Genomic DNA, 112,260 nt, shown 5'->3' with positions numbered 1-112,260 from the left:
CGGCTGGCTGGCGGAGCGCTCAGCGCTTCTCCCACACCTCGAAGCTGTACGCCGGCTTGTCCCCTTCCGCCGGGTTCGGCACCTCTGACACCCGCTTCCACTGTTGCTCATCGAATTCCGGAAACCAGGCATCGCCTTCCGGGCTCAAGGCTACCCGCGTCAGGTACAGGCGATCTGCCTGCTCCAGCCCCTGGCTGTAAAGCTGTGCGCCACCGATCAGCATCAGCTCGCTGGCGCCCTGCTCCAGTGCCCACTCCTCGGCCCGGGCCACTGCCGCCTCCAGGGAGGGGTAGACCTCGGCACCTTCGAGCACCAGGCCGGTCTGACGACTGACCACGATATTCAACCGCCCCGGCAACGGCCGGCCGAGAGAGTCCCAGGTCTTGCGCCCCATGATGATGGGCTTGCCCAGGGTAGTGGCCTTGAAGAATTTGAAATCCCCCGGCAAATGCCAGGGCATGCTGTTGTCGACGCCGATCACGCGGTTTTGTGCGAGGGCCGCGATCAGGCTGAGAGGGAGAGATTTTTTCATGCCGGCGAGGATACCAGAGGACCAGGACCTGGCAACGTACCCCGATCCGCGCTGCAGCAGTTATGCTCAGCGCACTTTTGAGCGATGGAATGACGCGTGACTGCACTGACTCCCCTGCAACGCCTGTGGCTGACCGAAACCGTGCGCCTGCGCGAGGAACACGCCGGCCCGCTGGAAGATCAGGAAGCCAATCGCCTGGCCCGCAACCAGGGCGGCGACCTGGCGACCCGGATCCAGAACCGCGCCCTGTGGCTGGCCCAGCGTGACGGCCTGCACAGCGCCCTGCTGCACTGGCACCAGGGCGCACGCCTGGCCCTGCTGGCGCTCTCGGTTCTGGCGGTGATCAGCGGTGCCGGCCTGGCCTTCAGCGCCCTGGGCAGCACCCAGCAACCGGTGAACGTGTTCTGGGCCCTGGGCAGCCTGCTGGGAATCAACCTGATCCTGCTGCTGAGCTGGCTGGCAGGCCTGCTGTTCGCCGGCGAGCACGGCGCCAGCCTGGGCCGCCTGTGGCTGTGGCTCAGCGAGAAATTCTCCCGCGATGCCAAGGCCGCGCAGTTGCCGCCGGCCCTGCTGCTGTTGCTGCAACGGCGCAAGCTCAACCGCTGGGCCCTGGGCAGCCTGATCAACGGCCTGTGGTGCCTGGCCCTGTTCAGCGCAGTGGTCATGTTGCTGTTGCTGCTGACCACCCACCGCTACAGCTTTGTCTGGGAAAGCACCCTGCTGGGCAGCGATGCCTTCGTGGCCATTACCAACACCTTGAGTGCCCTGCCCCGTGGCCTGGGCTTTGGCGCGCCGAGCGTGGCGAGCATCCAGGCCAGCACCCGGGATATCTACAACACCGAACTGATCCGCCAGTCCTGGGCCATCTGGCTGGTGGTGCTGGTGACGATCTACGGCGTGCTGCCGCGCCTGCTGCTGATGCTGTTCTGCCGCTGGCGCTGGAAACACGGGCAGGCGCGCCTGCAACTGGACCTCAACCTGCCGGGCTACGCCCAATTGCGTGAGCGCCTGATGCCCAGCAGCGAGCGCCTGGGGGTCAACGATGCGGCCCCCGAGCAGTTGCACCGGGTCGAAGGCGGCGTCAGTGCCCAGGACAGCAGCGGCGCCCTGCTGGTGGCCATCGAACTGGACAACCAGCGCCCCTGGCCGCCGCAACTGCCGGAGAGCGTCAAGGACGCCGGCATCCTCGACAGTCGCGAGTCGCGCAGCCGCCTGCTGGAGCAGATGAGCCGTTTCCCACCGGCGCGCCTGGTGATCGCCTGCGACCCGCGGCGCTCGCCGGACCGCGGCAGCCTGGGGCTGATCGCCGAACTGGCGCGCAACGCCAGCGCCACCCGGGTCTGGCTGCTGCAAGCCCCGCCCGGCCAGGCCCTGGACGCCGATCGCCTGGGCGACTGGCACAGCGCCCTGCACCAGCTGCAGCTGCCCTTCGCCGATTGCGCCCCCCTCGACTGGCTGGAGAACGGTCATGACTGATACCCGCCACAAGCCACTGAAACTCGCCGTGGTCGGCCACACCAACGTCGGCAAGACCTCGCTGCTGCGCACCCTGACCCGGGACGTGGGTTTTGGCGAGGTTTCCCATCGCCCCAGCACCACCCGGCATGTGGAAGGCGCCCGCCTTTCGGTGGATGGCCAACCCCTGCTGGAGCTCTACGACACCCCTGGCCTGGAAGATGCCATCGCCCTGCTGGATTACCTGGAGCGCCTGGAGCGCCCGGGCGAACGCCTGGACGGCCCGGCGCGGATGGCGCGGTTTCTCGACGGTAGCGAGGCCCGCCAGCGCTTCGAACAGGAAGCCAAGGTCCTGCGCCAGCTGCTGGCCTCGGACGCCGGCCTGTATGTGATCGACGCCCGCGAGCCGGTGCTGGCCAAGTACCGCGATGAGCTTGAAGTGCTCACCGGTTGCGGCAAGCCGCTGCTGCCAGTGCTGAACTTCGTCAGCAGCGCCGAGCAGCGCGAAGGCGACTGGCGCGATGCCCTGGCCCGCCTGGGGCTGCACGCCCTGGTGCGCTTCGACAGCGTGGCGCCACCGGAGGACGGCGAACGGCGCCTGTATGAAAGCCTGGCGCTGCTGTTGGAGCACGCACGCCCGGCCCTGCAACGCTTGATCGACGACCAAGGGGCCCAGCGCCTGGCCCGCCAGCACAGCGCAGCGCGGCTGATTGCCGAGCTGCTGGTGGACTGCGCCGCCTGCCGCCGCAGCGTGGCCAGCGACGCCCAACAGGAACAACAGGCCATTGGCGAACTGCGCCAGGCCATCCGCCAGCGCGAGCAGCGCTGCGTCGAGGCCTTGCTCAAGCTCTACGCCTTCCGCCCCGAGGACGCGTCGGCCGGCGACCTGCCGCTACTGGACGGGCGCTGGGGCGACGACCTGTTCAACCCGGAAACCCTCAAGCAACTGGGGGTGCGGGTGGGCAGCGGCATCGCCGCCGGAGCCGCGGCCGGCGCTGGGGTGGATTTGCTGGTGGGTGGTTTGACCCTGGGGGCCGCGGCGCTGGCCGGGGCTATTGCCGGCGGCGCCCTGCAAACCGCCCGCAGCTACGGCAGCCGCCTGCTGGGCAAACTCAAGGGCCAGCGCGAGCTGACCGTGGACGACAGCGTGCTGCGCCTGCTGGCCCTGCGTCAGCGCCAGCTGGTACAGGCCCTGAACCTGCGCGGGCACGCCGCCATGGACAGCATTCGCCTGGCCACGCCGGAGGACAAGAGCTGGCGCGAAGGCAAGTTGCCAGAGGCCCTGAACAAGGCCCGGGCGCACCCGCAGTGGTCATCGCTCAACCCGCAGAAGCGCCTGAGCCAGGCCGAGCGCCAGGAGCAGATCGAGGGGCTGGCTCAACATCTGCTGTAGCCGCTGCCGAGCCCGCGAGGCTGCGCAAAGGGCCGCAGGACCTTCAACAACCCCAACAGCGGCGCCTCCTGCGGAGCCGTTCGCAGCCTACGGCAGCGGCTACAAAAACCAAGCCTGTACCCGTTAAAGCAATGCCAGCGCCTTGTCCTTGAGCACCTGCAAATCCATCACCGGCACCCACATTTCCTTGGCCTGCTCGTCCCAGTGGCGCATGCGCAAACTCACCGCCCACAACGGGTCGAGTTCGAAGGCTGCCGCCTCTGCCGCGCTCATCACCCCACCCTGGTACTCCAGGGTGCGCCGGCTGGCTTCGCTCAGCCGCTGGTAATAACCGGGGTTCTTGAAGGTCAGGTAGCGCTTGGCCTGGACGTGGTATTCCACCAGCCGCGCCAGGCGTTCGCTGAAACCCGCCCGGCGCAGGTAGTCCGCCCCCAGGCGCTCATGGCTGACCACGCCGAAGCCGCCCATGTTCTCGGCATCCTGCTGGCAGATATGCCCGATATCGTAGAAGAACGCCGCCAGCACCACCTCGTCGTCATAACCTTCCGCCAGGGCCAACTGCGCGGCCTGGGACATGTGCTCGATCTGCGACACCGGCTCGCCGATGTAGTCGCAGTCGCCGAAACGCTCGTACAGGCCGAAGACCTCGTCGACCACCTGCTGTCGCCGCTCCATCACGCTTCCTCCAGCAGTCGGGCGATATTGCCCTCGGCCATGGCCGGGCCAACGCTCATGCCGACCCCGGTGTGCATCAGGGCCACATGGACCCCGGGGGCCGCCTCCAGGAAGGAGAACGGCGCCGGGCCGCGCGCGCCGTAGACACCCTGCCAGCGCTCCACCACCCGGACCCTGCAACCCAGGGTCTGCTCGGCCAGTTCGAGCAGCCAGTTGTCCACCTGTTCAGCATTGAACGGTGAAGGATCGCTACCGTAATCGTGGGAATCACCGATGATCAGCTCACCGTAGGGAGTCGGGCTGATCAACAGGTGGATACCATGCTCGTGCAGATGGGGCGCCTCGCGCAGAATCTGCGCTTGCACCGTGGCGGCTTCCGGCAGGTCGGCGAAGGCCCCGTAGTGCACGCAACTCAGACCGGTCAGCAAGGCATGTTGCAGGTTGAGATTGGCCTCGGGCCGCGCCCGGAGCATCTGCAAGCGGCAGATCTGCGGCTGCAAGGCAGCGATCTGATCCGCCAGCAGGGTCTGATAATCGTGCCCCGAACACAGCACGATCCGCGGCGCGTGGAAGTTGCCGGCGGTGCTGCGCAACTGGCCCGGCTGGATATCCCGCACCAGGGTCGAGAAGTGAAACTGCACCCCCAGGTCCCGGCGCAGGTAGTCGATCAACTGCGGGATCGCTTCACGGGAATACAGCTGCTGGTCGTCCAGGCCGTGCAAGGCCGCCCGGTGATGGCGGAACTGGCCGCCGTACAGATCATTCAGCGCCGCGCCCTGGAGCAGCTCGACGCGGTAGCCGTGCTCCAGCGCACGCCCGGCGCAGAAGGCTTCGAGCAACTGCTCCTCGGCTTCACTGCGGGCGAACAGGAAAGAGCCGTTGCGCTTGAGTTGCAGGCCCGCCAACTGTTGCCAGTCGGCCCAGATCTCGCGGCTGGCCCTAGCCAGCTCCAGCATGGTGCCCGGCGGCTGGCCGGTGACCAGGGCCTGGCCGAAGTTGCGCACCGAAGCGCCCAGTGGCGTGGCGCTGCGCTCGAAAACGTGCACCCGCAGACCGCGTTTGGCGGCGGCATAGGCATGGGACAGGCCCAGGATGCCGGCGCCGACGATCAGCAGATCGCTGTGATTGGTCATGAGTTGTTTCCTGGATGGGGAGCGCCTTCGCCGGCAAGCCGGTGAAGGCGATTGATCGGCTACTGCTTGGCAACCTTTTCCGACTTGCCGTCATAGCGCTTGCGCCATTCGGCGAGGATCTCGTCGCGGTTCTTCGAGGCCCAGGCAAAGTCGTTCTTGATCAGGCGCTGCTCGTAGTCGGCCGGCAGTTCGGTCTGCGGCTTGGCGATGCCCGGCTGGGCCAGCACGGCGAAGTTTTCCTTGTACAGCTCCATGGCCTCGGGGCTGGCGGAGAAGTCGGCGAGTTTCTTCGCCGCCTCTTCATGAGGCGTGCCCTTGATCACCGCGGTGGCTTCGATTTCCCAGCCCAGGCCTTCCTTCGGCAGGACAATGTCCAGCGGCGCGCCCTGGCGCTTGAGCTGCACGGCCGGGTACTCGAAGGAGATGCCAATCGGGAATTCACCGGCGGCGGCCAGCTTGCAGGGCTTGGAACCGGAGTGGACGTACTGGCCGATGTTCTGGTGCAGCTCATCCATGTACTGCCAGCCCTGCTTCTCGCCGAAGGTCTGCAGCCAGGCGCTGACGTCGAGGAAGCCGGTGCCCGAGGATGCCGGGTTGGGCATGACGATCTTGCCCTTGTACTCGGGCTTGGTCAGGTCCTGCCAGCTCACCGGCTTGGTCAGGCCCTGCTTCTCGGCCTCCACGGTGTTGAAGCAGATGGTCGCGGCCCAGACGTCCATGCCGACCCAGGCCGGTGGGTTGGCGGCGTCGCGGTAGTTCGGGCCGATCTTGCCCAGATCCTTGGGCGCATAGCTTTGCAGCATGCCCTGCTGGTCGAGGATCGCCAGGCTGGACGCGGCCAGGCCCCAGACCGCATCGGCCTGCGGGCGGGCTTTTTCCGCCAGCAGTTTGGCGGTGATGATCCCCGTGGAATCACGTACCCACTTGATCTCCACGTCCGGGTTGGCCTTTTCGAAGGCTTGCTTGTAGGACTTCAGTTGCTCGGCTTCAAGGGCCGTGTAGACCGTCAGCTCGGTTTTCGCAGCAAAGGCGTTCAGGCTGACAGCAGAGAGGACGGCAGCGGCAAGAGCCAGGGGCTTGAACATGGTGCGGTTCCTTAGTAAGTGCAGATCAGAGTGGGGGTGGGTGAAGCGCATCAGTGGCCCGGCGTGCCCTGGCGCCAGGCCTGGGAACGGCGCAGCAGGCCGCGCGAAGCCCAGGCCAGGAGCAGCGAGACGCCGGCGGAGGTGAACAGGATCAGAGTCGACATCGCCGCGGCGCCGCCGACGTTGCCGGCGTCGTCCATGTTCAGCACGGCGACGGCGGCAAGGATGGTGTCCGGGCTGTAGAGGAAGATCGCCGCCGACACCGTGGTCATGGCCGAAACGAACAGGTAGCGCACGATGTCCAGCAGCGCCGGCAGGCAGATCGGCACGGTAACCCGCAGGTAGTGCCGGTACAGCGGCGCCTTGAGCGACAGCGCGGCGGCCTCGAACTCGGCATCCAGCTGGCGCAGGGCAGTGGTGGCGGTCATCTGCGCGGTGGTCAGGTAGTGGGCGATGGTGCACACCACCAGCAGGGTCATGGTGCCGTAGAACACATGCAGCGGGTTGCCATTGAGGTTGAAGAAGAAGACGTAGCCCAGGCCCAGCACCAGCCCGGGCACCGCCATGGGCACGAAACTGAGCATGCGCAGCGCCAGGTTCAAGCCGCGCTGGCCGCTGGTTTTCTCCATCAGGTAGGCGCCGGTAAAGATCACCACGCTACCGATCAGCGCCGTGCACAGGGCCATGCTCAGGCTGTTGCGGTAGGCCAGCCAGCCACCGCCGGCGGTGTCGTTGAACTGGTAGTGGTTCAGCGACAGCGACAGGTTGTAGGGCCAGAATTTCACCAGCGACGAAAACACCGCCATGCCGAACACCAGCAGCAGGGCCGCGCAGATCAGCAGCACAATGGCCAGGTAGCAGCCATCGCGCAGCCGCGACGGCGCTGGCTTGAATACCTGGGCACGGCCGCTCATGGAGTCGCCATGGCGCCGGCGCAGCCAGGCGTCGACACCGAAGCTGAACAGGGCCGGCAACAGCAGGACCATGCCGATCAACGCGCCGCGGCCGAACTGCTGCTGCCCCACCACCGCCTTGTAGGCTTCCAGGGCCAGCACCTGATAGTCGCCACCCACTACCACTGGCACGCCGAAGTCGGTGATGGTCAGGGTGAACACCAGGCAGAACGCAGCGAACACCGCCTGCCGGGTCGCCGGCCAGGTGATGCTGCGAAAGGCCTTGGCGGGGCTGGCGCCCATGCTCGACGCGGCGTCGAACAACCGCGCGTCCGCCAGGGACAGCGCCGAGAGCAGGATCATCAGGGCGTGGGGAAAGGTGTAGATCACTTCACCCAGGACAATGCCCCAGAAGCCGTAGATGTTCTCGGCGAACAGGCCACGCAGCATCCCCTGATTGCCAAACAGATAGACCAGGGCAATGCCCGGGAGCATCGACGGCGCCATCAGCGGCAACAGCGACAGGCCGCGCCAGATGCCCTTGCCGGGAATCAGCGTGCGTTGCAGGGCGTAGGCGAACAGGTAGGCCAGGGGCACCACGATGGCGGCCACGCTAAGGGAGACTTTCAGGCTGTTGCCCAGCAACCAGTGGAAGTTTTCGCTGGCCACCAGCTCGCGAGCCGCCAGCCAGCCTCCGCCCTGCCCGGCCTCGGCGCTGAAGCCGCGCCAGAAGATCGCCAACAGGGGCAACAGCACCGCTACACCCAGCAGGACCAGGAGCAGGACCTTGCCGCCGACGACAAAAATACGGTCGCCGATCTCGGCACGAGAAACCTGGCGCGCCCGCTTGGCGGGTAGCGGCAGGGACATGTGCGCAGTCATCTTAGGCAAACACCTGGAGGCTGCGCGGCGGCAAGGCGACCCAGATGTCCTGGGCGCCCAGACGCGGCATGGCTTCCGGGGCCAGCTCGGCCAGCAGCGCATGCCCCGGCAGCTCGTTGAGTTCGAAGCTCATGCGGCAGCGATTGCCGAGGAAAGTGATCTCGCGGACCTTGGCCGGGAACAGGTTTTCCTCGTGCACCAGCGGATTCACGCTGATGGCTTCCGGACGGCAGAACAGCCGGCCCGAGGCGGTCTTGGCCGAGCCGTCGGCCAGGCGCACATTCATGCCGCCAACCTGGGCATGGCTGTCGCTGTTGCGGCTGAAGGGTAGCCAGTTGCCCTGGCCGACGAATTCGGCGACGAACGGCGTGGCCGGACGGTCGTAGATTTCCTGGGGCGTGGCGTACTGCTCGACCTTGCCGTTATTCATCACGGCAATGCGGTCGGCCATCAGCATGGCTTCGTCCTGGTTGTGGGTAACCATCAGGGTGGTGATCCCCAGGCGCCGCTGCAGCTGGCGCAGCTCGGTGCACAGGTGCTCGCGGACCCGGGCGTCCAGCGCCGACATCGGCTCGTCCAGCAGCAGCAACGACGGCGCCGGTGCCAGGGCACGGGCCAGGGCCACGCGCTGCTGCTGGCCGCCGGACAGCTGGCCGGGGTACTTCTTCTCGCTGCCGGTCAGCCCCACCAGTTCCAGCATCTGCGCCACGCGCTTGCGCGCTTCTTCCCGGCCACTGCCGGACAAGCCGTAGGCGATGTTGGCTTCTACCGTGAGGTTGGGGAACAGCGCGTAGGACTGGAACAGGATCCCGTAGTCACGGGCCTGGGGCGCCAGCAGCGACACGTCCCGATCCCCGAGGTACAACTCGCCCTGGTCCTGGCGTTCCAGGCCGGCGATGCAGCGCAGCAAGGTGGTCTTGCCGCAGCCGGACGGCCCCAAGAGGCACACCAGCTCACCGGCAGCGACGTCCAGGGACACGTTATCCAGCGCGGTGAAGGCACCGAAGCGCTTGTGGATACCGCGCACCTTCATCGGTGCACCGGGGTTGCTCAGGGCAGTTGCAGCGGAGTTGTTCATGGACGCACCTCATCTAGCAGATGAGGCAAATCCTAGAGTTGCAATGCGTCGGTCATATGGCAGTAAGGCAAAAACGACCGATAGTGGTATTCAGGGATTTGGGTTCACGTGTAAATCATGTGCTCGCGAAGGCATCGGCATGGCCGATGCAGATCTTTCAGGCGGGAGCCATTTCCTGGGCCAGGCCGAGAAAGGCGGCGGGCAGGCGCGCGTTCTTGCGCTCCTTGAGGCAATACAGGTACTCGGCGATCTGCGGCGCGTTTTCGATGGTCAGTACCCGCAGTTGCGGGTCGTGGGGCACTTCCTGGCGGGCAATGATGCTGATGCCGATATTGCGCAGCACCGCCTCGCGGATCGATTCACGGCTGCCAATCTCCAACAGCGGGCCAAAGCTGACGTTGGCGTTCTTCAGCAGACCTTCGGTGAGGCTGCGGGTGGTGGAGCCGGGTTCGCGCATCAGCAGCGTATGCCCGGCCAGGGCATTGAGGGGCACGTGATCCAGCGCCGCCAGGGGGTGATTGCGATGCACCGCCAGCACCAGCGGATCGCTGCCCAGCACCCGGCGGACCAACCGCGAATCCTCCAGCAGTTGCGAGGAAGCGGCCACATCCACCCGGTAGTCTTCCAGCGCCTCCAGGACCTGCTGGGAGTTGCCGATTTCCACCGAGACCTCCACCTGGGGCAGGCGCTGGCGGAAAGTCTTCACCAGATCGAGGATGTAGTACGGCGCGGTGGCGGCGATGCGCAGCGTGCCCTGCACCTGCCCGCAGTTGCGCAGGAAGAATTCGATGTCCGACTCTTTCTGCAGCAGCTCCTTGACCATCGGCAGCAAGCGCGCGCCCTCATCGCTCAGGCTCAGGCGGCGACCGCCTCGGTAGAACAGCTCCACTGCGTACTGGCTCTCCAGGTTGCGGACTTGGGTAGTCACCGTGGGCTGGCTGAGGCCGAGCTTCTTCGCCGCCTGGGTAATGCTGCCCAGGCGGGCGACCATGTAAAAAGCCTTCAGCTCGGCACTCAGCACAGGGTTCTCTCGTTGCTTATTTGCGCAGCAGGCGCAGACCGTTGAACACCACCAACAGGCTCACGCCCATGTCGGCGAATACTGCCATCCACATGGTGGCCAGCCCGGCAAAGGTTACCCCAAGAAAGATCGCCTTGATGACCAGGGCCAGGACGATATTTTGCTTGAGCACCACCGAGGTCTGGCGCGACAGACGGATAAACGCCGGGATCTTGCGCAGATCATCGTCCATCAGGGCCACATCCGCGGTCTCGATGGCAGTGTCGGTGCCCGCCGCAGCCATGGCGAAACCGATTTCGGCACGGGCCAGGGCCGGTGCGTCGTTGATCCCGTCGCCCACCATGCCCACCCGGTGGCCCTGGGCGTACAGGTCTTCGATGGCCTGCAGCTTGTCGGTGGGCAGCAGGTCGCCCCGAGCCTGGTCGATACCCACCTGGGCCGCGATGGCCTGGGCGGTATGCGGGTTGTCGCCGGTGAGCATCAGGGTCTTGATCCCCAGCTCATGCAATTGCTGGATGGCTTCGCGGCTGGATTCCTTCACCGTATCGGCCACGGCGAACAGCGCCAGCGGGCCATTGCGGTCCAGCAGCAGGACCACGGTCTTGCCCTGCTTCTCCAGGGCGAAGAGTTTTTCTTCCAAAGCCGGGGAGCACAGGCCCAGCTCTTCCACCAGACGATGGTTGCCCAGGTGGTACAGCTCGCCGTTGATCTCGCCGCGTACGCCTCGGCCGGTCAGGGCCTCGAAGTTATCCACAGGGTGCATGGCCAACTGCTTATCCACAGCCGCCTGGGCAATGGCCAGGGACACCGGGTGGTCGGAACGCCCTGCCAGGCTTGCGGCCAGGGCCGGGGCGGTGTCCTGGGCCAGCGGGTCCAGGGACAGGAAGTCGGTCTGCACCGGCTTGCCGTGGGTGATGGTGCCGGTCTTGTCCAGGGCCAGGTAGTCGAGCTTGTAGCCGCCCTCCAGGTAGACCCCGCCCTTGACCAGGATGCCCTTGCGCGCGGCAGCCGCCAGGCCGCTGACAATGCTCACCGGGGTGGAGATCACCAGGGCGCAGGGGCAAGCCACTACCAGCAGCACCAGGGCGCGGTAGATCCAGTCGAACCAGACGCCGTCCATGAACAGCGGCGGAATCAGCGCCACCGCCAGGGCGAAGGCGAATACCGCCGGGGTGTAGATTTTCGAGAAGCTGTCAACGAAGCGCTGGGTCGGAGCCCGGGCGCCCTGGGCCTGTTCCACAGCGTGGATGATCCGCGCCAGGGTCGAGTTGTTGGCGGCGGCAGTCACTCGGTATTCCAGGGAGCCGGCCTGGTTGATGGTGCCGGCGAAAACCTTGTCGCCCACAGTCTTTTCCACCGGCAGGCTTTCACCGGTGATCGGCGCCTGGTCGATGGTGGAGTTGCCGGACACGACCTCGCCGTCGAGGCCGATGCGCTCGCCGGGGCGTACCCGCACCCGTGCGCCCAGTTCGACGCTTTTCGCTTCCTGTTCGCTCCAGTTGCCGTCTGCCTGCTGCACCGTGACCCGTTCCGGGGTCATCTGCATCAGGCCGCTGATGGCGTTGCGCGCCCGATCCAGGGAACGGGCCTCGATCAATTCCGCCACTGTGAACAGGAACATCACCATCGCCGCTTCCGGCCATTGGCCGATCAGCACGGCGCCGGTCACGGCGATGCTCATCAGGGCATTGATGTTGAGGTTGCGGTTCTTCAGGGCGATCCAGCCCTTCTTGTAGGTGGTCAGGCCACCACTGAGGATCGACACCAGGGCCACCAGGGCAATCACCCAGTCGGGCGCGGCATTGGTGAAATGGATGACCTCGGCAGCCAGCGCGCCGATACCGGACAGGGCCAGCGGCCACCAGGGCTTCTTCACGGGCGCTGCGGCAGGCGCGGCTTGGTCACCCTCCTGTTCCAGGGGTTCGGCGTGCATGCCCAGTGACTTGACCGCCTCGATGATAGGCGCGGTGCTCGGCAGGTCGTGGGTCACCCCCAGCACGCGGTTCATCAGGTTGAACTCCAGCGCCTGGACCCCGGCCAGCTTGCCCAGCTTGTTCTGGATCAGGGTCTGTTCGGTGGGGCAGTCCATGGCTTCGATGCGAAAGCTGCTCAAGCGCGCGCCGGCGGCCGGGGTCTCGCTCAGGGTGACCCTGGACGGCGCCAGGTCGGCGGAACCGCAGCAGGATGCGCCGTGGGCGGCATGATCGTGTGCCTTGACCGGCTGCAACTTGCCCGCGGGCGCATGGGAATGGCTGTGGCCAGGGCTGTGATCGTGATCAGCCTGGGGCTGCTGATCCGCGGTTTTGCGCGGGCTGTGGAGAGAATCGCTCATTAGGGTCCCTTCCGAATTAAGGTGCTTGTTGCCAAGTGAACACCCTGTAGCCACTATAGGGTCAAGCACCCATTCGGAGACGACGGCAATGAAGATTGGCGAACTGGCGAAACTCACCGACTGTCAGGTCGAGACCATCCGTTACTACGAGCGCGAAGGGCTGCTGCCGGAACCGGCCCGCAGTGAAGGCAACTATCGCCTCTACACCCAGGCCCACACCGAGCGCCTGACCTTTATCCGCAATTGCCGCAGCCTGGACATGACCCTCGAGGAGATCCGCAGCCTGCTCAACCTGCGCGACAGCCCCCAGGACCAGTGCGCCAGCGTCAACGCCCTGATCGACGAGCATATCCATCACGTCAAGGCGCGCATTGACGGCTTGCTGGCCCTGCAGGAACAACTGCTGGACCTGCGCCAGCGCTGCAGCGAGGGCCCGGACCTTGAGCACTGCGGAATTCTCCAGCGCCTGGAAGTCAGCGGCTCGGTGGCCCCCAATGAGAGCGAGCCCTCCCATGTCGGGCGCAGCCACGGGCACTGAACCCCTGGCGCGGTTTCAGGCGCCGCGCCGAACGCTGGCCGTCAGCCGCAGATAAGCCCCTTCGAGGATTGCCAGCAGCCGCTGGTCCAGTTGCTGCCAGGCCAGCCCCTGGCGCACCAGCCAGGCACTGAGCCCCCCCACCAGGCAGCCACCCAGAATGTCGAAAGGGAAATGCACGCCCAGATAGACCCGTGCCCAACTCACCAGGAGCGCCAGGCCCAGCATCACCAGCCCGGTCTTGCGCAGGCTGGCCAGGATCAGCGCGAAAGCCATGGCGAACATGCCACTGGCGTGGTCGCTGGGGAAGGATGCCCCGGGCGCGTGGGCGAGGAAGTTCTGCCCCAGGCCGATCATGAACGGCCGCGGATGGAACCACAGCTCACGGATCAGCAGGTTGCAGACCAGGGCCAGGACAATGCTCAGGCCGGCGAGCAACACGATCATGCGCTGGCGGCGCTCGCCGAAAACCCAGAACACCACCAGCAGCAGCGGCACGCTGAGTACCACCCATTGCGCGAGAAAACCCGCCAGTGCACGCATCGGCATGGACGCCCCGGCACTGGCGTTGATGGCCAGGAACAGGCTGTGATTGAGTTCTTCCATTCGGGGCTCACGTTGAATGTCACAAGGACCACACCCCGCACCTGGCAGGGCCGCTACTCAGAGCGTAGCTGGCCGCCGGGCACAGCCATGCCCGGAACGGCTCCGGGCACAGGTCGATAAGGGCAACAGGATCAATCGACAAGGGCCGCGCGGCCCTTGCTGCAGTAGCTGGACGCTCAGACCGCCATCGGCGCCGTCATGGGCGCGTGGTGCTCATAGCCTTCCAGGGAGAAGTCGCTCGGCTCGATCAGCTCCAGCCACTCCGGCTGGTAGACGCCGGTCTTGGCGAACTCCGGCACACGCTCGGAAATCACCAGCTTGGGCATCGGGAACGGCTCGCGCTTGAGCTGTTCGTTGAGCATGTCCAGATGGTTTTCATAGACGTGGGCATCACCGATGAAATAGGTGAACCAGCGCGGCGTGTAGCCGGTCAGGCGGCCGATCAGGCTCAGCAGCGCAGCACCCTCGGTGAGGTTGAACGGCGTGCCCAGGCCCAGGTCGTTGGAGCGGATGTAGAGGGTCAGGGAGATTTCCCGGGTCTGGACATTGGGGTGGAACTGGTAAAGCAGGTGGCACGGCGGCAAGGCCATTTCATCCAGCTGGGCGCAGTTCCAGCCGTGGAACAGGATCCGCCGGCTGCCCGGGTCGTTGATGATGGTGTCGACGCACTGGCGCACCTGGTCGATGGCCTTGTACAGCACCACGTAGCCCTGGCCGTCTTCCTCGCCCGCGGCGATCTGCCGGTAGCCCTGGCTCAGAGCCAAGTCGATGGCCGCCTGGTTGCTGGTCTTGATCTGTTTGTAGGCCGGCCACTTGCGCCACTGCACGCCGTAGATCTCGCCCAGGTCGTCGTCGCCCTGGCGGAACGGGTTGGCCAGCCACTGGGCGTTTTCGTTGGCGTTCTGGTCCCAGACCTTGCAGCCCAGCGCACGAAACTCGGCGGCGTTGTTCACCCCGCGCAGGAAGCCGACCATCTCGCCGATGGCCGACTTGAAGGCCATCTTGCGGGTGGTGATGGCCGGGAAACCTTCCTTGAGGTCGTAGCGCAGCATGGCCCCGGGGAAGCTGATGGTGTTCACACCGGTGCGGTTGGCCTGCTTGGTGCCGTTGTTGATGACGTGGGCCACCAGATCAAGATATTGCTTCATGAATTACCTGCATCCTTGAACCCGGGGCACGCCCCGGGGTTCGAATTTATTGCGCCGCGCTCTTGGCCGGAGCGCGATGATAAGCCAGCCAGATCAACCCCAGGCCACCGAGAATCATCGGCACGCACAGGACCTGACCCATGGTCAGCCAGTTCCAGGCCAGGTAGCCCAACTGGGCGTCCGGCACCCGGACGAACTCGACGATGAAACGGAAGATCCCGTAGAACAGGGCGAACATACCGGAAACCGCCATGGTCGGCCGGGGTTTGCGCGAGAACAGCCAGAGGATCAGGAACAGCGCCACGCCTTCCAGGGCGAACTGATACAGCTGCGAGGGATGGCGCGGCAATTGCGCCGGATCGCTGAACGGCGGGAACACCATGGCCCAGGGCAGATCGGTGGGCTTGCCCCACAATTCAGCGTTGATGAAGTTGCCGATGCGCCCGGCGCCCAGGCCGATCGGCACCATCGGCGCGACGAAATCCATCAGCTCGAAGAAGGTCTTGTTGTTGCGCTTGCCGAACCACCAGGCCGCCAGCATCACCCCGATGAAACCACCGTGGAACGACATGCCGCCCTTCCACACCTCGAAGATCAGCGTCGGGTTGGCCAGGTAGGCGCTCAGGTCGTAGAACAGCACATAACCCAGGCGACCACCGACTATCACCCCCATGGACATCCAGAACACCATGTCCGAGAGCTTCTCCTTGCTCCAGGTCGGATCGAAACGGTTCAGGCGGCGCGACGCCAGCAACCAGGCACCGCCAATGCCGATCAGGTACATCAGGCCGTACCAGTGGATTTTCAGCGGGCCGATGGCCAGGGCCACCGGATCAATCTGCGGGTAAGGCAGCATTGCGACTCCTCGTAAGGGTTAGAACTTCAGATTCCCGGGGCAAACTGCCAGCCCAGGATTAAGCCAGGATTGCGTCACCACTCAGAACAGGAAGCTGAGTCCCACGCAGAACAGTAGCGCGGCGAACATGCGTTTCAACAGGCGTGGCGACAGTTTGTGGGCCAGGCGCGCGCCGATGCGGGCGAACACCATGCTGGTCAGGGCAATGCCCAACAGGGCCGGCAAATAAACGAAACCGAGACTATGGGCCGGGAGCAGCGGATCATGCCAGCCCAGAATCATGAAACTTAAGGCACTGGCCAGGGCAATGGGCAAACCGCAGGCCGATGAGGTGGCCACCGCCTGCTGCATGGGCACGCTGCGCCAGGTGAGAAAAGGCACGGTGAGGGAGCCACCGCCGATGCCGAAGATCGCCGAGGCCCAGCCAATCACACCGCCGGCGGCCGTCAGGCCCAGCTTGCCGGGCACCTGGCGGCTGGCCTTGGGCTTGAGCTCCAGGGTCATCTGCAAGGCCACCACGAGGGCAAACACACCGATGATTTTCTGCAGGTGCGGGCCGGAGATCGCCTCGGCGGTCAGTGCGCCGAAACCGGCGCCCAGGAGGATACCCACGGTCATCCAGGCGAAGATCGGCCAGCGCACAGCGCCACGCCGATGGTGCTCGCGCACCGCATTGACCGAGGTAAAGATGATGCTGGCCAGGGAGGTGCCGACCGCCAGATGGGTCAGCACCGAGACATCGAAGCCTTGCAGGGTGAAGCTGAACACCAGCACCGGGACTATGATGATCCCGCCGCCCACGCCGAACAGCCCGGCCAGCACGCCCGCACAGGCGCCCAGCAGCAGATAGAGCAGAAATTCCATGGGAGCATCCGAAAAATAGATCGGCATGGTAACGGAAGCGCCGCCCCGGACTCCACTGGATGGCGATGGATACCCGCCGGATCTGTGCGTAAAGTGGGCAAAAACACACAGGGGGCCACCTTAATGTGCTTGATCGTTTTCGCCTGGCGGCCGGGTCATGCTCAGCCACTGATCGTCGCGGCCAACCGTGATGAATTCTACGCGCGGCCGAGCCTGCCCCTGGGGCAGTGGCCGGAACTGCCGCAGATCCACGCCGGTCGCGACCTGGAAGCCGGCGGCACCTGGCTCGGGGTCGGCGCCGAGGGCCGCTTTGCCGCCCTGACCAATATCCGCAACCCGCACCAGCCTCCGGCGCGGCGCTCGCGGGGTGAACTGGTGGCGCGCTTTCTCGCCGGCGACGTGCCCCTGGATGATTATTTGCGCGATGTAGTCGGGCGCTCGGTGGAGTACGCCGGGTTCAACCTGCTGCTGGGCAATGCCGAGCAACTGTGGCACTACAACGCTCGGGACCCGCAGCCGCAACGGCTGGAGCCTGGGGTCTACGGCCTTTCCAATGCCGGGCTGGATACGCCCTGGCCCAAGCTGCTCAAGGCCAGGGCGGCGTTGCAGGAGGTGTTGCATGATCCACAGCCCCAGGCACTGCTGGCGCTGTTGAGCGACCCGCAGACAGCGCCCTTCGCCGATCTGCCGGACACCGGAGTGGGCTTGGCCACCGAAAGCCTGCTGTCCAGCGTGTTCATCGCCAGCCCCAGCTACGGCACACGAGCCAGCACGGCACTGATCGTCCACGCCGATGGCTCGCGGCATCTGCTGGAGCGTAGCTTCGGCCCCTATGGTGGGCATCTGGGAGAGGTCGAACTGAAGGTCTGAAGCGTTCCCCGGCACGCCGGCTCCCACGAACGCTTCTGTAGGAGCCGGCTTGCCGGCGAAGAAAACAACCCGGTTACAGGGTCTTGCTCGAAGCCGGATTGATCATCCGCGCCAGCCCGAGTTTCTTCAGCGCCAGTTGCAGCGAACTGTGGATAACTTGCGGGTTGTCGATGGTCATCATTTCCGCCAGCAGTTCCTTGGCCTTGGTCATGCTGACCTGACGCAGCATCCACTTCACCTTCGGCAGGTTGGTGGCGTTCATCGACAGGCTGTCGAAGCCCATCGCCATCAACAGCACCGCCGCCGCCGGATCACCGGCCATCTCGCCGCAGATGCTCACTGGCTTGCCTTCGGCATGGGCATCACGCACCACGTTCTGCAGCGCTTGCAGCACCGCCGGGTGCAGGTAGTCGTAGAGATCGGCCACCCGTGGGTTGTTGCGGTCCACCGCCAGCAGGTACTGGGTCAGGTCGTTGGAGCCCACCGAGAGGAAATCCACCTGGCGCGCCAGTTCCTTGGTCTGGTACACCGCGGCGGGGATTTCGATCATCACCCCCACTGGCGGCATCGGTACGTCAGTGCCTTCATCGCGCACTTCGCCCCAGGCCCGGTGGATCAGGTGCAAGGCTTCTTCCAGCTCGTGGATGCCGGAAATCATCGGCAGCAGGATGCGCAAATTGTTCAGGCCTTCGCTGGCCTTGAGCATCGCCCGGGCCTGTACCAGGAAGATCTCCGGGTGGTCGAGGGTCACGCGGATCCCGCGCCAGCCAAGGAAGGGGTTGTCTTCCTTGATCGGGAAGTACGACAGCGACTTGTCGCCGCCGATGTCCAGGCTGCGCATGGTCACCGGTTGCGGATGGAAGGCCGCCAGCTGTTCGCGATAGATCGCCAGCTGTTCCTTCTCGCTGGGGAAGCGCTGGTTGATCATGAACGGCACTTCGGTGCGATACAGGCCCACGCCTTCGGCCCCGCGCTTCTGCGCCCGGGCTACATCGGCCAGCAGGCCGGTGTTGACCCACAGCGGCATGCGATGGCCATCGGGGGTGATGCAGGGCAGGTCGCGCAGGGCATCCAGGCCCTGGGCCAGTTGCCGTTCTTCTTCCACCACATCGGCGAACTGCTTGCGCAGCACGTCGCTGGGGTTGGTGTAGACCTCGCCGTGGTAGCCGTCGACGATCATCTGGATGCCGTCGACCTTGGAGTACGGCAGGTCCACCAGGCCCATCACCGTCGGGATGCCCATGGCCCGGGCCAGGATCGCCACGTGGGAGTTGCCCGAACCCAGCACCGAGACCAGGCCCACCAGCTTGCCTTCCGGCACCTCGCCGAGCATGGCCGGGGTCAGTTCCTCACTGACCAGGATGGTGTTGTCGGGATAGACCAGGGTCTGCTGGCGCTCTTCCTGCAGGTAGGCCAGGAGCCGGCGGCCCAGGTCCTTGACGTCCGAGGCCCGCTCGCGCAGGTAGGCATCGTCCATCAGTTCGAAACGGTTGACGTGATCGGTGACCACCTGGCGCAACGCGCCCTGGGCCCATTGCCCGGTCTTGATCACGGCCTTCACTTCACTGCCCAGGGAGGCGTCGTCGAGCATCATCAGGTAGACGTCGAACAGCGCGCGCTCTTCAGGGCGCAATTGAGTGGCGAGCTTTTCCGACAGCGCGCGCATATCGGCCCGCACCCCTTCAAGGGCGCTCTTGAACAGGGCCAGTTCGGCGTCGATGTCGGTGACGTGCTTGTCCGGCACCACATCCAGGTCGGCCGGCGGCAGCATCACCACCGCGCTGCCCACCGCCGCGCCGGGCGAGCCCGGTACGCCGACGAACTTGGCCTCCTGAATGCCCTTGCCCTGGCGACCCAGGCCACGGATCGAACCGGTGGCCTCGGCATGGGCGATAACCCCGGCCAGTTGGGCGCTCATGGTCACCAGGAAGGCTTCTTCGCCTTCGTCGAACTGGCGCCGCTCCTTTTGCTGGATAACCAGCACGCCCACCACCCGGCGGTGGTGAATGATCGGCGCACCGAGGAACGAGGCGTAACGCTCCTCACCGGTTTCAGCGAAGTAGCGATAGCGCGGGTGGTCGGCGGCGTTTTCCAGGTTGAGGGGTTCTTCGCGAGTGCCCACCAGGCCTACCAGGCCTTCGTTGGGCGCCATGCTGACCTTGCCGATGGAGCGCTTGTTCAAGCCCTCGGTGGCCATCAGGACGAAACGGTTGGTTTCCGGGTCCAGCAGATAGACCGAGCAGACCTGGCTGCCCATGGCCTCTTTGACGCGCAATACAATAATCCCCAACGCCGCCTTGAGATCCTTGGCGGAGTTAACTTCCTGGACGATCTTGCGCAGCGTATTGAGCATGGCTCGGGGTCGAACTCCGTCGTCAGTCGCGCACTAGCAGGCGCGGGGCAAGCTCTTTGAGAGCGCGGCGATACACTTCGCGCTTGAATGTCACCACCTGGCCCAACGGATACCAATAACTGACCCAGCGCCAGCCATCGAATTCCGGTTTACCGGTCAAATCCATCCGCACCCGCTGCTCGTTGGAGATCAGGCGCAGGAGAAACCATTTCTGCTTCTGGCCGATGCACAGCGGTTGGCTGTGGGTCCGGACCAGACGCTGCGGCAAACGATAGCGCAACCAGCCCCGGGTGCAGGCGAGAATTTGCACATCTTCGCGCTCCAGCCCCACTTCTTCGTTCAGCTCGCGATACAAGGCGTCTTCCGGCGTCTCATCGGGGTTGATTCCCCCTTGAGGAAACTGCCAGGCATCTTGATTGATACGGCGAGCCCATAGCACCTGTCCGGCATCATTGGTCAGAATGATCCCGACATTGGGGCGGAAACCATCGGGGTCGATCACGGCTACAACCTCGCAAACGCATGTCGCCGCATTGTTCCACAAAGCTTGGGAATGCAGCAACGAGGCTGCTTACCTTATGTGCACTCTTGTGAAAAGACCGTATTCTGGGCACCTTTTTCCGCGACTTTTCAGCGAGTAACTGCAATGCGCCTGGCTTTATTCGACTTGGACAACACGCTTTTGGGCGGCGACAGCGACCACGCCTGGGGCGACTATCTGTGCGAGCGGGGCTTCCTCGACGCCGTCGCCTACAAGACCCGCAACGACGAGTTCTATCAGGATTACCTGGCCGGCAAGCTCGACAATGCCGCCTACCTGAACTTCTGCCTGGAAATCCTCGGCCGCACCGACATGGCCGTGCTCGAAGAGTGGCACCGCGACTTCATGCGCGACTGCATCGAGCCGATCCTCCTGCCCAAGGCCCAGGCCCTGCTGGACAAGCATCGCGCTGCCGGCGACAAGCTGGTGATCATCACCGCGACCAACCGTTTCGTGACCGCGCCGATCGCTGAACGCCTGGGCGTGGAAACCCTGATCGCCACCGAATGCGAAATGCAGGATGGCCGCTACACCGGGCGCAGTACCGATGTGCCGTGCTTCCGTGAAGGCAAGGTCACCCGCCTCAACCGCTGGCTGGAAGAGACCGGCCACAGCCTGGAAGACAGCTACTTCTACAGCGATTCGATGAACGACCTGCCCCTGCTGGAGCAAGTGACCACCGCCGTGGCCGTTGACCCGGACCCGAACCTGCGGGCCGAGGCCGAGAAACGTGGCTGGCAGGTCATCAGCCTGCGCGACTAGGCAGCTCGCCGGCGAGCCGGCTGTAGGCGCTGGCTTGCCAGCGAAAAAAACTACGCCGGCTTGGCCACCATCAGATAGAAAATCGCCATGAAGGCCAGGAACGCCGGCCAGCCCAGGGCGAACCACCAGCGCATATAAAGGGTTGCCCGCAGCGGCATCGGCGTCCCGTCCTGCAGGGCCTGCTCGGCCATCTTGTGCACTCGGATCTGCAACCAGACCACCGGCAGCCAGCACAGCCCCGCCACCACATACAGGCCCAGGCTCCACATCAGCCACGCCTGCTGCAGCGACCAGCCTGCCAGGTGCACCAGCCCCAGCCCGCTCAACGGCTGGAATACCGCCGTGGTGGCGGTAAAGGCCCAGTCGGCGAACACCAGGTGCTTGAAGGTCACGGCAATCACTTCCACCCGGCCACTGCGCCAGGCCCGCAGGGCGTAATAGGCCGACCCCGCGCCGAGGCCGAACAGCACGGTGGAGGACAGGATATGCAGGGTTTTCAACAGCAGGTAAGCGCTCATTGGTGGGGTTCGGTCCACAGCAGCCATAGGGTCGCCACCATCAGCACCAGGTTCTTGGCGACGGCGGCATAAGGGTCAAACCAGAAGTGCGGCAGGATCAGGCTGATGATCAGGGTGTAGCCGAGCATCAGCCCCAACTGCGCCTGCAAGGCCCGCCGGCGCCAGCGCCGCAGCAGCAGGCCGACACCCAGCAGCGCATCACAGAGTGAACCGCCGATCACCGCCAGGGCCGCCCAGACGCCCTGCACGCCAGCCTCGGCCATGATCCGCAGGCCCCAGTCGTAACCCGGGCCGATGCACACCAGCGCGGTACCCAGCCAGATCAGCACCATCACTGCCAGCAACAGCGGGCGCAGGGCCAGTTGGGTGCTTTGCGCCGCCTGCGGCCAGTCCTGCAAGCGGGCCGCCAGCGGCGCCGCGTGATACCCGCAGACCGAGGCCAGCACCTGCGGATCCGCCAGGTTGTCGTGGCGGGCCATGGCCAGGCTCTGCCGGTTCAAGGCTCGCCAGCCCAGGCGATCGCCAGCAGCGGCCGCCAGCCGCAGCAAGACCGCTGGCAGCTTGAAGTAGCGCGCCGGGGCCCAGCCCTGGGCCGACCGCAGGCGATCGAGCAGTTGCGCCATGGTCATGCGTTCCGGGCCGACCAGGGGCAGAACCATGGATTCCTGCGGCCACTGCCTGAGCAGCGCCAGCACCGCGGCGCTCAAGTCCTCTATATGCAAGGGCTGCATCTGCGCCTTGGCGGACAGCAAGGGAATCAGCGGCCAGGGCGACAGCCTCGTCAGCCAGCCGCTGCTGGCACCGCCAGCGCCGAGCACCAGCGAGGGCCGCAGCACCACCGCCGGTACCCCCAACTGCAGCAGGTAATCATCCGCCGCCGCCTTGCTGGCAAGGAACGGCACCTGGGGCAGGATCCCGGCCCCCAATGCGGAAATCTGCAGTACCCGCACGCCCCGGGCCGCCGCCAGATCGAACAGCGCGCGGGTACCCAGGTCCTGGGTCAGGCTCAACGCCCGCGCATCAGTGCTCAACAGCCCCGCGGCGTTGATCAGCAGGTCGGTGTCGGCAGGCAGGGCAAAGGGCTGGGGCTCGCGGCCCAGGCAATCGAGATCCAGCTGGCACCACTCCACCCCGGGCAACCCCTGGGGCTGCGGGCGACGGCTGGTGGCAATCAGCTGATGGCCGGCAGCGTGCAATGCCGCCAGCAGATGACGGCCGACAAACCCTGTGGCTCCCACCAGAACGACCTTCATGGCAATCCTTGAGAGTTAGACCGGCTTGGCGCCCATAAGACCGGCAATGGTCACGAAACATGCGGCGCTGAACACCGCCAGCACCAGGGTGAACGCCAGGCCGCTGGCAACCTTGGCCACCCGCAGGCGGTTGAGGCGCACCATCAGCCACAGCCAGGCCAGGGCCCCCAGGGTGTAGAGCACACTGGAACCCAGGACCCAGGTCTGCCCCAGCGGCCAACCCACCAGATGCACCAGCCACCAACCGCTGAACGGCAATGTCAGCATGCCCAGCGCCAGCAACAGCCAGCCGAACAGGCCCGGACGGTGCAGCACCCGGCTATAAACCGTGGCATCCCCCTGGCGGCGCAGGCGCCAGACCCAGATCGCCAGCCCCAGCGCACTGCCCAATAGCAGCACGGTGGCCAGTACATGAAGCGTCTTCAGCGTGGTCAGTGTTTCCATGTTTTCGCTTCCTTAAGGCTCCGATCCTCAGCGTAGTCGTTCAGCCGAGGAACAGCTGGTAGGCCGGGTTGTCGCTTTCATCCCAGTACGGATAGCCGATCTGCTCCAGCGCCGCGGGCACCAGGTGACGTTCATCGGCCGGCACTTGCAGGCCGGCGACTACCCGGCCATCCGCCGCACCATGGTTGCGGTAGTGGAACATCGAGATATTCCAGCGCCCGCCCAGCTTGTTGAGGAAGTTGAACAGCGCCCCCGGACGCTCCGGAAATTCGAAACGCAGCACCACTTCGTCGCTGACCTTCTCGGCATGGCCGCCGACCATGTAGCGGATGTGCAGCTTGGCCAGTTCGTTATCGGTCAGGTCGATCACCGGAAAGCCCTGCTCGGTCAGGCTGGCGATCAGGGCGCTGCGCGGATCGTTTTCCGGGTGGGTCTGCACGCCAACGAAGATGTGCGCCTCGCTGCCGGTGTTGTAGCGGTAGTTGAATTCGGTGATCTGGCGCTTGCCCACCGCCTCGCAGAAGGCCTTGAAGCTGCCGGGCTTCTCGGGGATGGTCACGGCGATGATGGCTTCGCGGCCTTCGCCCAGTTCGGCGCGCTCGGCCACGTGGCGCAGGCGGTCGAAGTTGACGTTGGCTCCGGAGTCGATGGCCACCAGGGTCTGCCCGCTGATACCGCGCTGCTCGACGTACTTCTTGATCCCGGCAACGCCCAGGGCGCCGGCAGGTTCGGTGATCGAGCGGGTATCGTCGTAGATATCCTTGATTGCCGCACAGATCTCGTCGGTACTGACGGTAATCACTTCATCCACATAATCCTTGCAGATGTCGAAGGTGTGCTGGCCAATCTGCGCCACCGCCACGCCGTCGGCGAAGATCCCCACGGTCGGCAGCACCACGCGCTCACCGGCGGCCATGGCCGCCTGCAGGCAGTTGGAGTCGTCCGGCTCGACGCCGATGACCTTGATCTCCGGGCGCAGGTATTTCACATAGGCCGCGATGCCGGCGATCAGGCCGCCGCCGCCGACCGGAACGAAGATCGCATCCAGCGGGCCGGGGTGCTGGCGCAGAATCTCCATGGCCACCGTGCCCTGCCCGGCAATGGTGTGCGGATCATCGTAGGGATGGATGTAGACGTAGCCCTTCTCGTCCACCAGCTTCAGGGAGTAGGCCAGCGCTTCAGGGAAGGTATCGCCGTGCAGCACCACCTTGCCGCCACGGGAGCGCACGCCCTCGACCTTGATCTCGGGGGTGGTCTTGGGCATCACGATAGTAGCCTTGACCCCCAGCACCTTGGCCGCCAGGGCCAGGCCCTGGGCGTGGTTGCCCGCCGACGCAGTGACCACGCCGCGGGCGCGCTCGGCATCGCTGAGCTGGGTCAGCTTGTTGTAGGCGCCACGGATCTTGAACGAGAACACCGGCTGCAAGTCTTCACGCTTGAGCCAGATCTGATTGCCCAGCCGCTCGGAAAGCTGGCGGGCAGTCTGCAATGGGGTTTCTACGGCAACGTCATAAACGCGCGAGGTGAGGATCTTCTTGACGTACTGTTCGAGCATCGGAAAGCATCACTGAGCGGGTTGGGCAGGGCCAGGGAGTCTAACCCAGCGTTTGCCCGGGCGACCACACGAATACCGAGGTTTTAGCCGCCCCCTCGCCTTCTCTGAAGCCCGGCCGATTAGCCAAACGGGCAATGACCTGATCTGCCGCGGCGCCTATAATGCCGGCCTTTGTGCCCCCCCTTGCCCGCTTCGGAGCCCGCATGACCCAGGATCAACTCAAACAGGCCGTTGCCCAGGCCGCCGTCGACCTTATCCTCCCGAAACTCGATGACAAGAGCATCGTCGGGGTCGGCACCGGCTCCACCGCCAACTGCTTCATCGACGCCCTGGCCCTGCACAAGGGCGCCTTCGACGGCGCCGTGGCCAGCTCCGAAGCCACCGCCGCCCGCCTCAAGGGCCACGGGATTCCGGTCTACGAGCTCAACACCGTGAGCGACCTGGAGTTCTACATCGACGGCGCCGACGAAAGCGACGAGCACCTGAACCTGATCAAGGGCGGCGGCGCCGCCCTGACTCGGGAAAAGATCGTCGCCGCCGTGGCCAAGACGTTCATCTGCATCGCCGACGCCAGCAAGCTGGTGCCGGTGCTGGGCAACTTCCCGCTGCCCGTGGAAGTGATCCCCATGGCCCGCAGCCACGTGGCCCGTGAACTGGTGAAACTGGGCGGCGACCCGGTGTACCGCGAAGGCGTGATCACCGACAACGGCAACATCATCCTCGATGTGCACAACATGCAGATCACCAATCCAGTGGAACTGGAAAGCCAGATCAATGCCATTGTCGGCGTGGTCACCAATGGCCTGTTCGCTGCACGCCCCGCTGACGTGTTGCTGCTGGGTACCGCCGAAGGGGTGAAGACCCTCAAGGCCTGAGCCTGCCCCGCGGATAGGAGCCGGCGGGCGGGCGAAGGCGGTTTTGAAGGCCTCTTCGCTGGCAAGCCGGCTCCTACATCGGTTTCTTAAAGACGTAGAACAGGTTCGGTTCGCTCACCAGGTACAGGGTGCCGGCGTCATCCATGGCCATCCCTTCCGCCTGAGGCACCGCCTTGCTCAGGCCCTGGCGCCACTTGCCCAGGGCCAGGGTACTCAGCGGGCGCCCCTCGACATCCAGCTCCACCACCAGCCGCGACTCGTCCGACAGTGCCAGCAGGTGGCCACTGCGCTCGTCGTATTGCAGGCTGGAGAGGTCGCGCACGAACAGGCCGGCATCGCGCTTGGGGTTGTTCACCACATGCATCCCGTAGGACTGCTGCGGATCTTGGTGGGGGAAGCCCTGCACTTCATAGATCAGCATCGGGTCGCGTTCCTTGGCGACGAACAGGCGCTTGCCCTGGGAGTCGTAGGCCAGCCCCTCGAAGCCTTTGTTGCCGGCAAGGTGCACGCCCAGGGTGATCTGCTCGGCTTCTGCCGCATCCACCGCCGTGGTTTCATCGTCCAGCTGGATCTTGATCAGCCGGTGCTGGCGCTCGTCGCTGATCACATAGGTATTGGCACTGATGAACTCCACCGCTTCCGGATCGCCAAAGCCCACCAGAGCGATGCGGCGCAGGATCTGCCCGTCCAGGGACAGCTCGATCAGTTCGGAATTCTTGTTGGTCACGGTGAACAGGCTGTTGCGCAGTGGATCGTAGGTCAGCGCCGAGACCTCATCCAGGCCCTCGATGGGCTGCGCCTCCAGCACGACACGGTAATCGCCCAGCCCCAGGGATTGGGGGGCCGCCACCTGCCAGTAGGATTGCCAGTCGAACCAGGCGCGCTGCCACAACCTGTGGTTATGGACAAACACCGCCAACAGCACGGCCATCAGGCAGAGGAGCAGGTAAAGGGGTTGCAGGCGGGTGAGGCGATACATGGCGGGCAGGCTCGAAATCAGGACAGGCTGATGAAATATCACAGCCGCCTGAATTAAAGCTTAATGCCCTGAATGGCCCGGCTCGGGTGCCAGGCCGGGACTCACTGCTTCTCGAAGCGATAGAACAGGTTGGGCTCGCTGACCATGTACAGGTTGCCGGCCTCATCCATGGCCACCCCTTCGGCCCGGGGAATGGTTTTTTCCAGGCCATTGAAGCCACCGAGCAGGGCCATGAAGCTGACCTGTTCGCCCTGCTCGTCCAGTTCCAGCAACAGATGGGAATCAGCCGACAGCACCAGGGTATGGCCGGTGCGCGGGTCGATACCCAGGGCCGAAAGGTTGCGCAAGTCGAGTTCGTCGCTGGCCAGCTTCTGCTTGTCGCCCTTGAGTACCTGGCTACCGTCGCTGCTCCAGGTAAACAACGCCGGCGGGCGCTCCTCCCCCAGCAGCAACTGTTGCTTGCGCGGGTTCCAGGCAATGGCTTCGAATGCCTTGTTCTGGTCTGCCGAAGGGCCCAGGTCGTATTTGGGGAAGTCCGCGACATTCAGCGACTGGGTATTGGCATCGACCTTGACGATCACCAGCGAATGCTCGCGCTCATCGACAATCGCCAGCAGGCCATTCTCCAGGACCGCAACCCCTTCCGGGTTGCTCCAGCCCACCAGAGGCATCTTGCGCAGGACGTCGCCTTGCAGCGACAGCTCCACCAGGAATGGGTGCTTGCCCATTACCGAAAACAGGGTCTTGGTCTGGGGGTTATAGGAAAGATCGGAGGCTTCGTCCCGCTCCATGCCTGGCAGGACCTTGGCATCGATCACCGCCCGGTAGCTGGGCAGCCAGATACTGGAGCTGCGTTCGGCGGTACTGACAAAACCTTCCTGAACCCAGAGTGCCCCACGGTCATCCCAATGCATGAGGCTGGCTACGCCATAGCAGATCACGCCCGCCAACAGCAGCCAGGAATACCAGCGCATGCGCAATCGCAAGCGGCGGATGAGGCGAGGTTTAGGTAGAGGGTGGGCGTCCATCACACAGATTCCAGAAGCACGGCCAAAGGTAATAGCACAGGGATTTCAGATCCGCGAACCATAAGCTTCGGAATTATCCGGGAAAAATGTGAAAAAACGGTTAAAGCCGGTGATCTCTCTGCGCCCGGCCCTGGATTACCGGGCCCAGCGCAGAAAGATTCGGATCAACGGACGCTGCTGGTGAAACGGCTGGCACCGGGAAGCTCCAGCACCAGCTCATCGCCGACATTCAGCGGCCCAACCCCGACCGGCGTGCCGGTGAGGATCACATCGCCGGCCTGCAGGGAGAAACAACCGGCCATGTACTGGATCATCGGCACTATGGGGTTGAGCATGATGGCGCTGTTGCCGTCCTGGCGTACTTCACCGTTGATGGTCAGGCGAATGCCGATGTCGGTCAGGTCGGCGAAGGTGCTGCCCACCACAAAGGGCGCGATCACCGCCGCGCCGTCGAACGACTTGGCGATTTCCCAGGGCAGGCCCTTGGCTTTGAGTTCGGCCTGCTTGTCCCGCAGGGTCAGGTCCAGTGCCGGGGCAAAGCCGGAAATGGCATCCAGCACTTCTTCGCGGCTGGGTTTGGTGGAGAGCGGCTTGCCGATCAACACCGCGATTTCCGCTTCGTAGTGCACCGAACCACGCTCGGTGGGAATGGCGAACCCACCTTCCAGGGGCACCACACAACTGCCCGGCTTGATAAACAGCAGGGGTTCGGTAGGTACCGGGTTGTCCAGCTCCTTGGCGTGCTCGGCGTAGTTGCGACCGATGCACACCACCTTGCCCACCGGAAAATGGATCCGGGTACCGTCGACATACTGGTGCTGATAGCTCATTACCGACTCCTGCTTGTGTGCTTTATCTGGACACTACCCGGCTTCAGATCGCGAAGATCTTGCCCGGATTCATGATGCCGTTCGGATCGAACACTGCCTTGACCGCCTTCATGTACTCGATCTCCACCGGCGAGCGGCTGTAGGTCAGGTAATCACGCTTGGTCATGCCCACGCCGTGTTCCGCGGAAATCGAGCCGTTGTACTTCTCGACCGTCTCGAACACCCACTTGTTGACCGTCGCGCACTTGGCAAAGAACTCGTCCTTGCTCAGGTTGTCCGGCTTGAGGATGTTCAGGTGCAGGTTGCCGTCGCCGATGTGGCCGAACCAGACGATTTCGAAGTCCGGGTAATGCTTGCCGACGATGGCGTCGATTTCCTGAAGGAAGGCCGGGACTTTCGACACAGTGACCGAAATGTCGTTCTTGTACGGCGTCCAGTGGGAAATGGTCTCGGAGATGTATTCGCGCAGCTTCCACAGGTTGTGCAACTGGGTTTCGCTCTGGCTCATCACGCCGTCCAGCACCCAGCCCTGCTCGACACAGTGCTCGAAGGTTTCCAGGGCGTGGTTGGCCACTTCCTCGGTGGTGGCTTCGAACTCCAGCAGCGCATAGAACGGGCAGTCGGACTCGAACGGTGCCGGTACGTCGCCACGGGCCAGGACCTTGGCCAGGGCCTTGTCGGAGAAGAACTCGAAGGCCGTCAGATCCAGCTTGCCCTGGAAGGCGTGCAACACGGGCATGATCGAGTCGAAATCAGGGGTGCCCAGGACCATCGCCGTGAGGTTCTTCGGTGCCCGGTCCAGGCGCATGGTGGCCTCGACCACGAAGCCCAGGGTGCCCTCGGCGCCGATGAACAGCTGGCGCAAGTCATAGCCGGTGGCGTTCTTGATCAGGTCCTTGTTCAGCTCCAGCAGGTCGCCCTTGCCGGTGACCACCTTCATGCCGGCCACCCAATTGCGGGTCATGCCGTAGCGAATGACCTTGATCCCGCCGGCATTGGTACCGATATTGCCGCCAATCTGGCTGGAACCTGCAGAAGCGAAATCCACCGGGTAGTACAGGCCGTTTTCTTGCGCCAGGTTCTGCAACTGCTCGGTGACCACGCCCGGCTGGCACACCACGGTGCGGTCGGTCAGGTTCAGGTCGAGGATCTGGTTCATATAGTCGAAGGACACCACCACCTCGCCGTTGGCTGCCACCGCTGCCGCCGAAAGCCCGGTGCGACCGCCCGAAGGCACCAGCGCAACCTTGTGCTGATTGGCCCAGCGCACAATGGCCTGGACCTGCTCGATGGTTTTCGGAAACACGACGGCTGTCGGGGCCGGGGCGAAATGCTTGGTCCAATCCTTGCCGTAAGCATTCAGGGAGTCAGCGTCGGTCAGCACCTTGCCAGGCTCAACCAGGGTCTTCAGCTCATCAATCAGGGCAGGATTGGTCATCGACAGAACTCTCGAACAATTCATGGTCATCCTGAGAACGCTTCACGTCGCAGGAATGAGTGTTTAGCGGGGCGCGTATGCTAGCATACCGCCCCCGCAGGAGAGTGCCCAAGGGCCTTTCTGCGGTGTCGGCCCAGTGCCGCCCAGGTCAGCTCAAGCTGTCCACTTCCCTGCCATTTTTCTCCGGGACACAGGTTTACGCAGATGAGCAAGACTTCTCTCGATAAGAGCAAGATCAAGTTCCTTCTCCTCGAAGGCGTCCACCAATCCGCTGTCGACGTCCTCAAGGCCGCCGGCTACACCAGCATCGAGTACCTCACCGGTTCTCTGCCGGAAGCCCAGCTCAAGGAAAAGATCGCCGATGCACACTTCATCGGCATTCGCTCCCGCACTCAACTGACCGAAGAGATCTTCGACCACGCGAAGAAACTGGTCGCAGTGGGCTGCTTCTGCATCGGTACCAACCAGGTTGACCTGTCCGCCGCTCGCGAGCGCGGCATCGCGGTGTTCAACGCGCCGTACTCCAACACCCGTTCGGTTGCCGAGCTGGTGCTGGCCGAGGCCATCCTGCTGCTGCGCGGCATCCCCGAGAAAAACGCTTCCTGCCACCGTGGCGGCTGGATCAAGAGCGCGGCCAACTCCTTCGAAATCCGTGGCAAGAAGCTGGGTATCGTCGGCTACGGCTCCATTGGTACGCAGTTGTCGGTCCTGGCCGAAGGCCTGGGCATGCAGGTGTTCTTCTACGACACCGTGACCAAGCTGCCACTGGGCAACGCCACCCAGGTGGGCAACCTGCACGAACTGCTGGGCATGTCCGACATCGTCACCCTGCACGTGCCGGAAACCGCGGCCACCCAGTGGATGATCGGCGAGAAGGAAATCCGCGCCATCAAGAAGGGCGGCATCCTGATCAACGCCGCCCGCGGCACCGTGGTCGAGCTGGACGCCCTGGCGGACGCGATCAAGGACAAGCACCTGATCGGCGCGGCCATCGACGTATTCCCGGTGGAGCCGCGCTCCAACGACGAAGAGTTCGAAAGCCCGCTGCGCGGCCTGGACAACGTGATCCTGACCCCGCACATCGGCGGTTCCACCGCTGAAGCCCAGGCCAACATCGGCCTGGAAGTGGCAGAAAAACTGGTCAAGTACAGCGACAACGGTACCTCGGTGTCCTCGGTCAACTTCCCTGAAGTGGCGCTGCCGGCCCACCCGGGCAAGCACCGTCTGCTGCACATCCACGAGAACATTCCGGGCGTAATGAGCGAGATCAACAAGGTCTTCGCCGAAAACGGCATCAACATCTCCGGTCAGTTCCTGCAGACCAACGAGAAGGTCGGCTACGTGGTGATCGACGTCGACGCCGAGTACTCGGACCTGGCGCAAGAGAAGCTGCAGCACATCAACGGTACCATCCGTTGCCGCGTGCTGTTCTAAGCCTCGATTGCGGCACAAAAAAGGGAGCCCTCTGGGCTCCCTTTTTTATCGTGTTTACGATTATTTCACTGTTACTGTGATTTTCTTGGAAACGATCACCGGGTTGAAAGGCACGTGGTTCTTGTCCCCCAGTTCCAGTTGCAGGGTGTGCTTGCCGGGTGTCAGGGTCACTTCGGTTTCGGTCTGGGCCTTGCCGAAGTGCAGGTGGTTGGCGTCCATCGGGATCGGCAGGTTCTCGGCAGGCAACTGATCGACATCGATCAGCAGGTGATGGTGGCCGGTGTTGGCGGTCTGATCGCCCGCCGGAGCCAGGGCGATGCCTTCAACGCCGAACTTGACCTTGAAGGTCTTGTCCACGGTGGCCCCGTCGGCCGGGGAAACGATAGTCACCTTGGCGCCGGCAGGTGCCTCGGTACGCGGAATTTCCGCTGCACCGGCCAGCATCGAGGTTCCCAGCAACAGACCGGCCAAAGCAGCACGCGACATAAAAATTTTCATTATCTTCTCCAGTTTTTCCGCAAATCTTTTACGGTTATGACAACTTCGTGGCAATTCGTTGTCGAAGGCACTCAACACCTTAGCAAAGCGAGCCTGAACGGCGCATCGCTCATATAAATTCAAGGAGTGACCATGCGTTTCCTGCCTGGCCTGTTACTTTTGCTGCCCCTTGCGAGCACTTGCGCTCAAGCCGAACTGATGGACGATATCAATGACCGCGGCGAGCTGCGCATCGCCCTGGAAGCCGATACACCGCCCTTCAATTTCAAGGACGACGGCAAACTCACCGGTTTCGAGGTGGAGTTGGGGCAACTGCTGGCCAGTGAACTGGACGTACGCGCGGACTTCGTGGTGACCGAGGCCGCCGAACTGCTCCCGGGAGTGGAAAGCGGCAAGTTCGACGTGGCGATCAACCACATAGCAATGACCCCGGAACTCAAGGATCGTTTCGATTTCAGCGAACCCTACAGTTATTCCAGTGCGCAGTTGATTGTGCGCAAGGAAGAGCAGCGTCCGCTGTTTTCCCTGCAGGCCCTGCGCGGCCAGGCGCTGGGGGTGGCCCAGGGCAGCCAGTTCGTCGATCAGGCGCGGACTGTGGAAGGGATCAACCTGCGCAGCTACGCCGATGCCCAGCAGCCGATCAGGGACGTGGCGGACAAGCAGATCGACGCTGCCATCAGCGATCGCCTGCTGATTCCCTACGCCATTCGCGACAGCCGCCTGCCGGTGAAGGAAGGCGCCAAGGTCGGACCGACCCTGAGCCTGGCGATCCCCTTCCAGAAAGGTAACCCGGCGTTTCGCGCGAGCCTGGACAGCGCCTTGCAGCGGATCAAGGCCGACGGGCGCCTGATGGCCCTGTCGGAGAAATGGTTCGGCATGGACGCGAGCAAACCGCCGAAGGCCGAAGCCGGGCAGTAAACGACACAAGCTGCCTGGATTGACCTGTAGCCGCAGCCTGCGAACGGCCCGAAGGGCCCCAGGGGCTTCATGGCCGCCAGAGGTCGGCGGGAAATCGTCAAGCAAGGCCCTTAGGGCCTTTTCGCAGCCTCGCTAAAGCTCGGCAGCGGCTACGAGGACAATGCGGCCAGGGCGCTGGCGGCCTCGGGCAGTTGCAGCTCGCTGAAGACTTGCACCCCGTGCTGCTTGAGCAACGCGGCGGTGACGCCCTCCCCCGAAACCTTGACCCCGCTGAAGCTGCCGTCATAGGTCAGCAGGTTGCCGCAGGATGGGCTGTGGGCCTTGAGCACGGCAACGCGGATCCGGTGCTTTTCCACCAGCTCCAGGGCCTGGCGGGCGCCAGCCAGGAACTGGGCGCTGACATCTTCACCTTCGCAGGTCATCACCGGTGCCCGGCCCTCGAGCACATCGGCACCCTGCCCGCCGGGGATCTCCGCCGGCGCCCGTGGCGTGGGCAACCCCCCAGCAACCTCCGGACACAAGGCAACCACTCGTCCCTCTTGCTGCCAGGCGGCCAGTTGATCGAACGGGCCGCTGGCACCGCCGTCGTAGCGTACGCGGTGGCCCAACAGGCAGCGGCTGACCAGGATCTTGTGCATATTCAGAACGGCTCGTTACCACGGCGCCGGAACCAGCCGGTCAGGGACAGGCGCTCCCGGGTCGCGGGCATGACTTCATGGGGGACTTCGCCGGAAAGAAACACCACCAGCCGCCCCCCGACAGGGACTACATCGTATTGCCCCCGGTCATTGAGGTACATGCGCAATTGCCCGCCCTGCTCGGGCAGCCACTCCTCATTGAGGTAGACCACCGCCGAGACCATGCGCCGGTCGTCATCGCGAAAGCGATCCACGTGGCGCTTGTAGAAGGCTCCCGGCGGGTACATCGCGAAATGGCATTCGAAATCTTCAAGCCCGAGGAACAGGCCTCGGTTCAGAGCCTCGCGCAGGCTGTCCATCAGTTCCAGGTAGCTATCGCAGGCCTGGGCCTGACCGGGCTCGAGCCACTGGATATGGTCGCCGCGTATACCCTCGCGGATCTCCTGGGCCGGCCCGCGTCCTACCGCCGCCGGCGCCAGTTCACCTTCAGCCGCACGTTTACGGCACTCAGCCGCCAGTTCGAGGGTCAGAGCCTCGGACAGGAAGACATTTTGCTGCGACCAGCCACAGGCGGCCAGGTCGTCGACAATGTTCAACAACAGCGGATGATCAGAGGGTATTTGCATGGCGCGCATAGTATCCAGCCTCAGAAAAATCTGACAGAGCCGCAGAGCGGAGGATGAAGCATTTTTTTCAATGGGCTTACACATCATCGGTTTGCCGAGGGATGCTGATACGAATTCTCGACAACCACCCTCTTGCCCCGGAGAATAGTCGCCTGCTGACAGGAGTCCTTATGCGCCGTTTGCTTTTCTCACTGTTGATCTTCTGCGCCTTGCCTGCCTGGGCAGACAGCCACGACCAGTTGTACCAGGTCGCCGGTTGGGCGCAACAGCGCGCGCATTTCAACGATGCCCTCAGCGCCGCCCAGCAGCGCTACCAGAGCAGCCTGCCGCCGGCGGTCTATCAAGCCCTGGTGGACAACAGCAACCAGCGCTTCGCACCCCAGGCCGTGGACCGTCGCGCCGAGGCCCAACTGCGGCAGAACCTGGCGGACCCCGCACCGGCCCTGGCCTTCTTCCAGTCGCCCCTGGGCCGCAAGATCGTCGCCGCCGAACTGCTGGCGACCCGCCGCGACCAGCTGGCCAAGAACGCCCAGGGCCTGCCGAAGATGCAGGCCAGCGACAACCGCCAGTTGATCATCGGCCACCTGGCCCAGGCCCTGCCGGCCCGGGAAGCGGGTGCAGAGGTGAGCCTGGCGATTGCCGGTGTCGCCGCCGACAGCCTGAGCCAGATGATTCCCGGCCTGCTGGGGGGCGGCCAGGCCCAGGGCATGCTCAACGGCCAGCGCCAGCGGCTGATGCAGCAGATCGGCAACGACCTGAACAACACCTTGCTATACGTCTATCGGGATCTGTCCGACACGGAGCTGGAAGAGTTCGCCACCTTCGCCGAATCCAGCGAAGGCAAGGCCTACTACCAGGCCGCCCTGGCAGCGATTCGCGCAGGCCTGGCGGTCGGCCAGAGCACTTCCAGCCTCGCCCCCTGACCCGGCAACTCGCCTGTGACCGCTGCCGAGCCCGCAGGCCCTTGCCTGGCAATCGCCTGACGAGCCTGCAGTAGCCTTGGGCTCTTGCGTCCCTTCGGGCCGTTCGCAGCCTGCGGCAGCGGCTGCACCAATCTCTAGAGGTGCTGGGTCAGAAAGGCGAAGTACTGATCGCGATACAACGGGATTTCATTGGCCAGGTGGTGCCGCGCATCGGGCAGCATCAACAACTCGGGCGCGGCAAACTTGCCACGAATCACCTGCAGATTGTGCTGCCAGTCCACGGTCATGTCCGCATCCCCCTGAACGATCAACGGCTGCCTGGAACTGCGGGGCGCCGCCTCCAGGCGCTTGATCCAGCGCGACAGCGCTCCCACCCAGGCCGTCGGCAAGCGTTGCGGCTGCAACGGGTCGACCTGCAGGAACGCGAGGAAATCCGGGTCGTTGGAGTTTTCACTGAAGCGCCGGGCAATGCCGGTGACGAAGGGCCGCAGCGCGTAATAACTAAGCATCGACCAGCCCCAGGCCCGCGGCCGCACCAGCGGCGAGAGCAGCATCACCTGGCCCTGGGCCGGGCTCTCGGCGCCCTGGTTGAGCAGGTGGTCCATGATGATCGCGCCGCCGGTGCTTTGCCCGAACAGGTGCCAGGGCTCGGGGAGTTCCAGGGACCGGGCCTCGGCGAACAGGCCTTGCAGCACCCGCTGGTAAACCGCGAAATCATCGATACTGGCCCGCTCGCCACTGGAAAGGCCGTGCCCGGGCAGGTCGCAGGAAATCACCACGAAACGCCGTTGCAGCGCCCACTCGATCACATGCCGGTACAAGCCCATGTGGTCGTAGAAGCCGTGGAACAGAAACAGCGTGGCCCGTGGCTGCTCCGGCCACCAGACCTGGCTCACCACTTCATAGCCGTCCACCTGGAAACGCCCCATGCGGCTACGCGGCACCAGCGCCCGCCCGGCGAAATCCAGCCCATAGAAGCGCTGGTAGGCCTGCCCCTCCACCGACAAAGGCTGCCCGGCGACCAGAGGTTGCAGGCTGGCACGCAGGTGGTCGGGGTCGAAAGTGGCGGGCATAGAGAATTCCAAAGCGGGGGTACCGGCGACAAAACGTGCTTTCTGGGCCTGCGATATTCATCTGTCGCGGCAAGCATGGCAAGCTACGCGACCTTCGAGGACCGATCTTAATGCGCCAGTCTTACCGCACGCCCCTGCTTGCCAGCCTGCTCGTCCTGATCTGCGCCGTGGTGCTGTGGAACGCCTACGAATGGTTCCAGGGCCGCTATCTGCGGGCGTTCAGCGAGCACACCGCGATGTTCTCCGGCGACCCGTTGCAACTGCCCGCCGAACTGGCCGGCCCCGGGGCGATCCGCCTGGTGCATTTCTGGGACCCGGCCTGCCCCTGCAATGTCGGTAACCAGCAGCACCTGGCCGAGCTGATCGAAACCTATGGCCCGCGGGGCGTGGAGTTCTATGCCGTACAGAAGCCCGGCAGCCACGGCCAGCTACCCGCCACCCTGAGCCGCCTGAAGCACCTCGACAACCTGCCCGGAGCGGAACAGATCCCCGCCAGCCCGGCAGTGGCGATCTGGGACCGCAACGGCAAGCTGGCCTACTTCGGCCCCTACAGCGAAGGCCTGACCTGCAATTCCAGCAACAGCTTCATCGAGCCCATCCTCCAGGCCCTTGAGGACAATCGCCCGATCAGCGCCACCCACACCCTGGCCATCGGCTGCTACTGCCCCTGGCCGGCCGAACAAGGCATTCGCGACTAATCAAGGACTGCCTCCTGCGCGGGGCCCCTGACTTGTGCTAAATCTCTGCAGCTCTCCCAAGGCGACATTGAATACAACAACAGCAAGGAGCCCGCATGAAACGCAGCCTGACCGTCGTCGCCGTACTGATCCTCGCCCTGCTGGCAGGGCTTGCCGGCTACCTGTACAGCAAGCAGCCGACGCGTCAGGGCCAGGTCGAGCTCAATGGCCTGCAAGGCTCGGTCACCGTGCGTTACGACGAACGCGGGGTGCCGCACATTCGCGCCGAAAACGAAGCCGACCTGTACCGCGCCCTGGGCTACGTGCACGCCCAGGACCGGCTGTTCCAGATGGAAGTGCTGCGGCGCCTGTCCCGGGGCGAGCTGGCAGAGGTGCTGGGGCCCAAGCTAGTGGACACCGACAAACTGTTCCGCAGCCTGCGGATTCGCGAACGGGCCGACAGCTATATCGCCGGGCTCGACCATCAGTCACCCGCCTGGAAGGCCCTGGAAGCCTATCTGGACGGCATCAACCAGTATCAGGACAGCCACGCCAGCCCCATCGAGTTCGACGTCCTGGGCATCCACAAGCGGCCTTTCACCGCAGAAGACACCGTCAGCGTCGCCGGTTTCATGGCCTACAGCTTTGCCATGGCCTTTCGCACCGAGCCGCTGCTGACCTACATCCGCGACGAGCTGGGCAATGACTACCTGAAGGTGTTCGACCTCGACTGGCAGCCCAAGGGCGTGCTGGCCAAGGGCAAGACCCCACCTTCAGCGCCACTGGCCGCCGTCGACTGGCAGGGCCTGGGCCGAATCGCCCGCCTGAGCCAGCAAGCCCTGGAAGAAGCCGGGCTGCCGCAATTCGAGGGCAGCAATGCCTGGGTGGTTTCCGGCTCGCGGACCAAGAGCGGCCGCGCGCTGCTGGCCGGCGACCCGCATATCCGCTACTCGCTGCCGTCGGTGTGGTACGAGGCCCAGCTCTCGGCCCCTGGCTTTGAACTCTACGGTCATCACCAGGCCCTGGTGCCCTTCGCCTTCCTCGGCCACAACCTGGACTTCGGCTGGAGCCTGACCATGTTCCAGAACGATGACCTCGACCTGATCGCCGAAAAGGTCAACCCGGAGAACCCCAATCAGGTCTGGTTCCACGACAAGTGGGTGGACCTGATCACCAGCGAGCAGCAGATCGCCGTCAAGGGCCAGGCCCCGGTGACCCTGACCCTGCGCCAGTCGCCCCACGGCCCGATCATCAACGACATGCTCGGCACCACCGTGGGCAAGGCGCCGATCGCCATGTGGTGGGGTTTCCTGGAAACCCCGAACCCGATCCTCGACGGCTTCTACCAGCTCAACCGCGCAGACACCCTGGCCAAGGTCCGCGCTGCGGCCGCCAAGGTCCATGCACCGGGCCTGAACATCGTCTGGGCCAACGCCAAGGGCGACATCGGCTGGTGGGCGGCGGCGCTCCTGCCCAAGCGCCCGGCGGGGGCCAAGCCGGCCTTCATCCTCGATGGCAGCACCAGCCTGGCGGACAAGGAAGGCTTCTACCCCTTCAGCGCCAACCCCCAGGAAGAGAACCCGGCCCGGGGCTATATCGTCTCGGCCAACTTCCAGCCGGTATCCCCCACCGGCATGGAGATCCCCGGCTACTACAACCTGGCCGACCGTGGTCAGCAACTGGATCGGCAGCTCAGCGACAAGAGCCAGAAATGGGACCTGGAGAACACCCAGAAACTGCAGTTGGGCACCACCACCGCCTACGGGCCGCGCCTGCTGGCGCCGCTGTTGCCGGTGTTGCGTGAAGTGGTCAGCGACCCCGAGGAACTGAAGCTGGTGGAGCAACTGGCGAAATGGCAGGGCGACTATCCGCTGGAATCCACCAGCGCGACGCTGTTCAACCAGTTCCTGTTCAACCTGGCCGATGCCACTTTCCATGAAAAACTCGGCGACGCCTATTTCGACGCCCTGATCCAGGCCCGGGTGGTGGACGCCGCCCTGCCCCGACTGGCGGCGGACCCCGACTCGCCCTGGTGGGACAACCGCACCACGCCCCAGCGCGAAAGCCGCGCCGACACGGTCAAGCTGGCCTGGCGCGCCAGTATCGACCACCTGCGCCTGACCCTGGGCGCCAACCCGGCGCAATGGCGCTGGGGCCAGGCCCACACGCTGACCCACGGCCACCCGCTGGGCATGCAGAAGCCCCTGGACCGACTGTTCAACGTCGGCCCCCTGGACGCCCCCGGTAGCCACGAGGTGCCGAACAACCTCACCGCCAAGATCGGCCCGGCGCCCTGGTCAGTAGTCTACGGGCCCTCGACCCGGCGCATCATCGACTTCGCCGACCCGGCCCACAGCCTGACCATCAACCCGGTGGGCCAGAGTGGCGTGCTGTTCGACAAGCACTACGACGATCAGGCCGAAGCCTATATCGAAGGGGTCTACCAGCAGGCGCACTTCAGCGACGAGGAAGTCACCGCCAACACCCGCAGCACCCTGAAGCTGCTGCCGGCACGCCCCCGGGTCCCCGCGCCCTGACCAGCGGCGGGTGTAGAAGCGAGCTGACCAGCGAAGAGGCCCGCAAGCCCTGCACTCCGCTGAAGGACGCCTTCGCCGGCAAGCCGGCTCCTACAAGGGTACGGTGCTGAAGTTCAGGCGGAACTGTTGCGGGGTCAGCCCCAGGCGCCGGTTGAACACGCTGCGCATGTGCTGGGCATCGCGAAAACCGCAGGCGTAGGCCACGGTCTTGAGCGGCGCCGCGCTGCGTTCGAGCATCCCCCGCGCCGCATCCATCCGCGCGCCTTCGACAAATTCCGCCGGAGTCACCCCCGCTTCTCGAACGAACACTCGGGCAAAATTGCGCGGGCTCATGTTCACCGCCCGGGCCAGCTCGGCAATGCTCAGGTCCGCCTGCAACCGGTCCTGCACATGCTGCTGGACCCGAGCCACGGTGGAGGTGGTCTCAGCCTGGGGCAGCAGAAACGGGCTGAACTGCGACTGCCCCCCCGTGCGCTGGGTGAACACCACCAGACGCTTGGCCACGCTCAGGGCCACCCCCGCACCATGATCCTGGGCCAACAGGTACAGCGACAGGTCGATGCCGGCGGTGACCCCCGCCGAAGTGAACAGCCTGCCGTCCTGGACGTACAGTCGATCAGCCTCGACCCGGGTGCCCGGGCACAGCGCAGCCAGCGCCGGTGCATCGCTCCAGTGGGTGGTCACCGTGCGCCCTTCCAGCAACCCGGCCCGGGCCAGGATGAACGCGCCGTTGCAGATCGAGCCGAAGCCCTTGGCCCGGGCGCAGGCCTCGCGCAGCCAGGCGTAGAAGGCCGGGCTGAACTGGCTGCCAGGCACCTGCGGGCCGCCCGCCACCAGCAACAAGTCAAAGGGCTCCAGGGCCTGGGTGAAGGAACAATGGGCCTGCAACAGCAGGCCATTGGAACAGGCCTGCGCCCCAGCCTCGACGCCAATCACCCGCAAGCGGTAATGATCCTCGGCCGGCAGAAACCGGTTGGCTTCGCAAAACACATCCATGGGCCCGGTGACATCGAGGGCCTGGACACCCGGAAAAACCAGCACGGCAACGCTTCTACCCATGGCGCAAACAGCCCTCAATGACCCGCGCCCGGCAACCCCGAGCGGCGGGCAATTGTCGCAAGCAAAGCTCGGGGGAACATAGCACTGGCAGGAAATGCACGCAGGTTGGCCGGGATCGCAGCCCCGGTGCGATTGTGGGCCGAAAGGGCCGGTAACAGACTGAAGGCTCCAGCGCCAGAACGGCGCCCGCCACGAGGAACGCCCCATGAGCTCCACCATCGCCGGGATCCGGATACCCGACAGCGCCCTGGCCCGGGCCACCACCGAGTACATCCGCGATGTCGAATCCGACCTGCTTTATCACCACTCGCGCCGGGTGTTCCTGTTCGGCGCCCTGAGCGGCGAACGCCGGCAGCTGGCTTACGACCCGCAGTTGCTCTACGTCGGCGCCATGTTCCACGACCTGGGGTTGGTGGAGGGCCTGCGCAGCGCCGACCAGCGCTTCGAAGTCGACGGCGCCAACGCCGCACGCGACTTTCTCCAGCCCTACGGCCTCAGCGCCGACGATATCGAGCAGGTCTGGCTGTCCATCGCCTTGCACACCACCCCAGGCATCCCCCAGCACCTGCGCCCTACCGTGGCCCTGGTCACCGCCGGGGTCGAGATGGATGTGCTGGGCATCGACTACGCCGCGTTCCCCGCGGCCCAGCGTGAAGCCGTGGTCCACGCCCACCCGCGCGGTGAAGGCTTCAAGGAATGCATCATCTGCGCCTTCGCCGACGGCCTGCGCCATCGCCCGCAAACCACCTTCGGCAACGTCAAGACCGACGTCCTGGCCGACCAGCAGCCAGGGTTCAAGGCGTTGAATTTCGTCGAGGTGATTCGCCGTTCACCCTGGCAATCCTGACCCACCACCTCCACTGCAGGAGCTGGCTGGCCAGCGAAGAGACCCGCAAGCCCAATCCGCTTGTGGAGGGTGCTTGCCCCGGCAAGGGCCAATAAAAAACCTCGCTCCCGGAAACCGGGGCGAGGTTTTTTGATGACACAACCGCAACTCAGGCGGTTTCCGGCGCCTGGGCCCGACGCACGTCCGGCTGTTTCCAGGAGTCGGCAGCGCTTTCCTCGATGGCCTGCTGGATCGCCCGCTTGCGGGCTTCTTCGGCGCGCCGGCTGAAGAACCAGACCAGGAAGGTCACCAGGGACACCGCCAGCAGGATCAGGCTGGCCACGGCGTTGATCTCCGGCTTCACCCCCAGGCGCACCGCCGAGAACACTTCCATCGGCAAGGTGGTGGAACCCGGGCCGGAAACGAAGCTGGCCAGTACCAGGTCATCCAGGGACAGGGCGAAGGACATCATGCCGCCGGCCGCCAGCGAAGGCGCGATCATCGGGATGGTGATCAGGAAGAACACCTTCCACGGCCGCGCGCCCAGGTCCATGGCCGCCTCTTCGATGGACAGGTCCAGCTCACGCAGGCGGGCCGACACCACCACTGCCACATAGGCGGCGCAGAACGTGGTGTGGGCGATCCAGATGGTGACGATGCCGCGCTCCTGAGGCCAGCCGACCGCCTGGGCCATGGCCACGAACAGCAGCAGCAAGGAAAGACCGGTGATCACTTCCGGCATCACCAGCGGCGCGGTGACCAGGCCACCGAACAGGGTACGACCCTTGAAGCGGGTGATCCGGGTCAGCACGAACGCCGCCAGGGTGCCCAGTGCCACCGCCGCTACAGCGGTGTAACAGGCGATTTCCAGGGAGCGCATCACCGAGCCCATCAGTTGCTGGTTATCCAGCAGGCCGATGTACCACTTGATTGACCAGCCGCCCCACACCGTCACCAGCTTGGAGGCGTTGAACGAGTAGATCACCAGGATCAGCATCGGCAGATAGATGAACAACAGGCCGAGCACCAGCATCAGGCTGGAGAAACTGAAGCGCTTCATTCCTTGCCCTCCATTTCCTTGGCCTGACTGCGGTTGAACAGGATGATCGGCACAATCAGGATCGCCAGCATCACCACCGCCAGGGCGGATGCCACCGGCCAGTCACGGTTGTTGAAGAACTCTTGCCACAGCACCTTGCCGATCATCAGGGTTTCCGGACCGCCCAGCAGTTCCGGAATCACGAACTCACCCACCACCGGGATGAACACCAGCATGCAGCCGGCGATGATGCCGTTCTTGGACAGCGGCACGGTGATTTTCCAGAAGCTGTTGAAGGTGCTCGAACCCAGGTCGGCCGCGGCCTCCAGCAGGCTGGTGTCGTGTTTCACCAGGTTCGCGTACAGCGGCAGGATCATGAACGGCAGGTAGGAATAGACCACCCCGATATACACCGCGATGTTGGTGTTGAGGATCTGCAGCGGCTCGTTGATCCAGCCCATGGACATCAGGAAGCCATTGAGCAGGCCGTTGTTGCTGAGGATGCCCATCCAGGCATAGACGCGGATCAGGATCGCGGTCCAGGTCGGCATCATGATCAGCAGCACCAGCACCGTCTGCAATTCCTTGCGGGCACTGGCGATGGCGTAGGCCATCGGGTAGCCGATCAGCAGGCAGAGGATGGTGCTGAAGAACGCCATCTTCAGCGAGCCGAGGTAGGCGGCGATATAGAGTTCGTCGTCGCCGAGCATCGCGTAGTTGCCCAGGTTCAGCAGCAACTGCAGCTTCTGGTCGACGTAGCTGTAGATCTCGGTGTACGGCGGAATGGCCACGTCCGCTTCGGCGAAGCTGATCTTCAGGACGATGAAGAACGGCAGCATGAAGAACAGGAACAGCCAGATGAACGGAACCCCGATGACCAGCTGACGGCCACCGGGAATTATTCGATTGAGTCGGCGCTTGAGCTTTCGCATGTTCATGAGCGCAGTACCACGCCGCTGTCGTCTTCCCACCAGACGTAGACCTGGTCACCCCAGGTCGGCCGCGCACCACGGCGCTCGGCGTTGGCGACGAAGGATTGCACCAGTTTGCCGCTCGGCAGCTCGACGTAGAACACCGAGTGGCCGCCCAGGTAGGCAATGTCGTGGACCTTGCCGCTGGACCAGTTGTACTCGCAGGTCGGCATCTCGGCAGTCACCAGGAGCTTCTCCGGGCGGATCGCGTAGGTCACCGATTTGTCCTGCACCGAAGTGCTGATGCCGTGGCCGACATAGATGCTGCGGTCCAGGTCCTTGCAGGTGATCAGCGCGTGGCCCTCGGCATCGTCCACCACTTCACCCTCGAAGATGTTGACGTTGCCGATGAATTCGCAGACCAGGCGGCTGACCGGGGTCTCGTAGATGTCGATCGGGCTGCCGATCTGGGCGATCCAGCCCAGGTGCATGATGGCGATGCGTTCGGCCATGGTCATGGCCTCTTCCTGGTCGTGGGTCACCATTACGCAGGTCACGCCCACGCGCTCGATGATCTCCACCAGCTCCAGTTGCATCTGTGAGCGCAGCTTCTTGTCCAGGGCGCCCATGGGCTCGTCCAGCAAGAGCAGCTTGGGACGCTTGGCCAGGGAACGGGCCAGGGCCACGCGCTGGCGCTGGCCGCCGGAGAGCTGGTGCGGCTTGCGCTTGGCGTACTGGCTCATCTGCACCAGCTTGAGCATCTCTGCCACCCGGGCGTCGATCTCGGCGGCAGGGATCTTGTCCTGCTTGAGGCCGAAGGCGATGTTCTGGGCCACGGTCATGTGGGGGAACAGGGCGTAGGACTGGAACATCATGTTGATCGGCCGCTCGTAGGGCGGCATGTCAGTGATGTCTACACCATCGAGGAAGATTCGCCCCTCCGTTGGCCGTTCGAAGCCGGCCAGCATCCGCAGCAAGGTGGACTTGCCTGAACCCGAACCGCCGAGCAGGGCGAAGATCTCGCCCTTCTTGATTTCCAGGGACACATCGTCCACGGCAACCGTCTCGTCGAACTTCTTCGTGACCCGGTCGATTTTGACCAGCACCTGCTTAGGTGTCTGGTCGCCCTCGAGGGCTTTCTTATAGGCGCCGGAGGCAACTGCCATTTGCGAAACTCCCAACAAAATTTGCAGCCCGCCCCATGCGGGCGGACCTTGGATAGTTTGAGCCTGTGGAACTATTTACCCGTCTTGACCTTGGTCCAGCTGCGGGTCATCAAGCGTTGGATATTGGGTGGCAACTCGGTGGACACGTAGGTCTTGTCGAGCACTTCCTGCGGTGGGTAGACCGCTTCGTCGGTGCGGATGGACTGCTCCATCAGCTTGTCCGACCCGGGGTTGGGGTTGGCATAACCGACATAGTCACTGACCTGAGCGATCACTTCAGGTTGCAGCAAATAGTTGATGAAGGCGTGGGCCTGCTTGACGTTGGTCGAATCCTTGGGGATCGCCAGCATGTCGAACCACAGGGCACCGCCCTCCTTCGGAATCGCATAGGCGATGTTCACACCCTTGCCGGCATCGGCGGCCCGGGCCTTGGCCTGGAACACATCGCCGGAAAACCCGATGGCCACGCAGATATTGCCGTTGGCCAGGTCCGAGATGTACTTGGACGAATGGAAGTAGGTCACGTAGGGGCGTACCGCCAGCAGCGTGGCCTCGGCCTTCTTGTAGTCCTGGGGGTTGGTGCTGTTGGCGTTCAGGCCCAGGTAGTTGAGGACCGTGGGCATCATCTCGTCGGCGGAGTCGAGGAAGGCCACGCCGCAGCTGTTGAGCTTCTTGATGTTCTCCGGCTCGAACAGCACGCTCCAGGAATCGATCTTGTCCACGCCCAGGGCGGCCTTGACCTTGTCGACGTTGTAGCCGATGCCGTTGGTACCCCACAGGTACGGCACCGCGTACTGGTTGCCCGGATCGTTCATTTCCAGACGCTTGAGCAGTACCGGGTCAAGGTTCGAATAGTGGGTCAGCAGGCTCTTGTCGAGCTTCTGGAAAGCCCCGGCCTTGATCTGCTTGCCCAGGAAGTGGTTGGACGGCACGACCACGTCATAACCGGTACGGCCGGCCAGCAACTTGCCTTCCAGGGTTTCATTGGAATCGAATACGTCATACACCGGCTTGATACCGGTGGCCTTTTCAAACTCGGCCAGGGTGTTCTGACCGATGTAATCGGACCAGTTATAAATATGCACGGTCGGTGCAGCCTGGACGCCAGCCATCAGCGTCAGGCCGGCGGCGGCCAGCATGGCTTTGCGAAATAAAGAAATAGGCAAGTGGAGGTCCTCTTAAATAGTTGGGCCCAAGTTGCCCCGCGCTACCTGACAGCCTCCAAGCTGCCCAGCAACAAAACCGGCGCGCAACTTACCCTCGATAAACCAATCCAGCAAAACTTTCTGTCATTTAATTGTTTCCTGTTGCCGCCCTCGCCACGACGACGGCAACAGGGAGTGCTGCAAATCGGCTTATTTGCCGGATTTGATCTTGGTCCAGCTGCGGGTCAGGATGCGCTGGGTCGCGGCCGGCAGGTCGGCGATCGCGTACAGCTTGGCCTGCACCTCAGCTGGCGGGTAGACGCCCGGGTCGCTGGTGATGTCTTTATCGACCAATGGGGTTGCAGCCGCGTTACCGTTGGGGAAACGCACGGCGTTGGTGATTTCGGCCATGACTTCAGGCTTTTGCAGGAAGGTCATGAACTTGTAGGCGCCTTCGACGTTTTCCGCGTCTTTGGGGATGGCCACCATGTCATAGAAGCTGCCAGCACCCTCTTTGGGGATGTTGTAGCTGACCTTGACCTTGTCACCGGCTTCGGCGGCACGGGCCTTGGCCTGGTAGATGTCGCCCGAGTAACCCACGGCGACGCAGATGTTGCCATTGGCCAGGTCGGAGATGTACTTGGAGGAGTGGAAGTAGGCGATCGAAGGACGGATCTTGAGGAACAGCGCTTCGGCTTCAGCCAGTTGCTTCTTGTCCTGGCTGTCGGTCGGGTAGCCCAGGTAGTGCAGCGCCACCGGAATCATCTCGGTTGGCGAATCGAGGAAGCTGACGCCGCAGGCCTTCAGCTTCTCAGCGTTCTCAGGCTTGAACAGCAGGTCCCAGGAGTTGGTCGGTGCATCGGCACCCAGCGCGGCCTTGACCTTCTCGGCGTTGAAGCCGATACCGATCGAGCCCCACATGTAAGGGAAGGCATGCTTGTTGCCCGGGTCGCTCACCGAAACCGCCTTGAGCAGCGATTCGTTGAGGTTCTTCCAGTTCGGCAACTTGGAGCGGTCCAGTTCCTGGTAGACACCGGCCTTGATCTGCTTGGCCAGGAAGTTGTTGGAAGGCACCACAACGTCATAACCGGACTTGCCGGCGAGCAACTTGGCTTCCAGGGTTTCATTGCTGTCGAACACGTCGTAAACAACCTTGATGCCCGACTCGGCTTCAAACTTCTTGATAGTGTCCGGCGCGATGTAATCGGACCAGTTGTAAACGTGCAGCACTTTATCGTCCGCTTGTGCCGCCGCCGCCATCACGCCCATCAGGGACATGGCGAGGAGGGTCTTGCCAGCTAACTTCATACCTAATGCCTTCATGCGTAATGCTCCAATTATTCTTTTTAACCACTCGCTCAGCGGCCAATATCCGGGCAACCAAAACGGCGGGTAGTCTGGCAAGATCCAAGGCCGGCTTTCAAGAAAAGACCAGGCTTTTACATCTGCTTTGAACGCAGTGCCCGCAAGCACCGCGCTCAAAGCCTAGCACTCAGCCCTCGAGCACACTCAAGGTCAGGTCCAGACACTTGCGCGCCTTGGCCACCAGCTCGTCGATCTCCGCCTCGCTGATCACCAGGGGCGGCGCAATGATCATGGTGTCACCCACCGCGCGCATGATCAGGCCGTTGTCGAAGCAGAACTGCCGGCAGATCATGCCCACGCCTCGGCCTTCGTAACGCGCCCGGGTGGCCTTGTCCTTGACCAGTTCGATGGCCCCCAGCAGCCCTACCCCGCGAACCTCGCCCACCAGCGGGTGGTCGCTCAACTCGCGCAGACGTTTCTGCAAATACGGTGCCGCTTTTTCATGGGCGCGCTGGATAATTTTCTCTTCGCGCATGATGCGGATGTTTTCCAGGGCCACGGCAGCGGCCACCGGGTGCCCGGAATAGGTGAAACCGTGGTTGAAGTCGCCGCCCTCGTTGAGCACCGCCACCACTTCGTCGCGCACGATCAGCCCACCCATGGGGATATAGCCGGAGGTCAGGCCCTTGGCGATGGTCATCATGTCCGGCTTGAGGTCGTAGAAATCGCTACCGAACCACTCACCGGTGCGCCCGAAGCCACAGATCACTTCATCAGCGACGAACAGGATGTCGTACTTGGCAAGGATTTCCTTGATCCGCGGCCAGTAGCTGTCCGGCGGCACGATCACGCCACCGGCGCCCTGGATCGGTTCGGCGATAAAGGCCCCGACATTGTCCACGCCCAGTTCGAGGATCTTCTCTTCGAGCTGGTTGGCGACCCAGATACCGAACTCTTCGGGGCTCATGTCGCCGCCTTCGGCGAACCAGTAAGGCTGCGGGATATGGACGATACCCGGGATCGGCAAGTCGCCCTGCTCGTGCATGTAGGTCATGCCGCCGAGGCTGGCACCGGCCACAGTGGAACCGTGGTAGCCATTGACCCGGCTGATGATGGTTTTCTTGTTCGGCTGGCCCTTGATTGCCCAATAGTGGCGGACCATGCGCAGCATGGTGTCGTTGCCTTCGGAGCCGGAACCGGTGAAGAACACGTGGTTCATGCCTTCTGGCGCGATATCGGCGATCGCCTTGGACAGCTCCAGCACCGGGGGGTGGGCAGTCTGGAAGAACAGGTTGTAATAGGGCAGTTCGCGCATTTGCTTGCTGGCGGCTTCCGCCAGTTCGTCACGGCCATAGCCGATGGCTACGCACCACAGGCCGGCCATGCCGTCGAGAATCTGATTGCCTTCACTGTCCCAGAGGTACACACCCTTGGCATGGGTGATGATCCGCGGGCCCTTTTCCTTCAGTTGCTTGAAGTCACTGAACGGTGCCAGGTGGTGATCACTGCTGAGGGTTTGCCACTCGCGGGTTTGCGGGTTTTTATGAGTCATCAATCTCTCCTTAGTGTCAGTGAAGGCGCCACTGGCGGGCAGTGGCGCCCGGCGGATCAGACGGCGAACAACAGGAACTCCCGCTCCCACGAACTGATCACGCGCTTGAAGTTTTCGTGCTCGGCCCGCTTCACCGCGACATAGCCGGTGATGAACTTCTGGCCCAGGTACTTCTCGATGGTCTTGCTGTTTTCCATACGCTCCAGCGCGTCTTCGATGGTCAGTGGCAGGCGCAGGTTGCGGCGCTCGTAGCCACGGCCCACCACGGGCGCGCTCGGGTTGTGGCCTTCGACCATGCCGATGTAGCCACACAGCAGGCTGGCGGCGATGGCCAGGTACGGGTTGGCGTCGGCGCCCGGCAGGCGGTTTTCCACGCGACGGTTCTGTGGCCCGGCATCCGGCACCCGCAGGCCCACGGTGCGGTTCTCTTCGCCCCACTCGACGTTCACCGGCGCCGAGGTATCGGGCAGGAAACGACGGAACGAGTTGACGTTGGGGGCGAACAGCGGCAGCAGCTCGGGAATGAACTTCTGCAAACCACCGATGTGGTTGAGGAACAGCTGGCTCATGGTCCCGTCTTCATTGGAGAAGACGTTCTTGCCGGTGTTGATGTCGATGATGCTCTGGTGCAGGTGCATGGCGCTGCCGGGCTCGCCGGTCATGGGCTTGGCCATGAAGGTGGCGGCCACGTCGTGCTTGAGCGCGGCTTCGCGCATGGTGCGCTTGAACACCAGGATCTGGTCGGCCAGGGACAGGGCATCGCCGTGACGGAAGTTGATCTCCATCTGCGCCGTGCCGTCCTCGTGGATCAGCGTGTCCAGGTCCAGCTCCTGCAGTTCGCACCAGTCATAGACGTCTTCGAACAGCGGGTCGAATTCGTTCGCAGCCTCAATGGAGAACGACTGGCGCCCGGTCTCCGGGCGGCCGGAGCGGCCGATCGGCGGCTGCAACGGGTAGTCCGGATCGTCGCTGCGCTTGGTCAGGTAGAACTCCATCTCCGGCGCCACGATGGGCTGCCAGCCGTGGTCGGCGTAGAGTTTCAGGACCTTCTTCAGGACGTTGCGCGGCGACAGCTCGATGGGGTTGCCCTGCTTGTCGTAGGTGTCATGGATCACCTGGGCAGTAGGCTCGATGGCCCAGGGCACAAGGTACACCGCGTTCTGGTCCGGGCGGCAGACCATGTCGATGTCGGCCGGGTCCAGCAGTTCGTAATAGATGTCGTCTTCGACATAGTCGCCGGTCACGGTCTGCAGCAGCACGCTCTCGGGCAGGCGCATGCCTTTTTCGGCAATGAACTTGTTGGTCGGCGAGATCTTGCCCCGGGTGATCCCGGTCAAATCGCCGATCATGCATTCGACTTCTGTGATCTTGTGGTCTTTCAACCAATCGGTGAGCTGGTCGAGGTTGTTACTCATAAATGCCTCTAGGCTGAGTTTCCTGACTCTCTATTAAGTCAGGCCTTGTGTGACGCTTCGGCGTCGCGTTGTCTTGCCCGCTTGCGGCAGGCATCACCAAAAGCCTGGAAGATGGCCAGGTAGTGAGGGTTGCAGCTTACCTGCCATTCGGGGTGCCATTGCACCCCTAGTGCGAAAGCCTTGCTGGCTTCTACCGAAACCGCCTCTACCAACCCGTCGGGAGCCAGCGCCTCGACCCGCAGCCCCGGGGCCAGACGCTCGACGCCCTGGGCATGGATCGAGTTGACTTGAATCCGCTCCGGCAGGCCCAGCCCCGCCAGAACACCACCTGCCTTGATATGCAGGTCATGGGCGGGCGCGTACCAGGCGTCCAGGGGCTGGCCGGGCTGTTCGGCGTGCCGGTGGTCCATGAAAGGCTGCACCTGCTGCACGTTCTGATGCAGGCTGCCGCCCAGGGCCACGTTCATTTCCTGGAAGCCGCGGCAGATGCCCAGCACCGGAACGCCACTCGCGACGGCGGCGCTCAGCAGCGGCAGGGTGGCAGCATCCCGTGCAGAATCATGAGCAGTGCCCGGCGCGCTGGCAGGACCCTGGTAATGGAAAGGTTCGATATTGGAGGGAGAGCCGGTAAAGAGAATGCCGTCCAGACCGTCCAGAATATCGGACGGGGAAAGCAGTTCCGCCATGGACGGGATAATCACCGGCACGCCCTGGGCTGCGCTGGCTACTGCGTGGACATACTCGTCGCCACTGATGTGATAAGCATGCAGACCGATCTGCCTGGAGCAGGCGGTGACGCCGATTAACGGCAGGCGAGACATGAAACACCCCGGTATTATTGCTGTTATGGGTTTGATTCGAGCTTAGCCTTGTTCATTTTTTTACACAACACCCCCGTAAAAAATACAACACGGCCCGCTCAAGCCTGCGGTACCCAAGGCGGCCGAGCCCCAAAAAACGCCCTGTTTTGCCTCAAAAGAGCCTTGCCAGCCCTTTATTAGGGCATAAAAGGCCTTACTTGACTTCGGCATGCCGTTCGGGTTGACTGAAACCAGAAAAGATCAATGATTGATATTTTTAACAACAAAGGTGTTGCATCATGTCGGTACCCCCGCGTGCCGTTCAGCTCAACGAAGCGAACGCGTTCCTTAAGGAACATCCTGAGGTTCTGTACGTTGACCTTCTGATTGCGGATATGAATGGTGTGGTGCGCGGCAAGCGCATCGAACGCACCAGCCTCCACAAGGTTTACGAGAAAGGCATCAACCTGCCGGCCTCCCTGTTTGCCCTGGATATCAATGGCTCTACGGTGGAAAGCACCGGCCTGGGTCTGGACATCGGCGACGCCGACCGGATCTGCTATCCAATCCCCGATACCCTGTGCAACGAGCCCTGGCAGAAGCGCCCTACCGCGCAATTGCTGATGACCATGCACGAACTCGAAGGCGACCCCTTCTTTGCCGATCCACGGGAAGTCCTGCGCCAGGTGGTGACCAAGTTCGACGAACTGGGCCTGACCATCTGCGCCGCTTTCGAGCTGGAGTTCTACCTGATCGACCAGGAGAACGTGAACGGCCGGCCACAACCACCACGCTCGCCGATTTCCGGCAAGCGCCCGCACTCCACCCAGGTCTATCTGATCGACGACCTCGACGAATACGTCGACTGCCTCCAGGACATCCTGGAAGGTGCCAAGGAACAAGGCATCCCGGCCGACGCCATCGTCAAGGAAAGTGCCCCGGCACAATTCGAAGTCAACCTGCACCACGTGGCCGACCCGATCAAGGCCTGCGACTACGCGGTCCTGCTCAAGCGCCTGATCAAGAACATCGCCTACGACCATGAGATGGACACCACCTTCATGGCCAAGCCTTACCCGGGCCAGGCGGGCAACGGTCTGCACGTTCACATTTCGGTTCTGGACAAAGATGGCAAGAACATCTTCGCCAGCGAGGATCCCGAGCAGAACGCCGCACTGCGTCACGCGATCGGCGGTGTGCTCGAGACCCTACCGGCGCAGATGGCCTTCCTCTGCCCGAACGTCAACTCCTATCGCCGTTTCGGCGCGCAGTTCTATGTGCCGAACTCGCCGAGCTGGGGCCTGGACAACCGTACCGTGGCCATTCGCGTCCCCACCGGCTCGGCCGATGCAGTGCGCATCGAACACCGGGTCGCCGGCGCCGACGCCAACCCCTATCTGCTGATGGCTTCGGTCCTGGCGGGCGTGCACCACGGCCTGACCAACAAGATCGAGCCGGGGGCGCCTACCGAAGGCAACTCCTACGAGCAGAACGAGCAGAGCCTGCCGAACAACCTGCGTGATGCCCTGCGCGAGTTGGACGACAGCGAAGTCATGGCCAAGTACATCGATCCGAAATACATCGATATCTTCGTCGCCTGCAAGGAAAGTGAGCTGGAGGAGTTCGAACACTCCATCTCCGACCTCGAGTACAACTGGTACCTGCACACCGTGTAAGCGCCAGCTGCATTGAAGAACGCCGCCGGGTTTATCCCGGCGGCGTTTTTTTATGCCCGTGATTCGGATGCGCCCAGGCTGCGGCTACAGGGACAACGGCCCACTCGCGTACAATGCCCGCTGCCCTGTAGGAGAGACTGATGACGCGCACCGCCCCGCTTCGCAAACCCCGTGCACGCAGCCAGGCCCGGATCGACTCCATACTCGACGCCGCACGGACCTTGCTGGCGGCCGAGGGCGTGGCCAGCCTGTCGATCTACAGCGTGGCCGACAAGGCGCAGATCCCGCCATCCTCGGTCTATCACTTCTTCGCCAGCGTCCCGGCCCTGCTGGAAGCCCTTACCGCCGATGTCCACGCGGCGTTCCGCGCCTGCCTGCTGGAACCTATCGACCATGAGCGGCTCAGCAGCTGGCGCGACCTGTCACGCCTGGTGGAGCAACGCATGCTCGACATCTACGGCGAGGACGCGGCGGCCCGCCAACTGATCCTCGCCCAGCACGGCCTGACCGAAGTCACCCAGGCCGACCGCCAGCACGACATCGAGCTGGGGGACCTGATGCACAAGCTGTTCGATCATCATTTCGAGTTGCCGACGCTACCCGTCGATGTCGACGTGTTCGCCCTGGCCATGGAGCTGGGAGATCGGGTGTATGCCCGCTCCGTGCAGCAGCACGGGCAGATCACCCCGCGCATGGCCGAGGAAGGCATGCGCGTCTTCGATGCCTACCTGGGCCTGTACCTGCCGCCCTACCTGGCCAAGCGCCCCACCCCGCCCTGAACGCCGGTTCAGGCCTGACGCAGCAGCAACCGGTCGATGCTGTGGTCCGCCGACTTGTGGATGATCAGGTTGGCTCGCTCCCGAGTCGGCAGGATGTTTTCAACCAGGTTCTTCAGGTTGACCCGGTCCCAGGTATCGGAGGCCACTGACAGCGCCTCGGAATCGGACAGGCCCTTGTACTTGTTGAAGTAGGAATCCCCCGACTGGAAGGCAGTGTTCTTCAGGTAGACGAACCGCTCCAGGTACCAGGTCTTGATGGTCGCTTCGGGAGCGTCGACATAGATCGAGAAGTCAATGAAATCCAGGGCGTTCAGGCCCTCGCCCTGCTCCCCCTGCAACACATTCAAGCCTTCCAGGATGATGATGTCCGGCGCCTCCACCGACTGCGCCTCATCGGCCAGGATGTCGTAGCGCACATGGGAATAGATGGGAATCCGCGCCGCTTCGCCCCGGCGGCACACCGCCTGGAGAAAATCCAAGAACAGCGGCTTGTCATAGGACTCTGGAAAGCCCTTGCGGTGCAGGATGTTTTTTTCCTGCAGGGTGGCCAGCGGGAACAGGAACGAATCCGTGGTCACCAGGTGCACATTGGGCTTGCCCGGCCAATAGGCCAGCAGCGCCGCCAGGACTCGGGCAAAACTGCTCTTGCCCACCGCCACGCTGCCGGAAACACCGATCACGTAGGGGGCCTTGAAACCTGTCTGCGGCACCTTCAGCGATTGCACCTGCGCCGCATGCAAATGCAGCAGGCGCGACAGCGGCAGGAGGATCTGCCGCACTTCTTCGGACGCCATGGGCTGGGTCGGACTGGTCAGCGTCTCCATCTCGGATGGCGCAAGACTCATCGGCTCACCGGCCCGCAGAGCGGCCCAATGGTCGCGATCGAACTCCAGATACCCCACATTTGGACCCTGCTCTGTTGTCATGTTTACTGTTCAGGTCTTGCCGAAAGCAGGGAAAGTATCAAATCTGACCGGTATTTACAGCGCCCATGAAAAAGCCCCGAAGGGCTCGCACCGTTCGGGGCCGTGATCGGGCGCCGTTCACAACTTGGCGATCGATACCTCGGTGGACTTCACAAAGGCGATCACTTCGCTGCCAATCGACAGCTCCAGCTCTTTCACCGAGCGGGTGGTGATCACCGAAGTGACAATGCCGGAAGCGGTCTGCACGTCGATTTCCGACAGCACGTCGCCTTCGACGATTTCCTTGATGGTGCCCTTGAACTGGTTGCGTACGTTGATGGCCTTGATGGTCATGGTGTTTCTCCTGGGGTCGAAATGAGCGGCTGTTTTAAAGTGCCCAGCGCAGTTGCGTGGGCAAGGGTGAAACGGGTTCCGGTTCCGGCGGCGAGCCGGGCAATGACAGCACGCGGTTGAGGACTTCGGTCTCCAGCGCCGCCAGGCGATGGGAACCCCGTACCCGCGGGCGTGGCAGCTCGACGTGCAGGTCGAGACCGACCTCGCCGTCTTCGATCAGGATCACCCGATCGGCGATCGCCACCGCTTCGCTGACATCGTGGGTGACCAGCAGCACGGTGAAGCCATGCTGCTGCCACAGGCGTTCGATCAACTGCTGCATCTCGATCCGCGTCAGGGCATCCAGCGCCCCCAGCGGCTCGTCCAGCAGCAACAGCCGCGGCTGGTGGATCAGGGCGCGGGCCAGGGCCACGCGCTGCTTCTGCCCACCGGACAGGGCCGCCGGCCATTCCTGGGCGCGGTCCGCCAGGCCCACGGCTTCCAAAGCCTGCAGGGCTTGGGGGCGCCAGTTGCCCTTGAGCCCGAGCCCGACGTTATCGATGACCTTTTTCCAGGGCAGCAGGCGCGCCTCCTGGAACATCAGCCGGGTGTCTTCAATAGCAGCGCTCAAGGGCGCGGAACCGGCCAACAGTTCGCCAGCACTGGGCTGGTCGAGACCGGCCAGCAGGCGCAGCAAGGTACTTTTGCCGCAGCCGCTGCGCCCCACCACCGCCACGAACTGGCCGGCGGGAATGTGCAGGTCGATTTCCCGCAGCACCTGCCGCGAGCCGAAGGTCTTTTGCAGTTTGCGCACCGCCAGGGGAATGCCCTGCAGCAGCCGCGGAGGTTGTTGAGCCGTCATTGGGCACCGCCTTTGGCGACCTGGTAGGCCGGATGCCAGCGCAGCCAGACCCGCTCCAGGCCACGCGCGGCCAGGTCCGCCAGCTTGCCGAGCACCGCGTACAGAACGATCGCCAGCACCACCACGTCGGTCTGCAGGAACTCCCGGGCGTTCATTGCCAGGTAGCCGATGCCGGAGCTGGCGGAAATGGTTTCGGCGACGATCAGGGTCAGCCACATGAAGCCCAGGGCAAAGCGCACCCCCACCAGGATCGAAGGCAGGGCGCCGGGCAGGATCACCTGGCGGAACAGGGCGAAGCCGGACAGGCCGTAGCTGCGCGCCATCTCCACCAATGCCGGGTCGACGTTGCGGATGCCGTGGTAGGTGTTGAGGTAGATCGGGAACAGCGTGCCCAGGGCCACCAGGAAAATCTTCGCCGACTCATCGATGCCGAACCACAGGATCACCAGGGGAATCAGCGCCAGGTGCGGCACATTGCGGATCATCTGTACCGAGCTGTCCAGCAGCCGCTCGCCCCATTTCGACAGGCCGGTGATAAAGCCCAGCGCCAGGCCGATGCCGCCACCGATGACAAAACCCAGGCCGGCGCGCCAGCCGCTGATGGCCAGGTGGGTCCAGATATCGCCACTGCGTACCAGGCTGACCCCGGCCTCGATCACCGCGCTGGGGGCCGGCAGGATGCGGGTCGACAGCCAGCCCGCCGACACCGACAGTTGCCACACCGCCAACAACAGCAGCGGCAGGCCCCAGGGCGCCAGACGCTGCACTATGCGTTGTCCGTTCATGGCCGCACCTCAGCTCTGGGACACGGCTTTGGGAATGATGTCGTTGGCGACCATCTCCCCGAACGGGCTGACGTAACCCGCCGCCTCAGGCAGCTTGGGACGTTCGATGTCCAGGTGCGGGAACAGTAGTTCGGCCACCCGGTAGGCCTCTTCCAGGTGCGGATAGCCGGAGAAGATGAAGGTGTCGATGCCCAGGTCCGCATACTCCTGCATGCGGGCCGCCACGGTCGGGCCGTCGCCCACCAGGGCCGTACCGGCACCGCCGCGCACCAGGCCGACCCCTGCCCAGAGGTTGGGGCTGACTTCCAACTGGTCGCGGCGGCCGCCATGCAAGGCGGCCATGCGCTGCTGGCCTACGGAATCGAAGCGCGCCAGGGACGCCTGGGCCCGGGCGATGGTGTCGTCGTCCAGATGGGAAATCAGCCGCTCGGCAGCCTGCCAGGCCTCGGCGTTGGTTTCCCGCACAATCACATGCAGGCGGATGCCGAAGCGTACGGTGCGCCCGAGTTTGGCGGCCTTGTCCCGCACCTGCTGGATCTTCTCGGCCACCGCGGCCGGCGGCTCGCCCCAGGTCAGGACCATCTCCACCTGCTCGGCAGCCAGGTCCTGGGCCGCTTCCGAGGAGCCACCAAAATACAGCGGCGGACGGGGTTGCTGCAGCGGCGGATAGAGCAGCTTGGCGCCCTTCACGCTGATGTGCTGGCCGTCGTAGTCCACGGTTTCACCTTCCAGCACCCGGCGCCAGATACGGGTGAACTCCACCGCAGCCTGGTAGCGCTCCTCATGGTCGAGGAACAGGCCGTCGCCGGCCAGTTCGTCCGGATCCCCCCCGGTTACCAGGTTGAACAGCGCCCGGCCGCCGGACAACCGGTCCAGGGTCGCTGCCTGGCGCGCCGCTACCGTCGGGGAGATGATCCCCGGGCGCAGGGCCACGAGGAACTTCAGACGCTGGGTCACCGGGATCAGCGACGCCGCCACCAGCCAGGAGTCCTCGCAGGAGCGCCCGGTGGGGATCAGCACGCCGCCGAACCCCAGGCGATCAGCGGCCTGGGCGATCTGCTGCAGGTAAGCATGATCGACGGCGCGAGCGCCTTCGGCGGTGCCAAGGTAATGGCCGTCGCCGTGGGTAGGCAGGAACCAGAAGATATTGAGGCTCATGGAGTTGTCTCCTAAGGGGTCGAATTACGGCGCTTTGGCCACGGCGGCGGTGGGCGTCCAGATCACGTCTTTGATGCTCAACGGCTTGGGAATCAGCTTGAGCTGGTAGAAGCTGTCGGCGATTTTCTGCTGCGCGGCGATCACTTCCGGGGTCAGGAAGCCCGCGCCATAGCCCTGGCGCTTAACCGAAGTGAGGGTGATGTCGGCCGGCAGACCCAAAAGCGGTGCCACCTGTTGGGTGACTTCCTGCGGATTGCCCTTGGACCACTCGCCCACCGCCCGCACTTCTTCCACCAGGGCGGTAATCACCTCGGGATGCTGTTGCGCGTAGGGTTTGGTGGCCAGGTAGAACTGGTGGTTGTCGACGATGCCCGAGCCGTCACGCAGGGTGCGAGCCTGTAGCTGCTGCTCGGCGGCTGCCTGGTAGGGGTCCCAGATGGCCCAGGCATCGACGCTGCCCCGCTCGAATGCGGCGCGGGCATCAGCCGGCGGCAGGAACACGGTCTGGATATCACTGTATTTCAGGCCGGCGTCTTCCAGAGCGCGGACCAGCAGGTAATGGACGTTGGAGCCCTTGTTCAGCACCACCTTCTTGCCCTTGAGGTCCTGCACCGACTGGATCGGCGAACCCTTGGGCACCAGGATCGCTTCGCTATGGGGGGCCGGCGGCTCGTAGGCCACATACAGCAGGTCGGCACCGGCGGCCTGGGCAAAGACTGGCGGGGTCTCGCCGGTCACGCCGAAGTCGATGGACCCGACATTGAGGCCCTCCAGCAACTGTGGGCCTCCGGGAAATTCAGTCCATTGCACCTCGACGCCCTGCTGCGCCAGGCGCTTCTCCAGGGAACCCTTGGCCTTGAGCAGCACCAGGGTGCCGTACTTCTGATAACCGATCCGCAAGGTCTCGGCCTGAGCTTGAACAATGGCGCCGAAGGACACAGCCGCAGCAAACAGAGCGACCAGACCGCGACGCAAAATGACAGGGCGCATGGCGCTCTCCTTTTTGCTATGGGGTTGTGGCTGCACCTGCTTGCCCGTTGGCGGGCGAGTAAGGCGAGTATTTCAATCGGGGGTGAGGCTCAAATGCTCCAGCGAGCACTCAACAGGCGTTCATTGAGCAGATGCGGATCCAGCGGTTTGGGGCGACGGGCCATGGCGCTGTGGAACTGCTCGAGCGCTTCTTTCAAGCGTTGCTCCAGGGCCTCGGCCAATTGCGGCTGGGCGCTGCCCTCGCCGTAGGCGATCTGGCTGTCCTCGGCAAAGATGCCCTGGAGCATCTCCTGGGCCTTGAGGGCCGAAAGCACCGGCTTCAATGCGTAATCCACCGCCAGCATGTGGGCAATACTGCCGCCGGTAGCCATGGGCAGCACCACCTTGTGGCTCAGGGCCCGCTCGGGCAGCAGGTCGAGCAGGGTTTTCAGGGCCCCGGAAAACGACGCTTTGTACACCGGCGTCGCAATCAGCAAGCCGTCGGCCTGTTCGATCTGTTGCAGCAGGTCGATGACCTTGGGGCTGTCGAAGCGCGCGTGGAGCAGATCCTCGGCCGGGAAGTCCCGTACCTGGTAGCTGACCACTTCCACGCCTTGCTGCTGTAACCAGCGCTTGGCCAACTCCAGCAGCACCCCGGAACGGGAGCGTTGGCTGGGACTGCCACCGAGAGAGACCACCAGCATGCAGAGAATTCCTTGAACGAAGAAAGCGATTCGCGGGATGCGATCTCGCCGAATTGGAGAGACCTTAACAGCCTATTTTTATATCCATAAATCTTATTTATTCATTTGTTTATTCCTTAAAAATATATAAGAAAGTATTTTCCGCAGGCAAAAAAATAGGCCGTCGGAACGGCCTTAAAACCCCTGCTTTATGGATCTGTTGCTCCTGCGTGCTTCGTAGGAGCGGGCTTGCCCGCGAAAGGGTCGGCGAAACTTGCGCCGGCCTCACGACCGCCTTTGTCGGCAAGCGAGCTCCTACGGCGGTGGGTGTATCAGCGGTTGGGTTGCGGCGTCAGGCGCAGATAGGGCTTCACTGCGCGATAGCCCTTGGGAAAGCGACGCTTGATCTCTTCCTCGTCCTTGAGCGAAGGCACGATCACCACTTCGTCACCGTCCTGCCAGTTGGCCGGGGTGGCCACCTTGTAGTTGTCGGTGAGTTGCAGCGAATCGATTACCCGCAGGATTTCGTGGAAGTTGCGCCCGGTGCTGGCCGGGTAGGTGATGGTCAGGCGAATCTTCTTGTTCGGGTCGATGACGAACAGCGAGCGTACGGTCAGGGTGTCGTTGGCATTGGGGTGGATCAGGTCATAGAGGTCCGAGACCTTGCGATCGGCATCCGCCAGGATCGGGAAGTTGACCCGGGTGTTCTGGGTCTCGTTGATGTCTTCGATCCACTTGTGATGGGAGTCCACCGGGTCCACCGAGAGGGCAATGGCCTTCACCCCGCGTTGAGCGAATTCGTCCTTGAGCTTGGCGGTAAAGCCCAACTCGGTGGTGCATACCGGAGTGAAATCCGCCGGATGAGAAAACAGCACGCCCCAGCTATCGCCCAGCCACTCGTGGAAACGAATCTTGCCGGCACTGGAATCCTGTTCGAAGTCGGGGGCGATGTCGCCCAGTCTGAGGCTCATGGGTGCTGCTCCTGTGAGTGCGTGATGAAGCTACTCTGCCTGCACGGGAGACTATTTAAAAAGAATATATATCGATTTATTAATAACTGAATTGAATATTAAAAATCTCTTCACTGGACTCGCGGACGAGCGAAGACCACCCTTCTCAACAAGGTTCGAGAAGGCCTTGAGTAGCTGTAAAAAGAGGGGGATTCAGGAAGGGCTCACGGGGGTGGGCCTGACTTGAAACAACACCTCGCCCGGCATTGCGCCGGGCGAGGCTTCAACCGCAATTACTTCAGCGGGATCGAGTAGCTGACGATCAGGCGGTTTTCGTCCTGGTCGCGCTGGCCCGGAATGTCGTTACGCCACATGGCGTTTTTCCAGGTCAGACCCAGGTTCTTCAGTGGGCCTTGCGGAACCACGTAGGACAGGGTCAGGTCGCGTTCCCACTCGGTGCCACCAGTGCCCAGAGTGGTTTTCTGTGCAGCGCCAACCTTACCGGCTGTGTCGATGTTGTTGCCACGCAGGTAGATGATACCGGCGGTCAGACCAGGCAGGCCGACCTTGGCGAAGTCATAGGCGTAGCGAGCCTGCCAGGTACGCTCGCCGGCACGGGCGAACTTCTGGATCTGCATGTCGGTGATGGTGCTGTTGGACGAGCCGTCACCCTGGTTCAACCAAGGGAAATCGCTGTCACCGTTGCTGTACTGGTAGCCGCCACCGAAGGTGTGGCCTTCAACCGAGTACAGGGCCAGGTAGCTGTACAGGTTGTTGTCGACCTTGCCTTTGGTGATCGCCGACAGGCCTTTGTCCGGGTAGTAGCCGGTGGTGTAGTAGGCCGCGGTGTCGCCGTTGGAGCCGTTGTCACGACTGCGGTAGTAGCGCAGGTCACTTTTCAGTACGCCAGGACCGATGGACCAGTTGTGCACCAGGCCCAGGAAGTTCTGCGAGTAGAAGTCCTTCAGCTCGCCGTAGTAGTACGAAGCGGTCAGATCCTTGGTGATCTTGTAGTCAGCACCACCGTAGTAGAACTTGTTGCTGAACTTGCCGGCATCATAGTTGGAGCCGGCGTTGGCGCCAGCAATGGACAGACCTTCGTTGTTGCTCGAGTTACGGCCTTTGGCGTGCTCGATCTGACCGGCAGTCAGGGTCAGGTCCTTGATCTCGTTCGAAGTGATCTGGCCACCCTGGAAGGTTTGTGGCAGCAGACGACCGTCGTTGTACTTGATCACCGGGTTGTTAGGCATCAGGGTGCCGATTTTCAGCTCGGTCTGGGAAACCTTGACCTTGCCGGTCAGACCCAGGCTGGAATAATCGTTCACCGCTTGAGCGTTCTTGCCGCTGGAGGAGTGAGTCGGAAAAACAGTGCCACCGGAAGAAGTGGTGGTCGCGCCGTTGGTGCCGCCACCGGAATCCAGGCGCACGCCCAGCAGGCCGATTGCATCCAGGCCAAAACCTACGGTGCCTTCGGTGTAGCCAGAGGTGAAGTTGAAGATGAAGCCTTGGCCCCATTCTTCCTGCTTGCTCTGAGCCTTCGCGGCTTTGGTATCGCCGTCGCGGTTGTCGGTATTGATGTAGAAGTTACGCAGCCCCAAGGTAGCTTTGCTGTCTTCGACAAAACCGGCGGCGCCTGCCTGCTGCGCCAAAACCCCTACGGCCACAGCCAGGGCCAAGGTGGACTTGTTCATGTATCGCTCCTCTCGTTTCTAATTCTTGTGGTTCCTGGCCCCGGATCGAACGCCCGGGTGCCACAGATGCGCGATTAGCGCCAGACCGTGACTGATAAGTCAATCGTAACGACCTGTGTCTACGACCATGGTCTAATCGCAGTGATTTGGTCCATGCAGGGTAATGAATTACTCATAAACCCAAAAAGAATTGTTTAATTCTTTTTCATACCTTTCAGGAATAAAGCTCGCCATTATCAAACGGCGAATCGCAGCGTAGACGCTCGCAAGCTTATTTCTGAAAAATATTCCCCTGACTCAGCCCCCAAGATCCCCTGCGTGTACAAGCGCAAAACGTCATTCAGGATCAAAAAAGCGACGCAATCATGGCTAAGAGCCTATCCTCCCGTCAATTTGTTACAGTTTTTGTATCGAAATGAAATTTTTCTGACATGTGCAACTGGCCGCCACGGTTCGATCAATTGATCGGGCCGTGGCGGCCAGTTGCACAAAGAGGCGGGTTCAGAGGGCTTTTTCGAAGATCTTCGAATTGCGCTGGTAGTTGTACAGCGAGGCCCGGGCCGATGGCAGGCGCTCGACACTGCTGGGCACGAAACCACGCTCGCGGAACCAGTGAGCGGTACGAGTGGTGAGGACGAACAGCGTCTTCAAGCCCTGGGCCCGAGCGCGGGTCTCGATCCTTTCCAGCAGCTCGTCGCCACGCTTGCCATGGCGGTACTCGGGGTTCACCGCCAGGCACGCCAGCTCACCGGCATCGGAATCGGCAATCTGGTAGAGGGCCGCGCAGGCGATGATCATGCCCTCGCGCTCCACCACACTGAACTGCTCGATCTCGCGCTCCAGCACCTCGCGGGAACGCCGCACGAGGATGCCCTGCTCTTCCAGCGGGCTGATCAGCTCCAGCAAGCCGCCCACGTCCTCGATCGCCGCCTCGCGCACCCGCTCGAACTGTTCCTGGGCCACCAGGGTGCCGCCGCCGTCGCGGGTGAAGAGTTCGGTCAGCAAGGCGCCGTCCTCGGCGTAGCTGACGATATGGCTGCGTCCGACTCCGCCGCGGCACGCCTCGGCGGCGGCATCCAGCAGCTCGGCCTGATAGTTACCCCCCAGGCGCTGCAAATGCGCCGGCACCTGTTGCGGGCGCAATTCGCGCACCAGCTTGCCGTTTTCATCCAGCAGGCCTGGGTCGGCGCCGAACAGCAGTAGTTTGTCGGCCCCAAGGTCGATGGCGGCGCGAGTGGCCACGTCTTCGCAGGCCAGGTTGAAGGTTTCCCCGGTGGGGGAATACCCCAGGGGCGAGAGCAGGACGATGGAGCGCTCGTCCAGCAGGCGATTGATGCCTTTGCGATCGACCCGGCGCACTTCGCCGGTGTGGTGATAGTCAACGCCTTCCAGCACGCCGATCGGACGGGCAGTCACCAGGTTGCCGCTGGCCACCCGCAACCGCGAGCCCTGCATCGGTGAAGAGGCCATGTCCATGGACAGGCGCGCCTCGATAGCGATGCGCAACTGGCCCACGGCATCGATCACGCACTCCAGGGTTGCCGCGTCGGTGATCCTAAGGCCGTGATGGTAATGGGGCGTCAGGCCACGGGCCGCCAGGCGGGCTTCGATCTGTGGGCGCGAGCCGTGCACCAGCACCAGGCGCACCCCCAGGCTGTGGAGCAGCACCAGGTCGTGGACGATATTGCCGAAGTTGGGGTGTTCAACGCCGTCGCCGGGCAGCATGACCACGAAGGTGCAGTCGCGGTGGGCATTGATATAGGGAGACGCGTGGCGAAGCCAATTGACGTATTCGGGCATGAACCTGAGCCTGTAAATAAAAAGCAGCCTATGAAAGGACGAAACGGAAAACTCACAGCGGGCTGATGGTTATCGTCGGAACAGGCTTGGCAACACGCTTACTCTCCTCATGGGTACGGACAAGGCCACCGGCAATTTACTGAAATTGGGCCGGCGTCAGGCAGTAATGTTCAATCAATTCACGTAATAGATGCACGGTAGGCTGCAAGCGTGACATTTCGAGGTACTCCCCCGGCTGGTGGGCACAGGCGATATCACCCGGGCCGAGCACCAGGGTCTCGCAGCCAAGGCGCTGAAGATAAGGTGCTTCGGTGCCAAACGCTACTGCTTCGGCACGATGCCCGGTCAACCGCTCTGCCACTCGCACCAACTCGGCATCCTCGGGCTGCTCGAAAGGCGGGACCGCGGGGAACAGCGGCGCATAGTCGATCTTCACTTCATGGCGTTCGGCAATCGGCTTGAGCTTCTGCCGGATGGCCTCGCGCAGCACGTCCGGATCCATGCCCGGCAGGGGCCGCAGGTCGAACTCCAGGGAACACTGGCCACAGATGCGGTTGGGGTTGTCGCCGCCATGGATGCAGCCGAAGTTCAGGGTCGGTTGCGGGACGCTGAACTGCGCATTGCGGTACTCGCGCTGCCACAGCAACCGCAGGCCCCGCAGCTCGCCAATGGCATCGTGCATGGCTTCCAGGGCACTGCGACCCAGGCTTGGGTCCGACGAATGACCGCTGCGGCCGAGGATCTCGATGCGCTCCATCATCACCCCCTTGTGCAGGCGAATCGGCTTGAGCCCCGTAGGCTCGCCGATCACCGCCGCGCGCCCCAGGGGCCGGCCGGCTTGCGCCAAGGCCCGCGCCCCGGCCATGGAGCTTTCTTCGTCGCAAGTGGCGAGGACCAGCAGCGGCTGCTTGAAAGGCTGATCCAGCAGGGGCCGCACTGCCTCGATGATCAGGGCGAAGAAACCCTTCATGTCGCAACTGCCCAGGCCGACCCAGCGGCCGTCGACTTCGGTCAGCTTCAAGGGGTCGGTCTGCCACAGCGCGCTGTCATAGGGCACGGTGTCGCTGTGCCCGGCCAGTACCAGGCCGCCAGGGCCACTGCCGAAACTGGCCAGCAGGTTGAACTTGCCGGGGCTGACCTGCTGGATGTCACAGGCAAAACCCAGGTCGCCGAGCCAACCGGCCAGCAGGTCGATCACCGCACGGTTGGATTGATCCAGTGCTGCTTGAGTGCAGCTCACCGATGGCGCGGCGATCAGCGCGGCAAACTGATCCTTCATGGACGGCAGGGGCATGAGCTGTCTCCGGGAATCCCAATGTGAGGCCCATCATAGAGGCATCCCGCAAGCGGAAGGAACCGCCGCGGCACCTGCGGGCGCCTTGTCCTGTACACTGCACGGCCTTGGCAGCCAACTCTTCCCCGGCTGCGCTCCCGATCCTGGATTTTCCGGCCATGCAGAAAGAAACCGAAATCAAACTCCGCGTCAGCCGCGAAACCCTCGCCGCCCTGCGCGAGCACCCGCTACTGAAAAAACGCAATAAAAGTGGCTGGGAACGCCGTGAACTGATGAATCAGTACTTCGACACCCCAGAACGCGACCTGGCCCGGGCCAAAGTCGCCCTGCGCCTGCGTCGCGACGGTGACGCGGTGATCCAGACCCTGAAGACCAGCGGCCAGAGCGTCGCCGGCCTGTCCGAACGCAACGAGTACGACTGGCAACTGGCCAAGGCCAAGCTGGACGTGAAAAAGCTCGAAGGCCAATGCTGGCCCGAAGCCCTGGCCGAACTGGACAAGAAGACCCTCAAGCCATTGTTCACCACGGATTTCGTCCGCGAGCGCGCGGAAATCGCCTGGGGCCGCGGCAAGGCCAAGGTGGTGATCGAAGCCGCCCTGGACTTGGGCCAAGTCATCGCCGGCAAGCAAAAGGAAGAAATCTGCGAGCTGGAACTGGAGCTGCGTGAAGGCGAACCGGCTGCCCTGCTGGAGTTGGCAGCGGAGCTGGCCCTGACCCTGCCGCTGATGCCCTGCGACATCAGCAAGGCCGAGCGCGGCTATCGCCTGTTCGACGCCGGCAGCTACTCCCTGAGCCTACCCGCGCCGCAATTGAGCGCCGAGACGCCCCTGGACGAAGCTTTCGCCGCTCTGGCCTGGCACCTGCTGGGCAGCAGCCAGCGCCTGGCCGAGCAGTACCGCTTCAATGGCCACTGGCGCCTGCTGCAGGACTGGGTGGACAACCTTGCCGAGCTGCGAGCCCTGGCCAGCAGCCTGGGCCAGGCCGCACCGCGCCAGTCCACCGCTGAGTTGCGCAGTGCCCTGGACGCCCTGCTGGAAGACTGGCGTCCGCTGGTACAGGCCGGCCTTGATGACGAAGACGTGCGCAAGGCCGCGCCGGAGCAGTTCATCGAAGAGTTGCAGGACGTGCGCTGGGGCCTGTTCTCGCTGAATACCTCGCGCTGGCTGCTGGCCCGGGCCTGGGCCGCTGACCGCAACACCCGGGGCAACCGCCAGGGCGCCGCACAGTTGGGCAGCTGGTTGCCACGCCTGCTGGCCGAGGAAGCCACCTCCCTGCAACTGCCGCGCTATCAGCAGCAACCGGAAGACCTGGCCGAGCAGTTGCCGCGCATTGAACGCATCCAGGCCTGGTTGCACCACGCCCGCTCCGCGCTGGAGATCCCAGAGCTGGACCGTCTCTATGGCGAGTTGAACAAACTGGCCCAGCTGGCCAACGAGCCGATCACCGACGAAGCCCTCGACGCCCGCAAGCAGCAGGCCATCGCGGTGTTCCAGAACCGTGCCTGGAAAACCCTCCTGCGCCTGTAACCCCGCCCCTCAGCGCATGACCGGCAGGCTGGTGGTGGACTTGATCTCCGACAGGGCAACGATCGAGTTCACCTCCTGGATACCCGGCACCATGGACAGCTTCTCGAAGAAGAAGCGTTCATAGGCTTCGATATCCGCGGTCACGATCCGCAGCAGAAAGTCCACCGCGCCCATCAGCACATAGCACTCCAGCACTTCCGGAAAGCCGCGGATCGCCTCGGTGAACTCGGTGAAGTTGGAGCGCCCGTGAGCGTTGAGCTTGATCTCGGCGAAAATCTGCGTGTTGAGACCAATCTTCTTGCGGTCCAGCAGGGTCACCTGGCCGCGGATCACCCCCTCCTCCTTCATCCGCTGGATCCGTCGCCAGCATGGCGACTGGGACAACCCCACCTGCTCGGCGATCTGCGCACTGGAAAGCGAGGCGTCCTCTTGCAGCAGCGCGAGGATGCGGCGGTCATAGGCGTCCAGGTCGCTATGCATAATAAATACCCATAAACATTAAAAAATGAATTGAACAATTCATATTCAAGCAAACAAACCCAATCTTAGATAAGAAATACCCGAAACCGAATGTAAAAATTTCTCCACTGACCTGGAGACCGCCATGCCCCCTTTCGAGCCAGCCCCCCGCGCCGATGCCTGGAACCTCAACAATGCTCACTGTCGCGTGCACTACCGGATAGTGGCCGACGCCGAGGCCGATGTGCTGTGCCGCATCCTCAACCACTTCGCCCTGCAGTTCCTGGTGCCGCAGCGGGTGTCGATGCAGCAGCAGGACGCCACGCTGTATATGGAGGTGGAACTCGACGACCTGAGCTGGCATCGGGCCCAGGTGATCGGCGCAAAGCTGCGCAACCTGATCAGTGTCTGTGACGTGGAGCTGGAGCTGGAGCTGGCGGAACCTTCGCGCCTGCAGGCCGCGGGTTGATCCCGGCAAAACCCTGCAACCCTTGGCAAGCATTCCCTTGAGGCCCCGGGGACTATTCTTGGCTGTTCGTGGTCAGAGACCCACATCTGGACAACAGCCCCAAGGAATCGCCCATGAGCGCCGCGCACCTTCCCCAGGACCGCTGGCTGGACCTCAGCGAACTGCTGCGTGAACTGCTGGCCCAGGGCCGCATCAGCCAGGATGCCGCCGAACAGGTCATGAGCGTCCGGCATCAGGCAGCCGGTAACCTGCTGCATCCCCTGGAAGTGATCGCCGGCCAGCAATTGCCCGACCTGCAGCACCCCGGCGCACATCTGGACCTGGACAGCCTCACGGCCTGGCTGGCCCGGCAAGCCGGTCAGCCTTACCTGCGTATCGACCCCCTGCGCATCGACGTGGCCAGCATCACGCCGTTGATGTCCTTCGCCTTCGCCCAGCGGCACAAGATCCTTGCCGTGGCCGTGGATGGGCAGAGCGTTACCGTGGCCAGCGCCCAACCTTACGTCAGTGCCTGGGAAGCAGACCTGGCCCATGTTCTCAAGCGCACGGTGCGACGGGTGGTGGCCAGCCCGCTGGACATCCAGCGCCTGACCCTGGAGTTCTATCGCCTGGCCAAGTCGGTCAGCGGCGCCAGCAGCGAACAGAAAGCCAGTGGCCTGGGCAACTTCGAGCAACTGCTGAAACTGGGGGCCAGCGACCAGGAGCCGGATGCCGACGATGCGCACATCGTCAATATCGTCGACTGGCTGTTCCAGTACGCCTTTCAGCAAAGGGCCAGCGACATCCATATCGAACCCCGCCGCGAGCACGGCACCCTGCGCTTTCGCATCGATGGCGTATTGCACAACGTCTACCAGTTCCCGCCCCAGGTCACCCTGGCCATCGTCAGCCGCCTCAAGAGCCTGGGGCGCATGAACGTCGCGGAAAAGCGCAAGCCCCAGGATGGCAGGGTCAAGACGCGCACCCCCGACGGCAGCGAAATCGAGTTGCGGCTCTCGACCCTGCCCACGGCGTTCGGTGAAAAGCTGGTGATGCGCATCTTCGATCCCCAGGTCCTGCTCAAGGATTTCGACCAGTTGGGCTTTGGCACCGATGACCTGAGCCGCTGGCAAGCCATGACCACCCAGGCCCACGGCATCATCCTGGTCACCGGGCCCACCGGCTCGGGCAAGACCAGCACCCTCTACACCACCCTGAAGAAGCTCGCGACCCCCGAGGTCAACCTGTGCACCATCGAGGACCCGATCGAGATGATCGAACCGGCGTTCAACCAGATGCAGGTCCAGCACAATATCGACCTGAGTTTTTCCAGCGGCGTGCGCGCACTGATGCGCCAGGACCCCGACATCATCATGATCGGCGAGATCCGTGACCTTGAGACCGCGGAAATGGCCATCCAGGCCGCACTTACCGGGCACCTGGTGCTGTCTACCCTGCACACCAACGACGCCCCCGGCGCCATCAGCCGACTGCTGGAACTGGGCGTGCCCCATTACCTGATCAAGGCCACCCTGATCGGGGTCATGGCCCAGCGCCTGCTGCGCACCCTCTGCCCGTACTGCAAGGTTCCCGCCGAGCTGACGGCGGATGACTGGGAAAGCCTGACCGGAACCCGGCACCTGCCACCCGCTGCCGGCGGCCAGCGCGCGGTTGGCTGCGCCGAATGCCGGGGTACCGGTTACCACGGGCGCACCGGGGTCTACGAAATCATGCCCTTGGGTTCCCCCCTCAAGGCCCTGATCCATCGCGACCTGGATCTTGCCCGCCTGCACCACCAGGCCTGCGCGGACGGCATGCGCAGCCTGCGCCTGGCTGCCGCGCACAAGGTTGCCCAAGGCCTGACCAGCCTTGAGGAAGTGCTAAGGGTCACGCCCGGCAACCAGCCCCCATAGCGGCACAGGAGGCGAACCCCAGGCGCTGGACTACGCTTGAGTCACCGCCGAGAAAAGCAGGGAGCCCGGTATGAACATTCGTCAAAACATGCTCGCCACCGGGGTTGTCAGCCTCCTGGCCATTGCCCTGGTGGCCGGGCTGGGTTTATGGGGCCAGTCACGCCTGGCGCGGGCACTGGTGGACAACGAACTCAACGCCAGCGCCCTGCGCAACCACCTGGAGGCCGACATGATGCACGACGCCCTGCGGGCCGATGTGCTGGAGGCCCTGAGCAGCCAGCCCGGCGATGCCGCCGCTGGCGAAGAGGTCCGCAATAGCCTGCGCGAACACGGCGACTGGTTCCGCAAGGCCCTGGCGGAAAACGCCAAGTTGCCCCTGGCACCGGAAATCCGCAACGCCATCACCGAACTGCAGCCGGTGCTGGAAAACTACATTCACGCCGCCGAGAACATCGCCGGGCAGGCCCTCAAGGACCCACAGGCCGCGCGCCTGCAAATGCCGGAGTTCTCCCAGCGCTTCAGCGAAGTGGAGAGCCGCAACGCCGCCCTCAGCAGCCAGATCGAAGCCAGCACCGCCCAAACCCGCGAACTCAGTGAAAGTGCGGTCCGCCAGGCCGCCTGGTGGCTGATCGGCGGCAGCCTGCTGGCCGCCCTGGCACTGGCTCTGTTGACCCGGCAGCTGCTCACCCGGGTGCTCAAACCCCTGGAAAAATCCGTGGCCACCGCCCGGGCCATTGCCCAGGGCAACCTGACCACGCCCATCAGCGTCGACAGGCATGACGAGGCCGGCCAACTGCAACGGGCCCTTGGAGAAATGCAAGACAACCTGCGGCAGATGATCACCACCATCCGCCATGAAAGCGAAGAGTTGCGCGGCCGCTCCCACAGCCTCAGCGACACGTCGCTGAGCATTGCCGACGGCGCCACCGAACAGGCCGACGGCGCCACCAACATGGCCGCAGCCATGGAGCAGATGATCAGCAATATCGCCCAGGTGGCCGAACACGCGCGCAATGCCCAGGGCATTGCCGCCCAGTCCGAATCCCTGGCCGGTAGCGGCGGCCAGGTAATCCTCGGGGTCGTGGACGGCATGAGCCATATTGCCGAGGCGGTGAACCAGTCTTCCCGCAGCATCACCGCCCTGGGCCAGTCCTCGGAAGAGATCCACTCGATCATCCAGGTAATCAACGGCATCGCCGAGCAGACCAACCTGCTGGCCCTGAACGCCGCCATCGAAGCCGCCCGGGCCGGGGAAGCCGGCCGGGGGTTCGCCGTGGTGGCTGACGAAGTGCGCAATCTGGCAGCCCGCACCGCACAGTCCACCCGGGAAATCACCGGCATGATCGAACGCATCCGGGAAACCACCGAACAAGCCGTGAACAGCATGCAAACCGGGGTCAGCCGGGTCAACGACGGGGTCCAGATGGCCCAGCAGGCGGGCACCTCGATCAATGAGATCCGCCAGGGCGCCCAGCGCTCGGCGGTGATGGTGGAGGAGATTTCCCTCACCATCGGCGAGCAGTCCAAGGCCAGTAGCGAAGTTGCGCAACGGGTGGAGATGATCAGCCTGGTAGCCCGGCGCAACAGCCAGGCCATGCGTGAGCTGACCCAGACCGTGGAGCAGATGGAAAACTCCGTGGCCACCTTGCAGACCTCGGTCACCCGCTTCCAACTGTGAGGCCACGGGCACGCCGGTGATGTGTGTCCTGATGATGCAAGGGCCACGGTATCTCTGCGCGCGACCGGGCGCCGCCGTACACTCGCCCCCTGTGCCCCTTGATCACATCTGAGCAGGAGAATGTTATGCAGATCGGAAGCGTGTTGTTACTTTTCGTCGGCCTCGCCGTGGCCATCGTCTTCATGGGTTTCAAGGTCGTGCCCCAGGGCTACCAATGGACCGTGGAACGCTTCGGCCGCTACACCAACACCCTGAAGCCGGGGTTGAACATCATCATTCCGGTGATGGATCGCATCGGGCGCAAGATCAACGTGATGGAAAGCGTGCTGGATATCCCACCCCAGGAAGTCATCACCGCCGACAACGCCACGGTGCAGATCGACGCCGTGTGTTTCTTCCAGGTGGTCAACACCGCCCAGGCCGCCTATGAGGTCAACAACCTCGAGCACGCCATCCGCAACCTGCTGCAAACCAATATCCGTACGGTGCTCGGCTCCATGGAACTGGACGCCATGCTCAGCCAACGTGACGGCATCAACGAGAAACTCCTGCGAACCGTCGATGAGGCCACCGCCCCCTGGGGGATCAAGATCACCCGGATCGAAATCAAGGACATCAGCCCACCCGCCGACCTGATGGCGGCCATGTCCGGGCAGATGAAGGCCGAGCGGGTCAAGCGTGCGCAGATCCTCGAAGCCGAAGGCCTGCGGGCCGCCGCCATCCTTACCGCAGAAGGCAAGAAGCAGGCACAGATTCTTGAAGCCGAGGGCGAACGCCAGGCGGCATTCCTCGAATCCGAAGCCCGGGAGCGCCAGGCCGAAGCCGAGGCCCGGGCGACCCAAGTGGTGTCCGAGGCGATTGCTACCGGCAACGTCCAGGCGATCAACTACTTCGTCGCGCAGAAATACATCGATGCCCTGGGCAAACTGGCGTCGGCCAACAACAGCAAGGTGATCCTGATGCCCCTGGAGGCCAGCCAGGTCATCGGCGCCGTGGGCGGCATCGGCGAGATCGTCAAGGCCACGTTCGACAGCAAGAAGGTCTGAGGCAGGCTTCATGTTGGCATTTGTGCAAGCTCTATCGTTCTGGGACTGGCTGGCCCTTGGCACCATCCTGCTGATCTTCGAAGTATTCGGGGCCGGCGGCTACCTGCTGTGGATCGGCCTCGCAGCCGCCACAGTCGGGGTCCTGACCTTTCTCATTCCCGGCCTGTCATGGGAGGTGCAGTTCCTCCTGTTCGGCCTGCTGTCGGTACTCACCGCACTGTATTGGTGGCGCCGCCAGCGCAGCGTGGTACGCCCCAGCGATCAGCCGAACCTCAACCTGCGGGGCCAGGAGCTGATCGGCAAGACCTTTGTGGTGCACCAGGCGATTGTGGACGGCCGCGGGCGGATCAAGGTGGCCGACGGCGTGTGGATCGCCAAGGGGGCCGACGCCCCCGTGGGCGCCCGGGTACGGGTGGTGGGCCAGGAAGGCGCAATCCTGTTGGTCGAAAACCTTGACTGATGAGTCACGGAACTCCGCGGGGTTATCTAGAATCAAACGATGCAGATACCCCCTTTCGGAGTCACCCATCATGCGTCTGAAAATTGCTGTCGCCACCCTTGCCCTGCTGTCTCTTCCCGTTGGTTCGGCAATGGCCGACACCTTCTGGCGTAACGTCATTTCCTCCGGGGCCACCACCGGCTCCACCTACCTGACCTTCAAGGACCACAAGTTGATCGTCGCCGCCCAGGATGACGCCGGCAGCTTCGTTGCCAGCGATGGCAACATTCGCGGCCCGTACCTGGAAGCCGCCATGCAGAAAGTCCGCGCCGACAACCCCGGCCTCAAGGCCACCGACATGGAACTGGCCAACGCCATCCTGGCGAAGAACGCTGTCGCTCAGGAGTAACCGTCGCCCCAGGGATGGCCGACAGCAAACGCCGACCCCAGGGTCGGCGTTTTCGTGTGCCCGATCAGCCGGCTAGACCCCAGGTGTGCGGGACACTGCAGCCAGGCCGGCCAGGGCATAACTCATCATGTGCTCGATCAACGCCGGTGGATCCAGCTCCAGGCCGGGCAATACATTGCGCGCCAGCGGCTGATGGGCGATCAGCAGGAACAGGCAGGGCGCAAAAACGCTGACGGCGCTGCGCAGGGTAACCGGGTCCTCGGGCGATAGATCCATGATCTGGCCGAGGATGGTGCGCACGATCTTCGCCTTGGGAAACGCCTGCTCCTCCAGGATCGCCGGCAGCACCGCGGAGGGTGACAACAGTTCGCGGGTCAGGACTTTCAGCGCCCAGCCCTCACGCTGGTTGCCCAGCCCCTCGATGAGCACGGTGATGATCGCCCGCAGCTTGTCCTCGGGGCTGCCCTGGCTTTCACTCAGGCTGATCATGGTCTCGATCCGCACCAGGCGGTCGTGGGCCTCGCGCAGCACCGCCCGATACAGGCCGTCCTTGTTCTCGAAGTGGTAGTTGACCGAGGCGTTGTTGGCCCTGGAGTTCTCGCAGATCTGCTTGCTGGTGGTGTTGGCGTACCCCAGCTCAGCAAAAAGCTGGCCGGCCGTTTCCAGGATCTGTTGGCGGGTAGCCTGGCCATCCTGACGCGGCGTACGGGCCGCAGTTGGCTGCGGGGAAGCGGAAACGGCCATAGGCGCTCTCACTAAGTTAAATTCAAATTTGACTTTTGTTTATGGACTGCTTAGCTACAAAGCGCCAGTTTCTCGTTCAATTCCGTCAAGGGTTGCAGCGAAATGGCGGCTATCTGTCAATTCACGCCAAAGGATATCAGCATGGAAGCGCGCAACATGACTCCCTTCACCTACTTCTCACTGCCCATGCAGAAGCTGTTCCTACGCAATCAGGCGGCGGTCAGGAACAAGCCCTACGCCAAGTATTTCCGGCCGGAAATGCGCGTGCCGCTGTCCGCCGTCCGCAAGATTCAGCAAGGCCCCATGGCCCTGGAAGACACCCTGACCCCGAGCATCGAGGACATCAATCGCCTGCTCGAACCGGACTTTGTCAGCGAGGAATCCGGTTACGCCCTGCTACCGGGCCCGATGGCCTACGTGCAAAGCCGCAAGTTCTTCCCCGGCTGCACCGCGCAGATGTTCAAGTGGTGGTTCATCTGGCACCCCGCGGAATCGGAGCGCTACACCCTGTGGTTCCCCTATGCCCATGTCAGCAACCCATGCGTGCACCACCAGCGCCTGTGCGATGAGTCCCTGAGTTTTGAGGAACGGCTGTATGGCAACACCTTCTGCGCATCGGAATATGTCGGTGATCGCCTGATGCACCTGCATATCGACTTCCAGCAGCCGGCCAGCCTGGGCCTGAACACCGATCTGTATCGCGAAGCGAAGATCGACGGCAGTGTCAGCGCCCTGATGAGCCTGGCGGATCATCCTGAGGTGCCGGTGTCGTTGATGGTGCATCTGTTCAAGGAAGTACCGGACGGCATGTACCTGACCAGCCGTTACTGGGTCGGGGCGCACCCGTCGATGGCCCGCTTTCCCGGGGCAGAAAAGGCTGCATCGCTGCTGAAGGAAAATGGCTTTGGCGAGGCCGAACTGGAGACCCTGGCCTACGAGTTCGCGGTGCACGACATGTGCGAGTTCAATCATCTGGCCAGCTTCCTGCCGGACCTGTATCGAGAGTTCGGCCCCCCCGCGGCCTGAAACAACAGCCATTAAGCCCGAGAAACTCCAGGGCTTAATGGCTCGAAAGCATCAACGTTGCGTACCAGGACAAACACCGTTGATCAGCAGAGAAGTGAACTCCTCGATGTCCTGTTCCACCGTCAGTTGCTCAGTCAACAGCCGATACCAGCAAAAGCCGAAGATCATATCCAGCAGTAATTCACGGTTGGTGTCCTTGGGCAGCTCGCCGTTGCTGATGGCATTTTCCACCAGTTTTTTCGGCATTTCCCTTCTGCGCTCCATGAACTGATCCTTGAGCTGGGTCAAGGTTGCGGGATCCAGTTGCGCTTCGGCGATCACACAGCGAAAAGCCTCGCCACAAATAGTCTCCCTCCAGACTTTCCAGAGATTTCGCAGCAAAAAGTCGAGATCTGCCTTGAACGAGCCGAGATCAGGAAACTTTCTGACTTGTTCGCTCTCGTTTTCATAAACCTCGGCGATCAACGCCGCCTTGTTCGTCCACCAGCGATAGATAGTTGGCTTGCTGGCCCCCGCCCGACGGGCGACGGACTCGATACTGAGCCCGGAATAGCCGCATTCCTTAAGGATTTCGATGGTGGAAGTGAGAATGGCTTTATGAGTATGGGGACTTCGCAAAGAGCCGATGGAGCTGCGAGAGGGGGTACGAGCCACAATAAAAAATCTCCAGGCAGGGCGCTTGACAAACGCAACGCAGGGTATAGGATTCCCTCGAATCGAAATGAAACGGTCCGTTTCGTTTCATTCTTGAAAGAATCATGAATTTCTTACACCGATCTATCTAGTTTTTAAAATATCGCGTAAGGGTTGAGCAGCTCAGGCCTTGTAACTTGGAGTTCCTCGAATTCGAGGCTTCGGCCCTTTTCCCTTAAGAGATTAGATCGTCTGAAATTATTACTAAACGAAACGTTCCGTATCATAGCACAGTGAGGTGAATAAAAACAGCTTTCGAGTGGGTTTTCCCCTATTTGGAGTCTGCTGTTAAACCGCTCTGGCCTGCAGGTTTCACCAGGTGTGGCCAGGAGAAAGGCAGCAAAACTGTTTTCCGTATGTTTCAAGGGTGCTTCTGAGCAGGCACGACCCAGTTTTCTGAAAAGAATGGAATCAAGAGGAAAATGAACGTGAAAAAGATAGGTATTGTCAGCTATGGCGCGGGTATTCCGGTATGCCGCCTGAAAGTCCAGGAAGTGATCAACGTCTGGAAAAACACCGACCTCAAGCTGGTGGAGGAAAACCTCGGCGTCACGGAAAGAGCCGTGCTGCAACCGGATGAAGATGTCATCACCCTCGGGGTGCTGGCGGCGCAACGGGCCCTGGATAAAGTCCCCGGTCATCAGATCGAAGCCCTGTACCTGGGCACCTGCACCAACCCCTATGACTCACGGGCCTCGGCTTCGATCATCCTGGAAATGCTCGGCAGCGGCTACGACGCCTATTGCGCCGACGTGCAGTTCGCCGGCAAGTCCGGAACTTCTGCCCTGCAGATCTGCCAGGCGCTGGTGGCTTCCGGCATGACGGGCAGCGCCCTGGCCATCGGCGCCGACACCATCAACCGCAACACCGCGCCGGGCGACCTGACCGAATCCTATGCCGGGGCCGGAGCCGCTGCGCTGCTGATCGGCAGCCAGGATGTCATCGCCGAATTCGACGCCAGCTTCTCCTGCGCCGCCGATGTCGCCGACAACATCCGCCCCCAGGGTGATCGCTACATTCGTTCGGGCATGGGCCTGGGCTCGGACAAGAACAGCATCGGCCTGGAAGACCAGACCCGCCGCGCCGCCGAAGGCCTGATGGCCAAGCTGCACACCAGCCCCGCCGACTATGACTATGTGGTGTTCCAGCAAAACCTGGTGTCCACGCCCTACTCCCTGGCCAAGCACCTGGGCTTCAACCCCAAGCAGGTGGAACCGGGCATCTATGCCGGCAACGTTGGCGATGCCGGATCGGCCAGCCCGCTGCTCGGCCTGATCAACGTACTGGACCAGGCACGCCCGGGGCAGAAAATTCTTCTGGTGTCCTACGGTTTCGGCGCCGGCAGCGACGCCATCGCCCTGACCGTCACCGACGCCATCGAGCAGTACCAGAAGCACAACAAGCCTCTGCGCGAACTGCTGGAATCCAAGATCTACGTCGACTACGGCACGTCCATCAAGTACGAGTTCAAGTACCTGCGGGCTGACTACGCCCTGACCGCCTATCTCTGATTACGCCTGTCTACGCAAGGAGCATGCACATGTGCGCACGTCGTGTTGCAATCGTTTCGGCCGCCTATACGCCGAAACCCGGAAGTTCACGAGTTCGGCAGACGTTCAAGGAAATGATCGTCGAGTCCGCCTACAAGGCTCTCAAGGACGCCAAGATGCACCCCCGGGAAATCCAGGCCGTGGCCTATGGTTATCACGGTGAAGGCATTTCCGAATATGGCGGCCTGGGCCCGACCATTTCCGACGCCCTGGGCATCAGCCCGGCGCCGACCTTCATGAGCACCGCCAACTGCACCAGCAGCTCGGTGTCGTTCCAGATGGGCCACCAGATGGTGGCGTCCGGGGAGTACGACATCGTCCTGTGCGGCGGCTTCGAGAAGATGACCGATCACTTCAACTACGCCGAATACATCGGCTCCAGCACTGAATGTGAATACGATTATTTCCTCGGCATTTCCCACACCGATGCCTTCGCCCTGGCCACCGCCGAGTACTTCCAGAAGTTCGGCTATGCCGGTCGCGAGGCCGACGTACTGGCCACCTTCGGCCGGCAGATGCGCATCTACGCACAGAACACCCCCACCGCCACTCGTTATGGCCAGCCGATTCCTTCCCTGGAAGCGTTGAAGAACAGCGAGGCCTGCGGCTCAATGCTGGCCTGGGGCGAAGCCAGTGGCTGCGCGATCCTGGTGGCCGAACACCTGGCCCACAAGTACACCGATAAACCGGTGTTCGTACGCGGTTGCGCCTATACCGGGGTCTCCCACTATTTCGGCACGCGCTTTCACAACCCGACCCTGCATCATCCGGGCCTGCCCAAGGATGTGGGCATGGCGGTTTCGGCCAACTCCATCGCCTGTGCGGAAATCGCCTACAAGAAAGCCGGGATCACCGCCAAGGACATCGACGTGGCCCAGGTCTACGACCTGCTCGGCGCCGGGCTGATCCAGATGGAGTCCATGGGCATCTGTGGCAAGGGCCAGGCCGGCGACTTCGTGCTCGAAGGCGGCATCGCCCTGGATGGCCAGCTGCCGCTCAATACCGACGGCGGCAACATCGGCCGCGGCCATGCCTCCGGCTGCGACGGCATCCTGCACATCACCGAGCTGTTCCGGCAGCTGAGGGGTGAATCCGACAACCAGGTCAAGGGCGCGCGCATCGGCGTGTCGCAGAACCTTGGCGGTTACGCGGCGCACAACTCAGTGATTGTCCTCTCGAACGACTAAGGAGCCCGGACCATGTCCATGTACCCAGAACAGATCCACAGAATGACCACCGCCAGCATGCTTCGCGAATGGCGCGAGCATGGCGGCAAGTACCGCCTCGAAGGCAGCCAGTGCGAAGAATGCAACGAAATCTTCTTCCCCCGGCGCACCGTCTGCGGCGCTTGCAACTCCCTGAGTGTGAAGCCGTATCGCTGCGCGCGCAGTGGCAAGATCGAGGTCATGGCCCCGGCCGAGAACCCGATCCTGGCCGCCATGGGCTATGGCGAAACCGTGCCGCGCATCATGGCCATGGTGCGCCTGGACGACGGCCTGGTGATCGCTTCGGAAATCGTCGATGTGTGCGATCAGCAACAGCTGAAAGTCGGTGCGCCGGTGCGCATGGTGATCCGCAAGCATGTGCGCGAAAGCAACCTGGCCTGGCAATACGCTTATAAGTTCGTACTCGATATATAAGTTGTTATTCAAGGTGCCTTTATATAAGGCACCCTGAAGTTAGCCATTAAAATAAAATCCAACTTAAAAGTTACATCAACGGCAACTTCACGCCCCGAAGTTGCCTTAAGGCCCTGATTTCCTTTAGGGCCTACAGATTCCTGTGCCTATAAACGGGGACTATCCCCACCCCTTAACTTGTTGGCTTACTTAAAGCCAAGGACCCATCATGTCTACACTTTGCCTTCCACACGTCATGTTTCCGCAACACAAGATCACCCAGCAACAGATGGTCGATCACCTGGAAAACCTGCACGCCGACCATCCACGCATGGCCCTGGCCAAGCGCATGATCGCCAACACCGAAGTCAACGAGCGCCACCTGGTGTTGCCGATCGACGAACTGGCAGTGCACACCGGTTTCACCCACCGCAGCATCGTCTACGAGCGTGAAGCCCGGCAGATGTCGTCGGCCGCGGCGCGCCAGGCCATCGAGAATGCCGGGCTGCAGATCAGCGACATTCGCATGGTGATCGTCACTTCCTGCACTGGCTTCATGATGCCGTCGCTGACCGCGCACCTGATCAACGACCTGGCCCTGCCAACCTCCACCGTGCAGTTGCCGATCGCCCAGCTGGGCTGCGTGGCCGGTGCCGCGGCCATCAACCGCGCCAACGACTTCGCCCGGCTCGATGCCCGCAACCACGTACTGATCGTGTCCCTGGAATTCTCCTCGCTGTGCTACCAGCCGGACGACACCAAGCTGCACGCCTTCATCTCCGCGGCGCTGTTCGGCGATGCGGTATCCGCCTGCGTGCTGCGCGCCGATGACCAGGCCGGCGGCTTCAAGATCAAGAAGACCGAGTCGTACTTCCTGCCCAAGAGCGAGCACTACATCAAGTACGACGTGAAGGACACCGGCTTTCACTTCACCCTCGACAAGGCGGTGATGAACTCCATCAAGGACGTGGCACCGGTCATGGAGCGGCTGAACTACGAGAGCTTCGAACAGAACTGTGCGCACAACGACTTCTTCATCTTCCACACCGGTGGTCGCAAGATCCTCGACGAGCTGGTGATGCACCTGGACCTGGCATCCAACCGGGTCTCGCAATCGCGCAGCAGCCTGTCGGAAGCCGGCAACATTGCCAGCGTGGTGGTGTTCGACGTGCTCAAGCGGCAGTTCGATTCCAACCTCAATCGCGGCGACATCGGCCTGCTGGCGGCCTTCGGCCCGGGGTTCACCGCGGAAATGGCGGTGGGCGAGTGGACCGCCTGATGTGACTGCCTGTGCCTGTCCCACCTGACGTTGCCGGGCTGCAGGGCAACGTCGGGTGGCCTCCCACGGCGCTTGCGCCGGGTTCATGGTTTCACAAGGAAGCTGAGCGATGAACACTGGAATGCCAACCACGGCTGCCAACAGCCGTTACGAAAGATCCATGGTGCTGTTGCTGTCACTGAGTTTCGGGCTGGTGGGGCTGGATCGCTTCATCATCCTGCCGCTGTTTCCGGTGATCATGCACGACCTGCAACTGGACTATCAGGACCTGGGCTACCTGTCCGCCGCGCTGGCCTTCACCTGGGGGCTGTCCGCCCTGGGCATGGGCAGCGTGATCGAGCGCCTGGGCACCCGCCGCGTGCTGGTGGCCTCGATTGCCGTGCTTTCGCTACTGTCCGGTTTTTCCGCGCTGGCCACCGGCGTGCTGGGGCTGGTGATTCTGCGCGGGCTGATGGGCATCTGCGAGGGTGCCTTCACCCCCACCAGCATCATTGTCACCAATGAAGTCTCGCGCCCCGACCGGCGCGGGCTGAACCTGGGTATCCAGCAGGCGCTGTTCCCGATTCTCGGCCTCTGCCTGGGGCCGCTGATCGCCGCTTACCTCCTGCAAATCACTGGCTCGTGGCGTGCGGTGTTCGCCATCATTTCCCTGCCGGGCCTGCTGCTGGCCGGCTACCTGTGGAAAATCTACCGACCGCTGCCGGCGCCCCAGGCCGACCGCACCGCAGGCACCTGGCTGGCGGCTTTCAAGAGCGGCAACGTGAGCCTGAACATCCTGATCATGTTCTGCATACTCACCTGCCAGTTCGTCCTCTGCGCCATGCTGCCCAGCTACCTGACCGACCATATGCACCTGGAAACCCTGTCCATGGCCTTCGTCATCTCGGCCATCGGCGTGGGCGGCTTCATCGGCCAATTGATCATCCCCGGCATGTCCGACCGTCTCGGGCGCAAGCCGGTGGTGTCGGTGTGCTTCATGACCAGCAGCACCCTGGTGGGCCTGCTGATCGTCAGCCCGCCCCTTCCCTGGCTGCTGTTCCTGCTGCTGTTCCTGCTGTCGTTCTTCAACTTCAGCCTGATCTGCATGACAGTCGGCCCGCTGACCAGCGAATCGGTCACCCCGGCCCTGCTGCCGACGGCGACCGGAATCGTGGTGGGGTTCGGCGAGATTCTGGGTGGCGGGTTGTCACCGGCCGTGGCCGGGTTCGCCGCCAGCCATTTCGGCCTGCCATCGATCCTGTACGTGGCCCTGAGCGGCAGCCTGGCCGGCTTGCTGCTGTCATTCCTGCTCAAGGAACAGGCCCTCGAACCGCGCCGTTTGCGCGTGCGCGAAGCGCTGCCCATCCTCCCCGCCCCCTTGCCCCTGAAGGACTAGAGAATCATGGACGATTACCTGCTGTTGCTGGATGTCTGCCACAAGGACCAGCGCGCCATCGGGCTGTTCGACTTTCACAATGGCCGCAGCGTGCGGGCCTATTCCGAACACGGCGGGCTGTACGAGACCCTGCTGTTCTGCAGCCGTCGCCATCTGGGCTGGAGCGAACACCTGCGCAGCCTCGCGCCCCACCCGCAACTGCCCGCGGACGGCACCCAGCAAGGCCCGTTGCGCCCACCGCTCAAGCCTCGGGACAACCTGCTGGTGCAGGTCAGCGAAGTCACCCTGAACACTCCGCACACCCGCCAGGGCTGGTTCTACAAGGGCAATGGCAGCCTGCTGAAGACCGACGGCGAGCCGCTGATGATTCCGTACCACGCCCAGAGCATTTCCAGCCAGCCCGGGGTGGTGTGCGTGTACCTGGTGGACCCCTTCGGCCAGTTGCGCTTTGTCGGCTTCAGCCTCGGCCACGACATTCACGACCCGTTGCTGAGCCATCAGGACGCCAGTTCCTGCGCGCAATCGCGGTTGCGCCAGTGCGCCATCGCCCCGGCGCTGATCCTCGGCGAACTGCAGAACAGCCTGTCACTCAATGTCCGGGTCGAACGCCAGGGCACGCCGTTGCCGCAACGCAGCTATCGCCTCGACCTGCAGAACTGGTGGGCTATTCGCAAATATTCCCAGGCCTTCCTCGAACAGCACGAGCAGTTCCTGCAACCGGGCATGGTCCACTATGTGTTCCACAGCGCCAGCCGGCGCGAGAGCGACCTGCAGTTGCAGCACGGTGACTGGCTGGACCTGGACTGCCCGGAGCTGGAACTGGGCCTGAGCAACCAGGTGATCGAGGAAGAGTTGCTGCACCTCTATCCCCTGGAAACCCAACCTGCCCGTGCCAGTAGCCATGGCAGCCAGCCGGCGCGGACGCGCCACCACTACTGAGGCCCGTTCAGCGGTAGTCCGCCAGCGGCACGCAGGCGCAGAACAGGTTGCGGTCGCCATAGACGTTGTCCACCCGGTTCACCGCCGGCCAGTACTTGTGGGCTCGGGTATGGGCGGTGGGCAGCACCGCCTGTTCGATACTGTAGGAGCGCTCCCAGACTCCAGTGATATCCGCCAGGGTATGGGGAGCGCCCTTGAGCGGGTTGTCCTCGGCCGGCCAGTTGCCCTCCTGCACCTGGGCGATCTCGGCGCGGATGCTCAGCATGGCTTCGATAAAACGGTCGAGCTCGGCCTTGGATTCGCTTTCCGTGGGCTCCACCATCAGGGTGCCCGGCACCGGGAAGGACATGGTCGGGGCATGGAAGCCGTAGTCCATCAAGCGCTTGGCCACGTCTTCCTCGCTGATCCCGGTCTGGGCCTTGAGCGGGCGCAGATCGAGGATGCATTCGTGGGCCACCCGGCCGTTGCGGCCGCTGTAGAGCACCGGGAAGGCACCGCTCAATTGCTCGGCCAGATAGTTGGCCGCAAGGATCGCCACCTCGCTGGCATCCGCCAGCTGCGGCCCCATCAGGGCGATGTACATCCAGCTGATGGGCAGGATGCTCGCACTGCCCCAGGGCGCTGCGCTGACGGCGCCGTTCTCCGGTAAAGGCCCGTCGATGGGCACCACCGGGTGGTTGGCGACAAACGGCGCCAGGTGCGCGCGCACGCCAATCGGCCCCATGCCCGGGCCACCGCCGCCATGGGGAATGCAGAAAGTCTTGTGCAGGTTCATGTGCGAGACATCGGCGCCAATGTCCGCCGGCCGGGCCAGGCCTACCTGGGCGTTGAGGTTGGCGCCGTCCATGTACACCTGGCCGCCGTGGCTGTGGATAACTTCGCAGATCTGGCTGATGCCCTCTTCGTACACGCCGTGGGTGGAAGGGTAGGTAGCCATCAGGCACGACAGGCGCTCGCCGGCCGCCTGGGCCTTGGCCTTCAAGTCTTCCAGGTCGACGTTGCCGGCCTCGTCGCACTCGACGATCACCACCTGCATCCCGGCCATCTGCGCCGAGGCCGGGTTGGTGCCGTGGGCCGACGCCGGGATCAGGCAGACATGCCGGCCGCCTTGCCGGCGGCTCTCGTGGTAGCGACGAATCGCCAGCAGCCCGGCGTACTCGCCCTGGGCCCCGGAGTTGGGCTGCATGCAGATGGCGTCGAAACCAGTGATGGCGCACAGCCAACGCTCCAGCTCCGCGATCAGCAGGCCATAGCCGGCAGCCTGCTCCCGGGGTGCGAAGGGATGCAGGTTGGCGAACTCCGGCCAGGTGATGGGGATCATCTCGCTGCTGGCATTGAGCTTCATGGTGCAGGAGCCCAGGGGAATCATCGACTGGTTGAGCGCCAGGTCCTTGTTCTCCAGCTGCTTGAGGTAGCGCAACATTTCGGTTTCGCTGTGATGGGCACTGAACACCGGGTGGGTCAGGTAGCGCGTGCGTCGCAGCAGCGGGTCGGGAATCCCCGACTCCAGCGCCTCGGCGTCCAGGCTGCTGACATCCAGCCCGTGGTCGGCACCCAGGAACACGTCGAACAAACGGGCCACGGTGCTTTCGTCACAGGTTTCATCCAGGCTCAGCCCCAGCCGGCCACGGCCGAGAATCCGCAGGTTGATCTGCTGCGCCCTGGCGCTTTCGATGATCGCCGTCTGGCTGCCGCCGACCTCCAGGGTCAGGGTGTCGAAGAAGTGCCGATTGACCCTGGCAATGCCGTGGCGCTCCAGGCCGACCGCGAGGATGCAGGTCAGCCGGTGTACCCGCTGGGCAATGCGCTTGAGCCCGGCCGGGCCATGATAGACGGCGTAGAAACCCGCGATATTGGCCAGTAGCACCTGGGCGGTGCAGATGTTCGAGTTGGCCTTCTCGCGGCGGATATGCTGCTCGCGAGTCTGCAAGGCCATGCGCAGGGCCACCTGGCCGCGGGCATCCTTGGACACGCCGATGATGCGCCCGGGCATCGCGCGCTTGTACTCGTCGCGGCAGGCGAAAAACGCCGCATGAGGGCCGCCGTAGCCCATGGGCACGCCGAAGCGCTGGGACGAACCGAGCACCACGTCGGCCCCCAGTTCGCCCGGCGGGGTCAGCAACAACAGGCTGAGCAGGTCGGCCGCGACACAGGCCAGGGCCTGCTGGGCGTGCAACTGGTCGATCAGCGGCCGCAGGTCGCGGATCTCGCCATGGGTGTCCGGGTACTGCAGCAACGCGCCGAACACCTGGTGCCCGGACAATTCGTCGACCCCGCCGACCACCAGCTCGAAACCGAAGCCTTCGGCCCGGGTGCGGACCACGGAAATGGTTTGCGGGTGGCAGTGTTCATCGACAAAGAACAGGTTGCTCGAAGACTTGCTCACGCGCTTGGCCAGGGCCATGGCTTCGGCGGCAGCGGTGGCTTCGTCCAGCAACGAGGCGTTGGCCAGGTCCAGGCCGGTGAGGTCGATGGTCATCTGCTGGAAATTCAACAAGGCTTCGAGCCGGCCCTGGGCGATTTCCGGCTGGTAGGGGGTATAGGCGGTGTACCAACCGGGGTTCTCCAGCACGTTGCGCAGGATCACCGTCGGCGTCAGGGTGGCGTGGTAACCCATGCCGATCAGGCTGGTCCAGACCTGGTTCTGCCCGGCATAACCCTTGAGCCTGGCCAGGGCGGCCGCTTCGTCCAGGGCCGGCGGCAGGTCCAGTGCACGGTTGAAGCGGATTCCCGGCGGCACCGTCTGCTCGATCAGTTCGGCCCGGCTGCCCAGCCCGAGGCTGGCGAGCATCGCTTGCTGCTCCTCGGCGTCGGGCCCCAGGTGCCGGTTGAGAAAAGCGTTGGGCTCGCGTAACTGGCTCAAAGATAGCAACTGGGACATGACCGGCTCTCTCCGATAAACGGCGCTCAGCGTCGCTGCAACAGGGTGCCAAGCAGCATAGCAGTCGATTTCCCGCGTCGATGCTCTGGCGTCCCGGGGCAATCGGTACCATCATGCTCGACGTCAACGCGCCAGCCCCGGCGCATCGCAACCTGTGCCCCTATCGTCCGCTTATCGGGTGTCCCATCGTCATGAGCCAACTGCCTTTCCTGCCGTTCTCCAAACCCACCATCGATGAACCCACCATCGCCGCTGTCGGCGAAGTCCTGCGTTCGGGCTGGATCACCAGCGGCCCCAAGGTCCAGGCCTTCGAAGCCCAGCTCTCGGAGTTTTTCGGCGGGCGCACGGTACGCACCTTCAACTCCGGCACCTGCACCATGGAGATCGCCTTGCGCATTGCCGGCATCGGTGCCGGTGATGAAGTCATCACCACGCCGATTTCCTGGGTGGCCACCGCCAACGTCATCCTCGAAGTCGGGGCCACGCCGGTGTTCGCCGATATCGACCCGGTCACCCGCAATATCGACCTGGCCCAGGTCGAAGCCGCCATCACCCCACGCACCAAGGCCATCATCCCGGTGTACCTGGCCGGGCTGCCGGTGGACATGAGCCACCTCTACGCCCTGGCCAACAAGCACGGCCTGCGGTTAGTGGAAGATGCCGCCCAGGCCCTGGGCTCCAGCTGGAACGGCCAGCGCATCGGTGCCGGTGGCGACTTCGTGTCCTTCAGCTTCCAGGCCAACAAGAACGTCACTTCGTCCGAGGGCGGCTGCCTGGTGCTCAACACGCCAGAAGAGGTGCGCCTGGCCGAGAAGTACCGCCTGCAGGGCGTGACCCGCAACGGCTTCGACGGCCTGGATGTGGATGTGCTTGGCGGCAAGTTCAACATGACCGACGTGGCGGCCGCCATCGGCCTGGGGCAGTTCGCCCATATCGAGGCGATCACCGCCCATCGCCGTGAGCTGGCCCGGCACTACTTCGAATGTTTTGGCAGCGATTTCGAGGCCCGCTATGGCGCCCAGCTACCGCCGGCGGACTTCACCAACAGCAACTGGCACCTGTTCCAGCTGGTACTGCCAGAGCGCAAGGATGGCAAGCCGGCCCGCGCCACCTTCATGGAGCAGATGCAGGAACGCGGGATTGGCATCGGCTATCACTACCCGCCGATTCACTTGCTGAGCCTGTACCGCGAGCGCGGCTTCAAGGAGGGGATGTTCCCGGTAGCGGAACGGGTCGGTCGGCTGATCGTCTCGTTGCCGATGTTCACCGCCATGAGCAAGGCCGACGTGGAACGCGCGGTGGCGGCGGTGAAAGAGGTGTTGCAGGCTTAAGAGCCTTCGCCAGCAAGCCCGCCCTGCGCAAACGGGGCGGACGCGCCGGCGAGAACGGCTTACTCGCCGATGGCGGCCTTGTAGCCGGCGGCGTCCAGCAGCTTGTCCAGATCGCCCGGGTTGCTTGGCTTGAGCTTGAAGATCCAGGCACCGTACGGATCGCTGTTGAGCAGCTCGGGGCTGGCGCTCAGCTCTTCGTTGACCGCAATCACTTCACCGGCCACCGGCGCATAGATGTCGGAAGCGGCTTTCACCGACTCCACCACACCGGCCTGGTCCCCTGCGCCAAACACGTTGCCGACTTCAGTCAGCTCGACGAAAACCACATCGCCCAGGGCTTCCTGAGCGTGGTCGCTAATACCTACGGTCACGCTGCCGTCGGCTTCCAGGCGGGCCCATTCGTGACTGTCGGCAAAACGCAGGTGGGCAGGGATATCGCTCATGTTCTGTGTCCTCAAGAAGAAGTGTCAGCGGCGCAATGCCTGCTGGAAATAGTTAGATCAGGGTTTTGCCGTGGCGCACGAAGGTGGGTTTGACCACCCGGACCGGGTACCACTTGCCGCGGATTTCCACTTCGGCACGGTCGGCGGTGGCCATCGGCACCCGCGCCAGTGCGATCGATTTGCTCAGCGTAGGGGAGAAACTACCACTGGTGATCTCACCTTCGCCAACATCGGCGATACGAACCACCTGATGAGCGCGTAAAACCCCGCGTTCTTCGAGCACCAGGCCCACCAGTTTCTGCTTCACCCCGGCCGCCCGTTCGGCTTCCAGGGCACTGCGACCGATGAACTGGCGTGACGCCGGTTCCCAGGCAATGCTCCAGGCCATGTTCGCCGCCAGGGGCGAGACATCCTGATGGATGTCCTGGCCATAGAGGTTCATGCCGGCCTCCAGGCGCAGGGTGTCCCGGGCGCCCAGGCCGATGGGCGAGATCCCCGCCCCCACCAGGTCGTTGAAGAAGGCCGGGGCCTGGTCGGCAGGGAGGACGATCTCCAGACCGTCCTCGCCGGTGTAGCCGGTCCGGGCAATGAACCAGTCGCCGTCAAAGCCGGCTTCGAATGGCTTGAGCTGCTGGATCAGGGTGCCGCGGGACTGGGTCACCAGCTCGGCAATCTTGTGCCGCGCCTGAGGGCCCTGGATCGCCAGCATCGCCAGCTCCGGGCGCTCGTGCAGCTGCACCTGGAAATCCCCCAGCTGCGCCTGCATCCAGGCCAGGTCCTGATCACGGGTGGCGGCATTGAGCGCCAGGCGATAAGCGTCTTCGAGGCGATAGACGATCATGTCGTCAACGATGCCGCCCCGTTCATTGAGCATGGTGCTGTACAGAGCCTGGCCGGGGTTGTGCAGGCGTTCGACATCATTGGCCAGCAACAGCTGGAGCCAGGCCTTGGCCTGGGTACCGCTGACATCGATCACGGTCATGTGGGATACATCGAACACACCGCAATCACGTCGCACCTGATGGTGCTCCTCGACCTGCGAGCCGTAATGCAAGGGCATATCCCAACCGCCAAAATCGACCATTTTCGCGCCGAGGGCGAGATGCAGGTCATACAGAGGCGTACGCTGTCCCATGGGTTTCTCCTTCCGGGCGTGGCGAGGGTGCGGACTGGCGCTGTTGGTGTGAAAGCCTTGAAATAGATGGCTTTCAGCCGATTTCAGCGTCCCGGCCAAACAACAGGCCGCACCGAATGCCGCGCATTGTAGCTGCAAGGTGCAAGGCTGGCACCTAACCGATTCGATGGGCCGAGCGGCGGATCAGGCCAATCACCGGCAGCAGGCCCACCAGCACCAGGGTCAGTGCCGGCAGCGAGGCCCGGGCCCACTCCCCTTCACTGGTCATCTCGAAGATCCGCACCGCCAGCGTGTCCCAGCCAAACGGGCGCATCAGCAAGGTGGCGGGCATTTCCTTGAGCACATCGACGAACACCAGCAAGGCGGCGCTCAAGGTCCCGGGCAGCAACAACGGCAGATACACTTTGAAAAACAGTCGCGGGCCAGCGACCCCCAGGCTGCGCGCCGCTTCGGGGAGCGACGGGCGGATCCGCTCCAGGCTGTTTTCCAGCGGCCCGTAGGCCACGGCGATAAAACGCACCAGATAGGCCAGCAGCAAGGCGGACAGGCTGCCCAGCAGCAGCGGCTTGCCGGCCCCGCCCAACCAGCCGGACAGCGGGATCACCAGCTCGCGATCCAGGTAACTGAAGGCCAGCATGATCGATACCGCCAGTACCGAGCCGGGCAAGGCGTAGCCCAGGTTGGCCAGGCTGACCCCGGCGCGGATGCCCCGGGTCGGCGCCAGGCGTCGGGCAAAGGCCAGGAGCAGAGCCACACTGACAGTGATCAGCGCCGCCATGCCGCCCAGGTACAGGGTGTGGATGATCAAGCCGGCATACCGCTCATCCAGGTCGAAGCGCCCGCGCTGCCAGAACCACGCCAGCAACTGCAGCAGCGGAATCACGAAGGCACAGGTGAATACCAGCAGGCACCAGCCCGTGGCCGCCAACGCCTTGAGCCCGCGCAAGTGGTACAGCGCCTTGCCCCGGGGCCGCTCGTTACCGGTACGGCTGGCGCCACGGGCGCGGCGCTCGCCGTACAGCACCAGCATCACCGCCAGCAGCAGCAGGCTGGCCAGCTGGGCGGCGCTGGAAAGGCTGAAGAAGCCGTACCAGGTCTTGTAGATAGCGGTGGTGAAGGTATCGAAGTTGAACACCGACACCGCACCGAAATCCGCCAGGGTTTCCATCAGCGCCAGGGCCACCCCGGCGCCGATGGCCGGCCGCGCCATGGGCAGCGCCACCCGCCAGAATGCCTGCCAGGGCGATTGCCCGAGGACCCGCGCTGCCTCCATCAACCCCTTGCCCTGGGCCAGGAAGGCGTTGCGCGCCAGCAGGTAGACATAGGGATAGAACACCAGCACCAGCACCAGGATCACCCCACCGGTGGAACGTACCCGCGGCAGTCGCAGGCCGCTGCCGAACCATTCCCGCAGCAGGCTTTGCACCGGCCCGGAAAAATCCAGCAGGCCGACAAAGACGAAGGCCAGCACATAGGCCGGGATCGCAAAGGGCAGCATCAAGGCCCAGTCCAGCCAGCGCCGTCCGGGAAACTCGCAGAGACTGGTGAGCCAGGCCAGGCTCACGCCCAGCAGCGTGACGCCAACGCCCACCCCAAGCACCAGGGTCAGGGTATTGCCCAACAGCCGCGGCATTTGCGTGTCCCACAGGTGGGACCAGATCTGCTGGTCGATGGCCTGCCAGGACAATAGCAGCACGCTCAGCGGCAAAAGGACCAGGGCCGCTACGGCAAAGACCAGGGGGTACCAGCGACGTTGAGCGGGATGGGCCACAAAAAACTCTCGGGCAGGTGGAACAGACAAAAATACTTGCGCAAAACGCGTGGGGCGGGAGAGCCGCACCCGCTGGGCGCCATGGCCGCCCCAACGGCTTCAACCACGTTACGCCAGTTGAATCACGTATTCAGGGCTTGCCACCGCTGCGCGGTGGAACGGGAGCCAGCTCCCTCGCCACTAAAGCCCAGCCGCTAAAGAAAACGCCCCGCAAAAGCGGGGCGCAGTATAACGGCAGGCTCAGTTCCAGCCAGCGCGGTCCATCAGGCGAATGGCTTCGGCCTGGCGCTTGCCGGCGATTTCAACCGGCAGGGTGTCGGCTACGAACTTGCCCCAGCTGGCCACTTCCGCGGAAGGCGCTACCGCCGGGTTGGCCGGGAACTCCTGGTTGACGTCGGCAAAGATCTTCTGCGCCTCAGGCGTGGTCATCCATTCCACCAGGGCCTTGGCCGCTTCCGGGTGCGGTGCGTGTTTGGTCAGGCCGATGCCCGACAGGTTGACGTGCACCCCGCGATCGCCCTGGTTCGGCCAGAACAGCTTCACCGCCAGGTTCGGTTTCTGCTTGTGCAGGCGGCCGTAGTAGTAGGTGTTGACGATGCCGACGTCGCATTGCCCGGCGTTGATCGCCTCGAGCACCGCGATGTCGTCGGAGAACACATCGGTAGACAGGTTGTTGACCCAACCCTTGATGATCTCTTCGGTCTTCTCGGCACCGTGGGTCTCGATCAGCGTGGCGGTCAGCGACTGGTTGTAGACCTTCTTCGCCGTGCGCAGGCACAGGCGGCCTTCCCACTGCTTGTCCGCCAGGGCTTCATAGGTGGTCAGTTCTGAAGGTTTGACCCGGTCGGTGGAGTAGGCCAGGGTCCGCGCCCGCAGGCTCAGGCCGGTCCAGGCGTGGTTGGAGGAGCGGTATTGCAGGGGAATGTTGCTGTCGATGACCTTGGAGGTGAACGGCTGCAGGATGCCCATCTGCTCGGCCTGCCAGAGGTTGCCGGCATCCACGGTGAGCAGCAGGTCGGCGGTGGCGTTCTCGCCCTCGGCCTTGATCCGCTGCATCAGCGGCGCTTCCTTGTCGGTGATGAACTTGATCTTCACCCCGGTCTTCTGGGTGTAGGCATCGAACACCGGCTTGATCAGCTCATCGATACGCGAGGAGTAGACCACGACTTCATCGGCGGCGTAGGCGGTGCCACCGATGAGTGTGAGGGCCAGGGCGGTCAGTAGACGCTTCGGTGCCAACATGGGAGCGGTCTCTCGATTTCAAAGTGAGGCGAAATGATAAGGACTCCCATTTGCCATCTCAACCGAACCCGGCGCTGAGGAGTTACCAGATGTTGCGTAGGCTCGTCCTCGCGACGCTTGGCCAGCAAGCCGGCGCCTAGGCTCTGGCCAGTTCCGGCAAGTCGCCGCTCAGGCCCAGGGCCTGGCGCACGAACAGGGCCTTGGCCTCGGGCATCTGGTCGATCACCTTGAGGCCGGTGTTGCGCAGCCAGCGCATGGGCAACGGGTCGGCCTGGAACAGCCGCTCGAAGCCCTCCATGGCCGCCATCAGCGCCAGGTTGTGGGGCATGCGCCGGCGCTCGAAGCGGCTCAGCACCTTGACCTCGGCCAGGCGCTCGCCGCGGCTGGCCGCTTGCAGCAGCACTTCGGCCAGCACGGCGGCATCGAGGAAGCCCAGGTTGACCCCCTGCCCCGCCAACGGGTGGATGGTGTGGGCGGCGTCGCCGATCAGCGCCAGGCCTTCGGCCACATAGCGCTTGGCATGGCGTTGGCGCAACGGCACGCAGAGCCGCGGGTCGGCGCTGATCACCGAACCCAGGCGGCCTTCGAAGGCGCGCTCCAGTTCGGCGCAGAAGCTCTCGTCGTCCAGCGCCATCAGGCGCTCGGCCTCACTCGGGGTGGTCGACCAGACAATCGAACACCAATCATGCTGCCCGTCCCGTACCAGGGGCAGGAAGGCCAGCGGGCCGGTATCGGTGAAGCGCTGCCAGGCGGTCAATTGGTGAGGCTGGCTGCTGCGCACGCTGGTGACGATGGCGTGATGCAAGTAATCCCACTCGCGAGTGGTACAACCGGTGAGCCGGCGCACGGCCGAGTTGGCGCCATCGGCAGCGATCACCAGCGGCGCACGCAGTTGCCGGCCATCCGCCAGGGTCAGCAGCCAGTCGTCGCCGGAGCGGCGCATCTGCTCCAGACGGGCATTGGCCAGCAGGCCGATATCGCATTCATGCAGACGCTCGAGCAAGGCGTCCTGAACCACCCGGTTCTCGACGATATGACCCAGCACCTCGGCATGCACGCTGGACGCCGAGAAGTGGATCTGCCCGGTGCCGCTGCCGTCCCAGACCTGCATGTCGCAGTAGGGGCTGCTACGGCGTCGGGCAATGCCGTCCCAGGCGCCCAGGCGCTCCAGGATGCGCTGGCTGGCCGCCGACAAGGCACTGACCCGAGGCTCGAACGGCGCCTGGTCATCGAAGGGTTTGACACTCAGGGAACCGCCATCGAGCAGCAGCACTTCCAGGCCGCTGCCCTGCAACGCCAACGCCAAGGCACTGCCGACCATTCCGGCTCCGACAATCAGCACATCTGCGCGCATTTCCATGCTTTAGGCCTGTCTCACTGGCGGCTTGAGCCGCACATAAAGGGTTTTATCGACCCGCGCCACCAGGGTGCCGGAGCCGTCATGAATCTCTACCTGCCACTGCGGCAGGTACTTCTCGCCCGTTGCGGTCTGCTGGCGAACATCGTCGAGCAGCGCCTGGTCGATACTGAGCCGGGCAAACACCGGCCCTCTGCCCGGGGCGATGAAATCGATGGTCGCGGCCTTGTCCCAGACGATGTAGCCGGGACCCAGGTTCTCCATCAGCATCAGCATGAAGAACGGGTCCACCATGGAATACAGGCTGCCGCCGAACTGGGTGCCGACATAGTTGCGGTTGTACAAGCCCAGGCCCATGCAGACCTGGACGTCACGGAAATCCGCACTGATGTGCCGAACCCGCACGCCAGCCCCGAGGTAGGGCGGGTACAGGTTCAACACCCAGCGCAACAGGCGGGCCTTGCCGAACCGCCGGGTCAGCCAGTCACGCATCCGGGCGAGTGCCCAGGCCCATGGCCTGGCGAGCGAACCAGCGTTTGGCCGGTGGCAGCAGGTCCAGGCCGAGCAAGCCCAGGTTGCGCCCCACGGACAGCAGCGGCAGTTTGCTGCCGAACAGCCGGGTGACCTGATCGGAGAAGCCCACGGTCAGGTTCTGGTCCAGGCGCTGACGTTCGCAGTAGGCCTGCAGCACGGCAAAATCCCCCGGCAGTGCTTCGCTGGCCAACAACGCGTCCGCCAGGGCCTGGGCATCGCGCAGTGACAGGTTGAAGCCCTGGCCGGCGATCGGATGCAGGCTGTGGGCCGCATTGCCCAGCACCACCAAGTGGGGGCGCACCTGTTCCTCGGCTTCCACCAGGGACAGCGGGTAGAGGTGGCGGGCGCCGACTTGTTTCAGGGTTCCCAGGCGGTAGCCGAACACGCCCTGCAATTCACTGAGGAAGCTGCGCTCGTCCAGGTCGGCCAGACGCTGTGCATCCATGCCCTGGCGGGTCCAGATCAGTGCACAGCGATTATCCGGCAGCGGCAGCAAGGCCATTGGGCCATCGTCGGTGAAGCGCTCGAAGGCCATGCCGTTGTGGGCTTCGCTGGGGGTGATGTTGGCAATCAGCGCACTCTGGTTATAGGGGCGGTTCTTGACCCCGATGCCCAGTTGTTCGCGCAGGCCGGAGCGGCCGCCGTCGGCCAGCACGGCGAGATCGCATTCCAGGGTGGTTTCGTCGTTCAGGGTCAGGCGATAGCCGCCTGCCAGGGGCTCCAGACGGGTGACTTCGGCCGGGCAGCGCCAGCTGATCACGTCCTTGTCCAGCCCTTGCCACAGGCATTGGCCGAGCCAGGCGTTTTCCACCACATAGCCCAGGGCCGGCACCCCTTCTTCCATGGCCGACAGGCGCGCGGTGGAGAACCGCCCACGGTCGGACACGTGAATCTGCTTGATCGGCTCGGCACGCCGGGAGATCGTCTGCCACAGCCCCAGCCGCTGGTAGATCTGCCGGGCACCAAAGGACAGGGCCGAGGAGCGGGCGTCGTAGCTGGGCTGGAAACTGTCGCCCGGGGCGAAGGGCTCGATCAGCACGATCTTCCAGCCCCGGGCCTTGGCCCCGGCCTGCAGCGCCAGGGCCAGGCTCGCGCCTACCAGACCGCCACCGATGATGGCCAGATTGACCCGGCTCATGACGCCTGGGTCCGCGCAGCGGCCATCAAGGCCTCGATCTCGGCCACGCTCTTGGGCACGCCACCTGTCAGAATTTCACAGCCCTGCTTGGTCACTACCACGTCGTCCTCGATGCGCACGCCGATGCCGCGCCACTTCTTCGCTACCTGCTGGTTGTCCGGGGATATGTAGATGCCCGGCTCCACGGTCAGCGCCATGCCAACCTCCAACACCCGCCACTCGCCGCCGACCCGGTACTCGCCGACGTCGTGTACATCCATGCCCAGCCAGTGTCCGGCACGGTGCATGTAGAACGTCTTGTAGGCCTCGCTGGCAATCAGCTGGTCCACATCGCCTTCCAGCAGGCCCAGTTGCACCAGGCCGGCGGTGATCACCTGGACCGTCGCCTCATGAGCCTGGTTCCAGTGCTTGTTCGGGGCGATCTGGGCAAACGCCGCTTCCTGGGAAGCCAGCACCAGTTCGTAGATCGCCTTCTGCTCCGGCGAAAACTTGCCGTTGACCGGCCAGGTGCGGGTGATATCGCTGGCATAGCAGTCGATCTCGCAACCGGCGTCGATCAGCACCAGGTCACCGTCCCTGAGCACGGCGTCATTCTGTTGGTAATGCAGGATGCAGCTGTTGCGGCCCGCCGCGACGATCGAGCCATAGGCCGGCATCTTCGCCCCGCCCTTGCGGAATTCGTAATCCAGCTCGGCTTCCAGGCTGAACTCATGCAACCCGGGACGGCTGGCCTGCATTGCGCGGATATGGGCCTGGGCGGAAATCCGTGCGGCCTCGCGCATCACCTTCACTTCTGCCGCCGATTTATACAGGCGCATGTCGTGCAGCAGATGATCCAGGGCAACGAATTCGTTCGGCGGCTGGGCGCCGAGGTGCGCTTTAGAGCGGATCACGTTGATCCAGTCCATCAGGTGACGGTCGAATTCGGGGTTGCTGCCCATGGCCGAGTAAACCCGGTCGCGGCCTTCGATCAGGCCCGGCAGGATGTCGTCGATATCGGTGATGGGAAATGCGTCATCGGCACCGTAGTCGCGAATCGCGCCCTCCTGGCCGGCCCGCAATCCGTCCCAGAGTTCGCGCTCCGGGTTGCGCTCGCGACAGAACAGCACGTACTCGCCGTGCTCCCGGCCGGGGATCAGCACGATCACCGCCTGGGGCTCGGGAAACCCGCTGAGGTACTGGAAATCGCTGTCCTGGCGGTAGACGTGCTCCACATCGCGATTGCGAATGGCCACGGCCGCCGCCGGCAGGATCGCGATGCTGTTGGGCTCCATCTGCGCCATGAGCGCCTTGCGGCGACGGCTGTATTCCGCTTTCGGGATATGAATCATGGGCGGACGCAGTTCCCTGTCAGTCAGTGCAGAGAAGGCTTGGCAGCCGGCGCAACGGTCTTGTTGGTCTCGGTGAATAGCAGCAGAGGCGCAACCCGCAGGTACTCCATCACTTCCATGTAGTCGCTTTCACCGTCATCGGATTCCTCCAGCGCGTCCTGGACCTGAGCAATGGCTGCAAGGTCCTGCAACACTTCCGTGGCCTCGACGCTCAGGGCACTGCTGTCGCGGGAGTTGAGGCCGAAACCGGCGAGGAAGCCCTGGCACCACTGGCCCAGGGCAGCGGCACGCTCGGCCAGGGGTGCGTCGTCGCTGGGCAGCAGCAGGACCACGGTCATGTCATCGCTGGTGAGCTCGCCCTTGACCATCTCCTGCAGGCCGATCAAGGCGCTGCGCACGTTGTCTTGCGGCTCGCCTTCGAGCAGTTCGGCGGCGTCCACCAGCCAGCCGTCGACTTCGAAGCCGGCGCCGGCGCAGCTGCGACCCAGCAACAGGCCGTGCAGCTCGGCAGGAGAAACAGGATGACCGCTGCTGCTGAGCAGGGTGGCGAAGGCGTTGTACGGGGAATTCTGAATGGGCATGGGCAGCTAGGCGCCAAGCGGCGCAATGTCTAGAATGAAGGCCTTGTATCGTAGGGCGTGTCATCATTCATTGCCAGCGCCGCGTTGTGCTTTGCGCCCCGTTACAGTGGCCCGCAGGGCCTCGGGCGACAGACAGATTGCCGACCGGACAACGCCAGATGCGCCACGACTGCTCAGGCCATTGAGGCGCTGCCCAGCCAGTTGCCACTCATCAGACCAACTTCAGTGGGACACAATGGAAGACACCGACCTGCACGCACTGATGGCCAGACTCGAACTGCTTATTACCCGGGTCGAGCAACTAAAGAGTCAAAACGCACTCTTATTAGCTCAGGAAAAGACCTGGCGCGAGGAACGCGCGCACCTCATTGAAAAAAACGAAATCGCCCGGCGTAAGGTCGAATCGATGATTTCGCGCCTCAAGGCCCTGGAGCAAGACTCATGAGTTCAAGCAATAGCGTTACCGTGCAGATCCTCGACAAAGAGTATTCGATCATCTGCCCCCAGGAAGAGCGCAGCAATCTGGTGAGCGCCGCCCGTTACCTGGACGGCAAGATGCGCGAGATCCGCAGCAGCGGCAAAGTCATCGGCGCCGATCGCATCGCGGTCATGGCCGCCCTGAACATCACCCACGACCTGCTGCACCGCCAGGAGCGTCCGGATGTGCAGGCCAGCGCCACCACCCGGGAACAGGTGAGGGATCTGCTGGAGCGTGTTGACCTGGTTCTGGCCACCGATTCGGACACAAGCAAAGCTGATTCCTGACAGCGGTTGCGGTATACTCCCGCCACTCCCTGGGGTGCTTGCCAGTTGGCGATGTCCCTGAGCCGATTCGCACTACCCTGGAAGTTGCACGTTGGGCTGGTGTGCATGTCCGCTAGACGGAAAGCCTTAAAGCCTGCTGCATCTTCCGCCTTGAACTTTCGGGTTCAAGGGCTAAGTCGACAGCGGTTCGCCTGGGGAGCCTGAATTGTCAGCCAATGCCAGTTATCCATGCTGGCATTGGTTTTTCCGGGTAGGCTGTTCTGCCAAATCCGACCTTCTCATAGCCTCTTTCATGACCGAACCTGCGCCGCTTTCCCGCCCGCAACTTCGCCGCATGCTGCGCAAGGCCCGTCGCGCCCTGAGCCCTGCCGAGCAACGCCAGGCAGCCCTTGGCCTGTACCGCCAACTGGCCCAGGACCCGGTGTTTCGTCGGGCACGGCACCTGTCCCTGTATCTGCCCACCGACGGTGAAATCGACCCGCGCCTGCTGCTGCGTGCCGCCCAGCGCCGGGGCAAGGCCACCTACCTGCCGGTGCTCAGCGCCTGGCCCCGGACCAAGATGGTTTTCCAGCGCGTCCTCCCGGGAGAAACGCTGCGGCCCAATCGTTTTCGCATTCTCGAGCCCCGGGTCAATTGCGCGCGGCAACGCAAGGTCTGGGCCCTGGATCTGGTGCTGCTGCCCCTGGTTGGCTTTGATGAAGAAGGTGGACGCCTGGGGATGGGTGGCGGCTTTTATGACCGCAGCCTGGCCTACCTTGCGCGGCGCCAGAACTGGCGCAAGCCGAAGCTGCTGGGGCTGGCCCATGAATGTCAGAAAGTCGGAAAGCTGGACCAGGCCAGTTGGGATGTACCCTTGCACGGTACGGTGACGGATCGGGGATGGTACTTCGCTCGATAGGTGCCGCGTTCGATCAGCGGCACCCGAGCGGGTTCAGCGCTTGAAAGGCTGCGGCTGCTGTTGTGCGATTTCGATGGGAGCATCGGTCTTGCTGGCCCATAAGCTCTGCGCATAACCGGTGGTCACAACGCCCAAACCGAACAAAATAACCAAAATCCATAGTAAATCCGGTTGGCGTTTCATCGATTGCCCCCCCTCAGGCAAATCACACACGCTCCAAGCATGGTTTCCATAACAGGCCATGCAGCAGCGTCAAGCTTAAAATCCCGGCATTCTGCGATAACGTGAACCGACACGCAAATGCTGACGTCAACCGACCGTCGGTTTGTCATAAAATTGCCCGACAACCTGCCCAATCACCCTTTGGAGGGTAAGAAAGATGGCCTATTGGCTGATGAAATCCGAGCCCGACGAACTCTCGATCCAGGGTTTGCAGCAACTCGGCCAAGCCCGTTGGGACGGGGTGCGCAATTACCAGGCGCGCAACTTCCTGCGCGCCATGGCGGTAGGCGACGAGTTCTTCTTCTACCACTCCAGCTGCCCGGAACCGGGTATCGCCGGCATCGGCCGGATCATCAAGGCCGCCTACCCGGACCCCACCGCCCTGGAGCCGGACAGCGTCTACTTCGACCCCAAATCCAGTGCCGAAAAGAATGCCTGGAGCGCCATCGACGTGGCCCATGTGGAAACCTTCACCAAGGTGCTGCGCCTGGATTACCTCAAGCAGCAGGCAGCTCTCGCCGAAATGCCTCTGGTGCACAAAGGCAGCCGCCTGTCGGTCATGCCGGTCACCGCCGAACAATGGGCTGCCGTACTCGCCCTGCGCTGACCACCCAGCCCCCCTGGCGCCGGGAGTCGGATCTGTCCACGGCGCCAGCCCGAACGTTTTTTTGCCCCGATCATCATGCAGCCTGCAAACAATAGGTTTAGGCTTGGCCCTTTCATTTGACGGGCATCAAGCCGTAGAAAGCCTTGAGCCGTCAGACTTGGACGCTATTGCCGCAGGACGCAGAACACATGTCGACGAACCACCGTTCCTCCCGCCTTTTTGCTGTTTCCCTGTTGATTCTGTTACTCGCCGCCGGTGCTTTCGGCTACTGGAAATCCCTCCAGGATCGCCTGCCCGAAGGCCTGAGCATGGGCAACGGCCGGCTCGAAGCCACCGAAGTGCAGATCGCCAGCAAGATTCCCGGGCGCCTGGCGGAAGTGCGGGTCAACGAAGGCGACAAGGTGCTTCAAGGCCAGTTGCTGGCACGCATGGACACCCGCACCCTGGAAGCCCAGCGCAATCAGGCCGAGGCCGAAGTGCTGCGCGCCCGAGAGAACCTGTCCGCGGCCGAAGCCAATGTGCAGTTGCGCCAGAGCGAACTGCTGCTGGCCAATCAGGAACTCAGGCGCTCTCAGGAGCTGTTCAAGCGCGGCTTCGCCAGCCAGCAGATCATCGACCAGCAGCAGGCCCGCCTGAACACCGGCAACGCAGCAGTCCTGGCGGCCCAGGCCCAGGTCGCAGCGGTGAAGGCCGCCATCGGCGCCGCCCAGGCCCAGGTTGCCCAGCTCACCAGCGAAATCGACGACAGCAGCCTGCGGGCGCCCATCGACGGCATCATCCAACTGCGCCTGGCCGAACCTGGCGAAGTGCTGGGCGCCGGCGGCCGTGTGCTGCTGCTGATCGACCCCAATGACCAGTACATGAACCTCTACCTGCCGGCTTCGGTCACCGGCCGCCTGACCGTTGGCGACGAGTCGCGGATCCTCCTCGACGCCCTGCCCAACCAGCCCCTGCCGGCGAAGATCAGCTTCGTCGCGGCCAAGTCCCAATTCACCCCCAAAGAGGTGGAAACCCGGGACGAGCGCCAGAAGCTGGTGTTCCGGGTCAAGGTGCGCCTGACTCAACCCGCCGCCGTGCCCCAGGCCAAACCGGGCATGCCCGGCGCCGGTTATGTGCGCACCGCCCCCGTGGACTGGCCGGCCAACCTGCAATGAGCGCCCTGGCGCTGCAAGCGAACGGCATCAGCCATCGCTACGGTTCACAGCAGGCCCTGAGCGACATCAGTTTCAACCTGCCAGCGGGCACCCGCTGCGGCTTGATCGGCCCGGACGGCGCCGGCAAGTCGAGCCTTCTGGGGCTGATCGCCGGGGTCAAGAAACTTCAGCAGGGCGAGCTCGACGTGCTCGGCGGACCGATCTCGCAACGGCGCCACCGCAGCAGCCTCTATCCGCGCATCGCCTTCATGCCCCAGGGCCTGGGGGGCAACCTGTATCCCGAGCTGTCCATCAGCGAGAACATCCGCTTCTTCGCCACCCTGTTCGGCCTGCCCAAGGATGAATGCGAACAGCGCATGCACAGCCTGTTGCTGGCCACCGACCTGCTGCGCTTCGCCGAACGCCCGGCGGGCAAGCTGTCCGGCGGGATGAAGCAGAAGCTTGGCCTGTGCTGTGCGCTGATCCACGAACCGGACCTGCTGATCCTCGACGAGCCCACCACCGGGGTCGACCCCCTGTCGCGCCGGCGTTTCTGGGAATTGGTCGAAGACGTACGCCGGCAACGCCCGCAACTGACCCTGCTGGTGGCAACCGCCTACATGGAGGAGGCCGAACAGTTCGAGCACTGCCTGATGCTCGACCAGGGCAAGTTGATCGCCCAGGGCCTGAGCCAGGAGCTGGCGCAGATCACCGCCAGCGGCAAGCTGGACGACGCCTTCACCCATTTCCAGGGCGACAGCGGTCATGACAACCAGCCCCTGGTGATTCCGCCGCGTTCCGGCGACAACCAGGACATCGCCATCGAGGCCCATGAGCTGACCCTGCGCTTCGGCGACTTCACCGCGGTCAACAAGGTCAGCTTCGCCATCGGCCGCGGGGAGATCTTCGGTTTCCTCGGTTCCAACGGCTGCGGCAAGACCACCACCATGAAGGTCCTCACCGGGCTGATGCCCGCCAGCGAGGGCAGCGCCAAGCTGTTGGGCAACCCGGTGGACGCCAAGGACCTGGCCACCCGCAAGCGGGTCGGTTTCATGTCCCAGAGCTTTTCCCTGTATGGCGAGCTCAGCGTGCGCCAGAACCTGGAACTGCACGCCCGCCTGTTCGACCTGCCGAAAGCCGAAAGCGGCCCGCGCATCGAGGAACTGATCCAGCGCTTCGACCTCGGGGCGATTGCCGAGCAGCAGTCCGGCGCCTTGCCTCTGGGCCTGCGCCAGCGCCTGTCGCTGGCAGTGGCAGTGCTGCACCGCCCGGAAGTGCTGATCCTCGACGAGCCCACTTCCGGGGTCGACCCGGCGGCCCGAGACGACTTCTGGCGCCTGCTGATCGAGCTGTCCCGGGAACAGGGAGTGACCATCTTCCTGTCCACCCACTTCATGAACGAGGCCCAGCGCTGCGACCGCATTTCGCTGATGCACGCCGGCAAGGTGCTGGCCTGCGACACCCCGGCGGCGCTGCAGCAACAGTTTGCCGGCGACACCCTGGAGGCCGCCTTCGTCCGCTGCCTGGAAGAGGCCCAGGGCACGCCGGACACACCTGCGCCATCACCGGAGGCGGCTACCCCCACCGCTGCCGGCACCCTAGCCGCCCCGCGTTCGGGCCTGAGCCTGGCGCGCCTGCTGGCGGTGGCCAGCCGCGAGGGCAAGGAACTGCTGCGGGACAAAGTGCGCCTGGGCTTCGCCCTGCTGGGGGCGATCTTCATGATGGTGATCTTCGGCTATGGCATTTCCCTGGACGTGGAGAAACTGGCCTTCGCCGTCTACGACCAAGATCAGACGCCACAGAGCCGTGCCTACCTGGAAGCCTTCCGCAGCTCACGCTACTTCGAGGAGAAACCGACCATCCGCAGCTCCGCCGAACTGCATCGGCGCCTGCAACGCTCGGAGATCAAGCTGGCCCTGGAGATTCCTCCCGGCTTTGGCCGTGACCTCTATGCCGGACGCCAGCCCGCGGTGGCGGCCTGGCTGGATGGCGGCATGCCGTTTCGTGCGGAAACCAGCCGCAACTATGTCGAGGCCGTGCACCAGGCCAACCTCGAGCTGCTGGCGGAACAAAGCAGCCCGGCCCTCAGCACCAGGCCGGCGGCCAAGCTGGAAACGCGCTTTCGCTACAACCAGGACGTGGTCAGCGTGAATGCCATCGGCCCCGGGGTCATGGCGCTGATCCTGGCGTTCATTCCGGCGATGCTCACGGCCCTGGGCATCGTCCGCGAAAAGGAGCTGGGCTCGATCACCAACTTCTACGCCACGCCCCTGACCCGCCTGGAGTTCCTCCTTGGCAAACAGGCGCCCTACCTGGCCGTCAGTCTGATCAACCTGGCCCTGCTGGTGGCCATGAACCGCTGGCTGTTCGGCGTGCCCTTCAAGGGCAGCGGCCTGACCCTGACCCTGGGCGGCGTGCTCTATGTGCTGGCCACCACCAGCATGGGGCTGCTGATCTCGGCATTCACCCGCACTCAGATCGCAGCGATTCTGGGCACCATGATCATCACCAGCCTGCCCACCATCCAGTTTTCCGGGCTGATCGTGCCGCGCTCGTCCCTGGAAGGCTCGGCGGCGGTCATGGGCCAGCTGTTTCCCGCCGGTTACTTCCTCGACATCGCCGTCGGCACCTTCACCAAGGCCCTGGACCTGCGCGAACTCTGGCCCCAGTGCCTGGCCCTGGTGGGCTTTTTCCTTGGTTTCACCGGGCTCAGCCTGGTCATGCTGAAAAAGCAGGAGGTCTGATGAATCGTCTCGCCCATATCCTGCGCCTGGGCTTGAAGGAGCTCACCAGCCTGCGCCACGACAGCGTGCTGCTGCTGTTCTTGATGTATGCCTTCACCGTGGCCATCTACCTGCCCGCCGCCGGCTCGGTGATCGGCGTGCACAACGCCAGCGTGGCCCTGGTGGACGAAGATCACAGCGCCCTCTCCCGGCAACTGGCCGAAGCGCTGCAACCCCCCGAGTTCCAGGCTCCGGTGCCGCTGCCCTATGACCAGCTGGACTCGGTGATGGACAGCGGCCAGTACACCTTTGTGATCAATGTCCCGGCCAACTTCCAGAGCGACTTGCTGGCCGGGCGCCAGCCTGCGGTACAGGTCAACGTCGATGCCACCGCCATGAGCCAGGCCTTCATGGGCGCCGGCTACATCGGCCGGATCTTCCAGCGCGAGCTGCTCACCTACGCCAACCAGGCGGACGCCACCAGCAAGGCCCCGGCACTGCTGACCACCCGCGCCCTGTTCAATACCAACCTGGAGGGCGGCTGGTTCCTGGCGGTGATCCAGATCGTCAACAACATCACCATCCTGGCCATCGTGCTCACCGGCACCGCGCTGCTGCGCGAACGCGAGCACGGCACTCTCGATCACCTGCTGGTGCTGCCGCTGACAGCGCTGGAGATCATGCTGGCCAAGGTCTGGAGCAACATGCTGGTGGTGGTGCTGTGCACCTGGGTATCGCTGGAGGTGATAGTCAAAGGTGTGCTGGGGGTGCCGCTGGCGGGGTCCATGGCGCTGTTCCTGATGGTCACCGCGCTCTATCTGTTCGCCAGTACCGCCCTGGGGATCTTCCTCGCCACCCTGGCCCGCTCGACCCCGCAGTTCGGCCTGCTGGCGATTCCGGTGATCATCCCGATGCTGCTGCTGTCCGGCGGCAGTACGCCGCTGGACAGCATGCCGCAGTGGCTGCAGTGGGTGATGCAGGGTTCGCCGTCGACGCACTTTGTCAGCCTCAGCGCGGCGATCCTGTTCCGCGATGCGGGAGTCAGTGTGGTCTGGCCCGACCTGCTGGCCCTGGCGACCATCGGCCTGGTGTTCTTCGCCATCGCCCTGGCGCGCTTTCGCAAGAGCCTGGCTTCATGACCCACACCGCGTAGGAGCCGGTTTGCCGGCGAAGGGCCGCAGGGACGCCTTCGCTGGCAAGCCAGCTCCTACGCCTGTAGCGGGGGCAGGCTTACTGAATGATCAGGTTGTTGAACAGCAGGTCTTCCACCACCGGCTTGCCGGTTTCGTCGTTCATGACTTGCTGCACCTGCTTGAGGGCTTCCTGGCGCAGCTTTTCCTTGGCTTCGACGTTATTCATGGTGTCGCTGGTCTGCTGGGCGAACAGCGCCACCAACTGGTTGCGGATCAGCGGCTCGTTGGCCTTGACCGCCTGGGCCGAGGCGTCGCCGGTTACTCGCAGGGCCACGTCGGCCTTGTAGACCTTGAGTTTAGGGCCGCCGTCCAGGCCGTAGTTGCCCACGAAGGGTGGGTTCAGGCTGATGTAGCTGACTTTCGGTGCTTCACCTTCTTTGGCCTCTTCGGCCATCGCTGCCATGGGCAGGGAGAGGGCCAGCAGCAACATGATCCACGCTTTCACAATTCGCTCCTTAATCCGGTTTGCGGCCTAGCATAAAGGCCCGCCCGCCTGAGCCCAAGCACAAGCTTATGGCTGGTCATCAGGACCGGGCATGCTCGTTGACCGCCTGATTCACACTCCTACACTTATCGGCCACCACTCCCAAAGGAATAGCCCTGATGAAAGCCGTGCTGTGCAAAGCCTTCGGCCCTGCCGAAATGCTGGTGCTGGAAGAGGTCGCAAGCCCCGTGCCGAAGAAGAACGAGATCCTGCTGGAAGTGCATGCCGCAGGCGTCAACTTCCCGGACACCCTGATCATCGAGGGCAAGTACCAGTTCAAGCCGCCATTCCCCTTCTCCCCGGGGGGCGAAGCGGCCGGCGTGGTCAGCGCAGTGGGTGAGAAGGTCGGCCACCTCAAGGCCGGTGACCGGGTCATGGCCCTGACCGGCTGGGGCAGCTTCGCCGAGCAGGTGGCCGTCCCCGGTTACAACGTGCTGCCGATTCCCGCCGCCATGGACTTCAATACAGCCGCCGCCTTCAGCATGACCTACGGCACCTCGATGCACGCCCTCAAGCAGCGCGGCAACCTGCAGCCCGGTGAAACCTTGCTGGTGCTTGGTGCCTCGGGCGGGGTCGGGCTGGCCGCCGTGGAAATCGGCAAGGCCATGGGCGCCCGGGTGATTGCCGCTGCCAGCAGCGCGGAAAAGCTCGCCGTGGCCAAGGCCGCCGGTGCCGACGAGCTGATCAACTACAGCGAAAGCAGCCTGAAGGACGAGATCAAGCGCCTGACCGGCGGCAATGGCGCGGATGTGATCTACGACCCGGTGGGCGGCGACCTGTTCGACCAGGCCATCCGCTCCATCGCCTGGAACGGCCGGCTGCTGGTGGTGGGGTTCGCCAGCGGGCGCATCCCCGAGCTACCGGTGAACCTGGCCCTGCTCAAGGGTGCAGCGGTGGTGGGTGTGTTCTGGGGCTCCTTCGCCCAGCGCCAGCCCCAGGACAACGCGGCGAACTTCCAGCAACTGTTCGGCTGGTTCGCCGAGGGCAAGCTCAAGCCGCTGGTCTCCCAGGTCTATCCGCTGACGGAGGCTGCGCGAGCCATCGATGATCTCGGCCAGCGCAGAGCGGTGGGCAAGGTCGTGGTGCAGGTGCGCTAAGACCGGCTACAGGGCCTCAATGGGCGTCCGCCCGCTTGCAGCGCTTGAGCCGCGCCTCCAGGTTGCGATCCGGCATGGCGTGGCTGCGCAGGGCCTGGACCGTCTGTTCGACATAATCGCGGGTGGTGCCATACCGCCCGCAAGCGCTTTCGAACACCTGGTTCAGCACATCGTCCGGCAGATTGCCGGCATAGCTGGGCAGGTGCCGCTCCAGCACAAAGCCCAGGGCCTGAACCTGGCTGCCATCCTCAAGGCGGCAGTTGAGCCAGTGCGGGCGATAGGAGGGATAAGGCATTTCACGCTGCCACAGGGCGTACAGCGAGGCGTCCAGATGCTCTTCCGGCAGCCGATAGGCGAAGCCGCTGCAGGAGCCGCCACGATCCAGGCCGAACACCAGCCCCGGCAGCTCCGGCGTGCCGCGATGCTCGTGGGACCACAGGTACAGCCCGCGATGATAACCATGCACTCTGCCCCGCTTGCGTTCGACCGCCGAGCATTCCGGCCGCCAGATCAGTGAACCGTAGGCGAACAGCCACACCGGCCCACCCTTGTGCCGGGCCATGGTGGATTGCATGGAACTGCGAAGTTGGTCGTGCGTCAGCTGCGGGCCCAGATCGAGCCGTGGAGGGTAAGCCAGATTCAGATAACTGGATTCAAGGGCTGTCATGGCGAATAGCGTTCGGCTCCCCGCGTAAAAGAAGTTACTTAATAGAACGCTTGGCAGTAACTGCAAGACACATGAGTTTCAAGGCAAGTTAAGTGCCACTAAGCAGTGGCACTTAAGTTGGAGGCTTATATATAACCTACCGGCATTTATTTAATTAGATAAATACCGATAGGCTATATACGGAGTTATAACGCGCCGCGCAGGCCCGATGCAGTCAGGGCCGCGGGGCGTAGGCAAACACGTCGGCGCGCATTTGGTGGGCATCCATCCCGGCACTCACCAGCGCATCCAGGGTGGCGTAGATCATCGCCGGCGAGCCGCTGGCGTAAACGTGTACCGCCGACAGGTCGGTAATGTCCTCGCACACCGCTTCATGCAGCATGCCGCAGCGCCCCTCCCAGCCACACAGGTCGCTGACCACTTTGTGCAGGTAGAGGTTGGGCAGTTGCTGCCACTCGTCCCAGTGTTCCAGCTGGTAGAAATCTTCCGGCCGGCGCACGCCCCAGTACAGGTGCACCGGATGCTTGAAGCCGGCGGCCCGACAATGCTCGATCAGGCTGTGCATCTGCGCCATGCCGGTACCGGCGGCGATCAGCACCAGCGGCCCATCCGGCAACTCGGCCAGGTGGGTGTCGCCAAAAGGCAACTGCACCCGAGCCATGCGGTTGCGCTGCAGTTGCTCCATCAGGCTTTGCGCACTGTTCTCGCGCACCAGCACATGCAGTTCCAGATCTCGCCCGCTGTGAGGCGCCGATGCCAGGGAAAAGGCCGACTTCTCACCGTTGTCCCGCTCCAGCATCAGGTACTGCCCGGCGTGATAGCGCGGCGGCTTGCCGGCCGGTGCCCGCAGCCTGACCCGCCAGACATCGCCGCCGACCTCCAGGCATTCAGTAAGCTGACACGACAGGCTGCGCACCGGCAATTCTCCCAGCGCAAGGACGCCATCCCACAGCACGATGCAGTCTTCCAGCGGCTCTGCAATGCAAGTGTAGAACTCGCCGTGATCACGCACGTCGCCAGCTTGCTGCACGCTGCCCTCCACCAGCAGCGCCGCACAGACATGACAGTTGCCATTGCGGCAGCTCTGCGGGCATTCATAGCCCAGGCGCCGCGCCGCATCGAGAATCCGCTCGCCGGGCAGCGTCTCAAGCACGGCTCCGGAGGGCTGCAAGGTTACACGCATCAATCTATTCCTAACTGATTCCAGATGGCATCGATCCGGCGGGTGACCGCCTCATCCTTGACGATGACCCGGCCCCACTCTCGGGTGGTTTCTCCAGGCCACTTGTGAGTCGCATCGAGCCCCATCTTCGAACCCAGGCCAGACACCGGCGAGGCGAAGTCGAGGTAGTCGATCGGGGTGTTGTCGATCATCACCGTGTCGCGCTTGGGGTCCATGCGCGTGGTGATGGCCCAGATCACATCGTTCCAGTCCCGGGCATTGATATCGTCGTCGGTGACGATAACGAACTTGGTGTACATGAACTGTCGCAAAAACGACCAGACACCCAGCATGACCCGCTTGGCGTGGCCCGGGTACTGCTTCTTCATGGTCACCACCGCCATGCGGTAGGAACAGCCTTCGGGCGGCAGGTAGAAGTCGGTGATTTCCGGAAACTGCTTCTGCAGGATCGGCACGAAGACTTCGTTCAGCGCGACGCCGAGGATCGCCGGCTCATCGGGCGGCCGGCCGGTGTAGGTGCTGTGGTAGATCGGCTTGATGCGGTGGGTGATGCGCTCCACGGTGAACACCGGGAAGCTGTCGACCTCGTTGTAGTAGCCGGTGTGGTCGCCGTACGGGCCTTCATCGGCCATCTCGCCGGGATGGATCACCCCTTCAAGGATGATTTCAGCCGTGGCCGGAACCTGCAGGTCGTTACCGCGGCACTTCACCAGCTCAGTGCGGTTGCCCCGCAGCAGGCCGGCAAAGGCGTATTCGGAAAGGCTGTCCGGCACCGGGGTCACGGCGCCGAGAATGGTCGCCGGGTCCGCGCCCAGCGCCACCGACACCGGGAACGGCTGGCCCGGGTGCTTCTCGCACCACTCGCGGTAATCCAGCGCGCCGCCGCGGTGGCTCAGCCAGCGCATGATCACCTTGTTGCGGCCGATCACCTGCTGACGATAGATACCCAGGTTCTGCCGGTCCTTGTTCGGGCCCTTGGTCACGGTCAGGCCCCAAGTGATCAGCGGGCCGACATCGCCCGGCCAGCAGGTCTGCACCGGCAGCATGCCAAGGTCGACGTCGTCGCCTTCGATCACCACTTCCTGGCACACCGCATCCTTGACCACCTTGGGCGCCATGGAAATGATCTTGCGGAAGATCGGCAGCTTGGACCAGGCGTCCTTGAGCCCCTTGGGCGGCTCCGGCTCCTTGAGGAACGCCAGCAGCTTGCCGATCTCGCGCAGTTCGCTGACCGCCTCGGCGCCCATGCCCAGGGCCACGCGCTCGGGGGTGCCGAACAGGTTGCCGAGCACGGGGATGTCATAACCGGTGGGGTTTTCAAACAGCAGGGCCGGGCCTTTGGCACGCAAGGTGCGATCGCAGACCTCGGTCATTTCCAGCACTGGGGACACCGGAACCTGGATGCGCTTGAGTTCCGAGCGCTGTTCCAGGCCGCTGATAAAGTCGCGCAAGTCGCGATACTGCATGCGTGAGCCTCGTTTTCGCCGTGGCATTCGGGGCAGGCAGTTTAGCGCCGAACCCACAGGTTCAGAATAGAGAATGTCAGATAGCAAAAAGCCGGGTTTCCCCGGCTCTTGCTGGCCTGATCGATTTACTTGCGTTTCATCGACAGGAAGAACTCATCGTTGGTCTTGGTCTGTTTCAACTTGTCGACCAGGAATTCGATGGCAGCGACTTCATCCATGGGATGCAGCAGCTTGCGCAGGATCCACATGCGCTGCAGCTCGTCGTCGGCGGTCAGCAACTCTTCGCGGCGGGTGCCGGAACGGTTGATGTTGATGGCCGGGAAGACGCGCTTTTCAGCGATCTTGCGGTCCAGGGGCAGTTCCATGTTGCCGGTGCCCTTGAACTCTTCGTAGATCACTTCATCCATCTTCGAGCCGGTTTCAACCAGCGCGGTGGCGATGATGGTCAGCGAGCCGCCTTCCTCGATGTTCCGCGCGGCGCCGAAGAAACGCTTCGGTTTCTCCAGGGCGTGGGCATCGACACCACCGGTCAGGACCTTGCCGGAGCTCGGAATCACGGTGTTGTAGGCACGGGCCAGACGGGTGATGGAGTCCAGCAGGATCACCACGTCCTTCTTGTGTTCGACCAGGCGCTTGGCCTTCTCGATCACCATCTCGGCCACTTGCACGTGGCGGGTTGGCGGCTCGTCGAAGGTGGAGGCGACCACTTCGCCGCGCACAGTGCGCTGCATTTCGGTCACTTCTTCCGGACGCTCGTCGATCAGCAGCACGATCAGATGAACTTCAGGGTTGTTGCGCGTGATGTTCGACGCGATGTTCTGCAGCATGATGGTCTTGCCCGCCTTTGGCGGAGCAACGATCAGACCACGCTGGCCTTTACCGATCGGGGCGCACAGATCGATCACACGACCGGTCAGGTCTTCGGTGGAACCGTTGCCGGCTTCCATCTTCATGCGCACGGTCGGGAACAGCGGCGTCAGGTTTTCGAACAGAATCTTGTTCTTGGCGTTCTCTGGGCGGTCGTAGTTGATGGTATCGACCTTGAGCAGCGCGAAGTAACGCTCGCCTTCCTTGGGAGGGCGGATCTTGCCAACGATGGTGTCACCGGTGCGCAAGTTGAAGCGACGGATCTGGCTTGGCGAGACGTAGATATCGTCCGGGCCAGCGAGATAGGAGGCGTCAGCAGAGCGAAGGAAGCCGAAGCCGTCCTGGAGGATCTCCAGCACGCCATCACCGGAGATTTCCTCACCGCTTTTCGCGTGCTTTTTCAGCAGGGAGAAAATCACGTCCTGCTTGCGCGAACGGGCCATATTTTCTATGCCCATCTGTTCGGCCAATTCGAGCAGTTCGGTAATCGGCTTTTGCTTGAGTTCAGTCAGATTCATATAGGAATGACGTAATCATTTATAGAGGGGGGAAATTAAGCTTTTGGCTTAATGAGGCCGCGCCGCAGAGAAGGCGACAGGATCGCGTACTAATTCGAAAAGGAGAGCGTCGGCGACGGCTTGCAGGGGGCAATGGAGAAACCAGTGCGGGGCCGAATGTAACACCTGAGTTTCGGAGCGTCTAGCCCTCAATTACGAAAAAGCCCCGCATTTTGCGGGGCTTTTCCAGGGCACTGAAAATCGACGCTTAGATGTTGGCGTCGAGGAAGGCAGCCAGTTGCGACTTCGACAGTGCGCCAACCTTGGTAGCTTCGACGTTGCCGTTCTTGAACAGCATCAGGGTCGGGATACCACGCACGCCATGCTTGGCCGGGGTTTCCTGGTTCTCGTCGATGTTCAGCTTGGCAACGGTCAGCTTGCCCTTGTAGGTTTCAGCAATTTCGTCCAGAACCGGAGCGATCATTTTGCATGGGCCACACCACTCGGCCCAGTAGTCGACCAGTACAGCGCCTTCGGCTTTGAGTACGTCGGCCTCGAAGCTGGCGTCGCTGACGTGTTTGATAAGATCGCTGCTCATGGAATTCTCCAGGTTGTAAGCAAAAAAACGTGGCCCATCATATCTGCCCTTCCCGCGTTCAGGAAGCCGGAGATGATTGACTCTAACTATGGTGCCCCACGAGTTTGGGTATAGCTCAGCTGGGGACGTTGCGCGGGTTGCACAGGCCATTCGGCAACCCCGGCCGGCACCACGCACCTGTTGCAGCTGGGTCTTTGCCTGGCTGCCAAGGAGCGGCTCGCCCGATTGAACGGGATCTTTACTGGCCAGGGAACCGCCGGCCCACCGCCCCGGCGCAGGCTTTTATGCGTTGAATCAACGCATTGGACACTGCGCGTTGGCGCGAGCCGTTGATCGTGGCAGGATGGCGAGGTTATCGACCGAGACCCCCAACCATGCCCCAATCCCAAGCCAAGAATCTGTCCCTGATCGCCGCGATCGATCTGGGCTCCAACAGCTTTCACATGGTCGTGGCCAAGGCCCGGAACGGTGAAATCCGCATTCTCGAGCGGCTCGGAGAAAAGGTTCAACTGGCCGCCGGCATCGACGAAGAACGCCAGCTCAACGAAGAATCCATGCAGCGCGGTCTCGACTGCCTCAAGCGCTTCGCCCAACTGATCAACGGCATGCCCCAGGGCACGGTGCGCATCGTCGGCACCAACGCCCTGCGCGAAGCCCGCAACCGCGGCGAGTTCATTCGCCGCGCCGAGGAAATCCTCGGCCACCCGGTGGAAGTCATCTCCGGCCGTGAAGAAGCCCGCCTGATCTACCTCGGGGTGTCCCACACCCTCGCCGACACCCCGGGCAAGCGCCTGGTGGCCGACATCGGCGGCGGCAGTACCGAATTCATCATCGGCCAGCGCTTCGAACCCCTGCTGCGCGAAAGCCTGCAGATGGGCTGCGTAAGCTTCACCCAGCGCTATTTCCGCGATGGCAAGATCACCCCTGCCCGCTATGCCCAGGCCTACACCGCCGCACGCCTGGAGATCATGAGCATCGAACATGCCCTGCATCGCCTGACCTGGGACGAAGCCATCGGCTCGTCCGGAACCATTCGTGCCATTGGCCTGGCCCTCAAGGCCGGCGGCCAGGGTAGCGGCGAGGTCAACGCCGAAGGGCTGGCCTGGCTCAAGCGCAAGCTGTTCAAGCTCGGCGACGCCGAGAAGATCGACTTCGAAGGCATCAAGCCCGACCGCCGGGCGATCTTCCCCGCCGGCCTGGCAATTCTCGAAGCGATCTTCGACGCCCTGGAACTGCAACGCATGGATCACTGCGAAGGCGCCCTGCGTGAAGGCGTGCTCTACGATCTGCTGGGCCGCCATCATCACGAAGACGTCCGTGAACGCACCCTCAGCTCGCTGATGGAGCGCTACCACGTCGACCTGGAACAAGCCTCGCGCGTTGAAGGCAAGGCCCTGCGCGCCTTCGACCAGGTGGCCGCAGACTGGGACCTGGAAGACGGCATCTGGCGCGAACTGCTGGGCTGGGCGGCCAAGGTCCATGAAGTGGGGCTGGACATCGCCCACTATCACTACCACAAGCACGGTGCCTACCTGATCGAGCACTCGGACCTGGCGGGTTTCTCCCGGGAAGACCAGCAGATGCTGGCTCTCCTGGTGCGCGGCCACCGCCGCAACATCCCCAAGGAAAAATTCGCCGAGTTCGGCGACGACGGCATCAAGCTGATCCGGCTGTGCGTGCTGCTGCGTTTCGCCATCCTCTTCCATCACATCCGTGGCACCCAGCAAATGCCTCAGGTGAGCCTCAGCGCCCTGGGCGATCAGCTGGACGTGGAGTTCCCGGAAAACTGGCTGGATGAAAACCAGCTGACCCAGGCCGACTTCGCCCTGGAGGCCGAATGGCTGACCCGGGTGGGCATCGTGCTCAACGTCAACTGACCCTGCCACGGAGCTGCAGGAGCCGGCTTGCCGGCGAAAAGGCCGCTACCCCTTGCATCGCCCTCAGGGGCGCCTTCGCTGGCAAGCCAGCTCCCACAGTTCTTGCAAGCAGCACAAAAAAGGCCAGCCCGGTGATCGGGCTGGCCTTTTTATTATCGGCGACGCCTGACGCGCTTAGCGCACCGGCAGTACCGGGCTGCCAAGGCGCTCCAGCAGGGTTGCCTGCGCACTGCGCGGGTTCTGGTTGCCGGTCGGCGTATTGCGGATATAGCGGCCGTCGGACTGCAGGCTCCAGCTGTGGGTGTTGTCGGTGAGATAGCTCTCCAACTCTTTCTTGACCCGCAGAATCAGCTTCTTGCCTTCCACCGGGAAGCAGGTCTCGACCCGCTTGTCGAGGTTGCGCTCCATCCAGTCGGCGCTGGAAAGGAACATCTGTTCCTCGCCGCCATTGAGGAAGTAGAACACCCGGGTGTGCTCCAGGAAGCGGCCGATGATCGAGCGCACGTGGATGTTGTGCGAGACCCCGGCAATGCCCGGACGCAGGCAGCACATGCCACGCACCACCAGGTCGATGCGCACCCCCGACTGGCTGGCCTTGTACAGCGCACGAATGATCTTCGGATCGGTCAATGAGTTGAACTTGGCGATGATGTGCGCCGGTTTGCCGTCCAGGGCGAACTGAGTCTCCCGGGCGATCATGTCGAGCATGCCCTTCTTCAGGGTGAACGGCGCATG

105 protein-coding genes, 1 other RNA gene and 1 pseudogene (1 of these 107 running past the window's edge) are annotated in these 112,260 nt (G+C 63.4%); 40 read left to right on the top strand and 67 right to left on the bottom strand.

The window, feature by feature from the left end; genetic code table 11:
• Positions 1–19 precede the first annotated feature (19 nt).
• Positions 20–532, bottom strand: coding sequence for a dihydrofolate reductase (locus AC07R1_RS12905; RefSeq protein WP_015637388.1), 513 nt, complete (start codon positions 530–532; stop codon positions 20–22).
• Between the two features lie 96 nt (positions 533–628).
• Here AC07R1_RS12905 and AC07R1_RS12900 point away from each other — a divergent pair, with 96 nt between their 5' ends.
• Positions 629–2,008, top strand: coding sequence for a DUF2868 domain-containing protein (locus tag AC07R1_RS12900; protein ID WP_495110587.1), 1,380 nt, complete (start codon positions 629–631; stop codon positions 2,006–2,008).
• Positions 2,001–3,380, top strand: a complete 1,380-nt coding sequence (locus AC07R1_RS12895) for a GTPase/DUF3482 domain-containing protein (protein ID WP_495110586.1) — start codon at positions 2,001–2,003, stop codon at positions 3,378–3,380. The genes AC07R1_RS12900 and AC07R1_RS12895 overlap by 8 nt, the downstream gene beginning before the upstream one ends.
• A gap of 123 nt (positions 3,381–3,503) precedes the next feature.
• Here the strand turns inward: AC07R1_RS12895 and AC07R1_RS12890 are convergent, their stop codons facing one another.
• The 7 genes from AC07R1_RS12890 to AC07R1_RS12860 form a co-directional block, all read right to left on the bottom strand.
• Positions 3,504–4,055 carry a phosphonate degradation HD-domain oxygenase gene (locus AC07R1_RS12890; RefSeq protein WP_495110585.1) on the bottom strand — a complete coding sequence of 184 codons (552 nt, stop codon included), beginning with the start codon at positions 4,053–4,055 and terminating at the stop codon, positions 3,504–3,506.
• On the bottom strand, positions 4,055–5,188 hold the full coding sequence (locus AC07R1_RS12885) for a TIGR03364 family FAD-dependent oxidoreductase (protein WP_495110584.1): 1,134 nt from the start codon (positions 5,186–5,188) through the stop codon (positions 4,055–4,057). Before AC07R1_RS12885 ends, AC07R1_RS12890 begins: the two co-directional genes overlap by 1 nt.
• A gap of 59 nt (positions 5,189–5,247) precedes the next feature.
• On the bottom strand, positions 5,248–6,273 hold the full coding sequence (locus AC07R1_RS12880) for a putative 2-aminoethylphosphonate ABC transporter substrate-binding protein (RefSeq protein ID WP_011064061.1): 1,026 nt from the start codon (positions 6,271–6,273) through the stop codon (positions 5,248–5,250).
• A gap of 50 nt (positions 6,274–6,323) precedes the next feature.
• Complete coding sequence (locus AC07R1_RS12875; protein ID WP_495110583.1) at positions 6,324–8,048, bottom strand: putative 2-aminoethylphosphonate ABC transporter permease subunit; 1,725 nt, start codon at positions 8,046–8,048, stop codon at positions 6,324–6,326.
• 1 nt (position 8,049) lies between these two features.
• Positions 8,050–9,126, bottom strand: a complete 1,077-nt coding sequence (locus AC07R1_RS12870) for a putative 2-aminoethylphosphonate ABC transporter ATP-binding protein (RefSeq protein WP_169892461.1) — start codon at positions 9,124–9,126, stop codon at positions 8,050–8,052.
• 157 nt (positions 9,127–9,283) lie between these two features.
• Entirely contained in the window at positions 9,284–10,147 is an 864-nt protein-coding gene (locus tag AC07R1_RS12865; RefSeq protein WP_011064064.1) for a LysR family transcriptional regulator, read from the bottom strand.
• Positions 10,148–10,163: 16 nt separating this feature from the next.
• Complete coding sequence (locus AC07R1_RS12860) at positions 10,164–12,479, bottom strand: heavy metal translocating P-type ATPase (protein ID WP_495110582.1); 2,316 nt, start codon at positions 12,477–12,479, stop codon at positions 10,164–10,166.
• A gap of 88 nt (positions 12,480–12,567) precedes the next feature.
• Between AC07R1_RS12860 and cadR the strand changes: the two genes are divergently transcribed.
• A complete protein-coding gene (gene cadR, locus AC07R1_RS12855; protein WP_011064066.1) occupies positions 12,568–13,017 on the top strand; it encodes a Cd(II)/Pb(II)-responsive transcriptional regulator in 450 nt (149 codons plus the stop codon).
• Positions 13,018–13,032: 15 nt separating this feature from the next.
• Here the strand turns inward: cadR and AC07R1_RS12850 are convergent, their stop codons facing one another.
• From AC07R1_RS12850 to AC07R1_RS12835, 4 genes are all read right to left on the bottom strand, one after another.
• A complete protein-coding gene (locus AC07R1_RS12850) occupies positions 13,033–13,620 on the bottom strand; it encodes an undecaprenyl-diphosphatase (RefSeq protein ID WP_169892457.1) in 588 nt (195 codons plus the stop codon).
• 176 nt (positions 13,621–13,796) lie between these two features.
• The gene (locus AC07R1_RS12845) at positions 13,797–14,768 is read right to left on the bottom strand and encodes a thymidylate synthase (RefSeq protein WP_011064068.1); all 972 of its coding nucleotides are present in this window, start codon (positions 14,766–14,768) and stop codon (positions 13,797–13,799) included.
• A 46-nt stretch (positions 14,769–14,814) separates the two neighbouring features.
• Positions 14,815–15,624: a prolipoprotein diacylglyceryl transferase gene (gene lgt / locus AC07R1_RS12840; RefSeq protein WP_011064069.1), complete on the bottom strand. Its 810-nt coding sequence runs from the start codon at positions 15,622–15,624 to the stop codon at positions 14,815–14,817.
• 81 nt (positions 15,625–15,705) lie between these two features.
• On the bottom strand, positions 15,706–16,488 hold the full coding sequence (locus AC07R1_RS12835; protein WP_026020005.1) for a sulfite exporter TauE/SafE family protein: 783 nt from the start codon (positions 16,486–16,488) through the stop codon (positions 15,706–15,708).
• 123 nt (positions 16,489–16,611) lie between these two features.
• On the opposite strand from AC07R1_RS12835, the gene AC07R1_RS12830 reads away from it, so the two are divergent.
• Positions 16,612–17,358 carry an NRDE family protein gene (locus AC07R1_RS12830; protein WP_011064071.1) on the top strand — a complete coding sequence of 249 codons (747 nt, stop codon included), beginning with the start codon at positions 16,612–16,614 and terminating at the stop codon, positions 17,356–17,358.
• A 73-nt stretch (positions 17,359–17,431) separates the two neighbouring features.
• Here the strand turns inward: AC07R1_RS12830 and ptsP are convergent, their stop codons facing one another.
• Positions 17,432–19,711 (bottom strand): phosphoenolpyruvate--protein phosphotransferase, encoded by a 2,280-nt coding sequence (ptsP, locus tag AC07R1_RS12825; RefSeq protein ID WP_011064072.1) that lies wholly within the window; start codon positions 19,709–19,711, stop codon positions 17,432–17,434.
• 22 nt (positions 19,712–19,733) lie between these two features.
• Positions 19,734–20,213 (bottom strand): RNA pyrophosphohydrolase, encoded by a 480-nt coding sequence (locus tag AC07R1_RS12820; RefSeq protein ID WP_011064073.1) that lies wholly within the window; start codon positions 20,211–20,213, stop codon positions 19,734–19,736.
• Positions 20,214–20,357: 144 nt separating this feature from the next.
• Here AC07R1_RS12820 and AC07R1_RS12815 point away from each other — a divergent pair, with 144 nt between their 5' ends.
• Entirely contained in the window at positions 20,358–21,014 is a 657-nt protein-coding gene (locus AC07R1_RS12815) for a histidinol-phosphatase (protein ID WP_019093432.1), read from the top strand.
• Between the two features lie 50 nt (positions 21,015–21,064).
• Here AC07R1_RS12815 and AC07R1_RS12810 read toward each other — a convergent pair whose 3' ends face one another.
• From AC07R1_RS12810 to ilvA, 4 genes are read right to left on the bottom strand one after another with little or no spacing between them, the layout of a single operon-like run.
• Complete coding sequence (locus tag AC07R1_RS12810; protein WP_011064075.1) at positions 21,065–21,532, bottom strand: DUF2269 family protein; 468 nt, start codon at positions 21,530–21,532, stop codon at positions 21,065–21,067.
• Entirely contained in the window at positions 21,529–22,785 is a 1,257-nt protein-coding gene (locus tag AC07R1_RS12805; RefSeq protein ID WP_495110581.1) for an SDR family oxidoreductase, read from the bottom strand. The genes AC07R1_RS12810 and AC07R1_RS12805 overlap by 4 nt, the downstream gene beginning before the upstream one ends.
• Positions 22,786–22,800: 15 nt before the next feature.
• Positions 22,801–23,229, bottom strand: coding sequence for a DUF2269 family protein (locus AC07R1_RS12800; protein WP_011064077.1), 429 nt, complete (start codon positions 23,227–23,229; stop codon positions 22,801–22,803).
• A gap of 40 nt (positions 23,230–23,269) precedes the next feature.
• On the bottom strand, positions 23,270–24,784 hold the full coding sequence (ilvA, locus tag AC07R1_RS12795) for a threonine ammonia-lyase, biosynthetic (protein ID WP_011064078.1): 1,515 nt from the start codon (positions 24,782–24,784) through the stop codon (positions 23,270–23,272).
• A 203-nt stretch (positions 24,785–24,987) separates the two neighbouring features.
• On the opposite strand from ilvA, the gene rpiA reads away from it, so the two are divergent.
• The gene (rpiA, locus tag AC07R1_RS12790; protein WP_016963479.1) at positions 24,988–25,659 is read left to right on the top strand and encodes a ribose-5-phosphate isomerase RpiA; all 672 of its coding nucleotides are present in this window, start codon (positions 24,988–24,990) and stop codon (positions 25,657–25,659) included.
• 73 nt (positions 25,660–25,732) lie between these two features.
• On the opposite strand, the gene AC07R1_RS12785 is transcribed toward rpiA, so the two are convergent.
• The 4 genes from AC07R1_RS12785 to AC07R1_RS12770 form a co-directional block, all read right to left on the bottom strand.
• A complete protein-coding gene (locus tag AC07R1_RS12785; protein ID WP_065365072.1) occupies positions 25,733–26,638 on the bottom strand; it encodes an SdiA-regulated domain-containing protein in 906 nt (301 codons plus the stop codon).
• Positions 26,639–26,739: 101 nt separating this feature from the next.
• Positions 26,740–27,666 carry an SdiA-regulated domain-containing protein gene (locus tag AC07R1_RS12780; protein ID WP_065365071.1) on the bottom strand — a complete coding sequence of 309 codons (927 nt, stop codon included), beginning with the start codon at positions 27,664–27,666 and terminating at the stop codon, positions 26,740–26,742.
• Between the two features lie 164 nt (positions 27,667–27,830).
• Positions 27,831–28,496, bottom strand: a complete 666-nt coding sequence (locus AC07R1_RS12775; protein WP_011064082.1) for a fumarylacetoacetate hydrolase family protein — start codon at positions 28,494–28,496, stop codon at positions 27,831–27,833.
• 43 nt (positions 28,497–28,539) lie between these two features.
• Positions 28,540–29,934 carry an FAD-binding oxidoreductase gene (locus AC07R1_RS12770; protein ID WP_495110580.1) on the bottom strand — a complete coding sequence of 465 codons (1,395 nt, stop codon included), beginning with the start codon at positions 29,932–29,934 and terminating at the stop codon, positions 28,540–28,542.
• Between the two features lie 204 nt (positions 29,935–30,138).
• Between AC07R1_RS12770 and serA the strand changes: the two genes are divergently transcribed.
• Positions 30,139–31,368, top strand: a complete 1,230-nt coding sequence (serA, locus tag AC07R1_RS12765) for a phosphoglycerate dehydrogenase (protein WP_011064084.1) — start codon at positions 30,139–30,141, stop codon at positions 31,366–31,368.
• A gap of 60 nt (positions 31,369–31,428) precedes the next feature.
• Here serA and AC07R1_RS12760 read toward each other — a convergent pair whose 3' ends face one another.
• Positions 31,429–31,866, bottom strand: coding sequence for a DUF4399 domain-containing protein (locus AC07R1_RS12760; protein ID WP_011064085.1), 438 nt, complete (start codon positions 31,864–31,866; stop codon positions 31,429–31,431).
• A gap of 132 nt (positions 31,867–31,998) precedes the next feature.
• On the opposite strand from AC07R1_RS12760, the gene AC07R1_RS12755 reads away from it, so the two are divergent.
• On the top strand, positions 31,999–32,784 hold the full coding sequence (locus AC07R1_RS12755; protein WP_495110579.1) for a transporter substrate-binding domain-containing protein: 786 nt from the start codon (positions 31,999–32,001) through the stop codon (positions 32,782–32,784).
• Positions 32,785–32,933: 149 nt separating this feature from the next.
• Here the strand turns inward: AC07R1_RS12755 and AC07R1_RS12750 are convergent, their stop codons facing one another.
• Positions 32,934–33,422: a 2-thiouracil desulfurase family protein gene (locus AC07R1_RS12750; protein WP_495110578.1), complete on the bottom strand. Its 489-nt coding sequence runs from the start codon at positions 33,420–33,422 to the stop codon at positions 32,934–32,936.
• A gap of 2 nt (positions 33,423–33,424) precedes the next feature.
• On the bottom strand, positions 33,425–34,057 hold the full coding sequence (locus tag AC07R1_RS12745) for a 2OG-Fe(II) oxygenase (protein ID WP_011064088.1): 633 nt from the start codon (positions 34,055–34,057) through the stop codon (positions 33,425–33,427).
• A gap of 161 nt (positions 34,058–34,218) precedes the next feature.
• On the opposite strand from AC07R1_RS12745, the gene AC07R1_RS12740 reads away from it, so the two are divergent.
• Positions 34,219–34,971 carry a DUF2059 domain-containing protein gene (locus tag AC07R1_RS12740; RefSeq protein WP_011064089.1) on the top strand — a complete coding sequence of 251 codons (753 nt, stop codon included), beginning with the start codon at positions 34,219–34,221 and terminating at the stop codon, positions 34,969–34,971.
• A gap of 134 nt (positions 34,972–35,105) precedes the next feature.
• On the opposite strand, the gene bipL is transcribed toward AC07R1_RS12740, so the two are convergent.
• Complete coding sequence (gene bipL, locus AC07R1_RS12735; RefSeq protein WP_019093426.1) at positions 35,106–36,044, bottom strand: phospholipase BipL; 939 nt, start codon at positions 36,042–36,044, stop codon at positions 35,106–35,108.
• Positions 36,045–36,154: 110 nt separating this feature from the next.
• On the opposite strand from bipL, the gene AC07R1_RS12730 reads away from it, so the two are divergent.
• Together AC07R1_RS12730 and AC07R1_RS12725 are read left to right on the top strand one after the other, a co-directional pair.
• A complete protein-coding gene (locus AC07R1_RS12730) occupies positions 36,155–36,742 on the top strand; it encodes a DUF6436 domain-containing protein (protein WP_495110577.1) in 588 nt (195 codons plus the stop codon).
• A gap of 95 nt (positions 36,743–36,837) precedes the next feature.
• Positions 36,838–39,258 (top strand): penicillin acylase family protein, encoded by a 2,421-nt coding sequence (locus AC07R1_RS12725; RefSeq protein ID WP_019093424.1) that lies wholly within the window; start codon positions 36,838–36,840, stop codon positions 39,256–39,258.
• 90 nt (positions 39,259–39,348) lie between these two features.
• Here AC07R1_RS12725 and AC07R1_RS12720 read toward each other — a convergent pair whose 3' ends face one another.
• Positions 39,349–40,317, bottom strand: a complete 969-nt coding sequence (locus AC07R1_RS12720; RefSeq protein WP_019093423.1) for a GlxA family transcriptional regulator — start codon at positions 40,315–40,317, stop codon at positions 39,349–39,351.
• Positions 40,318–40,522: 205 nt separating this feature from the next.
• On the opposite strand from AC07R1_RS12720, the gene AC07R1_RS12715 reads away from it, so the two are divergent.
• A complete protein-coding gene (locus tag AC07R1_RS12715; protein WP_011064094.1) occupies positions 40,523–41,164 on the top strand; it encodes an HD domain-containing protein in 642 nt (213 codons plus the stop codon).
• A 148-nt stretch (positions 41,165–41,312) separates the two neighbouring features.
• On the opposite strand, the gene AC07R1_RS12710 is transcribed toward AC07R1_RS12715, so the two are convergent.
• The 8 genes from AC07R1_RS12710 to AC07R1_RS12675 form a co-directional block, all read right to left on the bottom strand.
• The gene (locus AC07R1_RS12710) at positions 41,313–42,203 is read right to left on the bottom strand and encodes an ABC transporter permease subunit (RefSeq protein ID WP_011064095.1); all 891 of its coding nucleotides are present in this window, start codon (positions 42,201–42,203) and stop codon (positions 41,313–41,315) included.
• A complete protein-coding gene (locus tag AC07R1_RS12705) occupies positions 42,200–43,081 on the bottom strand; it encodes an ABC transporter permease subunit (RefSeq protein WP_169892555.1) in 882 nt (293 codons plus the stop codon). The genes AC07R1_RS12710 and AC07R1_RS12705 overlap by 4 nt, the downstream gene beginning before the upstream one ends.
• 35 nt (positions 43,082–43,116) lie before the next feature.
• Complete coding sequence (locus tag AC07R1_RS12700) at positions 43,117–44,259, bottom strand: ABC transporter ATP-binding protein (protein WP_041120308.1); 1,143 nt, start codon at positions 44,257–44,259, stop codon at positions 43,117–43,119.
• 71 nt (positions 44,260–44,330) lie between these two features.
• Positions 44,331–45,425, bottom strand: coding sequence for a polyamine ABC transporter substrate-binding protein (locus AC07R1_RS12695; protein ID WP_015637412.1), 1,095 nt, complete (start codon positions 45,423–45,425; stop codon positions 44,331–44,333).
• 189 nt (positions 45,426–45,614) lie between these two features.
• Positions 45,615–46,712, bottom strand: a complete 1,098-nt coding sequence (locus AC07R1_RS12690; protein ID WP_026020018.1) for a polyamine ABC transporter substrate-binding protein — start codon at positions 46,710–46,712, stop codon at positions 45,615–45,617.
• 184 nt (positions 46,713–46,896) lie between these two features.
• Positions 46,897–48,261: an aspartate aminotransferase family protein gene (locus AC07R1_RS12685; protein ID WP_495110576.1), complete on the bottom strand. Its 1,365-nt coding sequence runs from the start codon at positions 48,259–48,261 to the stop codon at positions 46,897–46,899.
• 56 nt (positions 48,262–48,317) lie between these two features.
• Entirely contained in the window at positions 48,318–49,676 is a 1,359-nt protein-coding gene (locus AC07R1_RS12680; RefSeq protein WP_011064101.1) for a glutamine synthetase family protein, read from the bottom strand.
• A gap of 38 nt (positions 49,677–49,714) precedes the next feature.
• A complete protein-coding gene (locus AC07R1_RS12675) occupies positions 49,715–50,497 on the bottom strand; it encodes a gamma-glutamyl-gamma-aminobutyrate hydrolase family protein (RefSeq protein WP_011064102.1) in 783 nt (260 codons plus the stop codon).
• Between the two features lie 278 nt (positions 50,498–50,775).
• Between AC07R1_RS12675 and AC07R1_RS12670 the strand changes: the two genes are divergently transcribed.
• Together AC07R1_RS12670 and AC07R1_RS12665 are read left to right on the top strand one after the other, a co-directional pair.
• Positions 50,776–52,152, top strand: a complete 1,377-nt coding sequence (locus AC07R1_RS12670; protein WP_011064103.1) for a glutamine synthetase family protein — start codon at positions 50,776–50,778, stop codon at positions 52,150–52,152.
• Positions 52,153–52,292: 140 nt separating this feature from the next.
• Positions 52,293–52,931, top strand: a complete 639-nt coding sequence (locus tag AC07R1_RS12665; protein WP_011064104.1) for a TetR/AcrR family transcriptional regulator — start codon at positions 52,293–52,295, stop codon at positions 52,929–52,931.
• 8 nt (positions 52,932–52,939) lie between these two features.
• On the opposite strand, the gene coaA is transcribed toward AC07R1_RS12665, so the two are convergent.
• From coaA to argE, 11 genes are all read right to left on the bottom strand, one after another.
• Positions 52,940–53,857: a type I pantothenate kinase gene (coaA, locus tag AC07R1_RS12660; RefSeq protein WP_125062285.1), complete on the bottom strand. Its 918-nt coding sequence runs from the start codon at positions 53,855–53,857 to the stop codon at positions 52,940–52,942.
• Positions 53,858–53,974: 117 nt separating this feature from the next.
• Complete coding sequence (locus AC07R1_RS12655; RefSeq protein WP_011064106.1) at positions 53,975–54,190, bottom strand: TOBE domain-containing protein; 216 nt, start codon at positions 54,188–54,190, stop codon at positions 53,975–53,977.
• A 34-nt stretch (positions 54,191–54,224) separates the two neighbouring features.
• Positions 54,225–55,031 (bottom strand): aliphatic sulfonates ABC transporter ATP-binding protein, encoded by an 807-nt coding sequence (gene ssuB / locus AC07R1_RS12650; RefSeq protein ID WP_011064107.1) that lies wholly within the window; start codon positions 55,029–55,031, stop codon positions 54,225–54,227.
• Entirely contained in the window at positions 55,028–55,816 is a 789-nt protein-coding gene (gene ssuC, locus AC07R1_RS12645; protein ID WP_011064108.1) for an aliphatic sulfonate ABC transporter permease SsuC, read from the bottom strand. The genes ssuB and ssuC overlap by 4 nt, the downstream gene beginning before the upstream one ends.
• A gap of 9 nt (positions 55,817–55,825) precedes the next feature.
• Positions 55,826–56,974, bottom strand: coding sequence for an FMNH2-dependent alkanesulfonate monooxygenase (gene ssuD, locus AC07R1_RS12640; protein ID WP_495110575.1), 1,149 nt, complete (start codon positions 56,972–56,974; stop codon positions 55,826–55,828).
• Between the two features lie 24 nt (positions 56,975–56,998).
• Positions 56,999–57,964 carry a sulfonate ABC transporter substrate-binding protein gene (locus tag AC07R1_RS12635; protein ID WP_011064110.1) on the bottom strand — a complete coding sequence of 322 codons (966 nt, stop codon included), beginning with the start codon at positions 57,962–57,964 and terminating at the stop codon, positions 56,999–57,001.
• Between the two features lie 89 nt (positions 57,965–58,053).
• A complete protein-coding gene (ssuE, locus tag AC07R1_RS12630) occupies positions 58,054–58,647 on the bottom strand; it encodes an NADPH-dependent FMN reductase (RefSeq protein ID WP_011064111.1) in 594 nt (197 codons plus the stop codon).
• A 311-nt stretch (positions 58,648–58,958) separates the two neighbouring features.
• Positions 58,959–59,597 (bottom strand): peroxiredoxin, encoded by a 639-nt coding sequence (locus tag AC07R1_RS12625; RefSeq protein ID WP_011064112.1) that lies wholly within the window; start codon positions 59,595–59,597, stop codon positions 58,959–58,961.
• Positions 59,598–59,869: 272 nt separating this feature from the next.
• Positions 59,870–61,267, bottom strand: coding sequence for an OprD family porin (locus tag AC07R1_RS12620; RefSeq protein WP_065365060.1), 1,398 nt, complete (start codon positions 61,265–61,267; stop codon positions 59,870–59,872).
• A gap of 501 nt (positions 61,268–61,768) precedes the next feature.
• Positions 61,769–63,067 (bottom strand): amino-acid N-acetyltransferase, encoded by a 1,299-nt coding sequence (gene argA / locus AC07R1_RS12615; RefSeq protein WP_011064114.1) that lies wholly within the window; start codon positions 63,065–63,067, stop codon positions 61,769–61,771.
• A gap of 136 nt (positions 63,068–63,203) precedes the next feature.
• On the bottom strand, positions 63,204–64,361 hold the full coding sequence (argE, locus tag AC07R1_RS12610; RefSeq protein WP_011064115.1) for an acetylornithine deacetylase: 1,158 nt from the start codon (positions 64,359–64,361) through the stop codon (positions 63,204–63,206).
• A gap of 158 nt (positions 64,362–64,519) precedes the next feature.
• Between argE and AC07R1_RS12605 the strand changes: the two genes are divergently transcribed.
• A complete protein-coding gene (locus AC07R1_RS12605) occupies positions 64,520–65,887 on the top strand; it encodes a CYTH domain-containing protein (RefSeq protein WP_019093576.1) in 1,368 nt (455 codons plus the stop codon).
• A 9-nt stretch (positions 65,888–65,896) separates the two neighbouring features.
• On the opposite strand, the gene AC07R1_RS12600 is transcribed toward AC07R1_RS12605, so the two are convergent.
• Entirely contained in the window at positions 65,897–66,367 is a 471-nt protein-coding gene (locus tag AC07R1_RS12600) for an Lrp/AsnC family transcriptional regulator (protein WP_011064117.1), read from the bottom strand.
• 124 nt (positions 66,368–66,491) lie between these two features.
• On the opposite strand from AC07R1_RS12600, the gene AC07R1_RS12595 reads away from it, so the two are divergent.
• From AC07R1_RS12595 to AC07R1_RS12565, 7 genes and pseudogenes are all read left to right on the top strand, one after another.
• On the top strand, positions 66,492–66,815 hold the full coding sequence (locus AC07R1_RS12595) for an ACT-like domain-containing protein (protein WP_161466791.1): 324 nt from the start codon (positions 66,492–66,494) through the stop codon (positions 66,813–66,815).
• A gap of 113 nt (positions 66,816–66,928) precedes the next feature.
• Positions 66,929–68,707, top strand: coding sequence for a type IV pilus assembly ATPase TfpB (gene tfpB / locus AC07R1_RS12590; RefSeq protein WP_495110574.1), 1,779 nt, complete (start codon positions 66,929–66,931; stop codon positions 68,705–68,707).
• Between the two features lie 70 nt (positions 68,708–68,777).
• A pseudogene (locus AC07R1_RS12585) lies at positions 68,778–69,530 on the top strand (HAMP domain-containing protein); the annotation flags it as partial.
• A complete protein-coding gene (locus AC07R1_RS12580) occupies positions 69,522–70,385 on the top strand; it encodes a methyl-accepting chemotaxis protein (RefSeq protein ID WP_404944723.1) in 864 nt (287 codons plus the stop codon). The pseudogene AC07R1_RS12585 and the gene AC07R1_RS12580, both read left to right, overlap by 9 nt.
• Positions 70,386–70,510: 125 nt before the next feature.
• Positions 70,511–71,431, top strand: coding sequence for an SPFH domain-containing protein (locus AC07R1_RS12575; protein ID WP_011064121.1), 921 nt, complete (start codon positions 70,511–70,513; stop codon positions 71,429–71,431).
• Between the two features lie 10 nt (positions 71,432–71,441).
• Entirely contained in the window at positions 71,442–71,891 is a 450-nt protein-coding gene (locus AC07R1_RS12570; RefSeq protein WP_065365057.1) for an NfeD family protein, read from the top strand.
• A 70-nt stretch (positions 71,892–71,961) separates the two neighbouring features.
• On the top strand, positions 71,962–72,279 hold the full coding sequence (locus AC07R1_RS12565) for a DUF2388 domain-containing protein (protein WP_212805779.1): 318 nt from the start codon (positions 71,962–71,964) through the stop codon (positions 72,277–72,279).
• Between the two features lie 72 nt (positions 72,280–72,351).
• Here AC07R1_RS12565 and AC07R1_RS12560 read toward each other — a convergent pair whose 3' ends face one another.
• Complete coding sequence (locus AC07R1_RS12560) at positions 72,352–73,023, bottom strand: TetR/AcrR family transcriptional regulator (protein WP_011064124.1); 672 nt, start codon at positions 73,021–73,023, stop codon at positions 72,352–72,354.
• Positions 73,024–73,164: 141 nt separating this feature from the next.
• Here AC07R1_RS12560 and phlG point away from each other — a divergent pair, with 141 nt between their 5' ends.
• Complete coding sequence (gene phlG, locus AC07R1_RS12555) at positions 73,165–74,049, top strand: 2,4-diacetylphloroglucinol hydrolase (protein WP_495110573.1); 885 nt, start codon at positions 73,165–73,167, stop codon at positions 74,047–74,049.
• Positions 74,050–74,100: 51 nt separating this feature from the next.
• On the opposite strand, the gene AC07R1_RS12550 is transcribed toward phlG, so the two are convergent.
• On the bottom strand, positions 74,101–74,703 hold the full coding sequence (locus AC07R1_RS12550; RefSeq protein ID WP_011064126.1) for a TetR/AcrR family transcriptional regulator: 603 nt from the start codon (positions 74,701–74,703) through the stop codon (positions 74,101–74,103).
• A gap of 461 nt (positions 74,704–75,164) precedes the next feature.
• Between AC07R1_RS12550 and AC07R1_RS12545 the strand changes: the two genes are divergently transcribed.
• From AC07R1_RS12545 to AC07R1_RS12520, 6 genes are all read left to right on the top strand, one after another.
• Entirely contained in the window at positions 75,165–76,253 is a 1,089-nt protein-coding gene (locus tag AC07R1_RS12545; RefSeq protein WP_015637422.1) for a hydroxymethylglutaryl-CoA synthase, read from the top strand.
• Between the two features lie 29 nt (positions 76,254–76,282).
• Positions 76,283–77,479, top strand: coding sequence for a thiolase family protein (locus AC07R1_RS12540; protein WP_047338090.1), 1,197 nt, complete (start codon positions 76,283–76,285; stop codon positions 77,477–77,479).
• 12 nt (positions 77,480–77,491) lie between these two features.
• Positions 77,492–77,932, top strand: a complete 441-nt coding sequence (locus tag AC07R1_RS12535; protein WP_011064129.1) for a Zn-ribbon domain-containing OB-fold protein — start codon at positions 77,492–77,494, stop codon at positions 77,930–77,932.
• 208 nt (positions 77,933–78,140) lie between these two features.
• The gene (locus AC07R1_RS12530) at positions 78,141–79,190 is read left to right on the top strand and encodes a type III polyketide synthase (protein WP_011064130.1); all 1,050 of its coding nucleotides are present in this window, start codon (positions 78,141–78,143) and stop codon (positions 79,188–79,190) included.
• A gap of 109 nt (positions 79,191–79,299) precedes the next feature.
• Positions 79,300–80,565, top strand: coding sequence for an MFS transporter (locus AC07R1_RS12525; RefSeq protein ID WP_495110572.1), 1,266 nt, complete (start codon positions 79,300–79,302; stop codon positions 80,563–80,565).
• Between the two features lie 6 nt (positions 80,566–80,571).
• A complete protein-coding gene (locus AC07R1_RS12520) occupies positions 80,572–81,504 on the top strand; it encodes a fumarylacetoacetate hydrolase (protein ID WP_495110571.1) in 933 nt (310 codons plus the stop codon).
• 7 nt (positions 81,505–81,511) lie between these two features.
• On the opposite strand, the gene gcvP is transcribed toward AC07R1_RS12520, so the two are convergent.
• Positions 81,512–84,385 (bottom strand): aminomethyl-transferring glycine dehydrogenase, encoded by a 2,874-nt coding sequence (gene gcvP, locus AC07R1_RS12515; RefSeq protein ID WP_053154443.1) that lies wholly within the window; start codon positions 84,383–84,385, stop codon positions 81,512–81,514.
• Between the two features lie 191 nt (positions 84,386–84,576).
• Here gcvP and AC07R1_RS12510 point away from each other — a divergent pair, with 191 nt between their 5' ends.
• The gene (locus AC07R1_RS12510; protein ID WP_495110570.1) at positions 84,577–85,716 is read left to right on the top strand and encodes a DegT/DnrJ/EryC1/StrS family aminotransferase; all 1,140 of its coding nucleotides are present in this window, start codon (positions 84,577–84,579) and stop codon (positions 85,714–85,716) included.
• 59 nt (positions 85,717–85,775) lie between these two features.
• Here AC07R1_RS12510 and gcvH read toward each other — a convergent pair whose 3' ends face one another.
• The 9 genes from gcvH to AC07R1_RS12465 all read right to left on the bottom strand — a co-directional run bounded on the left by gcvH (position 85,776) and on the right by AC07R1_RS12465 (position 95,248).
• On the bottom strand, positions 85,776–86,159 hold the full coding sequence (gene gcvH, locus AC07R1_RS12505; protein WP_011064135.1) for a glycine cleavage system protein GcvH: 384 nt from the start codon (positions 86,157–86,159) through the stop codon (positions 85,776–85,778).
• A gap of 52 nt (positions 86,160–86,211) precedes the next feature.
• Entirely contained in the window at positions 86,212–87,294 is a 1,083-nt protein-coding gene (gene gcvT, locus AC07R1_RS12500; RefSeq protein ID WP_093405459.1) for a glycine cleavage system aminomethyltransferase GcvT, read from the bottom strand.
• A 154-nt stretch (positions 87,295–87,448) separates the two neighbouring features.
• Complete coding sequence (locus AC07R1_RS12495) at positions 87,449–89,065, bottom strand: ABC transporter permease (RefSeq protein ID WP_495110569.1); 1,617 nt, start codon at positions 89,063–89,065, stop codon at positions 87,449–87,451.
• Positions 89,066–89,305: 240 nt separating this feature from the next.
• Positions 89,306–90,307, bottom strand: a complete 1,002-nt coding sequence (locus AC07R1_RS12490; protein ID WP_011064138.1) for an extracellular solute-binding protein — start codon at positions 90,305–90,307, stop codon at positions 89,306–89,308.
• Between the two features lie 136 nt (positions 90,308–90,443).
• Entirely contained in the window at positions 90,444–91,661 is a 1,218-nt protein-coding gene (locus AC07R1_RS12485; RefSeq protein WP_019095409.1) for a 2-octaprenyl-3-methyl-6-methoxy-1,4-benzoquinol hydroxylase, read from the bottom strand.
• Between the two features lie 9 nt (positions 91,662–91,670).
• Positions 91,671–92,156: a DUF4442 domain-containing protein gene (locus tag AC07R1_RS12480; protein ID WP_410036760.1), complete on the bottom strand. Its 486-nt coding sequence runs from the start codon at positions 92,154–92,156 to the stop codon at positions 91,671–91,673.
• Positions 92,149–93,336: a 2-octaprenyl-6-methoxyphenyl hydroxylase gene (gene ubiH / locus AC07R1_RS12475; protein ID WP_495110568.1), complete on the bottom strand. Its 1,188-nt coding sequence runs from the start codon at positions 93,334–93,336 to the stop codon at positions 92,149–92,151. The genes AC07R1_RS12480 and ubiH overlap by 8 nt, the downstream gene beginning before the upstream one ends.
• A complete protein-coding gene (gene pepP, locus AC07R1_RS12470; protein WP_011064142.1) occupies positions 93,333–94,667 on the bottom strand; it encodes a Xaa-Pro aminopeptidase in 1,335 nt (444 codons plus the stop codon). The genes ubiH and pepP overlap by 4 nt, the downstream gene beginning before the upstream one ends.
• Positions 94,668–94,690: 23 nt before the next feature.
• Positions 94,691–95,248: a YecA/YgfB family protein gene (locus AC07R1_RS12465; RefSeq protein ID WP_011064143.1), complete on the bottom strand. Its 558-nt coding sequence runs from the start codon at positions 95,246–95,248 to the stop codon at positions 94,691–94,693.
• A gap of 235 nt (positions 95,249–95,483) precedes the next feature.
• Between AC07R1_RS12465 and AC07R1_RS12460 the strand changes: the two genes are divergently transcribed.
• From AC07R1_RS12460 to AC07R1_RS12445, 4 genes are all read left to right on the top strand, one after another.
• Entirely contained in the window at positions 95,484–95,693 is a 210-nt protein-coding gene (locus AC07R1_RS12460) for a TIGR02449 family protein (RefSeq protein WP_011064144.1), read from the top strand.
• Positions 95,690–96,013, top strand: coding sequence for a cell division protein ZapA (locus tag AC07R1_RS12455; RefSeq protein WP_011064145.1), 324 nt, complete (start codon positions 95,690–95,692; stop codon positions 96,011–96,013). Before AC07R1_RS12460 ends, AC07R1_RS12455 begins: the two co-directional genes overlap by 4 nt.
• Positions 96,014–96,036: 23 nt before the next feature.
• Positions 96,037–96,215, top strand: a non-coding RNA gene (gene ssrS, locus AC07R1_RS12450) — 6S RNA.
• A gap of 90 nt (positions 96,216–96,305) precedes the next feature.
• Positions 96,306–96,911 (top strand): 5-formyltetrahydrofolate cyclo-ligase, encoded by a 606-nt coding sequence (locus AC07R1_RS12445; RefSeq protein ID WP_011064146.1) that lies wholly within the window; start codon positions 96,306–96,308, stop codon positions 96,909–96,911.
• Positions 96,912–96,944: 33 nt separating this feature from the next.
• Here AC07R1_RS12445 and AC07R1_RS12440 read toward each other — a convergent pair whose 3' ends face one another.
• On the bottom strand, positions 96,945–97,094 hold the full coding sequence (locus AC07R1_RS12440) for a hypothetical protein (protein ID WP_015637431.1): 150 nt from the start codon (positions 97,092–97,094) through the stop codon (positions 96,945–96,947).
• 196 nt (positions 97,095–97,290) lie between these two features.
• On the opposite strand from AC07R1_RS12440, the gene AC07R1_RS12435 reads away from it, so the two are divergent.
• The 4 genes from AC07R1_RS12435 to AC07R1_RS12420 all read left to right on the top strand — a co-directional run bounded on the left by AC07R1_RS12435 (position 97,291) and on the right by AC07R1_RS12420 (position 102,735).
• Complete coding sequence (locus AC07R1_RS12435) at positions 97,291–97,740, top strand: EVE domain-containing protein (RefSeq protein ID WP_015637432.1); 450 nt, start codon at positions 97,291–97,293, stop codon at positions 97,738–97,740.
• 188 nt (positions 97,741–97,928) lie between these two features.
• Positions 97,929–98,894: an HlyD family secretion protein gene (locus AC07R1_RS12430; RefSeq protein ID WP_015637433.1), complete on the top strand. Its 966-nt coding sequence runs from the start codon at positions 97,929–97,931 to the stop codon at positions 98,892–98,894.
• On the top strand, positions 98,891–101,617 hold the full coding sequence (gene rbbA, locus AC07R1_RS12425; protein ID WP_265577641.1) for a ribosome-associated ATPase/putative transporter RbbA: 2,727 nt from the start codon (positions 98,891–98,893) through the stop codon (positions 101,615–101,617). Before AC07R1_RS12430 ends, rbbA begins: the two co-directional genes overlap by 4 nt.
• On the top strand, positions 101,617–102,735 hold the full coding sequence (locus AC07R1_RS12420; RefSeq protein WP_015637435.1) for an ABC transporter permease: 1,119 nt from the start codon (positions 101,617–101,619) through the stop codon (positions 102,733–102,735). Before rbbA ends, AC07R1_RS12420 begins: the two co-directional genes overlap by 1 nt.
• A gap of 91 nt (positions 102,736–102,826) precedes the next feature.
• Here the strand turns inward: AC07R1_RS12420 and AC07R1_RS12415 are convergent, their stop codons facing one another.
• Positions 102,827–103,234: a flagellar basal body-associated protein FliL gene (locus AC07R1_RS12415; RefSeq protein ID WP_011064151.1), complete on the bottom strand. Its 408-nt coding sequence runs from the start codon at positions 103,232–103,234 to the stop codon at positions 102,827–102,829.
• 158 nt (positions 103,235–103,392) lie between these two features.
• Between AC07R1_RS12415 and AC07R1_RS12410 the strand changes: the two genes are divergently transcribed.
• On the top strand, positions 103,393–104,370 hold the full coding sequence (locus AC07R1_RS12410) for an NADPH:quinone oxidoreductase family protein (RefSeq protein ID WP_495110567.1): 978 nt from the start codon (positions 103,393–103,395) through the stop codon (positions 104,368–104,370).
• Positions 104,371–104,386: 16 nt separating this feature from the next.
• Here the strand turns inward: AC07R1_RS12410 and AC07R1_RS12405 are convergent, their stop codons facing one another.
• From AC07R1_RS12405 to trxA, 5 genes are all read right to left on the bottom strand, one after another.
• Complete coding sequence (locus tag AC07R1_RS12405) at positions 104,387–105,037, bottom strand: gamma-glutamylcyclotransferase (RefSeq protein WP_404673693.1); 651 nt, start codon at positions 105,035–105,037, stop codon at positions 104,387–104,389.
• Between the two features lie 214 nt (positions 105,038–105,251).
• Entirely contained in the window at positions 105,252–106,220 is a 969-nt protein-coding gene (locus tag AC07R1_RS12400; RefSeq protein ID WP_011064154.1) for a CDP-6-deoxy-delta-3,4-glucoseen reductase, read from the bottom strand.
• Positions 106,220–107,686 carry a 4-hydroxy-3-polyprenylbenzoate decarboxylase gene (gene ubiD, locus AC07R1_RS12395; RefSeq protein WP_011064155.1) on the bottom strand — a complete coding sequence of 489 codons (1,467 nt, stop codon included), beginning with the start codon at positions 107,684–107,686 and terminating at the stop codon, positions 106,220–106,222. Before ubiD ends, AC07R1_RS12400 begins: the two co-directional genes overlap by 1 nt.
• 125 nt (positions 107,687–107,811) lie before the next feature.
• On the bottom strand, positions 107,812–109,071 hold the full coding sequence (gene rho, locus AC07R1_RS12390; protein WP_011064156.1) for a transcription termination factor Rho: 1,260 nt from the start codon (positions 109,069–109,071) through the stop codon (positions 107,812–107,814).
• Positions 109,072–109,318: 247 nt separating this feature from the next.
• Positions 109,319–109,648: a thioredoxin TrxA gene (gene trxA, locus AC07R1_RS12385; RefSeq protein WP_003206727.1), complete on the bottom strand. Its 330-nt coding sequence runs from the start codon at positions 109,646–109,648 to the stop codon at positions 109,319–109,321.
• A gap of 374 nt (positions 109,649–110,022) precedes the next feature.
• Here trxA and ppx point away from each other — a divergent pair, with 374 nt between their 5' ends.
• Positions 110,023–111,525: an exopolyphosphatase gene (gene ppx / locus AC07R1_RS12380; protein ID WP_011064157.1), complete on the top strand. Its 1,503-nt coding sequence runs from the start codon at positions 110,023–110,025 to the stop codon at positions 111,523–111,525.
• A 174-nt stretch (positions 111,526–111,699) separates the two neighbouring features.
• On the opposite strand, the gene ppk1 is transcribed toward ppx, so the two are convergent.
• Positions 111,700–112,260, bottom strand: the 3' portion of a protein-coding gene (gene ppk1 / locus AC07R1_RS12375) for a polyphosphate kinase 1 (RefSeq protein ID WP_015637439.1). It continues 1,659 nt past the right edge of the window; only the last 561 of its 2,220 coding nucleotides appear in the window; its start codon lies beyond the right edge, outside the window — the gene reads right to left on this strand; it ends in the stop codon at positions 111,700–111,702.

This window comes from Pseudomonas sp. GW821-FHT07F01, from assembly GCF_059418825.1.
The sequence above is the reverse complement of the archived record's forward strand: the minus strand, read 5'-3'. Positions and strand labels throughout refer to the sequence as shown.

Bases quoted from the DNA above. Each gene is read 5' to 3' on its own strand.
- AC07R1_RS12880 (WP_011064061.1), bottom strand. From the start codon at position 6,273: ATGTTCAAGCCCCTGGCTCTTGCCGCTGCCGTCCTCTCTGCTGTCAGC.
- AC07R1_RS12655 (WP_011064106.1), bottom strand. From the start codon at position 54,190: ATGACCATCAAGGCCATCAACGTACGCAACCAGTTCAAGGGCACCATC.
- AC07R1_RS12850 (WP_169892457.1), bottom strand. From the start codon at position 13,620: ATGGAAGAACTCAATCACAGCCTGTTCCTGGCCATCAACGCCAGTGCC.
- AC07R1_RS12435 (WP_015637432.1), top strand. From the start codon at position 97,291: ATGGCCTATTGGCTGATGAAATCCGAGCCCGACGAACTCTCGATCCAG.
- AC07R1_RS12625 (WP_011064112.1), bottom strand. From the start codon at position 59,597: ATGAGCCTCAGACTGGGCGACATCGCCCCCGACTTCGAACAGGATTCC.
- AC07R1_RS12775 (WP_011064082.1), bottom strand. From the start codon at position 28,496: ATGAGCTATCAGCACCAGTATGTCGACGGTACCCGGATCCATTTTCCG.
- AC07R1_RS12510 (WP_495110570.1), top strand. From the start codon at position 84,577: ATGAGCCAACTGCCTTTCCTGCCGTTCTCCAAACCCACCATCGATGAA.
- serA (WP_011064084.1), top strand. From the start codon at position 30,139: ATGAGCAAGACTTCTCTCGATAAGAGCAAGATCAAGTTCCTTCTCCTC.
- lgt (WP_011064069.1), bottom strand. From the start codon at position 15,624: ATGCTGCCTTACCCGCAGATTGATCCGGTGGCCCTGGCCATCGGCCCG.
- AC07R1_RS12700 (WP_041120308.1), bottom strand. From the start codon at position 44,259: ATGGCAGTTGCCTCCGGCGCCTATAAGAAAGCCCTCGAGGGCGACCAG.
- ppx (WP_011064157.1), top strand. From the start codon at position 110,023: ATGCCCCAATCCCAAGCCAAGAATCTGTCCCTGATCGCCGCGATCGAT.
- AC07R1_RS12595 (WP_161466791.1), top strand. From the start codon at position 66,492: ATGCCCCCTTTCGAGCCAGCCCCCCGCGCCGATGCCTGGAACCTCAAC.
- tfpB (WP_495110574.1), top strand. From the start codon at position 66,929: ATGAGCGCCGCGCACCTTCCCCAGGACCGCTGGCTGGACCTCAGCGAA.
- ssuB (WP_011064107.1), bottom strand. From the start codon at position 55,031: ATGACGGCTCAACAACCTCCGCGGCTGCTGCAGGGCATTCCCCTGGCG.
- AC07R1_RS12430 (WP_015637433.1), top strand. From the start codon at position 97,929: ATGTCGACGAACCACCGTTCCTCCCGCCTTTTTGCTGTTTCCCTGTTG.
- ptsP (WP_011064072.1), bottom strand. From the start codon at position 19,711: ATGCTCAATACGCTGCGCAAGATCGTCCAGGAAGTTAACTCCGCCAAG.
- AC07R1_RS12575 (WP_011064121.1), top strand. From the start codon at position 70,511: ATGCAGATCGGAAGCGTGTTGTTACTTTTCGTCGGCCTCGCCGTGGCC.
- rho (WP_011064156.1), bottom strand. From the start codon at position 109,071: ATGAATCTGACTGAACTCAAGCAAAAGCCGATTACCGAACTGCTCGAA.
- AC07R1_RS12885 (WP_495110584.1), bottom strand. From the start codon at position 5,188: ATGACCAATCACAGCGATCTGCTGATCGTCGGCGCCGGCATCCTGGGC.
- AC07R1_RS12465 (WP_011064143.1), bottom strand. From the start codon at position 95,248: ATGCCCATTCAGAATTCCCCGTACAACGCCTTCGCCACCCTGCTCAGC.
- AC07R1_RS12780 (WP_065365071.1), bottom strand. From the start codon at position 27,666: ATGGACGCCCACCCTCTACCTAAACCTCGCCTCATCCGCCGCTTGCGA.
- AC07R1_RS12405 (WP_404673693.1), bottom strand. From the start codon at position 105,037: ATGACAGCCCTTGAATCCAGTTATCTGAATCTGGCTTACCCTCCACGG.
- AC07R1_RS12455 (WP_011064145.1), top strand. From the start codon at position 95,690: ATGAGTTCAAGCAATAGCGTTACCGTGCAGATCCTCGACAAAGAGTAT.
- AC07R1_RS12755 (WP_495110579.1), top strand. From the start codon at position 31,999: ATGCGTTTCCTGCCTGGCCTGTTACTTTTGCTGCCCCTTGCGAGCACT.
- AC07R1_RS12730 (WP_495110577.1), top strand. From the start codon at position 36,155: ATGCGCCAGTCTTACCGCACGCCCCTGCTTGCCAGCCTGCTCGTCCTG.
- AC07R1_RS12810 (WP_011064075.1), bottom strand. From the start codon at position 21,532: ATGAGCGCTTACCTGCTGTTGAAAACCCTGCATATCCTGTCCTCCACC.
- AC07R1_RS12620 (WP_065365060.1), bottom strand. From the start codon at position 61,267: ATGAACAAGTCCACCTTGGCCCTGGCTGTGGCCGTAGGGGTTTTGGCG.
- AC07R1_RS12710 (WP_011064095.1), bottom strand. From the start codon at position 42,203: ATGAAGCGCTTCAGTTTCTCCAGCCTGATGCTGGTGCTCGGCCTGTTG.
- AC07R1_RS12480 (WP_410036760.1), bottom strand. From the start codon at position 92,156: ATGCGTGACTGGCTGACCCGGCGGTTCGGCAAGGCCCGCCTGTTGCGC.
- phlG (WP_495110573.1), top strand. From the start codon at position 73,165: ATGGAAGCGCGCAACATGACTCCCTTCACCTACTTCTCACTGCCCATG.
- argE (WP_011064115.1), bottom strand. From the start codon at position 64,361: ATGCCCCTGCCGTCCATGAAGGATCAGTTTGCCGCGCTGATCGCCGCG.
- AC07R1_RS12845 (WP_011064068.1), bottom strand. From the start codon at position 14,768: ATGAAGCAATATCTTGATCTGGTGGCCCACGTCATCAACAACGGCACC.
- AC07R1_RS12870 (WP_169892461.1), bottom strand. From the start codon at position 9,126: ATGAACAACTCCGCTGCAACTGCCCTGAGCAACCCCGGTGCACCGATG.
- ilvA (WP_011064078.1), bottom strand. From the start codon at position 24,784: ATGCTCGAACAGTACGTCAAGAAGATCCTCACCTCGCGCGTTTATGAC.
- AC07R1_RS12835 (WP_026020005.1), bottom strand. From the start codon at position 16,488: ATGGAATTTCTGCTCTATCTGCTGCTGGGCGCCTGTGCGGGCGTGCTG.
- coaA (WP_125062285.1), bottom strand. From the start codon at position 53,857: ATGACAACAGAGCAGGGTCCAAATGTGGGGTATCTGGAGTTCGATCGC.
- AC07R1_RS12815 (WP_019093432.1), top strand. From the start codon at position 20,358: ATGCGCCTGGCTTTATTCGACTTGGACAACACGCTTTTGGGCGGCGAC.
- AC07R1_RS12485 (WP_019095409.1), bottom strand. From the start codon at position 91,661: ATGCGCGCAGATGTGCTGATTGTCGGAGCCGGAATGGTCGGCAGTGCC.
- AC07R1_RS12800 (WP_011064077.1), bottom strand. From the start codon at position 23,229: ATGGAAACACTGACCACGCTGAAGACGCTTCATGTACTGGCCACCGTG.
- ubiH (WP_495110568.1), bottom strand. From the start codon at position 93,336: ATGAGCCGGGTCAATCTGGCCATCATCGGTGGCGGTCTGGTAGGCGCG.
- pepP (WP_011064142.1), bottom strand. From the start codon at position 94,667: ATGATTCATATCCCGAAAGCGGAATACAGCCGTCGCCGCAAGGCGCTC.
- AC07R1_RS12635 (WP_011064110.1), bottom strand. From the start codon at position 57,964: ATGCGCCCTGTCATTTTGCGTCGCGGTCTGGTCGCTCTGTTTGCTGCG.
- AC07R1_RS12540 (WP_047338090.1), top strand. From the start codon at position 76,283: ATGTGCGCACGTCGTGTTGCAATCGTTTCGGCCGCCTATACGCCGAAA.
- AC07R1_RS12400 (WP_011064154.1), bottom strand. From the start codon at position 106,220: ATGCGTGTAACCTTGCAGCCCTCCGGAGCCGTGCTTGAGACGCTGCCC.
- AC07R1_RS12740 (WP_011064089.1), top strand. From the start codon at position 34,219: ATGCGCCGTTTGCTTTTCTCACTGTTGATCTTCTGCGCCTTGCCTGCC.
- AC07R1_RS12860 (WP_495110582.1), bottom strand. From the start codon at position 12,479: ATGAGCGATTCTCTCCACAGCCCGCGCAAAACCGCGGATCAGCAGCCC.
- AC07R1_RS12875 (WP_495110583.1), bottom strand. From the start codon at position 8,048: ATGACTGCGCACATGTCCCTGCCGCTACCCGCCAAGCGGGCGCGCCAG.
- AC07R1_RS12665 (WP_011064104.1), top strand. From the start codon at position 52,293: ATGACGCGCACCGCCCCGCTTCGCAAACCCCGTGCACGCAGCCAGGCC.
- rpiA (WP_016963479.1), top strand. From the start codon at position 24,988: ATGACCCAGGATCAACTCAAACAGGCCGTTGCCCAGGCCGCCGTCGAC.
- AC07R1_RS12420 (WP_015637435.1), top strand. From the start codon at position 101,617: ATGAATCGTCTCGCCCATATCCTGCGCCTGGGCTTGAAGGAGCTCACC.
- AC07R1_RS12680 (WP_011064101.1), bottom strand. From the start codon at position 49,676: ATGAGTAACAACCTCGACCAGCTCACCGATTGGTTGAAAGACCACAAG.
- AC07R1_RS12685 (WP_495110576.1), bottom strand. From the start codon at position 48,261: ATGACTCATAAAAACCCGCAAACCCGCGAGTGGCAAACCCTCAGCAGT.
- AC07R1_RS12570 (WP_065365057.1), top strand. From the start codon at position 71,442: ATGTTGGCATTTGTGCAAGCTCTATCGTTCTGGGACTGGCTGGCCCTT.
- AC07R1_RS12525 (WP_495110572.1), top strand. From the start codon at position 79,300: ATGAACACTGGAATGCCAACCACGGCTGCCAACAGCCGTTACGAAAGA.
- AC07R1_RS12600 (WP_011064117.1), bottom strand. From the start codon at position 66,367: ATGCATAGCGACCTGGACGCCTATGACCGCCGCATCCTCGCGCTGCTG.
- gcvH (WP_011064135.1), bottom strand. From the start codon at position 86,159: ATGAGCGATATCCCTGCCCACCTGCGTTTTGCCGACAGTCACGAATGG.
- trxA (WP_003206727.1), bottom strand. From the start codon at position 109,648: ATGAGCAGCGATCTTATCAAACACGTCAGCGACGCCAGCTTCGAGGCC.
- ssuC (WP_011064108.1), bottom strand. From the start codon at position 55,816: ATGAACGGACAACGCATAGTGCAGCGTCTGGCGCCCTGGGGCCTGCCG.
- ssuE (WP_011064111.1), bottom strand. From the start codon at position 58,647: ATGCTGGTGGTCTCTCTCGGTGGCAGTCCCAGCCAACGCTCCCGTTCC.
- AC07R1_RS12580 (WP_404944723.1), top strand. From the start codon at position 69,522: ATGCAAGACAACCTGCGGCAGATGATCACCACCATCCGCCATGAAAGC.
- AC07R1_RS12745 (WP_011064088.1), bottom strand. From the start codon at position 34,057: ATGCGCGCCATGCAAATACCCTCTGATCATCCGCTGTTGTTGAACATT.
- AC07R1_RS12545 (WP_015637422.1), top strand. From the start codon at position 75,165: ATGAACGTGAAAAAGATAGGTATTGTCAGCTATGGCGCGGGTATTCCG.
- AC07R1_RS12750 (WP_495110578.1), bottom strand. From the start codon at position 33,422: ATGCACAAGATCCTGGTCAGCCGCTGCCTGTTGGGCCACCGCGTACGC.
- AC07R1_RS12605 (WP_019093576.1), top strand. From the start codon at position 64,520: ATGCAGAAAGAAACCGAAATCAAACTCCGCGTCAGCCGCGAAACCCTC.
- AC07R1_RS12535 (WP_011064129.1), top strand. From the start codon at position 77,492: ATGTCCATGTACCCAGAACAGATCCACAGAATGACCACCGCCAGCATG.
- AC07R1_RS12895 (WP_495110586.1), top strand. From the start codon at position 2,001: ATGACTGATACCCGCCACAAGCCACTGAAACTCGCCGTGGTCGGCCAC.
- AC07R1_RS12770 (WP_495110580.1), bottom strand. From the start codon at position 29,934: ATGACCAATCCTGCCCTGATTGATGAGCTGAAGACCCTGGTTGAGCCT.
- AC07R1_RS12785 (WP_065365072.1), bottom strand. From the start codon at position 26,638: ATGTATCGCCTCACCCGCCTGCAACCCCTTTACCTGCTCCTCTGCCTG.
- AC07R1_RS12565 (WP_212805779.1), top strand. From the start codon at position 71,962: ATGCGTCTGAAAATTGCTGTCGCCACCCTTGCCCTGCTGTCTCTTCCC.
- gcvP (WP_053154443.1), bottom strand. From the start codon at position 84,385: ATGTCCCAGTTGCTATCTTTGAGCCAGTTACGCGAGCCCAACGCTTTT.
- argA (WP_011064114.1), bottom strand. From the start codon at position 63,067: ATGCCCGAATACGTCAATTGGCTTCGCCACGCGTCTCCCTATATCAAT.
- AC07R1_RS12720 (WP_019093423.1), bottom strand. From the start codon at position 40,317: ATGGGTAGAAGCGTTGCCGTGCTGGTTTTTCCGGGTGTCCAGGCCCTC.
- AC07R1_RS12440 (WP_015637431.1), bottom strand. From the start codon at position 97,094: ATGAAACGCCAACCGGATTTACTATGGATTTTGGTTATTTTGTTCGGT.
- AC07R1_RS12560 (WP_011064124.1), bottom strand. From the start codon at position 73,023: ATGGCCGTTTCCGCTTCCCCGCAGCCAACTGCGGCCCGTACGCCGCGT.
- AC07R1_RS12805 (WP_495110581.1), bottom strand. From the start codon at position 22,785: ATGAAGGTCGTTCTGGTGGGAGCCACAGGGTTTGTCGGCCGTCATCTG.
- AC07R1_RS12445 (WP_011064146.1), top strand. From the start codon at position 96,306: ATGACCGAACCTGCGCCGCTTTCCCGCCCGCAACTTCGCCGCATGCTG.
- AC07R1_RS12675 (WP_011064102.1), bottom strand. From the start codon at position 50,497: ATGTCTCGCCTGCCGTTAATCGGCGTCACCGCCTGCTCCAGGCAGATC.
- ssuD (WP_495110575.1), bottom strand. From the start codon at position 56,974: ATGAGCCTCAATATCTTCTGGTTCCTGCCTACCCACGGCGACGGCCAT.
- AC07R1_RS12460 (WP_011064144.1), top strand. From the start codon at position 95,484: ATGGAAGACACCGACCTGCACGCACTGATGGCCAGACTCGAACTGCTT.
- AC07R1_RS12725 (WP_019093424.1), top strand. From the start codon at position 36,838: ATGAAACGCAGCCTGACCGTCGTCGCCGTACTGATCCTCGCCCTGCTG.
- AC07R1_RS12520 (WP_495110571.1), top strand. From the start codon at position 80,572: ATGGACGATTACCTGCTGTTGCTGGATGTCTGCCACAAGGACCAGCGC.
- AC07R1_RS12530 (WP_011064130.1), top strand. From the start codon at position 78,141: ATGTCTACACTTTGCCTTCCACACGTCATGTTTCCGCAACACAAGATC.
- rbbA (WP_265577641.1), top strand. From the start codon at position 98,891: ATGAGCGCCCTGGCGCTGCAAGCGAACGGCATCAGCCATCGCTACGGT.
- bipL (WP_019093426.1), bottom strand. From the start codon at position 36,044: ATGCCCGCCACTTTCGACCCCGACCACCTGCGTGCCAGCCTGCAACCT.
- AC07R1_RS12690 (WP_026020018.1), bottom strand. From the start codon at position 46,712: ATGAAGTTAGCTGGCAAGACCCTCCTCGCCATGTCCCTGATGGGCGTG.
- gcvT (WP_093405459.1), bottom strand. From the start codon at position 87,294: ATGGGACAGCGTACGCCTCTGTATGACCTGCATCTCGCCCTCGGCGCG.
- AC07R1_RS12715 (WP_011064094.1), top strand. From the start codon at position 40,523: ATGAGCTCCACCATCGCCGGGATCCGGATACCCGACAGCGCCCTGGCC.
- AC07R1_RS12410 (WP_495110567.1), top strand. From the start codon at position 103,393: ATGAAAGCCGTGCTGTGCAAAGCCTTCGGCCCTGCCGAAATGCTGGTG.
- AC07R1_RS12490 (WP_011064138.1), bottom strand. From the start codon at position 90,307: ATGTTGGCACCGAAGCGTCTACTGACCGCCCTGGCCCTCACACTCATC.
- ubiD (WP_011064155.1), bottom strand. From the start codon at position 107,686: ATGCAGTATCGCGACTTGCGCGACTTTATCAGCGGCCTGGAACAGCGC.
- AC07R1_RS12890 (WP_495110585.1), bottom strand. From the start codon at position 4,055: ATGGAGCGGCGACAGCAGGTGGTCGACGAGGTCTTCGGCCTGTACGAG.
- AC07R1_RS12670 (WP_011064103.1), top strand. From the start codon at position 50,776: ATGTCGGTACCCCCGCGTGCCGTTCAGCTCAACGAAGCGAACGCGTTC.
- AC07R1_RS12830 (WP_011064071.1), top strand. From the start codon at position 16,612: ATGTGCTTGATCGTTTTCGCCTGGCGGCCGGGTCATGCTCAGCCACTG.
- cadR (WP_011064066.1), top strand. From the start codon at position 12,568: ATGAAGATTGGCGAACTGGCGAAACTCACCGACTGTCAGGTCGAGACC.
- AC07R1_RS12905 (WP_015637388.1), bottom strand. From the start codon at position 532: ATGAAAAAATCTCTCCCTCTCAGCCTGATCGCGGCCCTCGCACAAAAC.
- AC07R1_RS12760 (WP_011064085.1), bottom strand. From the start codon at position 31,866: ATGAAAATTTTTATGTCGCGTGCTGCTTTGGCCGGTCTGTTGCTGGGA.